This window comes from Chitinophaga japonensis (assembly GCF_007830125.1).
Classification (GTDB): domain Bacteria; phylum Bacteroidota; class Bacteroidia; order Chitinophagales; family Chitinophagaceae; genus Chitinophaga; species Chitinophaga japonensis.
On sequence record NZ_VLLG01000003.1, the window covers coordinates 539,153 to 654,495 of the forward strand.

At 56.1% G+C, this 115,343-nt stretch carries 67 protein-coding genes and 1 tRNA gene (2 of these 68 running past the window's edge); 33 read left to right on the forward strand and 35 right to left on the reverse strand.

Going from position 1 to position 115,343, the window contains the following annotated elements:
- Positions 1-308, forward strand: the 3' portion of a protein-coding gene (locus LX66_RS11400; protein WP_145713273.1) for an SRPBCC family protein. Its footprint begins 121 nt before the window's first position; only the last 308 of its 429 coding nucleotides appear in the window; the start codon falls outside the window, past its left edge; it ends in the stop codon at positions 306-308.
- An 84-nt stretch (positions 309-392) separates the two neighbouring features.
- On the opposite strand, the gene LX66_RS11405 is transcribed toward LX66_RS11400, so the two are convergent.
- From LX66_RS11405 to LX66_RS11425, 5 genes are all read right to left on the reverse strand, one after another.
- Entirely contained in the window at positions 393-1,370 is a 978-nt protein-coding gene (locus LX66_RS11405; protein WP_145713274.1) for a hypothetical protein, read from the reverse strand.
- 80 nt (positions 1,371-1,450) lie between these two features.
- The gene (locus tag LX66_RS11410; protein ID WP_145713275.1) at positions 1,451-2,023 is read right to left on the reverse strand and encodes a helix-turn-helix domain-containing protein; all 573 of its coding nucleotides are present in this window, start codon (positions 2,021-2,023) and stop codon (positions 1,451-1,453) included.
- 12 nt (positions 2,024-2,035) lie between these two features.
- On the reverse strand, positions 2,036-4,393 hold the full coding sequence (locus tag LX66_RS11415; RefSeq protein ID WP_145713277.1) for a phosphoketolase family protein: 2,358 nt from the start codon (positions 4,391-4,393) through the stop codon (positions 2,036-2,038).
- A 5-nt stretch (positions 4,394-4,398) separates the two neighbouring features.
- Positions 4,399-5,595, reverse strand: coding sequence for an acetate/propionate family kinase (locus LX66_RS11420; RefSeq protein WP_145713279.1), 1,197 nt, complete (start codon positions 5,593-5,595; stop codon positions 4,399-4,401).
- 127 nt (positions 5,596-5,722) lie between these two features.
- The gene (locus LX66_RS11425) at positions 5,723-7,930 is read right to left on the reverse strand and encodes an outer membrane protein assembly factor BamB family protein (protein WP_145713281.1); all 2,208 of its coding nucleotides are present in this window, start codon (positions 7,928-7,930) and stop codon (positions 5,723-5,725) included.
- A 274-nt stretch (positions 7,931-8,204) separates the two neighbouring features.
- On the opposite strand from LX66_RS11425, the gene LX66_RS11430 reads away from it, so the two are divergent.
- The 4 genes from LX66_RS11430 (at position 8,205) to LX66_RS11445 (ending at position 11,794) form a co-directional block, all read left to right on the forward strand.
- The gene (locus tag LX66_RS11430; protein ID WP_145713283.1) at positions 8,205-9,053 is read left to right on the forward strand and encodes an AraC family transcriptional regulator; all 849 of its coding nucleotides are present in this window, start codon (positions 8,205-8,207) and stop codon (positions 9,051-9,053) included.
- A gap of 108 nt (positions 9,054-9,161) precedes the next feature.
- Complete coding sequence (locus LX66_RS11435) at positions 9,162-9,710, forward strand: carboxymuconolactone decarboxylase family protein (protein WP_145713286.1); 549 nt, start codon at positions 9,162-9,164, stop codon at positions 9,708-9,710.
- A gap of 174 nt (positions 9,711-9,884) precedes the next feature.
- Entirely contained in the window at positions 9,885-10,883 is a 999-nt protein-coding gene (locus tag LX66_RS11440; protein WP_145713287.1) for an alpha/beta hydrolase, read from the forward strand.
- Positions 10,884-10,918: 35 nt separating this feature from the next.
- A complete protein-coding gene (locus LX66_RS11445) occupies positions 10,919-11,794 on the forward strand; it encodes a helix-turn-helix domain-containing protein (protein ID WP_145713289.1) in 876 nt (291 codons plus the stop codon).
- Positions 11,795-11,808: 14 nt separating this feature from the next.
- On the opposite strand, the gene LX66_RS11450 is transcribed toward LX66_RS11445, so the two are convergent.
- From LX66_RS11450 to LX66_RS11480, 7 genes are all read right to left on the reverse strand, one after another.
- The gene (locus tag LX66_RS11450) at positions 11,809-12,030 is read right to left on the reverse strand and encodes a hypothetical protein (protein ID WP_145713291.1); all 222 of its coding nucleotides are present in this window, start codon (positions 12,028-12,030) and stop codon (positions 11,809-11,811) included.
- A gap of 150 nt (positions 12,031-12,180) precedes the next feature.
- Positions 12,181-12,786, reverse strand: coding sequence for a methyltransferase domain-containing protein (locus LX66_RS11455; RefSeq protein WP_145713294.1), 606 nt, complete (start codon positions 12,784-12,786; stop codon positions 12,181-12,183).
- A 71-nt stretch (positions 12,787-12,857) separates the two neighbouring features.
- Entirely contained in the window at positions 12,858-14,615 is a 1,758-nt protein-coding gene (locus tag LX66_RS11460) for an ABC transporter ATP-binding protein (RefSeq protein WP_145713296.1), read from the reverse strand.
- A complete protein-coding gene (locus LX66_RS11465; RefSeq protein ID WP_145713298.1) occupies positions 14,596-16,353 on the reverse strand; it encodes an ABC transporter ATP-binding protein in 1,758 nt (585 codons plus the stop codon). Before LX66_RS11465 ends, LX66_RS11460 begins: the two co-directional genes overlap by 20 nt.
- Before the next feature lie 48 nt (positions 16,354-16,401).
- Positions 16,402-17,736 (reverse strand): GntP family permease, encoded by a 1,335-nt coding sequence (locus LX66_RS11470; RefSeq protein ID WP_145713299.1) that lies wholly within the window; start codon positions 17,734-17,736, stop codon positions 16,402-16,404.
- Entirely contained in the window at positions 17,733-18,143 is a 411-nt protein-coding gene (locus tag LX66_RS11475; protein WP_145713301.1) for a response regulator, read from the reverse strand. The genes LX66_RS11470 and LX66_RS11475 overlap by 4 nt, the downstream gene beginning before the upstream one ends.
- A 13-nt stretch (positions 18,144-18,156) precedes the next feature.
- Complete coding sequence (locus LX66_RS11480; protein ID WP_158642608.1) at positions 18,157-19,329, reverse strand: sensor histidine kinase; 1,173 nt, start codon at positions 19,327-19,329, stop codon at positions 18,157-18,159.
- 94 nt (positions 19,330-19,423) lie between these two features.
- On the opposite strand from LX66_RS11480, the gene LX66_RS11485 reads away from it, so the two are divergent.
- Positions 19,424-19,494: transfer RNA gene (locus LX66_RS11485), tRNA-Gln, on the forward strand.
- A 141-nt stretch (positions 19,495-19,635) separates the two neighbouring features.
- The gene (locus LX66_RS11490; protein ID WP_145713306.1) at positions 19,636-19,992 is read left to right on the forward strand and encodes an O-methyltransferase; all 357 of its coding nucleotides are present in this window, start codon (positions 19,636-19,638) and stop codon (positions 19,990-19,992) included.
- On the opposite strand, the gene LX66_RS11495 is transcribed toward LX66_RS11490, so the two are convergent.
- Positions 19,904-22,024, reverse strand: coding sequence for a type IA DNA topoisomerase (locus LX66_RS11495; protein WP_145713308.1), 2,121 nt, complete (start codon positions 22,022-22,024; stop codon positions 19,904-19,906). The genes LX66_RS11490 and LX66_RS11495 overlap by 89 nt on opposite strands.
- A gap of 116 nt (positions 22,025-22,140) precedes the next feature.
- On the opposite strand from LX66_RS11495, the gene LX66_RS11500 reads away from it, so the two are divergent.
- Positions 22,141-22,599, forward strand: coding sequence for a hypothetical protein (locus LX66_RS11500; protein WP_145713310.1), 459 nt, complete (start codon positions 22,141-22,143; stop codon positions 22,597-22,599).
- Positions 22,600-22,652: 53 nt separating this feature from the next.
- Here the strand turns inward: LX66_RS11500 and LX66_RS11505 are convergent, their stop codons facing one another.
- The 10 genes from LX66_RS11505 to LX66_RS11550 all read right to left on the reverse strand — a co-directional run bounded on the left by LX66_RS11505 (position 22,653) and on the right by LX66_RS11550 (position 36,678).
- The gene (locus tag LX66_RS11505) at positions 22,653-25,565 is read right to left on the reverse strand and encodes a glycoside hydrolase family 2 TIM barrel-domain containing protein (RefSeq protein ID WP_145713312.1); all 2,913 of its coding nucleotides are present in this window, start codon (positions 25,563-25,565) and stop codon (positions 22,653-22,655) included.
- A gap of 117 nt (positions 25,566-25,682) precedes the next feature.
- Positions 25,683-27,326, reverse strand: coding sequence for an FAD-dependent oxidoreductase (locus tag LX66_RS11510; protein WP_145713313.1), 1,644 nt, complete (start codon positions 27,324-27,326; stop codon positions 25,683-25,685).
- A 39-nt stretch (positions 27,327-27,365) separates the two neighbouring features.
- Complete coding sequence (locus LX66_RS11515) at positions 27,366-28,829, reverse strand: RagB/SusD family nutrient uptake outer membrane protein (RefSeq protein WP_145713315.1); 1,464 nt, start codon at positions 28,827-28,829, stop codon at positions 27,366-27,368.
- A gap of 17 nt (positions 28,830-28,846) precedes the next feature.
- Entirely contained in the window at positions 28,847-32,083 is a 3,237-nt protein-coding gene (locus tag LX66_RS11520; RefSeq protein WP_158642609.1) for a TonB-dependent receptor, read from the reverse strand.
- 185 nt (positions 32,084-32,268) lie between these two features.
- Entirely contained in the window at positions 32,269-33,468 is a 1,200-nt protein-coding gene (locus LX66_RS11525) for a FecR family protein (RefSeq protein WP_145713321.1), read from the reverse strand.
- A gap of 90 nt (positions 33,469-33,558) precedes the next feature.
- Positions 33,559-34,143 carry an RNA polymerase sigma factor gene (locus tag LX66_RS11530; protein ID WP_145713322.1) on the reverse strand — a complete coding sequence of 195 codons (585 nt, stop codon included), beginning with the start codon at positions 34,141-34,143 and terminating at the stop codon, positions 33,559-33,561.
- A 182-nt stretch (positions 34,144-34,325) separates the two neighbouring features.
- Entirely contained in the window at positions 34,326-35,315 is a 990-nt protein-coding gene (locus LX66_RS11535) for a hypothetical protein (protein ID WP_145713324.1), read from the reverse strand.
- Complete coding sequence (locus LX66_RS11540) at positions 35,315-35,995, reverse strand: aspartyl/asparaginyl beta-hydroxylase domain-containing protein (protein ID WP_145713327.1); 681 nt, start codon at positions 35,993-35,995, stop codon at positions 35,315-35,317. Before LX66_RS11540 ends, LX66_RS11535 begins: the two co-directional genes overlap by 1 nt.
- A gap of 9 nt (positions 35,996-36,004) precedes the next feature.
- Positions 36,005-36,361 carry a DUF5615 family PIN-like protein gene (locus LX66_RS11545; protein WP_145713329.1) on the reverse strand — a complete coding sequence of 119 codons (357 nt, stop codon included), beginning with the start codon at positions 36,359-36,361 and terminating at the stop codon, positions 36,005-36,007.
- An 86-nt stretch (positions 36,362-36,447) separates the two neighbouring features.
- Positions 36,448-36,678: a DUF433 domain-containing protein gene (locus LX66_RS11550; protein ID WP_145713332.1), complete on the reverse strand. Its 231-nt coding sequence runs from the start codon at positions 36,676-36,678 to the stop codon at positions 36,448-36,450.
- Between the two features lie 234 nt (positions 36,679-36,912).
- Between LX66_RS11550 and LX66_RS11555 the strand changes: the two genes are divergently transcribed.
- On the forward strand, positions 36,913-37,596 hold the full coding sequence (locus tag LX66_RS11555) for a S24 family peptidase (RefSeq protein WP_145713334.1): 684 nt from the start codon (positions 36,913-36,915) through the stop codon (positions 37,594-37,596).
- Positions 37,597-37,639: 43 nt separating this feature from the next.
- Positions 37,640-38,473, forward strand: a complete 834-nt coding sequence (locus LX66_RS11560) for a sulfurtransferase (protein ID WP_145713337.1) — start codon at positions 37,640-37,642, stop codon at positions 38,471-38,473.
- A 15-nt stretch (positions 38,474-38,488) separates the two neighbouring features.
- On the opposite strand, the gene LX66_RS28565 is transcribed toward LX66_RS11560, so the two are convergent.
- From LX66_RS28565 to LX66_RS11570, 3 genes are read right to left on the reverse strand one after another with little or no spacing between them, the layout of a single operon-like run.
- Positions 38,489-38,722: a Fic family protein gene (locus LX66_RS28565; RefSeq protein WP_317130575.1), complete on the reverse strand. Its 234-nt coding sequence runs from the start codon at positions 38,720-38,722 to the stop codon at positions 38,489-38,491.
- Complete coding sequence (locus LX66_RS11565) at positions 38,668-39,471, reverse strand: virulence RhuM family protein (RefSeq protein WP_244620375.1); 804 nt, start codon at positions 39,469-39,471, stop codon at positions 38,668-38,670. The genes LX66_RS28565 and LX66_RS11565 overlap by 55 nt, the downstream gene beginning before the upstream one ends.
- A gap of 16 nt (positions 39,472-39,487) precedes the next feature.
- Positions 39,488-39,946 (reverse strand): Lrp/AsnC family transcriptional regulator, encoded by a 459-nt coding sequence (locus tag LX66_RS11570; RefSeq protein ID WP_145713339.1) that lies wholly within the window; start codon positions 39,944-39,946, stop codon positions 39,488-39,490.
- Between the two features lie 122 nt (positions 39,947-40,068).
- Here LX66_RS11570 and LX66_RS11575 point away from each other — a divergent pair, with 122 nt between their 5' ends.
- Positions 40,069-41,277 carry an aminotransferase class V-fold PLP-dependent enzyme gene (locus LX66_RS11575; RefSeq protein WP_145713341.1) on the forward strand — a complete coding sequence of 403 codons (1,209 nt, stop codon included), beginning with the start codon at positions 40,069-40,071 and terminating at the stop codon, positions 41,275-41,277.
- 7 nt (positions 41,278-41,284) lie between these two features.
- Here LX66_RS11575 and LX66_RS11580 read toward each other — a convergent pair whose 3' ends face one another.
- Positions 41,285-42,127 (reverse strand): NmrA family NAD(P)-binding protein, encoded by an 843-nt coding sequence (locus LX66_RS11580; RefSeq protein WP_145713344.1) that lies wholly within the window; start codon positions 42,125-42,127, stop codon positions 41,285-41,287.
- A 166-nt stretch (positions 42,128-42,293) separates the two neighbouring features.
- On the opposite strand from LX66_RS11580, the gene LX66_RS11585 reads away from it, so the two are divergent.
- The 3 genes from LX66_RS11585 to LX66_RS11590 all read left to right on the forward strand — a co-directional run bounded on the left by LX66_RS11585 (position 42,294) and on the right by LX66_RS11590 (position 46,071).
- On the forward strand, positions 42,294-44,609 hold the full coding sequence (locus tag LX66_RS11585; RefSeq protein WP_145713346.1) for a S9 family peptidase: 2,316 nt from the start codon (positions 42,294-42,296) through the stop codon (positions 44,607-44,609).
- A 217-nt stretch (positions 44,610-44,826) separates the two neighbouring features.
- Positions 44,827-44,994 carry a hypothetical protein gene (locus LX66_RS28155; RefSeq protein WP_158642610.1) on the forward strand — a complete coding sequence of 56 codons (168 nt, stop codon included), beginning with the start codon at positions 44,827-44,829 and terminating at the stop codon, positions 44,992-44,994.
- Positions 44,995-45,054: 60 nt separating this feature from the next.
- Complete coding sequence (locus LX66_RS11590; RefSeq protein ID WP_145713348.1) at positions 45,055-46,071, forward strand: hypothetical protein; 1,017 nt, start codon at positions 45,055-45,057, stop codon at positions 46,069-46,071.
- On the opposite strand, the gene LX66_RS11595 is transcribed toward LX66_RS11590, so the two are convergent.
- On the reverse strand, positions 46,066-46,407 hold the full coding sequence (locus LX66_RS11595) for a hypothetical protein (RefSeq protein ID WP_145713350.1): 342 nt from the start codon (positions 46,405-46,407) through the stop codon (positions 46,066-46,068). The genes LX66_RS11590 and LX66_RS11595 overlap by 6 nt on opposite strands.
- Before the next feature lie 242 nt (positions 46,408-46,649).
- Between LX66_RS11595 and LX66_RS11600 the strand changes: the two genes are divergently transcribed.
- Complete coding sequence (locus LX66_RS11600) at positions 46,650-47,105, forward strand: response regulator (protein ID WP_145713353.1); 456 nt, start codon at positions 46,650-46,652, stop codon at positions 47,103-47,105.
- 47 nt (positions 47,106-47,152) lie between these two features.
- A complete protein-coding gene (locus LX66_RS11605; RefSeq protein ID WP_145713355.1) occupies positions 47,153-48,442 on the forward strand; it encodes a GNAT family N-acetyltransferase in 1,290 nt (429 codons plus the stop codon).
- 6 nt (positions 48,443-48,448) lie between these two features.
- On the opposite strand, the gene LX66_RS11610 is transcribed toward LX66_RS11605, so the two are convergent.
- The 3 genes from LX66_RS11610 to LX66_RS11620 all read right to left on the reverse strand — a co-directional run bounded on the left by LX66_RS11610 (position 48,449) and on the right by LX66_RS11620 (position 51,185).
- On the reverse strand, positions 48,449-49,801 hold the full coding sequence (locus tag LX66_RS11610) for a glycoside hydrolase family 140 protein (RefSeq protein WP_145713357.1): 1,353 nt from the start codon (positions 49,799-49,801) through the stop codon (positions 48,449-48,451).
- 44 nt (positions 49,802-49,845) lie between these two features.
- A complete protein-coding gene (locus LX66_RS11615; RefSeq protein WP_145715664.1) occupies positions 49,846-50,253 on the reverse strand; it encodes a DinB family protein in 408 nt (135 codons plus the stop codon).
- Between the two features lie 71 nt (positions 50,254-50,324).
- Positions 50,325-51,185 (reverse strand): helix-turn-helix domain-containing protein, encoded by an 861-nt coding sequence (locus LX66_RS11620; protein ID WP_145713359.1) that lies wholly within the window; start codon positions 51,183-51,185, stop codon positions 50,325-50,327.
- A gap of 284 nt (positions 51,186-51,469) precedes the next feature.
- Between LX66_RS11620 and LX66_RS11625 the strand changes: the two genes are divergently transcribed.
- On the forward strand, positions 51,470-54,553 hold the full coding sequence (locus LX66_RS11625; protein WP_145713361.1) for a sensor histidine kinase: 3,084 nt from the start codon (positions 51,470-51,472) through the stop codon (positions 54,551-54,553).
- Here the strand turns inward: LX66_RS11625 and LX66_RS11630 are convergent.
- Complete coding sequence (locus LX66_RS11630) at positions 54,550-55,197, reverse strand: response regulator transcription factor (RefSeq protein WP_145713363.1); 648 nt, start codon at positions 55,195-55,197, stop codon at positions 54,550-54,552. The two genes, LX66_RS11625 and LX66_RS11630, sit on opposite strands and share 4 nt — an antisense overlap.
- Positions 55,198-55,573: 376 nt before the next feature.
- Between LX66_RS11630 and LX66_RS11635 the strand changes: the two genes are divergently transcribed.
- From LX66_RS11635 to LX66_RS11650, 4 genes are all read left to right on the forward strand, one after another.
- A complete protein-coding gene (locus LX66_RS11635) occupies positions 55,574-79,501 on the forward strand; it encodes a Calx-beta domain-containing protein (protein ID WP_145713365.1) in 23,928 nt (7,975 codons plus the stop codon).
- Between the two features lie 38 nt (positions 79,502-79,539).
- Complete coding sequence (locus LX66_RS11640) at positions 79,540-80,544, forward strand: PorP/SprF family type IX secretion system membrane protein (RefSeq protein WP_145713368.1); 1,005 nt, start codon at positions 79,540-79,542, stop codon at positions 80,542-80,544.
- A gap of 30 nt (positions 80,545-80,574) precedes the next feature.
- Positions 80,575-82,380 (forward strand): OmpA family protein, encoded by a 1,806-nt coding sequence (locus tag LX66_RS11645; RefSeq protein WP_145713370.1) that lies wholly within the window; start codon positions 80,575-80,577, stop codon positions 82,378-82,380.
- Between the two features lie 207 nt (positions 82,381-82,587).
- On the forward strand, positions 82,588-83,874 hold the full coding sequence (locus LX66_RS11650) for a sensor histidine kinase (RefSeq protein WP_145713372.1): 1,287 nt from the start codon (positions 82,588-82,590) through the stop codon (positions 83,872-83,874).
- Between the two features lie 262 nt (positions 83,875-84,136).
- On the opposite strand, the gene LX66_RS11655 is transcribed toward LX66_RS11650, so the two are convergent.
- From LX66_RS11655 to LX66_RS11665, 3 genes are all read right to left on the reverse strand, one after another.
- Positions 84,137-85,147, reverse strand: coding sequence for a GntR family transcriptional regulator (locus tag LX66_RS11655; RefSeq protein ID WP_145713374.1), 1,011 nt, complete (start codon positions 85,145-85,147; stop codon positions 84,137-84,139).
- A 123-nt stretch (positions 85,148-85,270) separates the two neighbouring features.
- Complete coding sequence (locus LX66_RS11660) at positions 85,271-88,027, reverse strand: alpha-d-galacturonidase (protein ID WP_244620376.1); 2,757 nt, start codon at positions 88,025-88,027, stop codon at positions 85,271-85,273.
- 59 nt (positions 88,028-88,086) lie between these two features.
- A complete protein-coding gene (locus LX66_RS11665; protein WP_145713376.1) occupies positions 88,087-90,645 on the reverse strand; it encodes an alpha-L-fucosidase in 2,559 nt (852 codons plus the stop codon).
- 445 nt (positions 90,646-91,090) lie between these two features.
- On the opposite strand from LX66_RS11665, the gene LX66_RS11670 reads away from it, so the two are divergent.
- The 12 genes in view from LX66_RS11670 to LX66_RS11730 are tightly spaced (at most 59 nt apart) and all read left to right on the forward strand, a layout consistent with a single transcriptional unit that may run on beyond the window.
- The gene (locus LX66_RS11670) at positions 91,091-94,321 is read left to right on the forward strand and encodes a SusC/RagA family TonB-linked outer membrane protein (protein WP_145713378.1); all 3,231 of its coding nucleotides are present in this window, start codon (positions 91,091-91,093) and stop codon (positions 94,319-94,321) included.
- Positions 94,322-94,326: 5 nt separating this feature from the next.
- Entirely contained in the window at positions 94,327-96,357 is a 2,031-nt protein-coding gene (locus LX66_RS11675; protein ID WP_211366180.1) for a RagB/SusD family nutrient uptake outer membrane protein, read from the forward strand.
- Positions 96,358-96,384: 27 nt separating this feature from the next.
- On the forward strand, positions 96,385-98,079 hold the full coding sequence (locus LX66_RS11680; RefSeq protein ID WP_145713380.1) for a pectate lyase family protein: 1,695 nt from the start codon (positions 96,385-96,387) through the stop codon (positions 98,077-98,079).
- A 15-nt stretch (positions 98,080-98,094) separates the two neighbouring features.
- Positions 98,095-98,748, forward strand: a complete 654-nt coding sequence (locus tag LX66_RS11685) for a DUF3826 domain-containing protein (protein WP_145713382.1) — start codon at positions 98,095-98,097, stop codon at positions 98,746-98,748.
- Positions 98,749-98,807: 59 nt separating this feature from the next.
- Complete coding sequence (locus tag LX66_RS11690) at positions 98,808-101,942, forward strand: DUF6298 domain-containing protein (protein WP_145713384.1); 3,135 nt, start codon at positions 98,808-98,810, stop codon at positions 101,940-101,942.
- A gap of 2 nt (positions 101,943-101,944) precedes the next feature.
- Positions 101,945-105,976 carry an apiosidase-like domain-containing protein gene (locus LX66_RS28360; protein ID WP_211366183.1) on the forward strand — a complete coding sequence of 1,344 codons (4,032 nt, stop codon included), beginning with the start codon at positions 101,945-101,947 and terminating at the stop codon, positions 105,974-105,976.
- Between the two features lie 44 nt (positions 105,977-106,020).
- On the forward strand, positions 106,021-108,801 hold the full coding sequence (locus LX66_RS11705) for an alpha-L-rhamnosidase (protein ID WP_145713386.1): 2,781 nt from the start codon (positions 106,021-106,023) through the stop codon (positions 108,799-108,801).
- Positions 108,802-108,806: 5 nt separating this feature from the next.
- Entirely contained in the window at positions 108,807-109,904 is a 1,098-nt protein-coding gene (locus LX66_RS11710; protein WP_145713388.1) for a sialidase family protein, read from the forward strand.
- A 15-nt stretch (positions 109,905-109,919) separates the two neighbouring features.
- Positions 109,920-110,804, forward strand: coding sequence for a sugar phosphate isomerase/epimerase family protein (locus LX66_RS11715; RefSeq protein WP_145713390.1), 885 nt, complete (start codon positions 109,920-109,922; stop codon positions 110,802-110,804).
- On the forward strand, positions 110,804-113,974 hold the full coding sequence (locus LX66_RS11720; protein ID WP_145713393.1) for a glycosyl hydrolase: 3,171 nt from the start codon (positions 110,804-110,806) through the stop codon (positions 113,972-113,974). The genes LX66_RS11715 and LX66_RS11720 overlap by 1 nt, the downstream gene beginning before the upstream one ends.
- A 10-nt stretch (positions 113,975-113,984) precedes the next feature.
- Positions 113,985-115,085, forward strand: a complete 1,101-nt coding sequence (locus tag LX66_RS11725) for a glycoside hydrolase family protein (RefSeq protein ID WP_145713396.1) — start codon at positions 113,985-113,987, stop codon at positions 115,083-115,085.
- A 13-nt stretch (positions 115,086-115,098) separates the two neighbouring features.
- On the forward strand, positions 115,099-115,343 hold the 5' end (the start) of the coding sequence (locus LX66_RS11730; RefSeq protein ID WP_145713398.1) for a glycoside hydrolase family 2 TIM barrel-domain containing protein. Its footprint extends 2,137 nt past the window's final position; the window shows 245 of its 2,382 coding nt (coding positions 1-245); its start codon is at positions 115,099-115,101; its stop codon lies off the right edge, out of view.

Sequence of the window (115,343 nt, forward strand, 5' to 3'; positions counted from 1 at the left end):
ACTGGCATGCTCCCCGTGCAGAGAATGATCTGCGTGAAGGCGGCAAGTTCTCCACCCACATGGCCGCGAAAGACGGCAGCTTCAGCTTCGACTTTGGCGGGGAATATACCGAGGTGATCAACAATGAAAAGATCGCATACACCATGAGCGATGGCCGCCAGGTAGAGGTTATTTTCACCGCCCAGGGAGATACCACCAAGGTGGTGGAAACTTTTGACCCGGAAGATACCAACCCCATAGAAATGCAAAGGGACGGCTGGCAGGCTATCCTGGACAACTTTAAAAAGTACGCGGAAACGAATAAATAGTGACCGCACTCACCGGAAAACAAATTCGCCCCGCATTATTCCGGGGCGAATTTGTTTTGTGGCGGAGACCTGCGCATTCCCGGGTTAAGGGAATGCAATTCCCATTTTCCGGCGCCGGGTATCCAGCACCAGCACGCTGTGCAGGAACAGTTTATTGCCGGTCATACCGCCGATGCCCAGTTTCATCATCTGCTCTACCTGCGTATGGTGCATGCCGGTCATATAGGTCACCTGCCGGATGGGCAGCTTTTGAGAAGCGATCGTGATACTGTCGCCTGTCGGCAACGTGTGTGCGGTTATCATTTTGCCCCAGGAATTGACCTGGTATTGCTGCGAAGTGCCACCGGGTGTGGCCAGCAGCCGGCAGGTAGCTTCATTACTGATCAGTTCATAGGCGCTGGAGCCGGTGTCAAAATAAAGCAGCGTCTTTTTATCACGGATCCGGGCCGGCAATAATATCCTCCGGCCGGAAAATATAAAGTCAGACAAGGTGATCCTTGCACGGATGCCGGCAGGCATACTGTCGCCTATGCACAATGTCATTTGAGGATAATCGATCACGACCACTTTATTTTCAACCAGGTCCGCACCTATGGTGCCGATGATGCGGCAGCCATAGCGATCTTCTGCCGGAAGACCGCTTTGCCGTACAGGCATCTCTGTTACCCGTACAGGCATGCTACCCGTTGTAAAACAGCCATCCGGCAATATGGCAGCGCTATCTTTCAATTGCACTGCCAGCGGGTACGCCAACTGTATTTCCTTCAGCGGCTGGCTGTAAAACATGGAATAAGTGGCGCCCAGGTCAAACTGCATATAAAACTGCTCCGGGCAATGCGGGAACTTAACAGGCAGTAACAATGCCGCATGCGGCTCCCAACGGGCAAGTACGGAATCGCCATACCATTGCAGGGGAACAGTGTGAATCCCCGACGGCAGTATCAGCCTGCCGGCTGGCGGGGTCGCCTCTGCCTGCGCCCTGCAGGGAGGCGTATAAAAAAAGAAAATGACAATGATGCCTGTCAGCACAGGCCGGGAAAGGTAAAAAAGGGAGTGTATCATATGCGCTGGTTTTAAGCGGCCTAAAGGTAGGCTGCTTCCCCAGCGCCCGGCGCCGACATTCGCCCGACATTTCCCCGACGTTACGGCTTTAGCCGCGCCAGCCCGGACAGGATGATAACGGCATTAACAAGGTACATCGCAAACAGGGGCCACAGGTAATGAATAAAATAACGATTGTCCCAGTAGGCGGACTGGAAAAAATTGACGGCAAGCGTCAGCAATAACAACAGGTGAAGGGCAATTACCCAGTACAACTGCCCCCGGATGATCTTACGGGCGGCCCGGGCAACCGCAGGGCTTTGCGCTTTTTGTTTTCTTAAGAGCCAGGCAGGAACCAGGAAGTGAACATATGGCACCACGAGATAGCTGAAGCAGGAAAGGTAGAGCAATTGCAGGAAATGCCCGTTACCGTCTTCCCCTGTTGTTGTTGCAGGGGCGCTGAAAGCTTCAAAAGGCATGTGCAGGGCCGTTGCAAGGGCTTTGAGGGTAAAGGCGCGCGGCATGGTTTCCCCGCTTTCGATCCTTTGAATGGTGCGGACCGTAACATGGCTTAAGGCGGCCAGTTCCTCCTGCGTGAGCCCCTGTTTTTTGCGGGCGTCAACAATTTTCTGGTGCAGCTTCATTTTGGGAGCGTTATGCTCAAAAATAAACATTCTCCTGCCTTTTTACTCCCATTTCCAGTTCTTCACCTCCGGCATGTCCTCCAGGTGCTCCCGGATGTATGCCGGGTGCTTTTCCAGTTGTGCGCGGAAATACTGTATGGCGGGCGTGGCTTGCTCCTGCATGCGTTCCACCCGGCGGATGGCTTCCAGCGCCAGTTGGTAACGGCTGATGTTGTTGAGCACCACCATGTCAAACGGTGTGGTGGTAGTGCCTTCCTCCATAAAGCCGCGCACATGAAAACGTTCCGGTTCCGGACGGCCGTGCACCAGGTCGTGAATAATGCGCACATACCCGTGGAAGGCAAAGATCACCGGCGCATCATCTGTAAATAATGCGCTGAAAAGTTCGCGCTCCAGGCCATGGGGATGGTATTCCTTTGGTGAAAGCGACATCAGGTCCACCACGTTTACCAGCCTTACCTTCAGCTCCGGCAAATGTTTGCGCAGGAGCCAGGCGGCGGCTACCGCTTCCTGGGTAGGCACATCGCCGGCGCAGCCCAGCACCACGTCCGGCGCCCGGCCGTCATCGTTGCAGGCCCATTGCCATACGGAGGCGCCCTGTTCGCAATGCGCGGCCGCTGCTTCCACATCCAGCCACTGCAGCTCCGGCTGTTTGCCGGCCACTACCAGGTTCACATAGTTCCTGCTGCGCAGGCAATGGTCCATAACGGATAGCAGGCAGTTGGCATCCGGTGGCAGGTAAATGCGCACCACGGAGCTTTTTTTATTGACCACCGTATCAATAAAGCCGGGCCCCTGGTGACTGTAGCCGTTATGATCCTGCCGCCAGCTATGGGAGGTGAGCAGGTAGTTCAGCGAGGCCAGGGGGTGCCGCCAGGGCAGTTCCCGGATGGTCTTCAGCCATTTGGCGTGCTGGTTGAACATGGAGTCAATGATCGTAATAAAAGCTTCATAGCAGGGAAACAGGCCATGCCGGCCGGTTAGCAGGTAGCCTTCCAGCCATCCCTGGCACAGGTGCTCACTCAGCACTTCCATCACCCGGCCATCCGGCGAGAGGTGATCATCCGTTCCCAAGATGGGCTCCATAAAACAGCGGCTGGTGGCCTCAAAAACGGCCTGCAGGCGGTTGGAATGCGTTTCGTCCGGGCAGAAGAGGCGGAAATTCTGCTGCGCCTCGTTCAGCGTAAATACATCCCGCAGGTATTTTCCCAACTGCACGGTGCTTTCTGCGGTGGTCACGCCGGGCGCTTCCACCGGTATCGCGTATTCCCGGAAATCGGGCAGTTGCAGCGGCTGATACAAGCCGCCGCCGTTGGCATGCGGGTTGGCGCCCATGCGCTTGTTCCCCTTTGGTGGCAGCGCTGCCAGGGCGGGCCGCAGGCGGCCGTTACCGTCAAATAGTTTTTCAGGCTGGTAGCTGCGCAGCCATTGTTCCAGCAGCGCCAATTGCGCAGGATCTTTCTTTACGTCCATCAGCGGCACCTGGTGGGAGCGGAAGCTGCCTTCAACGGGTTTGCCATTCCATTCCTCCGGTCCGGTCCACCCTTTGGGGGTGCGCAGGATGATGAGCGGCCAGCGCGGTGCCGGCGTTTTCACGGCGGCATTCCGGGCAATGGCCTGTATGTTCCTGATCTGCACATAGGCTTTGTCCAGCGTATCCGCCATGGCGGGGTGCATGACCATAGGATCATCACCGCTCACAAAAAAAACATCATACCCATACCCGTGAAACAGGGAGTTGAGCGCCGCATCTGTCATACGTCCCATCACGGTAGGGCCGGCAATCTTGTACCCGTTCAGGTGCAGTATGGGCAGCACTGCACCGTCCCGCGCGGGGTTCAGGAATTTGATGGATTGCCAGCTCCCGGCCAGGGGGCCGGTTTCCGCTTCCCCGTCGCCTACCACGCAGGCCGCCACCAGGTCCGGGTTATCGAAGACGGCGCCGAAGCCATGCACCAGCGCATACCCCAGTTCGCCTCCTTCGTGGATGGAGCCCGGCGTGTGCGGGCTTACATGGCTGGGAATGCCGCCCGGTGAGGAGAACTGCCGGAAGAACAGGCGCATGCCTTCCTCATCCCGGGTAACGGAAGGATAGGTTTCCGTGTAGGTGCCTTCCAGGTAAGTATTAGCCAGGAAGGCCGGCGCGCCATGGCCTGGTCCGCAGATGTATAAAATGCTGGCGTCCGTGTCGCGTATCAGCCGGTTTAAATGCATATAGATGAAGTTGAGCCCCGGCGAGGTGCCCCAGTGCCCCAGCAGGCGGGGCTTGATATGCTCCGGCCGCAGCGGCGTTTTCAGCAGGGGATTGTCCTGCAGGTAGATCTGTGCCGCCGCCAGGTAATTGGTGGCCTGCCAGTATTGATGCAAATGTTGCAGTTGTTCCCGGGATAGTATAGCCATAAAAGTTATTTTAAATGTTCCTGCAGCCAGCGCTGCGTGTGCTGTGCTATCTGCAGCTCTTCATTGGTGGGAATGACCCAAATGGTGACCGGGCTTCCTTCGGAGGATATGACCGCGGCCTGCGCTTCATTACGCCCGGTATCCAGGTGCATGCCCAGGAAGGCCAGCCCTTCGCAGATACGGTGGCGGATGGCCGGCGCATGTTCCCCGATGCCACCGGTAAATATGAACGTATCCAGCCCGCCCAGCGCGGCGGCCAGCGCCCCTGCGAATTTTTTTGCCTGGTAGCAGAAGAGCGTTACCGCTTCTGCCGCCTGGGTATCTGATGGCGCCGCCGCCAGCAGCTTCTGTATGTCCGACTCGCTGCCGGATACCGCTTTCAGCCCGGCCTGCTTGTTCAGCAGTTCATTCAGCACAGCGGCGTCCAGTTTTTTTTCCTTGAGGAGATACAGGATCACGCCGGGGTCCATGTCGCCGGGGCGGGTGCTCATCACCAGGCCGCCGGCCGGCGTTAATCCCATGGTGGTATCTATGCTCATGCCTTTGTACACGGCTGCCATGCTGGCCCCGTTGCCCAGGTGGGCCATAATGATGCGTCCCTCTGCCTGTTCCGGCGCTACCTGCCGCAACTGCTGCAGGACGTATTCATAGGATAATCCATGAAAACCGTAACGCAGCAATCCCAGGTCCCATAATCCCCGCGGCAGCGCGTAATGGCGCGCGGGGAAAGGCATGTGCCGGTGAAAGGCGGTGTCAAAACAGGCGACCTGCACCGCTTCGGGGTACACTTTGGCAAAGGCGCGGATAGCGGCCAGCTCTGCGGGCAGGTGGGCCGGGGCCAGCGAGCTAAGCGTTTCCAGCGATGCCAGCAGTTCGTCGGTCACAATTTCCGGTCCTATGTGCCGGGTACCGCCCTGCACTACCCGGTGGCCAATGGCCTGCACCATGTACTGGCTGAAATGTTCCCGTAGCAGGTGGATCAACTGGCTGACGGCTGCATCCATATCAGCGGCCGTTTGCTCACTTTCATGCAGCGTTTGCCCGGCGGCATCCGCTACCTGTATGCTTCCTCCTTCAAGGCCGATGTCCCTGATCTGCCCGGTCAGTAGGCTTTCCGGCGGCGCAGCACGGCTGAACAGCCCGAACTTCAGGCTGGAAGAGCCGCAGTTAACAGTCAATATAACAGGTGTTGCTTTTTCCATGGCCCAAAAGATAAAAGGGGCCAAAAAATATGCCTTTGCCGGTGGCGGGATATGGGGCATATGTAGGGCGGGTAAAGCGCAATATTGTCTACACCGGGCTACATTTTGGTGATGAAATGCAGCAACGCTACCTGCCCTCCGGCAGCGCAAACGCTACATAACTATCCCCCGACCGGCTCCCGATCTTGCCGCCTCCGCAGGCGATCACTACGTACTGCCGGCCACGGACCATATAGGTAGCCGGGGTGGCATAGCCGGCGGCGGGCAGGGGCGCTTCCCATAGCACCTGCCCGGTGTGCTTGTCAAAAGCTCTTATTTTCCCGTCTTTGGTGGCGGCAATAAATACCAGCCCGCCTTTGGTCACCAGCGGCCCGCCATAGTTTTCCGTACCGGTAACGGGAATGCCTTTGGCCGACAGTTCAGGGTATTCTCCCAAAGGCACTTTCCATAAAAGCCGGCCGCTGTTCAGGTCTACGGCGTTCAGCGTGCCCCAGGGTGGTTTGATGCCGGGGTAGCCGTCTTTGTCCAGGAAGCGGTTGTAGCCCGTCATGGTATAGGGCACCTGGTCCAGTATGCCGGGTTGTATGCCGTCTGCGATGGCGGATGCCGGCTCTTTGGGAAGCAGCTTTGCAACCGGCTCTTTTTCTTCCACCTGCATCAGGAAGGCCAGCAGCGCCTGTTGCTCGTCCGCAGGCATTTGCGTAAAGGCCGGCATCATGTTCCTGCCATGCTCAATAATGTCCTGCACTTCTTCGGACTTGTATTTTTTGTGCATATCCACCAGGGAAGGGTAGGAGCTGCCGTTGCCCTTTAGCTCCGGCCCGTGGCAGGCCATGCAGTATTTGCCATACACGGTTTTACCCATGCCTTTGAGGCTGAGGTCCTGCCCGTTCTTTTTGGGCACATCTACCATGGTGAGTGACCAGGGCAGCTCGCTGCTGTTCACATACAGGATGCCGCTTTCCGGGTCTACCGCAGCGCCGCCCCATTCGCCGCCGCCGTCAAAGCCCGGGAAGATCCATACTCCTGCCTTGCTGGGCGGCGTGAACATGGCATTGTACTTTACCTGGCGGAACTTTTCCACCAGGGCCGCCTGCTTTTCCGGGGTAATGCCCCATACATCGGCGGAGTCAAAGTGTTGCCGGGCAAAAGGCTCCGGCAGCTCCGGGATGGGCTGGGTAGGCCAGGGGGCTTCCCCCGGCAGGTCGGAGGGCGGTACAGCCACTTCATGGATGGGAAAAACAGGCTGCCCGTTGCTGCGGTCAAAAACAAAAATGTAACCGTGTTTGGTGATCTGCGCTACGGCGTCGATGGTTTTGCCGTTGCGGTGAAGGGTCACCAGGTTGGGATTGGCCGCCAGGTCGCGGTCCCACAGGTCGTGGTGCACAAACTGGTAATGCCAGATATATTTGCCCGTGGCTGCATCCAGCGCGATCAGCGAGTTGCCGAACAGGTTCTGTCCCTTGCGGATACCCCCATAAAAATCACCGCCTATGGAGCCGGTAGGCACGTACAGGATACCCCGTTCTTCATCCAGCGACATACCGGCCCAGCTATTGGCGCCGCCAAATTTCTTCCAGGCATCCTTATCCTCCCAGGTATCATATCCTTTTTCTCCCGGGTGCGGGATGGTGTGGAATATCCATGCCCGCCTGCCGCTGCGCACATCAAAAGCGCGGATATGGCCCGGCGCGGCATCGGCGGTTTCGGCCACCCGCATGCCCATAATGAGCAGGTCCTTGTAAATGATGCCCGGCGTAGTGGCGGCAATGAACGTATTATAGCTGCCGGCCGGCCGGTCCAGGTCTTCGGAGAGGTCGATGTACCCGCCCTTGCCAAAAGTGCTGACAGGCCGGCCATCCTTTGCGTGGATGGCATACACCCTGGCGCCTGCGCCATATAGTATTCTTTGATCAGCGCCATCTTCGCTTTGCCAGTACATCACCCCACGGCTTACTTTAAAGAAAGCATAGGGATCATTTTCAGCGCTGCTATCTACCGCGGCGGGATCAAACAACCACTTCAGGGCGCCGGTGGCGGCGTTGAGGGCAAAAAGCTTCAGCCGGGGCGTGGTGCCGTACAGCACACTGTCTATCATAACCGGGTTGCACTGGTTCTGTGAATGATTGTCCGGGTCTTTATCCTGCGAGCTGTAAGTCCAGGCTACCTGCAGTTGCGACACATTACCGGCATTGATCTGGGTATGGGAAGAGTAGCGGCTGCCGTCCTTCGTGCCCGCATAGGAGGGCCAGCCGCTGTAACGAGACGGGGCGGCATGACGGCAGGCGGTGATGTGCAGCGATAACAGGCAAACAGCGGCGAACAGTTGTTTCATACGTGGTACAGCTTTAACGAAATAAATTTAATCATATATGCCATAGGTTTATATGGAAAAAGTCCCGCGCTTATCGCCGGGACTTTCCTTTGGGGTTACGGGGCAAATTTAAGTATGAGTATTCCTGTCTGGTTGAACCGCTTATGAACAGGGTAAAATTAGCCGCTGCCGGCGCGCCGGTCAATTGACGGATAATCGCATTTGTTGTATATTTTATAGATAAATGGAAATGCGTGGATAAAACCCGAATTTTGCACTGGCTTAAACTGAACAGATGAAACTTTTTTTCAGGGACCCTGCCACGGGCGGGGAACTGTTGCTGATAGAACAGGAAACAGATTTTGACCGGCGTTTTTTTACCCGCGACCAGCAGCGCCCCTACCTTACTATTGCCTGGAACACCGGTCCTGCGCAAAAGGTGATCATCGATGAAGTAACGTACGAGTTCCCGGCAGGCACCATCCTGCCGCTGCTGATCAACCAGTCCTTCCGCTTTGAGAATGCCGCCGCCATCACGGCCTGGCAGTTCAACCGTGATTTTTACTGCATCATCGACAATGACAAGGAAGTGAGCTGCATCGGCTTTATCTTCTCATCCGGCGTGATGTTCATTGACCTGGATGAAAAGGAGCGGCAAAAGCTGCAGGCGCTCCTGGAAGTATTCAGGGACGAGCTGGAAGATGATGATGACATACAGGCTTCCATGCTGCGCGCCCTGCTGGTAAGGCTGATCATCAAGATCACGCGGCTGGGCAAAAAGCAGCACCTGCACGAGCAAAGCCTCAATGGCAGCAAGCTGGATATTATCCGGCACTTTAACCTGTTGGTGGAAGATCATTATAAAAAGCACCACCAGGTACAGTTCTACGCCAACCAGTTGAACAAATCCCCCAAAACATTATCCAACCTGTTTGCCCTGTACAACCACCAGTCTCCCCTGCAGGTAATACAGGACCGGCTGATACTGGAAGCCAAGCGCCTCTTTCACTACACAGACAAATCGGCCAAGGAAATAGCGCAGGAGCTGGGCTTTGAGGATGCCGCCCATTTCAGCCGTTTCTTTAAGAACCAGGCAGGCGTCAGCCCCTCCGAGTTCAAAAAATCACTGCAAACAAGGGCTTAGGGAAAAAACGACAACTCTTCGGGAAGAGTATCCATTTTATAAGGGTGCGGATCGTTGCAATTTTACATCGTCAATAACGACAACGAAAAAAATTAAAACGATAGCAAAATGAAAACATTCAACGTTCCCACCAGAGAAACCGTATCTCCCGCCAACCAGGCCCTGTTTGACAAACTGAACAAAGCCCTGGGCAAAGTGCCCAACCTGTACGCCACCATGGCCCTTTCTGAAAACGCCCTGGGCACCTACCTCACCCTGCAGGGCAGCAAAAGCTCCCTGAAGGCAAAAGAAAAAGAAGTGATCAACCTCGTAGTAAGCCAGGTGAATGAATGTGCCTACTGTTTGAGCGCACACACCGCCATTGCCAAGCTGAACGGCTTTACCGACGAGCAGATACTGGAGATCCGTAGCGGCGCCGCTGCCTTTGACAGCAAGCTGAATGCCCTGGCCGCCCTCACAAAGAGCTTCGTAGAGCACAAAGGCAAGCCTGATGCCGCCCTGGTAGACGATTTCTTTGCTGCCGGCTACAACAACGAAAACCTGGTAGACGCCATCGTGGTGATCGGCGACAAGATCATCACCAACTACCTGCACGGTGTAACCCAGGTACCGGTAGACTTCCCGCAGGCGCCCGCGCTGGAAACCGCCAACGCTTAACGAGTCAATATATATCAGGGAGGGGCGTTTTGTGATACGGCGCCTCTCCTTACCCCCTCCCCCGATAAATTATACAATGGAAACCAGCATATCGACATTGATCTGTATGGTATTATACAACACCTTTACACTTGTATCCTGAACAACAACCATCACTATTAAAATATTGAAACCATGAGCACCACCATCACTTTACCGGCAACCGCCCCTTATTACGCAGAAGACCCGCACCTGGACAGCGGCACCAAAGCCTTCCTGAAAGTATTGAACGCCGGTGGTACGCCCGTTGAAAGCCTGTCAAAAGAAGATGCCCGCAATGTGCTGGTCAATGCACAGGCGTCCGTAGACGTAGACCTGTCCGGCATCGAGGAATCTGAAAAAACGATTACCAGCGACGGGTATACCGTTAAGCTCAACATCGTGAAGCCCAGGGGCGCTACCGGCACGCTGCCTGTTTTTATATTCATCCATGGCGGCGGCTGGATACTGGGCGACTATCCCACCCACAAGCGCATGGTGCGCGACCTGGTAGTGCTGTCCGGCGCAGCAGGCGTATTCGTAAACTATACCCCTTCCCCGGAAGCACAGTATCCCCAGGCCATTAACGAGATCTATGCCGCTACCAAATGGGTGGCCGCCAACGGCAATGAAATTGGCGTGGATGGCACAAGGCTGGCCATTGTAGGTAACAGCGTAGGCGGCAACATGAGCACCGTTACCGCCCTGATGGCGAAAGAGAAAGGCGGCCCGGATATCAAGCTCCAGGTGTTGATGTGGCCTGTAACAGATTATTATAGCCCGGATTCCGTGTCCTACCAACTGTATGGCGAAGACCGCTTCCTCACCACTTCCCTGATGAAATGGATGTTTGACCAGTATACCACCGATCCTGCCGAACGTAAGGAAGTATACCACTCCCCGCTGCAGGCATCTGTAGAACAACTGAAAGGACTGCCCCCGGCCCTGATACAGGTGGCGGAAAACGATATCCTGCGCGATGAGGGAGAAGCCTATGGCCGCAAGCTGGACGAAGCCGGCGTGAAAGTGACCACCGTGCGTTACAACGGCATGATACACGATTTCGGCCTGCTGAACGCCCTGGCAGAGCTGCCTGCTGTCCGCTCCCTGTTTGAGCATGCCGCCGCGGAGCTGAAGAAATACCTGCAGGCGTAACCGGGTTGCCTTTGGTGAAACGTAGAACGACAGCCATGCATAATGATACATTAGATATAAAGACCATTGACACTTTGCGGGATATTCCCGGCCTGATGGCCGTGAACGATCGCGCTCCCAACCGCCGGGAGTGCTACAAGGTGTTAATGGTCACCAAAGGCATCGGCGTATTCACCCTGGGGCTGAACACCTATTATATAGCAGCACCCACGATATTGTTCATCCACCCCAACGATATTATTTCCTGGAAGAGCCTGTCCGATGTAGCCGGCGGGTATTACTGCCTGATTAAAAAACCGGTCCTGCATGACCACCCGCAGCTAAAGGCCACTATCGACAAGTATGGGCTGTTTTCGGAAAAGGAAAAGAGCGTGATCCGCCTGGGTGAGGCGGATATACCGGTTTTAAGCGAGCTGTTTGTGCGCATGCAGGAAGAAGAGCTGTCCGGTCATGCACTGCGCGACGACGCCATACAGGCTTACCTGCAATTGCTGATGGTGCACAGCGCCCGGGTGGCCCGCTTCCCGGAGCCGGACGCCGTATCCGGCGAGTTCAGGCATGTACACAATTTTTTCCAGCTACTGGAAGCGGAAACCATGCATATCAATTATACCTCTCCCATACGGATCAAAACCGCCAAGGAATTTGCGGCCTCCCTTTCCCTGCACCCCAACCACCTGAATGCCCTGTTGAAGAAGCATACGGGGCAGAATGTAAGCACCCACATCCGCAACCGCCTGCTGGAGGCCAGTAAAATACTATTGCTGCAAACCCGGTGGAGCCTGCAGGATATTGCTTACAGCATAGGTTTTTCAGAGCAGCCTAATTTTAATCTTTTCTTTAAGAAGAATACAGGGGTTACGCCGGCGGAATTCAGGAGAAGGAAGCGGGATGTAGGAGGTAGGAGGTAGGCTTACTTCCTACTTCAGAACAGGTATTGCGCGAGGATGCCCACCAGGTCGTCCTGGCTGAACCGGTCGGTGATCTCCTGGCTGTTTTCCTGGCGCCCGTCATGCTGCTCCACCAGCCGGGAAGCCGCCTGCTGCTCCGTAAGACTGCGCCACCATGGCGGCGTTGCCGTCTCCTCCCGCTCCAGGCACCAGCAGTTCCCCGTTCCCCGTTTATATATCTGCATATTCGTTGTCATCGCGCTTTGTTTTTCTCTCCATACAAAGTAACAACGGGGTAGTGACAGCATTATGTCAGCAGGAAATTCTCTAAATAAAATATCCTCAAAAGCGGCATCGGTTGCTATCCATCTGTCCTCTAACCTCCTGGTTTAAAGGGCTGACAGGGCTTATTCCTCCTTGATCCAGCAACGCAGTAGCAGGCTCATGGTATTATATACCATGCGGTAGCCGGGCGGTATTTCATCCAGCAGGCTGTGAAAGGTGACCAGTCGCGTGCCGGCGGGCTTGGTTTCCAATGCGCGGTATACATAGCCGGCGTACTGGTTGTACAGTCCTTCGGAATAATCCAGCCGGTTGTCTATCCGGTCGGACTCCTCGACAAGGTTCTCGAAGAAGGCGTTATAAAAATAGAAATGATCATAGGCGGCCAGGTCCAGGTCGGTAACGTTGGCATGAATAAAAGTAACATTGTCCCGGCCGGTGAACTGCCTTACCGCTTCGGCCTGCCGCACCAGCTCCGGCCGCTGTTCTACCCCATAGAAGTGCCGGTCCCGGAAATAATGCCCGCCTACCAGGCAGAACTTGCCCACCCCGCTGCCAATGTCCAGGATCTTGTTGCCAGCCGGTGCGGACGACAGGAAGTGCGCTGCCTTACGGGCCACGCCCAGGGGGGTCCAATGGCGTTTGGACAGCCGCCGGAAACGGTCCGGGTACAGGGAGTCAAATCCTTCGTTGGTCGAAAAATAAAGCGCCTGGTGAATAAGATCGTCCATGAGATAGTTTTTCCGCTACAAAGGTACTTTTAAGTGCACAATGTAGGGCTATCACCAGGTTATCTCCTTTATCAGCTCTCCCGGCGTTCGTGCAGCAGCATGTTCACTGCATGGTCCAGGGAGCCGGCGCGCGTTACCTCGCCGGCGTTCACAAAGTAGATCTCATCCGCATTTTCAATGGTATTCAGCCGGTGGGCAATGATCACCCGGGTGGTATGGGCGGGCAACTGCTGCAATATTCTTTCCAAAAGCTGTTCGGTAATGGTGTCAATATTGGCGGTGGCTTCGTCCAGTATCAGCAGGGAGGGGCGGCGCAGCACCGCGCGCATAAAGGCGATCAACTGTTTCTGCCCCAGGCTCACGGCATCGCCGGTGGTCACCACTTTGGTGTCCAGCCCCTGCTCAAAGCGGGCCAGCAAGGTTTCCAGGCCGGCCTCGCGGATCACTTCCGTGAGCTGCTCGTTGGTATAGTCCGCGTATTCGGCATTGCCATACAGGATATTGTCCCGCACGGTACCCGTGAACAGGAAGGGCTCCTGCAGGATGAAGCCTATTTTGCGGCTACGCTCCGCGGCATCGTAGGTACGGATGTCGCGGCCTTCCAGCAGCACCTGTCCTTCCGTGGGATCATAGAGCCGGGCCACCAGGGAGGCCGTGGTGGTTTTGCCGCCGCCGGTAGGGCCTACCAGGGCATAGGTCCTGCCCCGCTCCATGTTGAAGTTTACATCGTGCAATACCGGCTTGCCGTTGGGATAGCGAAACTGCACATTCCTGAACTCCATGACGGAAGTGGTGCCGTTCGTCCCGTTGGTGGTGGGCAGTTGCGGCAGGTCTGACTCCAGGGACAATATCTCCGATATCCGGTCCCAGCCGGCCAAGGCCACCTGGAAATTGGCCCACAGCACGGAAAGCTGGCGGATGGGTGTATAAAAGCTGTGCACATAAGCCAGGTAGCTGATCAGCAGGCCGATGGTGAAGTTGCCGGTGGTTACCAGGTAAATGCCATAGGTAAGCACGGTGAGCTGCGCCAGTTGGGCGCAGAAGCCGAACACCGGCATAAACACGTTGTTGGCCAGCCCGGCGCTGACTGCCGTGGCATAGTTCTTTTTATTCACCTCGTCAAACCGTTTCCGGAAATAGTCCCGCCGGTTGAAAGCGATGATCACTTTAAAATTGTTGAGGCTTTCCTGCACTTCCGCGCTCAGTCCGCCGGTGCTTTTCATATTGTCTGCATTCCGGCGGCGCACCCAGGGGGAGATGAGCCGGGTAAAGATCAGCAGCACCGCGGCCGGCACCAGCGTGGCGGCGCCCAGCCGGGGATGGATGGACACCAGGAAGATCCCCGCGCCCGTCATGATGAAAAGGTTGCTCACGAACTGCATCAGGTACTGGGAAAAGAACTGGTTCACCTTTTCGGTGTCGCTGTTGATGCGGGAAATAAGGTCGCCGGCCTTGTTCTGGTTGAAGAAGGCCACCGGCAGCTCCTGTAGTTTCCCGAATACGGCATTGCGGAGGCGGAACAGCATGCGCTGGCCGATGCTACCCATCAGTTTCGCCTGCAGGTAATTGGCAATGAAAGCCACGATGTATATCAGCAGCAGCAGGCCGCAGGCCAGCAGCAGGTGGTTGTACTGCTTTTGCTGGATAAAATGGTCAATGGTATAACCGGTAAGCACCGGACCGGTAAGGTTCAGGCCGGAGCTGACCATGATGGTGGCAAAGGCGATGATCAGCGTTTTCCGTTCTGCCGCCAGGAAACGGAACAGTTTCCTCAGCGCAGCAAAGGTGCTGGTCTTCTGGGCCGGCTGGTTATTCAGATTGTAGTTCATAGGCACTGGTGCTGCGTTGTGATTGATAGATCTGTACATATTCAGGGCAGGTTTGCAGCAATTCCGCATGCGTGCCGGCGGCAATGATCTCGCCTTCCATCAGCAGGATGATCTTGTCGTATTGCTCAATGGAGGATATCTTTTGCGTAACGGACAGCAGGGTAAGGTGCGGGTAGTGCTGCGCCAGGTTTTGCAGTATCTGCTGCTCCGTGCTGTTATCCACGCGGGCGGTGAAATCGTCCAGCAGCAGGACTGTCGGGTTAATGGCCAGTGCGCGGGCCAGCATGATGCGCTGTTTCTGCCCGCCGGAAAGGCTGGTGCCGCGCTCGGACACGATGGTGTCCAGCCCCTGGGGCAGGGTATCTATGAAGTCCTTCAGCGCCGCGGTGTGAATGGCGCGTTGCAGCGCATCGTCCGTCACCGCATCATTAAAGGCGATGTTTTCCCGCAGGCTCATGTTGAACAGGATGCTGTCCTGGAACACCAGTCCTACCTGGCGGTGCAGGGCATCGGGGTGGTAGGAGCGGATGTCGCGGCCATCGTAGGTAATGTGGCCGCTGTCGGGCTTTGCCAGGTTGGCCAGCAAATAGAGCAACTGTGTTTTACCGGCCGCGGTGGGGCCGATAATGGCGGTGCGGGAGCCGGCTTTTACAGTGAAGGATATATCTTTCAGCACGGGCCTGCCCTCGTATTGCAACCCGATGTTTTGCAGGGCGATGTCGCCCCGCAGGGTTTCCTGCACGGTGCCGCTATCTTCCGGATCCGGCAGTGACAGCATTTCCTGCACCCGCTGGTAGGCGGCGCTGGCCTGGGCGATCACGTTGCTCATTACGCCGATCAGTATTACGGGGAAGATGAGGATGGCCAGGTAGCTGTTGAATGCCGCCAGGTTGCCCAGCGTGAGCTTGCCGGCAATCACGTAATGCCCGCCCATGGCCAGGATGGTGACCATGGCCATATTGGCGATGAAGGTGATCACGGGTATCATCAGCGCGTAGAGGCGGATCATGGTGAGCCCGATGTTCTTCGCATCGGTATTGGCCGCCAGGAATTTATCATATTCCAGTCCCTGGGCATTGAGCACGCGGATCAATGCAGCGCCCAGGATGCTTTCCGTGATCACTTTATTCAGCCAGTCTATCACTTCCCGGATCTTCATGAACCATACCCGCATTTTGCGCAGCACGATAAAGAAGGTGGCGCCTATCAGCGGGATAATGGCCAGCACGGCCAGCGCCAGCTCCCAGTTGATGCTGAACAGCAGCACGGCGGCGCCGGTAATGATGATGAGGGAGGACGCAATGGACACGATGGCCTGGGAAACAAAAAGCTTTACGGTATCAATGTCCGACGTAAAATTGGTGAGCAGGCGGGAAGGGTTGGCGGACTGTATGCCGGCATAGGTCTGTTGCGATACCTTGGCGGCCAGCCGGGTGCGCAGGTCGCGGGCTACCCGCTCGGAAGCATAGGTTTGCACGATGTTCTGCAGGTAGGTAAAAATAAAGATACAGAGCGCGGTGAGCGCAAACCAGGTGATCACGGGTTTAAACACCGTTTCGCCCCGCCCGTAGGCATCTATGCCGTAGGCAATGATGCGCGGCAGCACCAGGTTAAGGCCGTTGCTGAAAAGGGCCAGCACTATCAGCAGCGTAACAAGGCCGCGGTAGGGCTGAATGAGGGCGGTAAGCCTGGGTGGTTTAGGGCCGGGTTGCGGCCGGTTTCCGTTGGCATTTTGCATAATAAAACGTTCAATAGGGTACCGCTTAAGGAAGACGAACGTACCGGGTTAATATTGTAAGAATAAGGATAAAATATATACGATGGCCAGGGAAGTGAGTCCCATCCACAGGGTGGCCACGGAATATACTTTGAGCATGGTTTTCATTTCCAGGCCGGAAAAGCGGCTGATCACCCAGAAATAGGAGTCGTTGGCATGGGACAGCGTCATGGAGCCGGCCCCCAGGGACAGTATGCAAAGCAACTGGCCGGTGGGGCTGTTCAGCCCCAGTGCCGGCAGTAGCGGCTGAACGATGGATGCCGCGGTGATGATAGCTACGGTAGATGATCCCTGGGCCGTTTTCAGGAGGGCGGCTACCAGGAAAGGGAACAGGAGGCCCAGGCTGCCCAGGGGCAATGCTTCACTGATGAGCGGCCCCAGCCGCGTAGCGGCCAGCACGGCGCCAAAAGCGCCGCCTGCACCGGTGATCACCAGTATGCCGCCGGCTTTTTCCACGGCTTCCTGCAACAGGGCGCCTGCAGCCTGCCGCTTGTCCCGGCGTATACCGGCAAAGGCCAGCAGCACACCTACGGACAGGGCGGCCACCGGGTCGCCCAGGATCTGCCATATACGCCGCCAGCCCGCCGCGCCCTCACCCGCGCCGGTAAAGGCTCCGGCGGCAATTAAAATAATAGGCACCACTACCGGCATAAACGCCATGCCTGCGGAGGGAGCCGGCCCTGCTTCCGTGGCGGCTGCAGTATCGGCCTCCTGTGGTGCGGCAGGGATCTTCCTGCCGGCGATATGCGCCCACCAGCAGCCCACCAGCGCCGCCGGCACAGCTACCAGGATGCCCATGAGTATCAGCCGGCCGAAGTCCGCGCCGATAACGCCGGCTGCCGCCGTGGCGCCGGGATGCGGGGGAATGAGGCAGTGCATGGCATACAGGCCGGAAGCCAGCGAAGCGGCCATGATCACTACAGGTGTACGGGTACGCCGGGCCAGGGACTGGTTCAGGCCGCTCAGCACGATATAGCCGGAGTCGCAGAAAACGGGCAACCCCACGATAATACCGGTAATGTTCATTGCCAGGGCGGCATAGCGCTCCCCTACCAGCCGGAGGATGGAGGCGGCCATTACCCGGGTGCTGCCGCTGTGCTCCAGCAGCACGCCCAGGGTGGTGCCCAGCACGATAATGAAGCCCAGGGAGCGCATGATATTGCCAAAGCCCTCCTTCATGGCAGCGATAATGCCGGCCACGGGGAGCTGCACGCACAGGCCGGTCACAAAACAGGCCAGGAACAGGGCAAAGAAGGCATGTACGCGGTATTTCGCAGTCAGCAGTATGATCACTGCAATGCCTGCCAGTAAGGATGCCAGTACCTGTAGGAGATCAAGGGTCATTCTGAAGGTTTATCCTTATGCCAGTCCAGGTATATTTGCTGGGCAAACTTATCATATTCAATGAAGCTGTCTGGTTTGGTATGATAGGCATGCGCCCCGGACGACATACATTTATTGATAATGGTAGATGTAAAGGAGGTGGATATGATGATAACGGGTATATGCGACAGGCCGGCGTCACTTTTCAGCTCCAGCAGCAGGTCCAGGCCGTTCTTGCCCGGCATGTTAAGGTCGCTGATGACCAGGTCCGGCAGCGGCTGGCCATTATAGATAGCGGCCAGGGCTTCCTCACCATTGCCGGCCACAGCCAGGATATTGAAAAGGTCGGTAGACAAAAAGCCTTCTTTCATGAACAGTTGCTCATCTTCGTCATTCTCGACCAGGACAACATTGATTTTAGGCTTCATGTATGCAAAAGTATTATTTAGCCAGTAAGTTTTTGCTAATGGTAAAGTAAAAAACGGACCCTTCTCCCAGCACAGACTCTACCCAGATATTACCGGCATGATATTCCACGATCTTTTTACAGATGGATAGCCCGATGCCGGTGCCGGGATATTCCTTCTCGGGGTGCAGCCGCCGGAACACCTCAAATATCCGCGAAACATATTCCGGCGCGATGCCGATACCTTTATCCGCAATGGAGAACAGGTAAAAGGCCGGTTCTTCCCTGCAGGAGATGGTGATCTCCGGCGTTTTGCCGCCGCTGAATTTGATGGCATTGCTGACCAGGTTCTGCAGGAGCTGCAGCAACCGCACTTTGTTGCCTGTGACGGTGGATATTTCCCGGTTTACCTGTACCACGGCGTTTTTCTCTTCCAGGCCGTGCCGGAGGTTGTGCAGGGTTTCCGATACCAGTTCCTCGACGGACAGCAGGGAAAAGATTCTTTCTTCCGTGCCGAGCAGGGCATAGTTAAGCAGGCTTATGATCAACTCCCGCATGCGGGTGGTGGCAAGGATGGCCCGCTCTATATAGCGGAGCTGTTCCGGCTCCCCTTTATCCGCGAGGTTTTTCCGGATCAGCAGCAGGTAGCTGTAGGTGGTGCGCAGGGGCTCCTGCAGGTCATGGGAAACGATGGAGTTGAACTGCTGCAGCTCCTCGTTGGCAGTAGCCAGCGCCTGCACGGTCCGGTTGAGCTGCATGGCCAGGGAGCGGTAGCGCTCCTCGCTGTCCTGCAGGGCCTGTTCGGCTTTTTTCCTTTCCGTCAGGTCCCGCGTTACTTTTGAAAAGCCGATCAGTTGCCTGCGCTCGTTATAAACGGCGGTGATCAGCACATTGGCCCAGAAACGGGAGCCGTCTTTCCGGAGGCGCCATCCTTCGTCCTCGAATTTGCCCGTTTGCCGTACTACCCGCAGCTCCATACCGGGAATATCCTTGGAAATGTCTTCTGCAGGGTAGAAAACGGAGAAGTGCTTGCCCAGTATTTCGTGGGGGGCATAGCCTTTGATCCTTTGAGCGCCCTCATTCCAACTGATCACATGCCCTCCTTCGTCCAGCATGAAGATGGCGTAATCCTTTACCTGCTCTATGAGCAGGCGGTACCGTTCGGCAGTGTCAATATTTTGCAGAATGTGATGCTTGTTGTCTTGCATAGATCCGGTCGGGAAAAAAAGCCGGTGAGTGGAAATTAACTTAATATTGGGTAATTTTAAAAAAAAATTATACATTTGCCCTCCCGTTTGACATTGCCCGATAGTATAACGGTAGTACGACAGACTCTGACTCTGTTTGTCTTGGTTCGAATCCAGGTCGGGCAACGAAGCTGGACAAGTGCGATAAGTCGCTGCTTGTCCAGTTTTTATTTTGGGGTAAAGCCGCTTGCATTGCTCGTGGCTGCAGGCATTCCAACGCTTACGTAAATATGGTATATTGGAGTAGTCTTATTTAAAATTGCGTCCATGATAACAGCGCTTCCAGCGGCATACCAGGAAATAGAGACAGCCACCCGGCAGTCAGGTTTTTCAATGGCTTCAGATGTGCTCACCTGCACCTTGCTACGAACGCTGGCAGGCACTAAACCGGGTGGTAGATTTCTTGAGCTGGGCACAGGTACCGGGCTGGCTACCTCCTGGATACTGGATGGTATGGATGCCCGGGCTTCCCTGGTCTCCGTTGATCACGATGCCAGCCTGTTGGCTATAGCACGCAACTTCACCAGAACAACATTTACAGATCCGCCACCACCTCAAACTGTGCATTCAGCAGCAGCCGCGCCTGTACGGGCTCCCCGCCGCCAGGTAGCTGCAATCCTTTAATCCTGGACGTTTTGCCTTTCGTAACGAGGTCAGCCACCTGTTTGTCCGTCAGTTTTTTGCCCAGCACCTCGAATGGCAGTTTGAAGCCACACTGCTGGTAGTTGGCGCAGCCGTAGGCGGTGTTCCCTTTTTTGAGCGGGTGAGCTTTGCATTTGGGACAGGAGAGCGATGTGATGTCGGGAGGGGCAGAGGCTGATTTCGCCCTGGGGCTTTTAGCCGGCTTTTCCGTTTCCGGCGGCGTTTCCGGCGCCACGGTAATTACCTTGTAACCAGCCGTCTTTACTTCGTGCACCAGTGCGGTGACCATTTGCACCAGCTCTTCCTTGAAGGTTTCCATGGCGTACCCGCCTTTCTCGATCTGCCGCAGCTTGCGTTCCCACTGGCCTGTAAGCTCCGGGCTTTTCAGCAGCTCCGATTGTATGGTGTCTACCAGGTCTATGCCGGTTTGCGTGGCGTAGATGTTCTTTTTCCGTTTCTCGATGTATTTACGGCGGAACAGCGTTTCTATAATATTGGCGCGCGTGGAGGGCCGGCCAATGCCGTTGTCCTTCAGCAGCTCCCGCATCTCCTCGTCTTCCACCTGCTTGCCGGCAGTTTCCATGGCCCGCAGCAGCGTGGCCTCTGTAAAAGGTTTGGGGGGAGAGGTTCTGCCCTGGTGCACTCTTGGCGTATGCGGACCGCTTTCTCCTGCCTCAAAAACCGGGAGTATTTTTTCCTCTTCCTCGCCTTCTTTTTTGGTGGCGGCATCATTTGCGTACACTTCTTTCCAGCCCGGTTCTATGATCTGCTTGCCGGTTGCCTTGAAAGGCACCTGTCCCACCTTTCCCAGCACGGTGGTATTGGCAATGCGGCATTCCGGGTAAAAGGCTGCGATAAAGCGCCGGGCCACCAGGTCGTAGATCCGTTTTTCTTCAGGAGGCAGCCCCGAAGGGTATACACCGGTGGGGATGATGGCATGGTGATCGGTCACCTTTTTATCATCAAATACGGTCTTCAGTTTGGGGATGGGCTGCTCCAGCAGCGGCGCTACCAGGGTTTTGTAGGGCGTCATGTCCTGCAGGATGCCCGGGATCTTTGGATGCAGGTCTTCCGACAGGTAGGTGGTGTCTACGCGCGGGTAGGTCACCATCTTCTTTTCGTACAGGTTCTGGATATATTTTAACGTATCATCCGCGCTGTACCCGTACCGTTTGTTGGCTTCCACCTGCAGGGCGGTGAGGTCGAACAGGCGGGGATTGCCCTCCTTGCCTTCTTTTCTTTCAAACGACACTACCTCGAAGGGGTGCTGCTGCAGGTAGGCCAGCCCCCGGTTCGCCTTTTCCAGGGTTTTCAGCCGGTCGATAGTGGCGGTGAATTCGGTATCGCGGTAAATGGTCTTGAGCTCCCAGTAATCTTCCTGCACAAACGCATTGATCTCCTTTTGCCGTTGCACGATCATGGCCAGCGTAGGAGTTTGCACCCGGCCGATCGACAGTACGGTTTTGCCCTGGGCAAATTTCTTGGTAAAGAGCCGGGTGGCATTCATCCCCAGCAGCCAGTCGCCGATAGCCCGCGCGCTGCCGGCGGCGTACAGGTTGTCGAACTGCGCGCTGTCGCGCAGCGCAGCAAAGCCGTTACGGATAGCCTCATCCGTGAGGGATGATATCCACAATCTTTTTACGGGGGCGGTGCAGCGCGCCTTCAGCAGCACCCAGCGCTGTATCAGCTCGCCCTCCTGGCCGGCGTCCCCGCAGTTGATCACCTCCTCGCATTGCTGCAGCAACTGTTCAATAACAGAGAATTGTTTCTGTACACCGGCATTATCGATCAGCTTGATGCCAAAGCCCGGCGGCAGGATGGGCAGGTCTTCGAGCCGCCAGTATTTCCAGTGCTCGTAATAGTCATGCGGTTCCTTCAGCGTACAGAAATGCCCGAAGGTCCAGGTTACCTGGTAGCCGTTTCCTTCGTAGTACCCGTCGCGGCGCTGGCCGGCGCCCAGCACATGCGCTATATCCCTGGCCACACTTGGTTTTTCTGCAATACAAACCTTCATAATCTGTTGAAAAGAGGGGCAAATGTCGTGATTTTTTCCGGGAGCATCGCTGCATAAGATAGTATATCCCGAACCGGATATTTCAGTAACTTGTAGCAGCCAGATGTTTTGTGCCTATGAGAGAAATATCCGATTCTATCTTTGATGAGCAATTTCTTGCAGAAGTGCTGATACGGCGTCGCCGCCTGATGCCGCTTGCATTGAAAATATATGTATGGATCTATATGATCGTTTCCGGGCTGGGACTATTGTTGTTTAGCATCGGTATAGCAGATATGGGTACCTGGCAAATGATGGTAAACGTTACCTCGCCCGGGTTTATGTTAGGCCCTGCTCTTTTCCTGTTTGGCGGCATGTTCCTTTTAAACCTGTTCATCTGGCTGGAAAAAAGGTGGAGCATTCTCTGGACGCTGGCAATAACTGGCTTCACGATCCTGATCCTGTTTATCACGAAATTTCCTTTTATCGACGGAACATCCCCGGTTTACAGCAAGCCGTATATATGGGTAACGGTCATTGCCATTCCGTATCTTGTTATGCTGTGGCGGATAAAAGACAAATGGGAAAGGGGATGAAGGCCCGCTCACCGAGCGGGCCTGGACTTTTTGGGATACTTGGTTATCTGCCATCAAAGTATCACCACCTTGAAAGACCTGTACACACCCGCACCTTTCAGCACCAGTAAATAAACCCCTCCTGCCGGCTTTTTATCAAAAGACAGCTCCTGGTTCACCTGGCCTGGCGGCAGCAACCAGCGGTGCACTGCATTTCCACGCATATCCAGTAAAGTGGCCAACGCGGTTTGTTTTAATGCGGGTGTGCATACGATATAGATCGCATTGCCTGTTACCGGGTTGGGGTACAGGGCTATTTTGCTGCCGGGAATACCCGCCTTTATACCGGCAATGGTGAGCGTGTGCAGGTTGCTGCAATCCTGGCCGGTGGCGTACCATCCCGGCCCATAACTGCCGGTAGCGGCATAGACGGTACTATCGTTGCTGCTGCCGGCAGGCAGCGCATGGTAAACACCATGATGTTTGCGGGAGAAGGCGATCCTGTTTTGCGTATCACCATCATCAGTTCCGTAATCAATACCAATACCCGAAAAACTGTCAAGCTCGCCGCTGTGAACGCTGCACTGCCATCTCCGGGCGGCCGACAGGCTGCGCATGTTCATGCCCGGCCAGCCGGCAGCAGCGTGTATGGACAAGCGTACCGCCACGGCTCCGGACACCGCAGCAACGCCGGACAACACCACTTTCCGGCGCCGGCCACCGGAGCCAACAGGAAAAGTCCGGTCAACGGCAGTGGCGCCGGCGGATAAGGCCACAGCCCCTTCCACAAAACTATGCGGGCTGCCCGGCGTGCCGGGGTAGGAAGGATTGGTACAGACAAGCGTTTTGTCGGCCGGCAGGTGAAGGATACCGTCTGTCAGTACAAGAGCGGAATTAATGGATCGCAGTGCCAGGTTGTCCTGGATGATTACGCCTTCCGGGTTGTTAACAGTGATGCTGTGCAGCGAGCGGGAAACGGGTAGCTCATGTCCTTCCGTAATGACCTGGGCCGGTGCGCCCGCATCGTGGTGGTAGCGCACGTACAGGGCAGCCGCACTGCCCAGCGTATAGGCGTCTGACAGGGAGGCATGCTGGGTGCGTCTTATCTCGCAATAGGTAACGGCTGCGCCGAAGCCCACCTGTGTATTGTCCATGGTCAGGTAGGGGCCGTTATGGAACACGCCGTCTGCCAATGTAAGTATGGAGGGGATGCTGACAGGCGTTTGCAATATAACGCCATGCGGGTTGCCGGCCGTAAGACTGCGTATGATCCCGTAGGCATAGGTGCCGGTACCGCCCAGCAGGGTGCTGTTTGCAGCCGGCCCCATGATCAATGTGGCGCCGGCTCTTGAAAGATCAACGGCGCCGTTGTTCACGAGGTTTCCATTTACGGTCACCGTTCTGCCGATGGTACCGTTCTTCGCGTTGAATATCCCGGTGCTGTCCACTGTCAGGTCTCCGGTGCTGAAAGTGTTGGAAGTGTTGGTGTTAAAGCCCAGGGTGCCGGCAATACGGGTACAGGCAACTTTTACCGGCGTATTAATGGTGATGCTGCTGCCTGCAAGGATCACTACAGTATCCGCATCTGCGGGTACTACGCCCCCCTGCCAACTGGCCGGCAGGGACCAGTTGCCTCCTGTGGCGGTGGAGGTGATCAATGTGCCGGTAGCGGAAGGTATTACCCTGAACGGGATAGCAGCGTTGGCTACCTTGCCGTGCGGGTCATGCACGTATACATACAATCGGTAGTTCCCGGCAGCGGCGGGCGCCCTGAAACGCATGCTGTCCGCTGCCTGTGACAAGATCAGCCCGGGTACACCCGGCAGGCTGGCAGCAGGGTCGCCGCCGGCCATTGCGCTGTTTTCGGGGATGATCAGCCATTCGTAGCGCAGCGGATCATTATCCGGGTCACTGGCATGTACCCACGCAGTATTAACGGAATTGGCTTCCACGATCACCGTATCTTCCGCGCGTTTGTTATTGAAGAGGAGGGAGTCCCTGTTACGGATCACCGGGGCGCGGTTGGAAGGGTAGGCGCCGGTCCACGCATACTGCATTTCATCGGCGGCTGCAAATGTTTCCCCCAGGCGGTTGTACAGCCCGTACCAGGTCACTACATCTCCGGAGGACTGGTATCCCCACAGGAACACGAAGCCGCCCAGGCAGTTGTTCAGCGCATTGCCGGCAATATGATCCTGGTATACCTGCCGGTAAATAGCCGCTTTCTCCGTGCTGGTCTGCTCTACAAGACCGCCCCAGGGCATAATGCGACGGGGCTCCGGGTTCATCTGCCAGGTACCTCTTGGACCGAATTCCGTGATCATATAGGGTTTTGTCCAGCCGGCGCTTTGCAGGTTGGGCAGTACGCCGGGCACATTGGGAGCGTAGCTGTTAATGGAAAGAATATCCAGGGCCGTGAACCGCTCTTTCAGCAGCTTTACTTTGTTCACCTCGGAGTTGACCAGCACGGTCGTGGTCAAATGGTTGGTATCCCTTGCATGGATCATCTCGCCAATATCGTTGAGCGCATCCCAGAACAGGATATTAGTGGCCGTATCGGCATTGTTGTAGCCGGCATCGGCCTCATTGCCAATGCTCCACAGCAATACGGCGGGATGGTCTTTGAATAGCAGCACCTGCTGCTCCAGGCTGTCGAACTGCGCCTGCACAGCCGCGGGATCGTGGTAATCCAGCTCCCGCTGCTTCCGGACATACAATCCCAGGCAAACGGATATTCCATGCGCGTAGGCGGTATCCAGCCAGGCGGCGGTAGAATCATTGATGCCGTAGGTGCGTATTGTATTGCCCCCGAAACCGGCTACCTGTACATGGAAATTATTGGCGGCGGCCCCTTTAATGGTATAGGGCGCGCCGCCGCGGTATAGGGTATAAATACCCGCGGAGTCCCGCAGGGTGGTTTTGATAGCTTGCGCCATGCTGCCGGCATTCGCTGCCAGCAATAACAGGAAGAGTATCAGTTTTTTCATCTGTGGAATGTTTGTCTTTTCATTTGCCAGATGGAATCTCGCATCAAAGTGCCCCTGTGAGGAAAAGGTTTATCATGCTCGGTTTCATCTGTGGAATGAGATTGTTAACGTAACAGTTTATTTCCTGTTCAGTGTCAGCACCTGCCCGTCTTTCAGCAATACCGGTTTCAGTACTTCGTAAGGCAGCTCCTGCACGGTCTGGTGACGATCCAGCGCAAGGGCGGCGGCAGTGCCGGCAGACTGCCCGAGCACCATGTACACCGGCTCCATGCGGATAGAACTGTAAGCCACGTGCGATGCGGAGAGGCATACCGGTACCAGCAGGTTCACCGCTTCTGCAGACCTGGGCCTTAAGGAACGGTAGCTGATGGTGTAATACGTACTTTTCTGCTTGCCATAGCTGCCTTCTGCATGTACCCTGCCCTGCTCATCCACCACCCGCGATACATAATGGCAATCGAGGGGATAGGTAGCCACTGCTACGGCGTCCTGCACCGGCTCCTGCCCGTTGCAGTTCTTTTCCGTCATTACGTAGTCACTTACCATCCGGCGGGCTTCCCGCACATACAACTGGTAGGGGAAGTGACCGTTATCCGTAAATTCGTCTTTCGGCAGTCCCCAGCGTTTCATTTCCATACGCATGGCTTCGGGCAGCCGGGGATCGTTGCCCAGGAACCAGAGCAGGCCCAGCGCGTAATCTTTGTGCATTTGCGCAATGCTGTCCCGCGTTGCGTAACCAGCCTCCGGCCAGGCGTAGTTGGCGCCTACGAAGTCAGCATGATTGGTGTCCGTTTTTTTATTGGGCATCGGCGTAAAGGAGATGATATTTTTCAGCGGGATACCCGGGTTCATGGCAATGAAACGGGCCAGGAACTCGTACCACAAAGGCTGGTAACCGGCCGGTTGCGCAATAGCGATCCGGTTGTCCGGGTCGTCTGTGAGCGTAAGCCGGTAGCAATAAGCTTGCGTGCGGTGGTCGCCTTCCCCGTTGCTGCCGGGAATGTGTGGCTCGAGGAACGGCAATATGCCGGAGGAAGGATCGCCCTTTTTGATGTAGGGATCGATGGAGACGCCGTCCCTGCCAAGGATCCCGTTGAGCTTGATGCCGTTCAGCGTTTCATTGTAAACGCTGTTGGACTCCCTGCCCACGATGTAGGAAACACCTGCCCGGGCCATCAGGTCGCCTTCATAAGTGGCGTCAATAAACATCCGGGCAGGATAGTGGCGGCCATTCTCCATGCGTACGGCGCTGATGCGCGCCCCTTCTTTTTCAACCCCATGCGCAGGATGCAGCCGTTCGTTATATGCCACCTGCACGCCGGCGTCCTGCAGCATTTGCCGGAAAATATCTTCTCCTACATGGGATTCGTATACCCACTGCATCTGCAGGGAGTCGTTTTTACCGGAATAGGTCCGCTTTTTGGAGCGCTCAAAAAAGGTATCCCTCGATTCACTGCGCCAGGCGCTGCTGTCGCTGTAATACGCATATAGCCGCCGGTAGAAATCGCGGGTCAGCCCGCCGGCGATCCTGAAATTGTTCAGGTCAGTGGCCGTTAGCCCGGAAGCCGCCATGCCGCCCAGGTGCGCCGTGTTGCTGATCAATACCACCTGCTTGTGCATCCTGGCCGCCTGTATGGCCGCGGTAATACCGGCAGGCGTTTCGCCGTAAACACATACATCCCATTTTTTTTGCGCCTGCAGCAGGTGAGCGCTGCATAAAGTGACTGTTAGTATAAAGCCGTAAATAATTGAATTCTTCATAAATAAATATTTAAGCATAACCATGCAACAAATAAATGATCAGTATCCCGGGTTTTGCTCCAGCAGGGGATTGGCGTCCATTTCCTGCGTGGGGATAGGGAAAAGCGTGTCCTGGTCCCTTACCGTGATGGAGGCGTCCTGCGCCTGCATCGCCTCCTGCAGCTTGCCGGTGCGCAGCAGGTCAAAACGCCGCTGGCCCTCGAAAGCAAATTCCAGCCTTCTTTCCAGCAGCAGGGAGTCCTGGAATGCGGCCGCACTAAGGCCGGGCGCAAGGTCATGTGCCGACGGCGCATTAACGGGCAGGCCATAGGCGCGCCTTCTTACCTGGTTAAAAGCTTCCAGGGCTTCCGCATTGCCGGGGTCCGACAGGTACAGCGCTTCTGCAAACATGAGCAGCACATCCGCATAACGGAGAATGATATAGTTGTTGCCGCCATCATCTACGCCAATGGCCGCCGGGTCCTTGTATTTGGCCACATAGTAAGGGTACTTGATGGTAGTGGGCGCTTTTGGATCGGAGGTGTACGAATACTGTATCACGTTTATATCCCTCCTCAGGTCGCCGGGCGGGTAGGCTTTATAATGGTTTTCGGTAACCGGGTTATCCCCGAAGCCGCCAAACCCGGGGCGCTTGTCGAAAGCAGGCCGGTAGTAGCCGGCATAGCTGCTGCCAATGTTACCGGAGCCGCTGATGAACTGCACTTCGAAGATGGATTCGGTCCGGTTTTCATTGGCGATCTCGAAAACCTCCCGGTAAGCAGGCCACAGGGAATAGCTGCCCAATGCCATCACCTTGCGTGCTTCCTCCACCGCCTGCGGATAGTTCCTGCGCGTAAGGAAGACCTTTACCAGCAGGGCCATGGCGCCGCCTTTGGTGGCCCTGCCTGCATTTGCGGCGCTATTGCTCAACGGCAGGTGCTCCCCGCAGAACTGCAGGTCTGCAATGATCTGCGCATATACTTCTTCCGCGCCGGCCCTTTTGATGGCGAGATCCTTCAGCGAGGTGGTGGCGGACAGTTGCAGCGGCACGCCGCCGAAAAGGCGCACCAGGTTAAAGTACATCAGCGCGCGGACAAACTTCGCTTCGCCCTGGTACTGCTGCTTTTTATCGTCATTGATGGACGTCATGGCGGCAATATTGTCAATGGCCGCATTCGCCCGGTTAATGACCTGGTAGCTGGTGCTCCAGAACTGGAAGAAGAGGTTGGTGCCGGCATCATAAGTGAATTTGTCCAGGACGTTCTTGTCGGTATTCCGGGTGTTGCGGCCATAGCCCCATTCGCAGTCGTCCGTTCCCTGCGACTGGATCACTTCCATGAACTGGTTGTAGAGATAGGGGCTGGTCATGCCGGAGTAGACGGCGTTTACAGCCGATATGGCATCTTCCTCTGTCCGGTAGAAATTATCCGTGGTGTAGGTGCCTTCCGGTACGCCGTCCAGTTTGGCGCAGCCGGCTACAGAGCAGATGGTGATTATCGTAAGGGCATGGAAAATAAGTTTCATAACGATTTTTTTTCTGATCAGAAACTGGCATTGACGCCAAAAGAAAAGGTTCGTGCATTGGGATAGGCGCCGGAGTCAAAGCCCGGGCTTACATTGTCCGATCCATAGCGGCTTACCTCAGGGTCCAGTCCTGAATAGTTTGTGATGGTAAAAAGGTTCTGCACATTTACGTACACCTTCAGCGTTGCCAGCTTCAGGCGTTCCAGCATTTTATGCGGCAGGTTGTAGCCCAACTGGAAGGTCTTCCCTCTCAGGTAGGAGCCATCTTCCACCAGCCGGTCCCAGGAGCGGGCAACCGGTTTTACCGTAGTGGCCCGCGGAATGTTCGTATTGGTGTTATCAGGCGTCCAGCGGTGCAGGGTAGTGGTACGCTGGTTTTGCAGGCCGGTAAGGTTTTCCAGCGTCAGCGTATTTACATTGTACAGTTTGTTCCCGTATACGCCCTGCAGCAGGATCATCAGGTCAAAACCCTTCAGGGAAAAAGTACTGTTAAAGCCAAAGGTAAATTCAGGTTGCGCATTACCCAGCAGCACGCGGTCATCATCATTGATCTTCTTGTCGCCGTTCACATCCCTGAACCGTATATCTCCCGGTTTGGCGGTTGGTTGTGCGGATGCGGCCACTTCCTCCTTGTCCCGGAAAACACCCTCAGCGGCAAAGCCGAAGAAAGTACCCAAAGGCTGCCCCACCTGCAGTACGGTGGATTGGTTGGGCCCCAGCCCGGCAAAAAGCCTGTCGGCGCCCGCCAGGTCCAGTACCTTGTTCCTGTTAAAGGAAATGTTGAAGCCGGTTTCCCAATGCAGCCCTTTGTCCACGGGGATGGCGTTGATACTCAGCTCCAGCCCTTTATTCTCCACCCGGCCCCTGTTCTGGAGGGAAGTAGAGAACCCGGAAGTGGTGGGGATCTTAACGTACAGCAGCAGGTCGCGGGTCTTTTTGTAGTACAGGTCCGTTACGAAAGTGAGGCGGTTATCCAGGAAGCCCAGTTCCAGGCCAATATCGGATTGCGCAGTAGATTCCCAGCGCAGGTCCGGGTTGCCTACCTGTGAAGGCGTGAGCCCGATCACGTTCATGCCGCCGATGGAATAGTTGGCCCTGCCCATCAGGTCCAGCGAAGGATAATTTCCGATGCCGTCCTGGTTGCCGGTAAGCCCGTGGCTGATCCTTAGCTTCAGGTTACTGAAAACATGCAGGTCCTCTATAAAGGGCTCCTGGTCCAGTTTCCAGCCTAGCGCTGCGGACGGGAAAAATCCGAAGCGGTTATTCCTGCCGAACCGGGAGGAGCCGTCATAGCGCCCGGTGAGGGTCAGCAGGTATTTATCCCGGTAGCTGTAATTAACCCTGCCAAGATAGCTGCGCAGTCCCCATCCGGCAATGCCGGATGAAGAGGGCTGCACCGATGCGGCATTGCCCAATGCATGCGTTTCCAGGTTGTCATTCAGGAAGCCTTGCGCTTCCGCGTTCAGCGACTGGTAGGAGGAGCTTTGCTGCGTAAAGCCGCCGAGCAGGTCCACATGGTGATGGCCTTTGTTGAAGGTGTAATGGAGCGTATTCTCATTCAGCCAGGTAAAGGTCTGGCCGGTAAAGACCGAGGCGTTCCCGCCCACCTGGGAGCCGGAATAAACGGCCTGTGGAAGATAGACATCGTTGCGGGCATAGCTGATATCAGCGCCCCACAGTGTTTTAAAGGTAAGGCCCCTGATCAGCTCAATGCTGGCATACACGTTGCCCAGCGTACGGTAAGTGTTGTTGAAGTTCCGGTAATTTTCCACCAGCGCTACCGGGTTGTCAAAAGGCGCGCCCTGGTTATTCAGAGAAGTATAGCTTCCGTCCGGCTGACGGATGGGCAGATTGGGCGCTGTGATAGCCATGGCGAACAGGGAAGCGCTGTTCACCCGGTTGGTGCGGACATTGCTGATGGTAATGCTGCTACCCAACTGGATGTTATCCTTGATATTCCTGTCCAGGTTGGCCCTCAGGGAATAGCGTTTCAGGTCAGAGGACCTGGCAATGCCCTGCTGGTCAAAGTAATTAGCGGTGACAAGAAATCTCGTTTGGTTATCCCCGCCGGAAAAAGAAAGCGAATAGCTCTGGACAGGGGCTGTTCTGAAAATGGCATCCTGCCAGTCTGTGGTAGGTGGTGTTTTACTAAGATCATATAGCAGGGGGCCGTTTTCTGCCACGCTGGCTTCATTCGCCAACTGCTCAAACTGGGAAGCATTCAGCAGGGAGTATTTTTTCATTATCTGCTGGGAACCGTAATAGGCGTCAAAAGTGACGCGGGAATCGCCGCGCTGTCCCCTGCGGGTAGTGATCAGCACCACGCCGTTGCCGCCCCTTGACCCGTAAATGGCGGTGGCGGAAGCATCCTTCAGCACCTCGATGGATGCAATGTCCGTGGGGCTGATGCTGTTCAGCGGGTTCAGCGAGGTGCCATCGCTGCCCTGGTCCGCAAATACCGGTACCCCGTCTATTACATACAAAGGTTCATTGCTCCCGTTTATGGAATTGCCGCCACGTATACGGATGGAAGAGCCGGCGCCCGGCATGCCGGAGTTCTGTACAAAGGTGACGCCGGCCACCCTGCCCTGTAATGTCTGGTCTACAGAGCGGATAGGCGTTCCTTCCAGTGTTTGCGTATTAACGGATGCAATGGCGCCTGTTACGTCGCTACGTTGCTGGGTGCCATAGCCCACAACAACAACGCCATCAAGCGCGGTGTTCAATTGCGGGAGCGTAACCGCCAGTGTTTTCCGCCCGTTTACCGGAACATCCGTTGTTTTATAGCCTATAAAGCTGAAGCGCAGCGTGGCGGCAGGCGCCACCGCCAGTGTAAAGTTCCCTTTGTCGTCTGTGACCGTGCCCCGGCCTGTTCCGGGAACGGACACGGATACGCCCGGTAAAGGCCGGCCTTCCGCATCTGTCACCCTGCCCTGTACTTCCAGGTCAGGCGGTGGCGCCGGTCCCTTTTTCTTTACCACGATTGTTTTGCCGACAATATTGTACGCAAGGGCAAATGGCTGGAGGCACTGGTCAATGGCTTCCCGCAGGGTACCGTCCTTAATGTTGACGCTGATCTTTTTCTCCGGGTCCAGCAGTGCATAGTCCAGGAAGAAAGTATATCCCGACTGTTGCTCGATGTCCCTGATCAGTTTTTCCAGGGACGTATGCTGCTCCTGCAGCGTGATCTTTTGCGCGAAGGCGCTGTTGCCGCGGCAGATACAGGAAAGCAGGAGCAGTGCAGCCAGTTTCATAACGGGCCGGACCATTCCGCCCGGCAAGCGCCCCCTGCGCCTGGCAGCACACAAATGTTCTCCAGTCAGGCGCTTGTGAAGACCTGTTAATTGCATAGATGTGTTTTGTATAGGTGAATTAATCTTTCATACGTGGTACGCGGCATATCCATGCCGCGGATATACAAATGCTGTACGTTTTTATCTTATTGATGAACGATAATGGTATCCCCTGCCATTGAACAATGAATATTACTCAGCTCCAGTATCCGGAGCGCTTCGCCCAGCCGGATATTACGTGGTATCCTTCCCCAGAATTCCCGTTGGCTGCTTTCTCCTTCGTAACGTACCTCTATATTATACCATCGCTGCAGTTGCCGCATTACGTCTGCCACACCTGCCCTGTTGAACCGAAAGTAGCCCTGTTTCCAGGCGATGGCTTCCTCTGTATCTGTATGGGTAACCCGGATACTGCTGCGGGCGGCCGTTTTCCAGGTGGCCTGCTGCCCGGGGGCCAGCCTGGTCGTATAGGTATCATGCTGCACGTTTACGGCTCCCTGCAACAGGGTGGTCCTTACTTCCGCTTCATCCGGGTAGGCCATGATATTAAAATGCGTGCCCAGCACTTCTACCGCGCCATCGGCCAGTTGCACCTTAAAGGGCATTTTGCCGCCCTGTGGCAACTGCCGGTGCGCTACTTCAAAATAACCTTCACCGTGGAGCGTAACGCTGCGCTCCTGCCCGTTAAAAGCGGTGGGGAAGCGCAGGGAAGACGCGGCATTGAGCCATACGCGCGTTCCGTCCGGCAACACGATCTTGTATTGCCCCCCGCGGGGCGTGGCTACGGTGTTGTATAATACTGTTGCTGTATGACTGTTCCCGGCCTGGTAGGTCAGCAGCCCGTTTGCCTGGATGATCTTGGTGGCTCCCTGGCTGGAAATGGCGCCGTTCCCGGTGCTGTCCAGCAAAACGGTGGCGCCATTGGCGAGTGTCAGCACTGCTTTGTTCCCGCCCGGCGGCAGGTCCTGCAATGAAAGTTCCGATTGCGCATAGGCGGTAGGGGCCTGCTTTACGTGCCGGTAATAACGCCATCCGCCAAGGCTGGCAACCGCCAGCAACAACACCGCTGCCGCCACCCTGGGCCACCTCTTTTTGTAGAGCGGCACCACTTTCGGCGGACGGATCTTTTCCAGTAACTGTTGTTTTACCCGGCCGCTCCATGGCGCTGATCCTGCATCCATGGCATCAGCAGGCGGAATAAAGGAAGCCCTGATCTCCTCCAGCAGCAGCCGGTTGGATGCATCCTGCTGCAGGTAATCAAATAATTCCTTTGCTTCCTGCGGTGTGCAGGTATTATCCAGGTAACGTTCGAGCAATTGCCGGTAATGATCCTTTTCCTGTGGCATGTGTAATCCCCTTGCTTATATATACCGCCGCCAGGAAAAACAGGGTGGGTGTAACAATAAATAAATTTAAAGATTATATGTAGCGGGTTATTAATGGCGGTGTAGCAGGAGCAGGATAGCGAGAGAAAGATCTCCATGCCGGTAAAAATAAGCTTTGATATCTTTTAATGCCATGACCATATGTTCTTTTACCGTATTCCGTGAAATGCCCAGCTCCTGCGCGGCTTCATCATAGCTTTTGCCTTCCTGCCGGCACAGGGTAAATACCCTTTGCCGCTGATACGGCAGTTGTTTAACCGCCACGGCCAGCATTTGCTGGTACTGGTTCCACAATGCCTGCTGATAAGGAGATTCTGCGAGCTCACTCAATCTTTGCATGACCTGCAGTCTTGTTTTTTCATCCGATGCGGTCTTTTTCAAAAAGCTGAAGGTCTTGTTACGGCTGATCTTGTAGAGGTAGGCGGGAAATGACTGTTCCGGGTTCAACCGGTGGCGGACCTCCCATATTTTCAGGAATACATCCTGTACTATATCCTCTGCATAGGCGGGCACCTTTACAAATCGCAGCACCCAGCCATACACCAGCGTATGGTACTGGTCGTAGAGATGCAGGTAGGCGTCCACATTCCCCAGCCGGAGCTGTCGCAAGATGTCCGGTTCATTCAGTACATTCATCTGTTAATATTCGTCTTTTATTTCGTTCACTATGTCTTGCTTTTATCTCGTTCATAAAGTTTTTTATTGGTCTCTATGAACCTCCTTCGTCGGTTTGTCTCAGTGAACGCTTCGCGTTTCAGTGGTCAGATGGAACCTCGCACTAATATGCCCCTGTATAAGAAATGTTATCATGCTCGGTTTCATATGATAATCGTGGAATTCTTCATCATTTGCATATAAATGTAATGAATTAAGCCCTTATAAGCCGCATGGCACTCCCCGAAAAAATATGGCTTCGCATCCACCTGCGCCTCCGGCTTAAAAACTTCCTGCGCTGCCTTGCTATGATACTTTAACCGTTCCTGCACCTGGTCCGTATCTTTTACGGGAATACCGGCAAACCTGCTGAATGCGTCCACCATGTTGTGCGCGCCATCCACATAGTCAAAGAAGGCGTTACCAGGATGATGGCGCTGGCAGATGTCCTGCATGGCCAGGTAATACTGCTCCAGCACGCGCGCGGTATAGCGGTTAAAATCCCCCTGGTAATGCGCCGGGGCTTCCGTTTTAAGCAACGCAGGAGGGAGCATCCCGGGAACGGCCTGTATACCTCTTCTTTTCTCATGGGATGCGATCACTTCATCCGGCCTGCGGAACAGGAAGAAAAAAGGTGTTTGCGGAAACCAGGCCCGCAGGCATTCATAAAAATGGATATGCCAGCTATCCAGTTTTACAATGTAATGTGTTTCCTTACCGTTGCGTTTTTGTCCCATTAACCGGAGGGCCGCCCGGAACCAGCTTTCGCGGGTAGCCATGCTGTTGTCTGCCTGCTTTTCGCCTGCTCTCAGGATCTCGTCCAGCAGCGGCGCTTCTGCTACTACAATGTTTTCCGCAGGCGCTGTAAATGCCTGGGATAGCAGGGTAGAGCCGCAGCGGGAAACGTGGAAGATGAATGCCGCCGGCTCCAGGGAATCCAGGCGCTCGCAGGCCTGCACCAGAAAATCCGCGCTGCTCCGGCTTTCCAGGGAGGACCGTTCTTTTTGGCGGTACCTGCAAAGCTGGATGGTCTCATCAAAGAACGGATGCGTCATCCGCTCGTTTCCCAGGTCCAGCCATTTGGCGGTCCATCCATCCTGCCCGGAATAACAGAGCCGGTAGGGTATCCAGTTGGCAATGAAGGAGGGCTGCATTATTGTTTGGCTTTTAAACCGGCAATCAGCTCCCTGGCCGCCGGGGTGTTCATTCTTTCCAGCTCCGCTATCATGGCGGCCCTGGTGGCGTCGTCATAACGTCCGGCAGCGCTTTTCGTGGAAAGATCATAGCCATGCGCAGCAAATAACCGGTCGGTCCAACTGTTCCGTATGCCATCCATTACCAGGTGTATCCTTGGGCTATTCCCCTGGTTCACGATGCTGTGCGTAGCGCTGAAATTGATGTACCAGCATTCGCCGGCTTTCAGTTGCAATGGTTCTTCCTCAATGGTAAAATACACACCGGGGTTGGTGACAATGGGAATGTGTATCCTGAAAGATCCGTCGTGATAGGCGCAGCCGGGGTCCCTGTGCGGGTTGATAACGCTGCCGGGCGCCAGCGATAAAAGACGTACGGCTTCTTTTTCACATTGCCAGGCATCCAGTATTTCGCTTACATAAGGCATGCGGTCCAGCACCGGCGTATTCTGGTAATGCCCGCCGGTATGGGCGTATATGTCGTTGCTGGTTCCGCTGACGGACCGTAAGGCAATGCTGCGCCAGTCGCCGTTAAAGTCGCGGGAGTTAAAATGTAGGGGCCATTCTTCCTGCAGCACCTGCTCCAGCTCTGCCTGGAGTGTGTTTGCATTATAGGTTTGGGAAAATTTTATGTAATTCATAATGGAAATTCACCAGGGTCTTTTCCTGATCTTGGTTGCGTTCTTGTTGATGACAGTAAATGCCCCCGGAAGCTCGTCCCGGTGCCGGTGGATCTCTTTCAGGCAATGATCCGCCTTTTCATATGGAGATAATCCATCCATGCGCAGCAATACCACACCATGATGCGCCTTGCCCAGCCGGTGCACCAGTTCCCCAAAATCTTTGTCCTGGGTGATCAGCAGGGAGGCGCTTTCATGGGCTATTGCCAGCACCCGCTCGTCCCTGATACCGGGGCATTGTTCTGCAATGGAAAAGGTGTCAAAACCGTTTTCCCTCAGCTTTTGGAAAATGGGTGCGTCGATGCTTTCGTCGGCAACGAATTTCATATCGTTACGGATAGAGTTTGAAATGTAAACAGGTCCGGGAAGGTACGAAAAAGCAGTAATGTGGCGGCCTGTTTTTTAGCGGGTTGTCAGTGGGCAATGGGGTAAATAGTGTCTGCTCTCAGGCTTTGCGCGGCAAATGCCAGCGCCGCAAAAACAGCTTCCCGCGTAATATGCGGGTAGGCGATAAGAATATCTTCTATGGTTTCCCCCGCGGATAATTTTTCCAGGATCAACTCAACGGTTATACGTGTGCCTTTAATGACAGGCTTGCCCATCATGATGTCCGGATCGATTGCTATGTACTGCTGTATATCCATTGATATTTACAATATCAAATTAATAAACATGATACAAAAATCAGGAAATTTTATCAAAATGATTGGTGTTTTATCTGTGTTGATATATTTGTTATCATTGTGATCCTTTCTTATTTGTTTGCACTTGTGGTGGCAGGCCGGTGCGCCCCGCACAATATTAAGTCGAATAAATGAGAAAAATGTAAAAAGTCGACTAGAAAATCCGACTATTTCTTTTTCATAAGTGTCCCAGGTATGACCCCTCGCGACAGGTTAAACGAAGTCATAACGCTCATCAAGAAAACCCAGCCGGAACGCACCAATGAGGCGGTCAGCGAGCAATTGGGGTATTCCCGCAATTATGTATCGGATCTGCTGGGCAGGAAAAAAATAAACAAGCTTTTTTGCCAGAGCCTGCAGCAGCGGTACGGGGTCAACGGGGACTGGATCATGACGGGGCAAGGCGAGATGTTTGTCAGCGAAGCAGTGACCGGCAGCAAGTTGCACAATATGCGCACCTCCTATGGGGCCGGGAAAAAAGGCGCAGGAAAAACCGGCCGGGCCGGCGTACCGGTGTTTGATGCGCCCGTACTATCCATTATTAACGGAGAAAGCACGCCCGTTGAGCATGTAAGCTTATCCCGGTTCAAGGATTGCGCATTCTGCATCCGGGTTTCCGGGGATGATATGTGCCCCGGCATCTGCAATGGCGATTATATATTCTGCAAAGAGATCTCCACCAGCGAGATCATCATGGGGGATAAGCACCTGGTGCTTACGCATAACGGCGTGCAGGTAGTAGCCTATCTGCATCCCGCTGCCGCAGAGGACGATCATCTTTCACTGACATGGGAACGCTCCTCAAAACCCGCTACGGACCTTGCGTTGTCAGCCATACACAAAATATACCGGATCAGCGGGGTAATTAAAACCTTTTAAGTAATAATTGCTTTTCTATATTTGGAGTATAAAATTGAATGCTATGTCGCCGCTTATTGAGATCACCGATCCGCGGGTCTTCGATCCGGAAGTAATACTGATAGATGTTCGTGCCGGTGCGGATGCGCGCCAGCGCTACCTGGCCGGCCACCTGCCCAATGCTGTTTTCGCATCGCTGGACGAGGACCTGGCCAGCAAGCCGGCAGACGCTGCTTACGGCGGCAGGCATCCATTACCCGCATTGGCGGACTTTGCGGCTACTTTAGGCAGGTGGGGCGTTACACCCAACAGCCACGTTATTGTGTACGACGACAAAGCCGCTGCCATGGGAGGCGCCCGCCTGTGGTGGATGCTGCGCGCCATCGGCCACCAGCATGTGCAGGTGCTGAACGGCGGACTGAAAGCAGCTACCGACCATGGTATCACGCTGAGCACAGATGATTATCAACCTCAGCCGGCCCCTGCCTATCCCGTGCCGGCAGCATATAACGGAACCGCGGATATTGATGAAGTGGCGGCCGCCGTTAAAAGCGCAGATCGTATAGTGATCGACGTTCGGGAGGAAGCCCGCTACCTGGGTAAAACAGAGCCGCTGGACCTTATTGCCGGGCACATTCCCGGCGCCGCCAACCTGTTCTATGCCGGGAATATGGGCGCAGATGGTAAATACCTGCCGCCGGAACAACTGGCCGCACTTTACCAGGGCGCCATCGGCGACGTAAAGCCGGAAAATGTAATTGTGCACTGCGGTTCAGGCGTGACGGCCTGCCATACTTTGCTGGGCATGGCCAGCGCCGGGATTACAGCACCCAAACTGTATGTGGGCTCCTGGAGCGAGTGGTCCCGCCGGGACCTGCCGATTGCCGGGGAGGAGTAGGGGGGAGGCCAACAATTAGTTAAATGTGTTTATCAAATTGACTACCACATTAACCATCATATCTTTTTCTTCAGGCTTACTTTCTGCGATCATTAAAGTCAGTGCGACCAGGGCGTTGTCAGCAATCCGTTTGGTGCCGTCTTCCCGGTAAAGCAACCTGTTTTTCTCCAGGAACCATACAAAAAGAAAAGCCGCTATTCTTTTATTGCCGTCTGAAAAAGAATGGTTCTTGACAACAAAATATAACAGGTTGGCAGCTTTTTTTCAACGCTGGGATATAGTTCCTTGCCATCAAAGGTTTGATAAATAGCGGCCAGGGAGCTTTGGAATGACTGATCTTTTTCATTGCCGAACAAAGCGCTTCCGCCAAACTGCGCTCTCAGTTTTTGTATGGCTTTCATTCCTTCTGCGTAAGTGATCCGGAACAGGGCGGCAGGCGTAGTGGCCCGGATACTTAACTGCTGGTGATCGTACTTATCCAGTACCTCCAGCGCATAAGCATAGTCTGTTATTACTTTTAGCAAGCCTGTAGCTTCATCAGCAATAAGCGGCTTGCTTTTCAGCACGTTTTCCAGCAGTTTCACAGTATGCTTGAGCGAAGCCAGTTGCTGGTTTTGTTCCTTCAGGCGTTTTTCATTCAGCGCATATCCCTTTATGAGATAGTCTTTTAGTATTTTATTCGCCCAGATGCGGAACTGGGTACCTCTCTGGGATTTTATGCGGTAGCCTATTGAGATTACTACATCCAGGTTATAGTAATCCACCAGGTAAGTTTTCCCATCGGCTGCAGTTGTTGCATTTTTTGCAACAACTGAATCCCTCTCTAACTCTTTTTCTTTGAATATATTAGATATGTGCCTGGAAATAACCGATTTATCACGGTCGAATAAAACAGATATCTGGTTCAGGCTAAGCCAAACCGTATCATCTTCCAGCGTTACATCTATAGATGTCTGGCCGTCCGGGGTCTGGTAAATGATCACTTTGCTTGCTTCCATACAATTAGAATAAATCTCATATCGCTACGCCGTACCCCACCTTCACCTTGTCCATTACCACGTGCGTATAAAAATGTTTCACATTCGGGTTATCCAGCAACCACTGCTTGGTAAAAGCTTCGTAATGCTGCATGGTCTGGGTATTCACGATAATGATAAAATCATAGCTGCCGGTCACATAATAGCACTGCATCACTTCGGGTGACTGCAGCATGGAGGACTTGAATTTTTCCAGCGCCCGGGAATCGCCCCGTTCCAGCGCGATCTCCACTATACAGGTGATGCCAATGCCCACAACTACAGGGGAAACGATCGCCACCTCCGCTTCAATGATCTTCTCATCCCGCATCCTTTTTAATCTTCGCTGCACAGCCGAGGGGCTGAGCCCTACTTCCTCGGCCAGCTCTTCTGAAGTAAGCCGGTTATTTTGTTGCAGCAGGCGGAGTATATGTTTGTCAAACGGGTCGGTATGCATGCGGTTTTTATGCGTTTACGAGGCCAAAAATAACGTTTAAACCCGTTTATACGTGGTATTTGCGGGATTTCAGCCGGTGGGGAGCGGTAATTTTGCGGACATCATTTATTAAACACTGACAGATGAAAAACGATACGCCATTTTCACCCGAAGAGATCCGCTCATTCAGGCGGGACACTCCCGGATGTGAGCACGTGATCCACCTGAACAATGCCGGCGCGGGCCTCATGCCCGGTGTGGTAACGCAGGCAGTCCTGGAGCATATAGCACTGGAAGCCCGCACCGGCGGTTATGAAGCCGCAGCCCTGCAGGCGGCAGGGGTAAAGGACTTTTACGAACAGGCGGCCGCCTTGCTGCACTGCAGGGCGGCCAACATTGCCTTTACTTCCAGCGCTACCGATGCTTATACGCGGGCGCTGTCCGCCATCCCTTTTAAACCCGGCGATGTGATCCTCACCTCCAACGACGATTTTATCTCTAACCAGATCCAGTTCCTGTCCTGCCAGAAAAGATTCGGCGTCAGGATAGCGCGGGTGCGGAATGCGCCGGAAGGCGGGGTGGACTTGGACGACCTGGACCACCAGCTTAAAATATTGCAGCCGCGCCTGCTGGCTATTACGCATATCCCTACCAACTCCAGCCTGGTGCAGCCTGTAAAGCAGATCGGGGAAATAGCCCGCCGGTACCCCGGCACCTGGTACCTGCTGGACGCCTGCCAGTCCGTAGGGCAAATGAAGCTGGATGTAAATGAGCTGCACTGCCATCTCCTGAGCGTTACCTGCCGCAAGTTCCTGCGTGGCCCGCGTGGCACCGGTTTCCTCTACATATCCGATGAGGCGCTGGCTGCCGGGCTGGAGCCGCTGTTTATTGACATGCGTGGCGCCGAATGGATCGCGAAGGACCAGTACATGCCCCGGCCGGATGCTACCCGTTTCGAGGATTGGGAGTTTGCCTACGCGCTGGTGCTAGGCACCCGGCATGCTATTGCATACTGCCGCCATATTGGAGAAGACCGGATCTGGCGGCGGGTAAAAGTACTGTCAGATCATATGCGCGGGGAGCTGGCCGGGTTGAACAAGGTGCGGGTGCTGGACAGGGGGCCGGAGCTAGGCGGCCTCATAACCTTCACCGTACAGGGCGCTGAACCGGATCACCTGCAGCAGCAGTTACACAGCCACCGGATCAACGTGGTGCCCAGCTACCGCAACTTTGCCGTGATTGATTTTGATGAGAAGCAGGTGGAATGGGCGCTTCGCGCATCACCGCATTATTACAACACGCAGGAGGAGATAGATCAGTTCATAGCGGTGATGGCGCAACTGGTGCGATAATCTATCCTTACTCTCTCCACAGGCCTGCTGCCGCCGCTTTCCGCGCATAGTCCCGGAAATCTATGGGTGCTCTTCCCAATGCCCGTTGCACACCGTCGCCCGGCTTTTCATTGCGGCCGTCCAGCACTTCGGAGAATAAATAGGTGAGGAGCTGTACGTACTCCTGCGGTACTTCCTGTTCGGTCATGGCGGCAGCAAATGCATCTACGGGTATCTGCTCATATTGCACCGGCCTGCCGGTGATCTCACTGATAGTGGCTACGGCTTCCCGGAAGGTGAGCAGGCGGGGGCCGGTCAGTTCGTATAGCTGTCCATTATGCTGGTCGTTTGTCAATGCGGCTACGGCTACATCCGCAATGTCGTCCGCGTCAATGAAAGGTTCGCCCACTTCTCCGGCCGGCAGCGCCACATGCCCGGCCATCAGGGGGGCTATGAGGTAGCCTTCGCTGAAGTTCTGGTTAAACCAGCTTGCCCGCAGGATGGTCCAGTCAAGGCCTGCACGCATTACTACCTGTTCGGCATCCTGGGCTTCCGGCTCGCCGCGGCCGGACAGCAGCACCAGTTTTTGCACGCCATTGTCTGCCGCTGCCCTGGTAAAGGAGCGTACAATATCCACGGCGCCGGGCACGGCCAGGTCCGGCTGGAACGAGATGTACACGCTGTGCACACCCTGCAGCGCGGGCGCCCAGGTGGAGTCGTCCAGCCATTCAAACCTCGGGTTGGCGGAGCGGGAGCCGCTGCGCAGGGGGTAGCCCAGGTCGGATAATTGTTTGAATATACGGCTGCCGGTTTTGCCGGTGGCGCCTAAAACGAGGATGGTCTTTCCGGTGCTTGTTTTCGTGGTTTGCATGATCTTGATTTTTAACCAAAATTACCGGCGCCTGCCAGCATAAAATAGAACAAAACCGACAGAATGAGCGCTTGCCGTTCGCATAATAGCCCGCTGCCGGTCTGATAATTTCCTGTATATTCAGCCCTCAAAAAAGGGTTTTAAACATTTTTTTCTACCGACCATAATGAAGAAATATTTACTGGCCCCCTTATTCGTGGCGGCTGTTTCACTCACTGTCAATGCCCAGGAGCAGAGAACATTAACAGAAAAAGATTATGCGCGTGCGGAGCGCATGCTGAGCTACAAGACCGATCCGCTGGTGGATCGCGCGCGGGTGCAGCCGCACTGGCTGCCGGATGGCCGTTGCTGGTATCGCGTGCTCACCGCGGAGGGAAGCGAATTTGTGCTGGTCAATCCCGCTAAAGGCGCCCGCACCGCCGCTTTTGACCAGCAGCGGCTGGCGGCGGCGCTGTCAAAAGCTACCGGTAAAACCTACACGGCGCACCAACTGCCGTTCTATACCTTCCGGTTTACCAATGAGGGGAAAGCCATCGTTTTCCAGGCGGATGGCCGGCAGTGGAAATGCGATCTGCAAAGCTATGCCTGTGCGGAAGACAGCTCCGCAGCACCCGCCCGCGGCAAACGTGCCGCTGCTGCCAACGAGGTGCTGTCGCCGGACGGCCGGCGCGCTGCCTTTATTAAAGACCACAACCTGTGGGTGCGGGACCTGGCCACCAACCAAACCATTCCCCTTACTACTGACGGCGTAAAGGACTTTGGCTATGCTACGGACAATGCAGGCTGGACGCACAGCGACAAACCGGTGCTGCGCTGGTCGCATGACTCAAAAAAGATAGCCACCTTCAAACAGGACCAGCGTAACGTGGGCGATATGTACCTGGTGACCACCAATGTGGGAAAGCCGGTGCTGCACGCCTGGAAATACCCGCTGCCGGGCGACTCCGTGATCATTACCATCCGGCGGGTGATCATTGATGTGGACCAGCGCAAGGTCATTCCCATACAGGTGCCGCCCGATCCGCACAGGGGCACCTTAAGCGATGATATTTCCAGCAGCGGCACTTTTGATGATGTAGACTGGAGCGACGATAACACGCAACTGGCTTTTGTATCCACCTCCCGTGATCACAAGCAGGAAAAACTGCGTATAGCCGATGCCGCTACCGGCCAGGTGCGGGAAGTAATGGAAGAGGTAGTGCCCACGCAGTACGAGTCCGGCCAGGGCGCCATCAACTGGCGCTACCTGAAAAGATCGAACGAGATCATCTGGTACTCCGAGCGGGACAACTGGGGCCATCTCTACCTCTACGATGCCGCTACCGGCAAGCTGAAGCACCAGGTCACCAAAGGCGAATGGGTGGTAACCAGGCTGCTGAAAGTGGATGAGCAGCGCCGCCAACTGTACTTTATGGCGGTGGGCCGTGACCCGCGCAATCCCTACTTTGCCCGTTTCTGTAAAATCGGGTTCGACGGCAGGCACCTGGTGGAGCTGACGCCGGAAACCGGTGATCATGACATTGAGCTGTCACCCGAAGGGGATTATTTCATTGACAGCTATTCCCAGCCGGACGTGCCGCCGGTAACGGTGCTGCGCAACCTGGACGGCAAGCTGCTGGCACAGCTTGAAAAAGCGGATATCTCCCGGCTCACGGCCACGGGTTGGAAGGCGCCGCAGCCTTTCTCCGTAAAAGCGCATGACGGGAAAACGGATCTTTACGGGCTGATGTTCACGCCTTCCAACCTGGACCCGCAAAAGCAATATCCCATCATTGACTATATCTATCCCGGTCCACAGGGCGGCAGCGTGGGGAGCTGGTCGTTCCAGGCCGGCCGGCGCGATCACCAGGCGCTGGCGGAGCTGGGCTTTATCGTGATAGCGCTGGAGGGTACCAGCAATCCCCTGCGCTCCAAGCGCTTCCACGATATGAGCTACGGCAATATGGCCGAAAACACCCTGCCCGACCAGGTGGCCGGCATCCGGCAACTGGCGGCGCGGTACAGCTACATTGATACCGCGCGCATCGGCATATGGGGCCATTCCGGCGGCGGTTTTGCCACCGCGGCAGCCATGTTCCGCTACCCGGATTTCTTCAAGGTAGGGATCGCGGAATCCGGCAACCATGATAACCGGAACTACGAGGATGACTGGGGCGAGCGCTATAACGGCCTGGTTACCGCATCCGACTACGCGGCGCAGGCCAACCAGCGCTATGCCCAAAACCTGAAAGGCAAGCTGTTGCTGGCGCATGGGTTGATGGACGATAATGTGCCGCCTTACAATACCATGCTGGTGGTAGAAGCGCTGGCAAAAGCCAACAAGGATTATGACCTGATCGTATTTCCCAACGCCCGGCACGGCTACGGCGCATATTCGCCGTATATGACCCGCCGCCGCTGGGATTACTTTGTACAGCACCTCCTGCATGCCACCCCTCCCAAAGAGTATGAGCTGAAGGCCACGCCGGACCCGCGTAACTAATACCGGGCAATAATGTATAAACAGCCGGGCAGCGATACCGATCGCTGCCCGGTTTTTTTACAGTAAAAAAGGTAATGGTAAAAATCCCCCTTTACCGGTATAGGCCATCCGGGAAAAAACGGCTAATTTGAATAGGTATCTATGAAGACATATAATGTTGTATACCCTCAAACCAAGATCTCAGAATCCAAAACCCAAAACCCAAAAACAAGCCTTTATGAAAAAGTTAGCCTTCGTTTGCGTAGCCCTGTTAGTAGGGTGTTCCATTGCCGTAGCTGTAAAAGCCAGCAAGTCTGCCGCGCTTCCCCCGTACTGTCATTGCGAGCCTGACCGTGTTTGCAATTCAACCGGCGCCTGGGGCATCAGGGTGCAGATCTGCCCCTGAGATTATTTTTTAACAGTTATTAAAAGGCTGCGCAGGCAGCCTTCTTTTTACTTATTATAAATGAAAAAGAACCTCCTGATCCTGTCCGCACTGCTGCTGGCGGTAGTGCTCCTCATGCTGATACTGGTAAAAAGGGCAGACCCGGACCGGGTGGTAGCCCCTTTTAACCGCACCTACTCCCTGTTTGACCTGCAACCGCTGGACACCGTGCCTTTTCCCGGCAGGGTGAGCATCATGCGGGCGACCAATGGTACCGTGTACGGCTATGTGTACAAGCGGGCCGCCATTTACAGCTATGATATGGCGCGGCGCCGGCTGGACACCTTTTTTAATAATAGCCAACTGCCGGTGGACATGCTCTGCGGGTTTGATGTGGATACCGCTACCAGCTACCTGTTTGATGCGGCGGGCAACCGCGTTATTCTTTATAACCCCGGCACGGGCGCGCTGGACAGTATCCGTTGCGCGCGCAAATGTTTTATAAGGGCCGTGCCGGACATGAGCGGCGCTGCCTTCATTACGCAATGTTTTGATACGGTTACGCAACGCTGCAACCTGCGGCTGGCCAGCTTTGACGGCCGCCCGGACAGCACCCTGTATGCATTCACCCGTTTCGAGGACGGCGGGCTTTCCGCCGACGGCTTTTTTACCGCCCATGCGGCCAGCGGCGTTTATTATTACATTCCCTTTTACAATTCAGAGATCATCCGGTATGACCAGCGGCATGACTCCCTTTCCAGGTTGGTCACCATAGACCGGACGCCGCCTGCCAATGTAGCCGTGCCTACCGGGAAGTTCTATTCCCTGTCCGGCAAGGCCGTATTTGTAAATTCTACGGCCACGGCTGACGAGCGGTATTTATATGTGCTGTCCTATGCGCTGTCGGAAGATGCGCGTGCGGAAAATTACCGCGGCCCTTCCCTGGACATCTACCAGGCCGCCACCGGCCGTTATGCCGGCAGCATCCGCCTGCCGGGGTATAAGGGCCTGCCCGTGCTGCAACTGGCCAAGTGCTCCGATACCCTGATAGCCGCATATGATAAAAATATCCTCCTGTTTAAGCTCCGTACTTTATAGGTCCCGCATCCGGCCATTCCCTGCTTTTTCCTGCACCTGCAACAGCGTTGCCAGTTCCGGCATTGCCAACGGCGCCCGGCATACAAAGAGGGGAATGTTATCTGCCAGCCGGTTGTTCCTGATCCCGTGCACGTAATCCGCGTGCACGTTCTCCATCGTGGTCATGTACAGCAGTATCATATCCGGGCATTGCCGGCGTACAAAGCCTGCCAGTGTACAGGTATCCGCAATATCGGTCCGGATGGAGGGTTGCAGGTGGTGTATACAGTTTTGCAGTAATAAAAGATGTTCATAGCTGTTACCAAGTAAAATGATATAGGTCATCTCGTACAACATGCCTGCTGGTTGTGGTATTTTGAAGGTGGACGGCCACTTTTGGGCGCAATATTTGTTGTCTCGTTCAGCATGAAGATACAATCGGATTTAGATGCATAGTATATTCCAAAATCGAGCGCTAAAATTACATTTTGCCCCGGAATCCGGATACACTGATAAATCATTTTAAATTCTTATCCGATAGTCTTTTATTTGCATTTTAATGGCCGGATTTGATCTTCTTATAAAAGATTGTGATTATTATGACTAATGCTAATGTTAATCAGGACCTGACACACGTTTTACTGGCGGAAGATGATGATGATGATTTCCTGATCTTTTCCCTGGCAATTGACGAGATAACATCGGTGAGGGTGGTGCTGACCAGGGCGGAGAACGGCGACATACTGATGAAACTACTGAATGAAAAGCACCCGGACCTGTTATTCCTGGACCTGTTAATGCCCTGCAGGGACGGGCGCCAGTGTATCCGGGAGATCAGGGCCAACAAGGAATTCGACACGCTGCCCGTGATCGTATATTCTTCCCTGAGCGACCTGGAAAGCATAGAGTTCTGTTACCGCGAGGGCTCCAACCTGTATGCAAAAAAACCTACTTCACTGTCTGAACTGAAAGATATCCTGGAGCGGATCTTTGCTATTGACTGGAAACGAATGCTGTATTACCCGCCCATGTCCCAGTTTGTGATCAACGGTTGATCTTTTCTTTTCCCCCTGCCGTTCTTATTCTTCGTATTTTACGCCTTATGGGCATTGTACCATCATTGGATGTACTCCGTAACGCCACGCCGGCGCAATTGGAGCAGGCGGCTGCATATAATCACCGGGAGCTGTTCTGCCTGGAGGCGACGGCCAGGGGCGGTGAGGTATGCACCAATGCCGGCCTTACCTGGACCTATGCCGGGCCGGACCACGCGGGCATGGTCGCATTTCCCGCACTGCCGGACGAACGGGCTGGCCTACTGCTGGATGAAATGATGGCCTGGTACCGGGCGCACCCGCCCCGGGGCGCCGGTTGCTGGTCGCTGTACCCGCCGCTGCCGGCGGATATCGGTGTGCGGCTGCTGGCCCGCGGCTTTCAGCCGGGCTGGTGGCCCTGCTGGATGGCCCTGGACCTGGCAAACATCCGCCACCATCCCAACCCTCCCGGCCTGCAGGTGCTGGCTGATAATTCCCTTTCTACCTTACCGGTACAGGACCTGCCCTACGGCGGGGATGAAGGCGCCGTTTCCCCCGCGTTTATAGCCGCGCACCCGGAACGGGTGCAGCGTTTTATTGCGGTGCTGGACGGCAATATAGTAGGGCATAGCTGTGTGCTGTTCAGCACCGGGCCCTATGGCGCTGCCGGCATTTACAATGTAGGCGTGGTGCCGGCCATGCGGCGCCGGGGCATTGGTAAAGCGGTGGTGCTGGCCGCCTGCCGTTACGCGCAGGAGCTGGGCTACCACTATGCCGTGCTGAATGCCACGGGCCGGCGTATGTACCAGCAGGTAGGTTTTCAATGGATCAGCGATGGCCGTACCTGGTGGCTGCAGACCAGCCGTTTTATTACCCATCCGCCCACACCGGACCAGGTGGCGCTGGCGGAAGCCGTGGGCAGGGGAGACCTGCCTGCGCTGGAAGGCCCGGGAAGCCTGTTTAACAGCAATGATCTCAATAGGCCCATTACCAATGGCATGACCCTGGTGGAGCTGGCCGTGCACTGCCGCCAGCCTGCGGCTGCCCAATGGCTGATGGACCACGGCGCTGCCTGCACCCCGCTGGCCGCCTGGGACCTGGGCTGGAAGGACCGCGCCGCCGCCCTCCTGGCCGCCGATCCTGCGGCGGTGAACCATTTGTACGGCCACCTGCAAAATACCCTGCTGCATATAGCCGCCGAAAGAAATGATGTGGCCCTGGCGCAGTTGGCGCTTGCTGCCCGCCCCAACCTGCAGCTCAAGGACAAAGTGTATAATGGCACCCCGCTGGACTGGGCCCTGCATTTCCAGCGGGCGGCGATCACCCGGCTGATACAGGCGCAAATGGATGCGTCCTGACCCGTATTACAGCGCTACCCTGCGCGCGGTGTCCTGCAGCACCAGCACCCAGTCCTGCCCGTAGCCGGCAGCAGGCGGTGTGAATGTCCGTTGTCCAATATTTTCTACAGTATCTGCCGGCTGGTAATGGCCGGTTCTTGGATTGTACCAGCCCGTGCTGAGCATGCGGCCGCTTATTTTGCTCATATTCACCGTAAAAGGCCTGCCCACGCAAGTATAGATATAGGCATAGTCACGGCCGCGGGTAGCCTGTACACGTTCGGCCGGGAGTAGATCATTTTCCACAATTAAGGACTGGTCCGGTACCCGTTCCGTCAGGGGATTGGCTTCCATCAGCCTGCGGACGTACTGCATCTGCCGGGCGCCCGGCAGGTCCATGGCCTGCTGCCAGTATACGTGCGGGCCGTTTTTTCCTTCGTGGTCCGGGGAGTAGAACTGCCAGATATCATGGCAGCCATAGGTATGGCCAAAGGCGCCGGCAAACAGGTCCAGGTAGGCGTACTGCCTTACATCATAGGCGCTGGAAGTGCCCAGGTCTTTGGCGTTGAAGCAAACGGGGTGGTCCTCATACAGCGGTTCCCCGTCCAGCATGGGCTTTACAGGAGACATGCTGTAAACGGCCTGTATCCTTTCATACACGGGCGTATGGCGGCAATGGCCGTTCTGGAACATGTTAAAGCCCAGCCACTGGTCCTGGTGGAACCAGGTGGCTGAGCCTAAAGGTGTCGGCTGCGGGTGAAAAGTGATCAGGGGCGGGTGCGCCTGTGCGGTTCCAGCCAGTATGCCGGCCGCCATGCGCCGCCAGATGGCAATGTGCGTTTCATTTTGCGGGTTGCGGTCGCCGCCCAGTATCCATACGATGTTCTTCCGGCTGCCGTAGCGCTGCCCCAGCCATTTACCATAGGTTTCGGCATTCTGCGGGTTGAATATTTCCGGGCCCCGGCCCCAGGATGCCTTCCATACCTTATCGCCCCAGGTGGGCAGCAGCCCTATTACCAGGCCCAGGCTGTCTGCCTTACGGATGATGTAGTCCACGTGCGCAAAATAAGCTTCGTTGGGCCGGGTGGGATCGTCCTGCAGCAAAGGCACCTCGCCGTAGGCATTCGGGGTGTGCAGCCCGTCAAACTCCGCCAGCACCACCGCCTGTATCACCGTAAAGCCCTGCTCCGCGCGGTGCTGCAGGTACTGGCTGGCCTGCTCGCGGTTCAGCCGGTGAAACAGCTCCCAGGCCGTATCGCCCAGCCAGAAGAAGGGGCGGCCGTTGCGGAGCAGGTAGCGGTGATTGTCACTAACCGTGATCTGGGCGGATAAGGAGCAGGCAAAGCAGCACAGAAGCGCTGTTAATACGGGTCGAAGCATCGTGGAATGGTTTTGCCCGTATAAAATAAGCAAATAACCGATGCCTAGTACATATACTCCGGCGGCGTAAGGCCTTTGCAGCGCAGGTACAGCACGGCCTGCCCGCGGTGATGGGTAATGTGGTCCAGGGTGGCGTAAAAACCTTTCACGGCATCGCTGTTCAGCTTACCGTTGTTCAGCGTATCTGCGAGACCGTTATAGGCTGCTTCCAGGTAGTCCAGTATCTCCTGCCGGGAGCCGGTGGCGGCGGGCGGCGCCCAGTCGGCGGACTGTCCTTTTACGTAATTGGCTTCCCACCATTCAATGCCGTAGGCTATGTGGTGGATCAGTTCCCCGAAATTCCATACTTCATTCACGGGTTTAAAACGGTAGTCCTTTCCCGGCATGGCGCCGGCTACGTTCAGCGTGTACTGCTTTGAATTTTCCAGTGTGGCTAATAACTGTGCGTTCATAAAAAATGATTTTATACTGCAAAGCTATCCCTGCGCGGCGGCAGGCACTTAAGGAATCTTGCTATTTTCTGTCAGCGGGAAAACCTGGCCGCCTGCGCGGTTCTGTACCTGGCCGGCGGGCACCGGTACTGCTGCCGGAAGGCGGCGGTAAAGTATTCAATGCTGTTAAAGCCGGAAGAGAAAGCGGCGTCCGCCACCGGTACGGAAGTATCCCGCAGCACCATGGCGGCGTGCTGCAGGCGGATGGACAGCAGGAACTGGTGGGGCGTGCAGGAGGTAAAGGTCTTGAAGATACGGCTGAAGTGGAAAGGGCTTACAAAGCAGTGCGCCGCGATCTCCATCAGTGAAATATCCTGTGCAAAATTGGCCGTAATATAAGCCTTGGCTCTTTCAATGGTAGTGAGGTGCTGCTGTTTCAAACGGCTGCTGATGCGGGTGTCCGGGCGGTAATCCGTGACGGCGTGCAGCACCTTGTCTATCATTTCCATCACGAGCTGGTCTGCCTGCAGCTTGCTGCCGGAGCGCTGCAATACCTGCTGCAGGATGTAGAAATGCAGGAACTCCGTCTCTGTGCCGGTACGGATCAACGTAGAGTGCAGGTCATTGTCCGCAAAGAACCGGGTATGGCGGTAGCGCTGCAGCAGGGAGGGGTAAAAATCATTGCTGATCTCGAAGATGGTGCATTCATCCGGAACGGCATGCGCATGGGTAACGGTGCGCTCGTAGCCCGGTTTGGTAATAAGCACGCAGCCGTTGTACGAATCCAGGGCATGACGGAACACATTAAAAATAAAATTGCCCTTGCGTACAAAACTGATGCAAAAGGTCTCGTTGTATTCCGGTTGGGAGGTGCGGCAGTCCGTGCACCGGCACTTAAAATCCAGGATGCGGTAAAAATCTGACTGGTATAGCGTATGGATATCGGCGTCCATGCCCCGAAGTTAAGGAAATAAAAAAAGGACCTCACGTTGCCCCATGAGATCCTTTAAAACTAACTAGGTGAAAATGAAAGCCAGGTAAGAATACCCGCCTGAAACCCTAAATGATGCTGGTTAAAATTAAGGAACTAAAAACGGCGGGTAGTTAAGCAGACGTTAACCGAAACATAATTTTGGCGGCGCCCAATATACAACGATTGTATTACAGACACTTATGTCTCTTTTTATATTTTTACCGTTCTATATATCTTTTGAAAGCCCAGGTTCCTTAGCCTTGTATGAGTGTTCGTTTATATCTGTTGGTGATATTGCTTTCCTTTGTCCATGCCGCGTTTGCCGTAGCAGACACGCCCCGCTATGCCCTGCAGCACTTTACGGATGAGAACGGCCTTCCGCAAAACAGCGTGAAGTCTATTGCCCCGGACAGCGCCGGGTTTATATGGCTGGCTACGGAAAACGGGCTGGTGTGCTATGAAGGCCACGGCAGCTTCCGCAGCTTTGGTAAGAACGAACTGGGGATCACTACCAGCCGGGTCAGCTACTTCTTCCCCGGGGCGGGCGATAACGGGCTGTTTGCCAGGATGGATTTCCAGGAAGTGATCCGGATCAGCAATGGCAAGGCCTGGTTATTTGAGAAAAAAGCCTTTGCCGCAGATAGCTATGAATACCTGGCTTACCGGAGTGCAACGGACACTTATCCCATTATCGGGTTACCCAATGTCTTTGCCCACGATATTGAGCAGGAGGTGAAACGCTACATGATCCCCACAACGGGAAGCTCCTGTTTTTTGATCAGCCGGGACAGCATAACGTTTGTACGTGATCATCGCAAGATATATGGCCTGCAATACCCCGTGCGCTCTTTCTGGAAGTTCTTTACCCTGGACAGCCGTTTGTATCACCTGGATGAGGGTGGCCGCTTCGTGGTGTTTAACAGGGATACGGTGGAGCCGGTGACCCTTTCCGGCGATATCCTGCAGGCCCCGGGGTACCGGTCCCGCAAGGAGCAGATAAAGCTCTACTGGAACTTTGCCGCCGGCCAGTTATTCATTTACCTGGACAGCGCCTGCTATGCGTTGCAGCCATTGCGGCACAACTGGTTATCTACCCGGCTGGTAGCCCGCAACCTGGATTTCGAGTCCAACCGGGTAGTGTCTGTTTACTACGATGCCCCGCATGAGCGCCTTTTCGTGGGCAGCTCCACCAGGGGGCTCTTTGTTTTCACCAGGCAGCGGTTCCATACGCAGCACAGCGGCCTTCCCCAGGAGGATGAGGTATATTACGGGCAGGCGCTAAGGGGGGCAGATACCGTAGTAACACCCCAGGGAGCGGTTTTTACGGCCGGCGGATCTGCAGGCCTGCTGCCGCTCATCAGGGAAAAGAACACGGCCAGGGACAAGTACAGCATGGTGATCGACAGGCAGGGCTATATCTGGCACAAGCATAGAAAAACGCTGCGCAAGTTCAACAGCACCGGCACAAAGTTGCTGTGGCAATGGCAGGCCCCGCGGCATATCAACCTGGTATATACCGGGGCTGCGGACCGGCTATGGGTGGGAACAAGATTTGACGGCCTGTACTGCCTGTCTGCCACCGATACAGATCCTGTAGTATCCCGGGTGACCAGCCGGCCGCTGAATATATCCTGGATACAGGAAGAAACACCGGGCCTGGTATGGATAGGTTCCGAAGAGGGGTTGTACCGCCTCCACGTTGCCAGCGGCCGGATGGACACCATCCCCGGCCTCACGGACAAGTATATCCGCAGCCTTGATCTTTCGCATCCCGGTGAGGCCTGGATCACTACCTATGATGACGGGTTTATGCTTTACAGGAACGAGGTGCTCACCACCTTCCCGCTGGACCGGAATAAGTACCTGGCTACCGCTCATTGCATGGTGGAGGATAATAAAGGATATTACTGGATCACCACCAACCGGGGGCTTTTCCAGGCTTCCCGGCGCGATCTGCTGGCCTATGCCAACAAGGAGCAGGACTATGTATATTACCAGTATTACGGCAAGGACAAAGGCTTTAATACCAACGAGTTTAACGGCGGCTGCCAGCCCTGCGCCGTAAAGCTGGGCGATGGCCGCATATCCCTGCCTTCGCTGGACGGATTGGTGTTCTTTGACCCTGCTGGCGTTCGTCCCGATCTGCCCGGCAACGGCCTGTATATCGGCGCGGCCATGCTGAACGGGCAGCCGGTGGCTTGCGGGGATACCCTCCAGTTGCCGCACGCCTTCCGGCAACTGCAACTGCACCTGGATATTCCCTATTTCGGTGATCCCCGCAACCTGCAGGTGTCCTATGCACTGGTCCGCAAAGGGCAGGATACGGTGTGGTCGCCTGTCGGGGAGGATTGTACGTTGTCTTTCCCTACGCTTTCCGCGGGTACCTACAGCTTGCTGGTACGGAAAATAAACGGTTTTGGAAAGAATAACTATACCCGGCAGCGCCTGCTGCTCATCGTGCAGCCGGCCTATTATGAGGCCTGGTGGTTCCGTTTACTGGTACTGTTGTTATTAGAGGCCGCCGTGATAATATATAGCTGGCTGCGTACCCGCCGTATTAAAAAGCGGAACCAGTTGCTGGAATCCCGCGTGGCAGACCGTACTGCGGAGCTGCAGTCTGCCATGAGCTCCCTTTCCCATTCGGAAAAGAAGCTGCGCCTGCAAACCCTTACGCAGGAACGGCTGATAGCCGCCATTACGCATGATATTAAAACTCCCCTGAAGTACCTGGTGCAACTGGCGGGCAATATGTCCTGGAAGGACCCGCAGGAGCTGGAGCCGGAAGTGACCCGCAGAAGCGCAAAGGCCATTTATGACGCTTCCTATCGCATGTACTACCTGATAGAGAACCTGATCCGGTATATGAGAACGCATGTCAGGAACGGGGCGAGGGCGGACGAAGCATTTGACCTGCATGAGCTGCTGGAGGAGAAGCTGGACATATTTAACAGCATCGCGGAAGCCAATGATACCCGCATTGTGAATAATGTATTGCCGGACCTGCAACTGGTGGGTAATTACCAGGTGCTGGCCGTGGTGCTCCACAACCTGCTGGATAATGCCGTGAAGCATACCCGTGACGGCGTTATTCAACTGTCCGCCGCCCGGAATAATGGCAAGGTGGCTGTTTCGGTGGAAGATACCGGCCCGGGGCTGCCCCTGCCGCTGCTGCACTGGATCAATAGCTATCATTATATTACCGGGCAGCCGGAAGAAGCGTTGCCGCCGCACAGCGGTATGGGCCTGATCATTGTGCTGGAGCTGCTGGAGCTGGTAAACGGCCGGTTAAAGGCGGAGAATAAACCGGGCAAAGGAGCTGTTATCAGCATAGAGCTGAAGGCCGTTTAGCTGACCGGGCTGATATTATAGAGCCTCACCTTTTCTGCCAGTTCTATAACATTGGCAGTGCCCATCTTCTCAAATATCCGGCTTTTATAGGTGCTTACCGTGGTGATCTGCAGGTGCAGCATGTCTGCAATGCTGCCAATGCTTTCGCCTTTCACCAGCAGGTTCATGACCTCCTTTTCCCTGGCAGACAGGGCGCTGATGGGGTTTTCCGCCAAAGGGGGACGCGGCTGCTGCAGCCGGGCCAGGAGCTGGTCCTTTACCGCTGCGCTGATGTATTTCTCATTGTTCATCACCATGCGCAGCGCCGTTCTTATTTCTTCTTCGGGAGAGTGCTTTACCAGGTACCCGTCGGCCCCGGCCTGTATGTAATTCAGGGCAAACAACTGCTCTTCATACCCGGAGAACATCAGTATCTTGATATTGGGCTGTCTTAGCCGCAGGGCGTTTATCATTTGCAGGTTGTTGCCACCCGGAATATTAATATCCAGTATCAGCAGGTCAAAGGGGCGGGTTTCCAACTGCGCAATGGTCTGGTCCAGTGTCTCGGCCTCATATACCTGGGCATTCAGGAACATGCTTTTTACAATCAGCAGCACCCCAAGTCTCACTATGGTATGGTCATCTGCTATGAGTACGGTTTTCATGGCATAGGTTTATGGGAAAAGGTATATCTGTACAGCTAAGATATAGCATGTAGCCAATTATCCGCCAAGTTTTTTGTAGTACAATTACTACAACTATTAAGAATGATTACTACAAACCTATGCAGTGATATTGTCGAAATTAGCTTTGTGAATCCGTTCAGTAACCTTTTTTTATAACCACAACATTTTCCTATGGGAAACTTTACCCGATTAGCGCTGTTGCATAGACCGGCCGGTTATAAACCGTCCGGTTTTATAAGTATGTAGTAACCATATCTAAATACGCCTTTTTTGAGACCCGTACCGGGCCCCTTTCCGATCTGCCGCAGCCTTCGGCAGCACGGAACAGCCCCTCTTTACCCAAAGCTATTGCGTCATGTCCCGTTCAACTTCTATTGCACCTATTATCCGTTTTTGCAGCAAATACCTGCTGCTGCTGTCATTTGCTTTGATGGCTACTGTCACGGCAACGGCCAGTACCTTCCCGGTCACCAATACCAATGATGCCGGCCCCGGATCGTTAAGACAGGCCATACTGGATGCCAATGCCGCGGGAGCGGGCCCGCACAGCATTGTGTTCAATGTGCACGGGCAGATCACCATCCTGACCTCATTGCCCACCATTACGGCAAAGAAGCTGCTGATCGACGGTGAGAACAGGATCACCATCAATGCCCCGGGGCCCAATGGTGTGATCAACCCCTTTATGATCAACGCAGACAGCGTAACCATACGCAACTTTACCTTAACCAACAACGGCGACATTGACTTTGACATATTTGCCAATACAACGGGCATTACTATAGAGAACATACATGCCTACAGTACAGTGGGCAATTTCCTGAATGCATTCATGCGGGTACGGGGGGCAACTACCAACCTGACAGTAAGAAATATCTATTCAACGGATGTGGAACCTTCCGGCCCCAGTCCTCATATCGGGCGGGCTTTTTATTTTCAGGCCGGCATGCATACGAACCTGGTGATGGATAACATCCAGCTAAGCACCGCGGGAAATGTCCGCGGAGCGGAGGGCATCGTGTTCCGCGATGCGTCGGTGAACGGGTGGACGCTGACGAATTCCAATATCAGCGGTTTTCAGAACGGCATTGTGCTGGACAATACCGGCGGTGCGGTAGAAACGGCGAATAATATCATGTTCAGGAATGTGACGATCGACAGCTTGTGGAGCGGCGTGGCTTTGGGCTTTTACAGCGATTTTGTTAGCACCAATATAGAGCTGAACAGGTTTACAGTGGACATGGATGTGATAGGTGCAGATGATGACGGGGACTATGCCATTCGCTTTGATAATACTGCGGACAATATAACACTGGATACAGTCAATTTCAACGAGAACGATATCTATAATGTCTGGTTCAGGAGCGCTGCCAGCAATATTACGATCAACCAGGCCCTGATGGAGAACAGAATGCCGGGTCTTCACGGTGGTTCCTCGTATATCAGGTTCGAAACCACGGTAAACGGCGTTAACATCACTAATTCGGTACTGGATGGCGACAAGCCGGCCAATACGGTTGATGGGATTCATGGCATCGCTTTCCTGGGCGCCGCAACCGATGTAACGATCGACAACGTTTCGTTTAATGAATTTGACAACGAGGGGATAGTTGCGGTAGCAGCGGCGACCAACTTCCTGGTCACGAATTCAAGATTTACCGCGAACGAGGATGGCATTGAATTCGGTGGGAACTTCGCGCGCAGTAATGTAGACATTGTTAACTCTTCTTTCAGGAACAACACCCGGAGCGGTATTGTGCTCAATGGCGCCAACGCGGTTTCTGATTATGACCTGACGGGCGACACCGTAGTGAATAATACCAGCAATGGCATCTGGTTCTACGGCGGCGCCGGTGTAACAGATGCGCAGGTGAGCGGTTGCGTGGTACATGGAAATGGTGGCAATGGCGTTCATAATGATGCGCCCAACAAAGTAGTCATCACCAATAACTCCATTTATAATAATACCGGTTTGGGTATCGCCAACCCGGCCGGCAACTGTACTTATACCGCTGCTGCCGGCCGTACGCCGGTTTTGGTGTCTTCCAACAGCCTGGGCGGCGGGCAGTACCAGTTGCAGCTCACTATTCCCAACATCACCGCAGGTGCGCAATACACGGTGGATATTTACGCCAATGATCCCGCTACGAGTAAAACGAGCGGGCAATATTATGTTACCACTTTAACCGGCGTTGCTGCCGGTTCTTCTACGCATACCATCAGCTACAACACAGGGCCGGGCGCTACCGGCCTTGGTTTCTGGACAGCTACCCTGCGCATATCCGCCAATAATTGCGGCACCTCCGAGTTTGGCAACAGCATACCCATGAGCTTCAGCGGCCCTGCCTGTGTGAACGATGGTATCAAGGCCTGGTTCCGCGCAGATCAGGCAGTGAATGGCATGAACTGGGGTGATATCTCCGGCAACGCTAATCATATGACTGTTATAGGAGACCCGGACGGTGCTACCGGTATGGTAAACTTCAACCCCGCTATTTACTATGATGGGAATGACGCGCACCGTGTGCCCGCCGCAGCAGGTGTTACCGGCCAATATACAATGATGGGTATGGGGCTGCTGGAAGGAACCCAGAACGGCCGCGTATTCACCAGCTCTACCGGTAATAAGTTATTTGGCTGGCAGGCGGGTCTTGAGAACCGGTTATATGTAGAAGGCTGGCTGAATACAGGTGGCGCCATTACCACGAAGGGCAAGCTCTATTCATATGAAAGGGGCACTACCGGCGCCTATGAATTCAGAAGCAATGGCACTGCGTTGAAAACCGGCGCTACTTCTGATGCAAGTGTATGGACGCTCGATGTAGGCGGGGCCGCATACAGCGATTACGCCAAAGTACTTGTTCCGGAAGTGTTCGTCTATAGCCGGGATCTCTTACCCGACGAAGTGCAGCGCATTGAATCTTACATGGCGCTAAAATATGGTATCACCCTTAAAAGCGGTACCGCTGATTATATTACCAGCGACGGCAGTGTGCAGATGTACACCGCTTCCGCCAATACCGGTTATGGCGGGCGCATCACCGGCATTGGCCGTGATGATTGCAGCATGCTGAACCAGAAACAGTCGCTCAGCCAGGATACCGGTATAGTAACCATCGCCCTGGGGGATGTCATTGCCGCTTCCAATGCAGCCAACACGAATACCTTTACCAACGATAAGGCATTCCTGGTGTTCAGCGACAACGGCGGCAGCACTAATTACTTCACGGCGGTAACCGGCGCTAACGTGACTCACCGGATGGCCCGCGTCTGGAAGGTACAGCAAAGCGCTGCCTGGGACGACAGCCAGCAGGTGACCCTGCAACTGGAAAGCGGCACGCAGGATAATTACCTGCTCATCAGCACAGATGCTGCTTTCGGCACCATTACCCGCGAGCTGCAGTTGAGCAGCACCGGTAGGGTAACCGTATCCAGCGCCGACCTGGCCGGCGGCGTGTTCTTCACTTTCGGCAGGCAGCAGCGCTTCCCCGGCGGGGTAGCTACGGATCTGCAGGCCTGGGTAAAAGCGGATGCGGGTATAACGGCTGTTGACAATAACGTGAGCAGTTGGACCGACCAGGCGGTGCAGAGAGTGTGGCCCAAAGCGCATGCGAATGTGACACTTCCCTGGCAGTCGAACTCCATTAACTATAACCCGACGGTCAATTTTGCCGGGAATAGCTACTTTAGCGTACCGCAATTCACCGCATCCTATACCCAGGGAGAAATATTTTCCGTGCAGTTCTCCCACCTGGCAGCTAATTCCACCACTGCCAGCTTCCCCTTTGAGTTTGGCGGTGACCCCAGCGCCCTTACTGCCCAGCACTATCATTATAGCAACGGAAGCCACTATACGCATTTTGGCATCACCACCCGGCCGGGCTATCCCCTGGGCGGTATCAACATGCAGCGGGCGCATATATTAAATAACTGGAGCGCTCCCGGTAACTGGGCGCTGAACTTTGATGGGAGAACAATCGGCAGCAGCACTGCCCTGGCTGTTTCTTTCGGCAGGGGAGCGGCTACCAATACCGCCATTGGCGCCGGGCATAACTCTATCTTTAACGGTCGCATCTCCGAAGTGATCTTCTATAACCGGCGGCTGGACGATGCGGAGCGTATCCGGGTGAACAGCTACCTGGCCCTGAAATACGCGCTCACCCTCCGGAATGCCGCAGGCAATATGACGGACTACATCGCCAGCGACGGCAGCACCCGGATGTGGACGGCGTCCAAGAATACCGGCTACGGTGAGTGCATCACCGGCATCGGCCGGGATGACAATGGCACCCTGCTCCAGAAGCAAAGCCGCTCCCAGGAGGTAGAAGCCATTGTAAGCATTACCGTAGGCACCGGCTTTGCGCCTTCCAACCGGGAGAACCAGCATATCATAGCCAATGACCTTTCTTTCTTCACCTTCAGCGACAACGGTGCAGCAACGGACTATACCCAGGCCGTTACCGGGCTGGGAGATGTGACCCTGCACATGGCGCGCATCTTTAAAATAGATCGCACCAACTGGGCGCAAAGCAGCATCCGGCTGGCGCTGATGGGAGGAGACAGCACCAAATACCTGCTGGTGAGCAGTGATGAGACCTTTGGAGCAGGAGACCAGGTGTATCAACTGGATGCAAGAGGGCTGAGAACACTGGACAGCGAACTCCTGCCGGATGGCGCCTATTTCACCTTTGGCAGCGCACAGCGCGGCCCTGCCGGTGTAGCAGCCGGCCTGAACGTATGGCTCCGGGCGGATACGGGTACAACAGGCGGGAGCAATGTCACCCAGTGGAAGGAAATAGGCCCTGCCGCACGGGTATGGCCCAAAGTAAATTCAGCCGCGGCAACATGGAAGCCTGCTTCCTTCAACTTTAACCCGGGTATCGGCTTTGCCGGCGGCACCTATTTCAGGCTTGCCCAGTTTGCGAATACCATGACAGCCGGGGAGATATTCTCTGTACAGTTGTCCAATCTGGATAACACGACTGCTACTACACACTATCCCTTTGAGTTTGGCGGCATTTATGCCGGGGGGCAGGCTGTATATACCTGGAGCAACAATAATCACTATACGTATTTTGGCACCGGTACCGCCCGCCGGAACTTTGCTTACCCGGCTACGGTAAATGTGCGTAATCCACATCTGCTGAATAGCTGGAGCGCCACCAACGACTGGGCAGCCGGTATTGATGGCAAGGTGCTGTTAACGGCCAATACCAATGCCGTGAGCTTTACTTCTGCAGCTACCTGGAACTATATCGGCGCCGGCCATAACTCCGTCTTTAATGGAGACATCCCGGAAGTGATATTGTACTCCCGTAAGCTGAGCGACCTGGAGCGCCGGCAGGTGCAATCCTACATGGCTCTCCGGTATGGGCTTACGCTGGGGCTGGGTACTCCCGTGGACTATATCGCCAGCGATGGCGCTACCAAAATGTGGGAAGCAGCCACCGGCGGCAGCTACGCCAAACATATCACCGGCATAGGCCGTGATAACAGGGGCATGCTGTACCAGAAACAATCACGGAGCGTGGATACCGGTATGGTGACCATCGCAGTGGGAACAGCGGTGGCCGTTTCCAACCAGGCCAATACAGCGGTCATTACCAACGATCTTTCCTTCTTTAGCTTCGGCGATGACGGTGGCGCTATCACTTACCTGACCCCGGTGAGCGGTATTACTGGTGTGAACAGCCGTATGACCCGCATCTTCAAAGCGCAGCAGTTCAACTGGGCTACCCAGGACATTACCTTGCAACTGGAAGGAGGAGACCAGGCGGAAACCTACCTGCTGGTAAGCGCGGACGAGACTTTCGGCACTGGAGATGCTGCCTATATATTAAATGAAGATGGCGCTGTTACGATCAGCAGCAGCCTGCTGCCCCATGGCGCCTACTTCACTTTTGCCAGGGCAACAAAAGGACCGAACGGCGTGAAGGACGGTATCACCTTCTGGTTGCGCGCCGATGACGGCAGGTCCGGCGGCAGCCGCTGGAATGACTTCAGCAATTTCGGCAACAACGCTTTCCAGGGCGTGGTAAGCGGTCAGCCCGTGACGGACGCCAGGGGCCTGAACTTCAACTACAGTTTGGGGTTTGATGGCACGGATGACTTCCTGGATATTACTACCGCACGTATAAATCCTGCCACTTCCACTATTTTCGTTGTTGCCAGCGGGAGCGGATATAACGCGGTGAGGGACCTGGTGAGCAGCGGGGACGTAGGTTCCGCCCATGGCATGGAGTTCAGAATCACGAATGCAGCCAAATTGAATTTCCTGGAGAATGCGGCGGCTATTACGGGAGCCGGGGGCAATAAGATAATCCTGCCCAATAGAACGTATATTTTCAGCGCTACTGAATCCAGCACTGCAAACGGCTTGCGTCTGTTCGAAGATCATGCGCTCGACATCCAGGGCACCTCTACCCTCATTCCCAACACTGCCAATTTAATTTCCATTGGCTCCCGCACCATAGCCGCCCGTGGACTTTACTGGATGGGCAGCATGGGAGAGGTGATCGCCTACGACCGTGTGCTTTCAGATGTGGAACGCCAGTCGGTAGAATCTTACCTGGGCATTAAGTACGGCATTACGCTGAACGACGGCGCTACCGATTACCTGGATACGGATGGCTCATCTTATTGGACAGCGGACGCCACTTATAAACACCGCATTACCGGTATAGGCCGCGATGACGCTACCAGCCTGAACACCAGGCAGTCCCTGAGCGTGGATACCGGCTTTGTGACCATTGCCCTGGGCAGCAGTATTGCCATTACCAACGAACAGAACACCAATACGATCACGAATGATAAATCCTTCTTCGTATTCGCGGACAACGGCCTGTCTGCCACCTCATACGCGGAGGTGGTGAGCGGTACAAATGTAACCCGCCGCCTTCCCCGTGTCTGGAAGGTGGATAAAACCAACTGGGCCGATCAAAATATTACCCTGAAGGCAAATGCAACCGGCACGAACGTATACCTGCTGATCAGCACCGATCCCACATTCGCTACGATCAACCAGGAATTGCCGGTGAATACCGACAAGACCGTTGTGCTCAACACCAGCCTGATGCCCGACGGTGTGTATTTCACTTTTGGCGCACCGGTGAAATACCCGGGCGGCGTAAGCAGTGGTTCCATGATATGGCTGCGCGCGGATATAGGTACTTCCGCTACCGCAGACAATACGCCAATAAGCACCTGGAACGATTACAGTCCCAATATGAATAATGTAGCGCAAGCTACGCCGGCCAATCAACCATTGTACTTTAACAATGCCGCCAGCAACATGAACTTTAACCCAGTGGTAAGGTTCAATGGCGCTCCTCATTCGATGACGGGCGGCTCGTTGCTCAAGACAGGCAGCTATACCGCTGCCAACGCCTTCTTTGCAGCCAGCCAAACGACTCCGGTTAACACCGTTATTTTTACGGAACAAGCCGGCACAGGCACCCAGTTTACGCTGCATGCCACCTGGGGCGACAATGTCGTTTACTGGGATGCTCCTTATATCAGTAACCGTATTACCTACAACGCAGGAGATATTAGTAACCAGGTTATTCTCTGGACTACTACCAGCGATATTAGTCTTGCTACCAACAAGCAGGCCATTTACAGGAATGGCTTAAGTGTGGCCACTGGTAATAATACCAGTACATTTACCGGTAACAATAGCATTTTCCAGTTGGGCTCCAACACCAACTCTTACAATGGCCGTATGGGCGACCTGATCGTTTATACCAATGCGCTGACGGCGGTTGAGCAGCAGCGTATCAATACATACATGGCCATCAAGTATGGCATTACGCTCAATAACGGTGCTACCGATTACCTGGCTACTGACGGTACTACCAAAGTATGGGACGCTACCGCCAACAGCGCTTACAAGAACAACATTGCCGGTATAGGCCGCGATGATGTGGAAGACCTTTTACAGAAACAAAGCCGGAGCATCAACGCCGGCATGCAGCTTGCCATCGGCCTGGGCGACCTCGCCGAAACCAACCTCGCCAACACCGGCAGCTTTGCAGTTGACAGGAATTATATGGTATGGGGCGATGATGGCGCCAGCACATTATTCAAAACGGCGATCACCGGTAACCCCGCAGTGAATTACCGTATGGCGCGCATCTGGAAAGTACAGGAAACCGGTACTATTGGCAGCGTACAGATTGCAGTGCCATATGATGCATTGCCCAACGCCAAAGAAACTTATCTTATCACCAGTAGCGATGCTACGATTGATGGCTCGGATACTTTCTATCCATTAACAGCAATAACCCTGAATGGGGTGAAACACTACGCCGCCACAGTTGATGTAGTTAACGGACAGTACTTCAGCTTTGGGTCTTATATCAAGACCCCCGGCGGTGTGGTGGGAACCTCACTCTGGTTACGCCCGGATGCAGGTACTTCCAGCACTACGGATAATACTGCCATCAGCGGCTGGACGGATTATGCATCAGAGCTGAACAACGCCACGGCAACCGTGGCAGCCAGCCAGCCCCTGTACCTGAATAACACTACGAACAACGTCAATTTTAACCCGGTAGTGAAATTTGACGGTACTGATTTCATGGACCTGGCTATTTCTAAACTGCCGGTAGGCACTACCGCCAGAACATTCTTCAACACCGGTAGCTTAACCAGCATCGCCGGCGGCAACAAGTTCATTCTTGCATATGGCGCCGGAGCTACCAACGTGGGTAGCGGTATGGCAGTCGTAGGTGGAAACGGAACTGCCGATTTTGTGGGATGGGCCAATGACGTGACAAGCCCCGCCGGTAACTGGCAATCAGGCGTGTTTAACGAAATGGTGGGCGTATGGTCAGGTAATGGCGGCAATGCCACCTTGTACAGCAAGATGAAAGTGTTAGGCGGGCCAGTGGCCAAAGGATGGAATACGGGCAACGTCGCCGCCGGAATAGGCGCCTGGCCCTGGGATCGCGCCCAGTCCTGGAACGGTGTTATAGGTGATGTTATCGTATATCCTACTGCGTTAACAGCCACCGAGCTGCAGCGAGTGTCCACCTATCTGGCCATCAAGTACGGCTATACGATCGATCAGACAGCACCCACTGATTACCTGGCCACCGACGGCACCACCAAAGTATGGGATGCCGCCGCCAATGGTATTTACAAGAACAACATCACCGGCATCGGCCGCGATGATGTAGAAGGCCTGAACCAGAAGCAGTCCAGGAGCATAAACACCGGTTTCCAGCCCATAGTAGGCCTGGGCGCTATTGCAACAGACAACCTTTCTAATACCAACAGCTTTACTGCTGATAAAACATACCTGACATGGGGTGATGACGGTGCTTCCACCGGTTTCGCCACTGCCATGACAGGAACACCGGGTATTACCGCCCGCATGACCAGGATATGGAAAGTACAGGAAACAGGAACCGTAGGTAACGTGCAAATAGCTATTCCTGCCACTGCGATATCCTCCAGCGTTTCATCGCCGCAATTGGTGGTGAGCGATGATGCTACCATTGATGGAACTGACCAGTACAGCACGCTTTCGTTTACCACTATAGATGGTGTCGATTATTATGTGGTTACCGTTGACCTGAACAACGGCCAGTACTTCACCTTCGCCGCGCTGGTGACAGCGCCGGGCGGTGTGCTGGGCGATGTATTATGGGTGAAAGCAGACGCCGGCGTACAGGTGGATGCCAGCAACAATGTAGAGCAGTGGATCGATCAGAGCGGCAGCAACAATACCGTTAGCGAACTGCGCGCTTCCACGATCACGCATACAGATCCTGTTACCCCCACCGCAGCTATCGTACAGGTGCCAAACGCCATCAACTTCAACCCCTCCGTTGACTTCACCGGAGCCGTGAACAGGTCGCTGAAAGGCAATGCCGTCGCCGACTGGAACTCTACACCAACCACCATCTTTAGTGTGAACATGGTGGAAGGGGCGTTAGCAGGAGGCTTTGGAGGCGTATTTAGCGGATTGGCGGACTGGACCACTAATGATGGCGGTTCAGCCGGTATGGGTCTGAGTGCCAGTGCTACTGTTTATTCCCTGGACGGAGCCGGATGCTCCCCTGCTGCAAGTACTTCGCCTACCACAGGAGTACCAAGAGCAGTACGTGGTATTTATACAGTCCCTGGTAATGGTCTTAATTCCATGCTTGCCGTTAATGGCAGAACGGAAGTGGCTGCCGGTGCAAATTGTCTTGGTTACGCAACCACTTTATTTGAAGTAGGCGGACGTACCGCAGGTAGCGCTAGCTTTGACAACCGCGTCTTTAACGGTAAGATCCCGGAAGTGATCGTCTACAGGTCCGCGCTCACGCCTGAGAACAGCAACCGTGTAGAATCCTATCTGGCCCTGAAATACGGCCTGACCCTGGATCAGACCACGCCGACTAACTATACTGCATCTGATGTTACACCTTTCTGGACCGCCGCCGATAACGGCGCCTACAAGATCAACATCTTCGGTATCGGCCGCGACGACGCCTCCGCATTACTGCAGAAGCAGTCCCGCAGCGTGAACCCCGGCAGCGTACTCACAATAGGTCTGCGCACCATCGCAGCTACCAATGCAGATAACACCAATACCTTTGCAGCAGACAAGAGCTTCTTTATGCTGGCTGCCAACAGCACCGCCACCACGGTAACAGGTACCGACCTGCCGCCCACCTGTATCCAGGAACGGTTAACGCAGGAGTGGAAGGTACAGTCCACCAGCTTTGATAATGCCACACAACCTTTAACACTATCCTTTGATCTCACCGGCATTACGCGGGCGGGTACGGAGCTGGCGCATTATGCCCTGCTGGTAGACAAGACCGGCAGCGGCGATTTTGCCAGCCTGTCTGCCGCGGATTACGAGCTGATCCCCGCCACAGCGCTGAATGGCGACATAGTGACTTTTGACAACATTGCTACCCTGGCTAATGGCATGGTGCTTACCCTGGTAACCCGCAACGTGGCTACCCCGGTAGCGCAGTTGGTGCCGGATAATACAGAAACGATTACGACCGCCGCCTGCGTGGATAGTGACGGCTGGCTGTACTTTAAAGACCCGGCAGACCCGGATAAATACCTGGCTGCCATAGATCCCAATGGCAATACCCTGAACCCCGCCGAATTCTCCGCCACCATCTCCGTGAACCGGAATATGGATACGGAACTGGGCGCCAACAGCGGTACAGACTATGGCGTGCAACTGATGCGCCGCCTGCTGCAGATCAATTATACCGGTACTGCGCCACTGGATCAGAATGGCGGCGTAAAAGTGCGCCTGTTGTGGGATGAAACCGAGCGGACCGCTGCCGAGAGCTACCTGTCCGCCACCCGTGGTGTGAGCACTGCCCAAACCTGGACCTGGTTCAAACGTACCGGTACGGTAGCCGATGTGGTGGCGAATGTAAGCGCCGCCGGCCTGGCCGGCATGGAGCCGCTTACGTCTGTTGCTACCGGCGCTGCCGATGGTGTGGCATACGTGGAATTTAGCGGCATACAGGGTTTCTCTGTATTCGGCGGCATCACCAGCGCTACCGGTGTGGTAAGCGTGATAAAAGATACGGACGGTGACGAGACCGGACCGGTGAACGCCCAATTTACCATCAAGCTGCCCGGCGACCTGCAGGCCGCGGAAGACATTACCGTTGCCTACCAGGTGAGCGGCGCGGCTGCTAACACCGAAGATTATACGATAACTGGTCTGGACCCCGCTACCCTTACCGGCACTGCGGTGATCCCGGCCGGCAGCAACAGCGTGGAAGTGCTGGCCACCGTAATAGACGATGGCGTGATCGAAAATGCAGAGAATATCCATATTACCCTTACCGGGGCTATTAGTGGAACGAGTACCTACACCCTGCACAGCACGGAGTTTGAAGCAGACGCCACCCTTGCGGACAATGACAATACTGCGGTCAACCGCGTGATAGCTGTTACGGCTACCATCACCCCGGCCATGGAAGCCGGACCGGTGAACGGGGAGCTTACCTTCAGCCTGCCCGCTGGTATTACCGCCAGTGAGCCGGTTACGGTTACTTACAGCCTGGGCGCCGGTACGGCAGCCTATGCGGATGATTATATACTGGCGGGCTATGATGCCGGTACCAACACCGGCACCATTACGATCCCCGCCGGCAGCAACAGCGTGGTGCTGCCGGTGCAGGTGCAGAATGATGACCTGCTGGAGCCGGACGAAACAGTGATCGCCAACCTGGCCAGCCCCGCGGCGGGCGTTACCGCCACGCTGGGCGACTTTACCCCGGATGCTGCGGCGGCTACGGCTACTGTTACCATCCAGGATGACAATCCGCCTTCCGCCCGTTACCTGAGCATTACGCGGGTAACAGACGGGTATGAAACAGCGCCTGCCGGCAGCGCGCCGCAAAATGCGGTGTTCAGGGTAAGCCTGCCCGCCGGCATCCGCACTTCCGAAGATATTACCGTTACCTATGTGATAGACGCATCCGGCAGCGCTGCCTATACGGATGATTATTCCATTGCCGCCGGCTTTACGGCTGGCACCATGACCGGCACGGTAGTGATACCTGCCGGCGACAACAATGCCACGGTTACCCTGGAGGTGGTGAATGACAATGTGCTGGAAACCGATGAAACAATTGTAGTGAACCTGCAGGACGGCAATGGCGGCGCTTACCCGGCCCACCCGGATGACCCTGCCCTGCGCACCACTACGCTTACCATCTTCGACGACGACCGTACAGACCCTGCCAAAACACAGATGGTGATAACGGCTACACAGCCTGCCGCAGCCGAGCATCCCACCACGCCGGTGCACGGCGAGTACACCATTGGCCTGCCCACAGGCGTTACCGCGGCAGCGGACATTACTGTTACCTTTAGTGTGAACGGGCCAGCTATCCGTGATACCGACTACGAGCTGCGCGATGGTGCGGATGCGCTGATCAGCGCGAATACGGTGGTGATCCCTGCAGGCCAGACCAGCATAACGGTAACAGCGCACGTGCTGGACGACCAGATCATTGAAGGGGATGAAGCGGTGGATATGACGCTGGCCAGCGCTACCGCTACGGGCCTGCCCCTAAGCGTAAATACCACGCCGGCTACCGTGACCATTGATGACGACGACGATGTGGCTGCCAACCTGCAACTGGGCATAGTAGCTACACAGGACGCAGCAGAGCCTGGTACCAATGGCTTCTTTACCGTAAGCCTGCCGGCCGGCTACACCGCGTCCCGCGATATTACGGTGACTTACGCCTTTGACGGAACCAACTCCACCGCCGTTCCGGGCACGGATTTCAGTGCCCTGAGCGGTACGGTGACCATACCGGCTGGTCAGCCCGGTGCTGCCATACCGGTGAACGTGATCAACAACAACGTGATAGACGGCACCCGCACCGTGAAGGTAGACCTGGCCGCTACAGCCGGCAATGACGGTGTAAACAGCTACGCTGCTGCCGCCGCGCCGGACAACACCGCTACGGTGGACATTACCGATGAGGACTACAACGCCAATTCCAATGTAATACTGCTCACCCGCGTATCAGACGCCGTAGAAGGCGGCGCCAAAGGACAGTTTGAAATAGCACTGCCCAACAACGTGATCAGCGCCACCCCCATTACGGTTACCTATACACTGACCGGTACCGCAGTGGAAGGCGCCGGCGCCGGCACAGACTATACGCTGGTAAGCGTACCGCATTTGAACACTACCACGCATACGATTACCATTCCCGCGAACCAGAACTCCGTGATCATAGAAGTGGACGCAGTGGACGACGGTGCTATTGAGCCAACGGAAACCGTGATCCTCACCCTGTCCAATGCAGCGGATGAGAACGGCAACCCTTATACGCTGAGCCCCGGCAGCGCCACGGTGAACGTGCTGGATGTGAACGGTGCGGAAGAGAACAACCTGGTGATCTCCGCCGGTGCCAACGCGGCTGAGCCTAATACGCATACCACCTTTACAGTAGGTATCCTGAGCGGCAACACCTATAGCCAGGATATTAATGTGTCCATCGTGATACGCGGTACTGCCAGCCAGGGACTGGACTACCAGCCTATAGGCACGGTTACCATCCCGGCTAACCAGCCGTCTGTAACCGTACCGCTGAGCGTAATAGACGACCACATACTGGAAGCAACAGAAAATGTAGAAATAGAACTGCTGGGCGGCAACAGCGTGGAAGCTACCCCGCGCAGCTTCCCGCCGGACCCGGGCGCTGCCAACAGCAACATCATCAGCATTGATATTGCCGATGATGATAACACCACCGCCAACCGCTCCCTGGAGCTGGTGAAAGTGAGCGATGGCGCAGAGCCCAATACCAACGGCTCCTTCAGCATACGGCTGCCGGAATACGCCGCAGGCCAGCGCTATACCTCTGCCGTACCCATTAACGTAACCTTTGGCATTACCGGCTCCGCCACCGAAGGCACTGACTATGGCAGCATGGGTACTACTGCTGTAATAGCCGCCGGCCAGTCAACCGTATCCGTTCCCGTAAGCGTAACAGACGACAATATACTGGAGGGTACAGAAATAGTGACGCTTACCATGAGCGGCGCTGCAGCTACCTACGGTGGCACAGCGGAAACCTTCACGGTAGGCGGCCCTGCGGATGTGAACATCCTGGACAGCGAGAGCGGAACAGGCGTCAGCTTCACCGCTGTGAGCGATGCATATGAGAATGGTTCGGCAAATGGCTCCGTTACTTTTGCCCTTACAGGCGGCGCCGTAGCCGGCCAGGATGCAACGGTAAGCTTTACCGTACTGTCTGCCGGCAGCACCGCCAGCGATAACGATTATACAATTAACTATGCCGGCCTGGGAGGCAGCTATGACCCCGTTACCCATACCGGTACGGTGGTCATACCAGCCGGCCAGAACACGGTGACCCTGCCGGTGCAGGCAGCAGCCGATCTGCTGATAGAAGGCCAGGAAACGCTGGTGTTCCGCCTGGATGGCGCTGCCACCACTCATACCGATGGTTCGGCCGCATCCCTGGCGGTACAGGGCACCGCGCAGCGCACGGTGAATATTGTGGACGAAGTGTATGACCGCACCATTACGGCCATTTCCCACCAGGATGGCGCGGAAGCTGCTACCAACGGCATATACCGCGTGCACCTGTCCGGTTATGGCACCTCCGGCGCTTTAATGGCCGCCCAGGATATAACCGTCACCTATACAGTACAAGCCGGCAGCACGGCTGCCGCCGGCGCCGACTACACCGCCTTGAGCGGCAGCGTGGTGATACCTGCGGGCCAGAACTATGCAGAGATCCCGGTACCGGTGCTGCCCGATGATATTATAGAAGGAGATGAAACCGTGATCATCCGGCTGCAGAGCGCCGCCTCTTCCATTGCTTATACGGTAAGCACCCTGGACGTGGAGCTGATCATTACCGATGATGATAACACCGCCGCTAACAGGGTGCTGAGCGCCGCAGTACAGCGGGCAGCTACAGAGCCCGGAGGCGGTACCAATGACGGTATTGTGCGTATCAGCCTGCCTGCAGGCATTACCGCTACGGAACCGGTAACGGTCACCTACACCGTAAACACATCCGGTACGGCCACTACCGGTGCCGACTACACGGCGCTGAGCGGCACCGTGGCAATACCCGCCGGCCAGTCCTTCGTGGATGTACCGGTAGCCGTGTTGAACGACTTCCTGATTGAAGGCAATGAAACCGTGATCGTGGATATCAGCGGCGGTACTACGCCCACCCTGGGCAGCTTTACCCCGCATGCTACCAACGGCACGGCCACGCTTACCATCAGTGATGATGATGATGTGGCGGCTAACCGCGTGGTGAGCGTAGTGACGACCGCCGACGGCGATGAAACAACGCCCACAGACGGTAATTTCCGCTTCAGGCTGCCGGTGTCTGGCACAGACCAGTTGCTGGCCAACGAGGATATTACCATCAGTTATACCATTGGCGGCACAGCCACCGCTGCAGACTATGTACCGCTGAGCGGCACGGTGGTCATTGCAGCAGGTACCGGCTTCACGGATGTACCGGTGGATGTGATCGATAACAACATTATAGACGGTACCCGTACCGTGATCGTAACCATCAGCAGCATTACTACCGGCAGCGGGAAGGTCTTCACGGCGCATGCTACGGAGAACACGGCTACTGCCAACATTGCCGATGATGATAACACCACTGCCAACCGTACCCTGACCGTAACCGCTTCCATACCGGATGCGGAGGAAGGAACAACCCCGGTGCCGGGTGAGTTTACCCTGAGCCTGCCCGCAGGCATCACGGTAGCCCGCGACCTGCAGGTGACCTTCGCGCTGGGCGGTAAGGCGGTGAATGGTACGGACTACCAGCAGATCAGCCCCTTAACGGTGACCATTCCCGCAGGGCAATCCTCCGCTACCGTCACTATCACGCCTGTCAATAATAACATCATTGACGGCGACCGTGACGTGGTGCTGAGCGTGAGCACGATCACGGTAACAGGTGGCAACCCCTACGGGGCCTTTACCGCCAGCCCGGATAATGCGGCGCTTACCATTCATGACGATGATGATACGCCGGAAAACCGCCAGGTGAGCGCCATTGCCAGCACGCCGGATGCCTACGAAGACCCGGCTGCGGCTAACCGCGACGGTGTGTTTACGGTAAGCCTGCCGACCGGTCTCACAGCGGCCGAGCCGCTCACGGTGAGCTTTACGCTTACGGGTGCAGCCGTGAACGGCACGGATTATCAAAATGTAACTCCATTAACAGTAACTATTCCCGCCGGCCAGAATGCGGCTACCGTAACCATTACACCGGTGGATAACAACCTGATAGATGGCGACCGTGCGGCTACGCTGACCATTACCCAGGTAGACCTGCCCACAGGCAGCAGCCTGCAGCCCTTTAGCCCGGCAGCAGCGCCGGCCAACGAGGCTACCGCTACCATCCACGACGACGATGCGGCTAAGGCAATGCTGAGCATTACCGCCAGCACCGCCAGCGCAGCAGAACCGGCTACCAATGGCGCGTTCACGATCAGCCTGCCGGCCGGCATAACCGCTAAAGAGGATATGACGGTGACCTACACCGTTCACACAGCCAGCACGGCCACTGCCGGTACTGACTATACGGCCCTGAGCGGCACGGTAGTGATTCCTGCCGGTGATCCGTCTGTAACAGTGCCGGTGCAGGTGATAGATAATAATATCATAGACGGCGACCGCACGGTGATACTGACGATCAGCGGCGGTACTACGCCCAACATGGGCAGTGTAGGGGTGGATGCAGCAGCCGCTGAAGCCACCGTGACCATTGCCGATGATGATGCGGCCAAAACGGAGCTGAGCATTACCGCCAGTACGCCGGATGCCGCAGAACCGGCCACCAACGGCGCGTTCACCATCAGCCTGCCGGCAGGTGTAACGGCCAAGGAAGATATAACGGTAAGCTACACGGTAAATGCCGCCAGCACGGCTGCTACCGGTACAGACTATACGGCATTGAGCGGCACCGCCGTGATCCCGGCAGGTGATCCCTCCGTAGTAGTGCCGGTGCAGGTGATAGATAATAACATGATAGATGGCGACCGCACGGTGATACTGACCATCAGCGGCGGCACCACGCCCACCATGGGCAGCGTAGGTGCGAACGCAGCAGCCAGTGAAGCCACGGTGACCATTGCCGACGACGATGCCGCCAAAGCAGCATTGAGCATTACGGCCGGCACGGCCAATGCAGATGAGGACGGCCCTGTGAACGGTGTGTTCACCATCAGCCTGCCCGCCGGTGTAACGGCGAAGGAGGATATTACGGTGAGCTATACCGTTAACGCCGCCAGCACGGCCACCGCTGGTACAGACTATACGGCATTGAGCGGTACGGCTGTCATTACGGCTGGCGCTGCTTCCGTGGCCGTTACGGTGCCCGTGATAGACAACACCATTATAGATGGCGACCGCACGGTGATACTGACCATCAGCGGCGGTACTACACCCACCATGGGCAGCATAGGAGTGGACGCAGCGGCCAGTGAAGCCACGGTGACCATTGCAGATAATGACCTGGATGATGCACAGGTGGAAATAGTGGCCACTACGCCGGATGCCGCAGAACCGGCCACCAACGGCGCCTTTACCATCCGCCTGGCAAATGGCCGCACCACCACCGTGGATATAGATGTGACCTTCGCCGTCAGCGGCACCGCCGTTCGCGCTACGGACTACACGCTGACAAACGCAGGCGGTACGGCCATTACCGGCAACACGGTAACCATACCGGCCGGCAGCGGTAGTGTGGCTGTAACCGTAAGAACGGATAATGATGATATCATAGAACAGGCAGAAACGGTAAATATGGCGCTGCAGTCAGCGCAGGTGAACGGTTTGGGCAATGTGCCCGTGCCGGTTGGCGCACCTGCAGATGCCACGGTGACCATTGCCGATGATGATAATACGGCAGGCAACCGCTTGCTGTCCGCCACCGCCGGCGTAGCCAACGCGGATGAGGATGGCCCTGTGAACGGCGCGTTCACCATCGGGCTGGCCAACAGCGCTGCCACTGCCGCAGAGGATATAACCATCAGCTATACCATTGCAGGCAGCGGTATAGAAGGCGTGGATTACCAACCCATCGTGAGAACGGTGGTGCTGCCCGCTGGCCAGAACAGCGTGACGGTGCCGGTAGCCGTGATCGATAATAATATTATAGACGGTAACCGCACGGTGATACTCACCGTTACCGGCGGCAATTCCGGCCTGGGCGTATTCACCCCGGCTGCATCGCCTGCCGACAGGGCTACCGTGACCATTGCAGATAATGACAACACCACTGCCAACCTGCAGTTGAGCGTGATCAGCACGGCAGATGCGCAGGAGCAGGGCAGCGTGAGCGGCGTATTCCGCGTGAAGCTGCCGGGCACTTTAAGTGCTGCGAAGGATATTACCCTGAGCTATACCATCAACGGCAGCAGCACGGCTGCCCCGGGTGCTGACTATCAGGCCATCACGGCTACGGTGACCATACCGGCCGGCGATAACGGCGTAACTATTCCCGTGAATGTGCTGGATGATAATATCATTGAGCTGACAGAGACCGTGATCCTGGACATCAGCGGCGGCAGCGGCCTGGAAGCAGACGGCGTTACTCCCATCAGCTTTACCGCAGACCCGGCAGCCGCCAGCGCTACGGTGAACATCATAGACAACGACCTTGACGGCAACTCCCAACTGGTGCTGCTGACCAGGGTATCCGACGCCGTGGAAGGTGCGGCAAACGGGCAATACCGTATTGCCCTGCAGCCCGGCATCACGGCTTCGCAGGACATTACCGTCACCTTCAGCATGAGCGGCAACGGCACCCGCGGCGCAGGCAGCGATTACCAGTTGCTGGCCGTGCCCGGCGGAGCGGTGATCAGCGGCAACGCTATTACCATACCGGCCGGCGCCAACGAAGTGCTGATAGATGTACAGGCAGCCGATGACGGCATTGTGGAAGGCACGGAGCAGGCGGTGATGACAATGACGAATATTACCTCCGCGCTGGCCTTTACGATCGATCCTGCACGCGCATCCGCTACGGCCAATATTGTGGACGTGAACAGCGCTGCCGGCAACCCCATTAGCATCACGTTTGTGGGCAACGGTGCAGAGCCGGCCACCAACGGCAGCTTCCGCGTAAGCCTGCCGGCCGGCACCACGGCAGCGCAGCCGGTTACCGTGTCCTACAGCCTCAGTGGCACTGCCACCGCGGGCGCGGACTATACGACCGGCACCGTGACCATACCGGCCAATGCCAACAGTGTAGACGCAGCGATCAACGTGGCAGACGATTATATCATAGAAGCTACAGAAACCGTAATAGTGAAGCTGCTGGGCGGCAACGGCAAGAACACCGCCGGCGACGACCTGTATTTCCCTGCGCACAGCACGGATCATACCACTACGGTGAATATTACAGACAATGACAACATACCGGAAAATCGCGTGCTGGAGATCGTGAAGGTGAAAGACGGTGCAGAGCCGGCAGACAACGGGCAGTACGAGATCAGGATGAAGGAGGCCGTGCCCGGCAGGCGCTATACCTCCGCCGTGGATATTAACGTGGTATTTGCCGTAGGCGGTACCGCCACCGCAGATGCGGATTACAGCAACCTGGGCACTTCCGTTACCCTGCCGGCCAATGCAGGCAATGTATACCTGCCGCTGGCAGTGCTGGACGATCAGCAGATAGAGGGGGATGAAACGGTGGTAGTTACGCTGGACGCCAGCGCCTCCGCCGCCGCTACCGGTGAAACATATACGGCCGGTACCGCCGCCAGCGCTACCGCTGTTATTGCAGACAACGACAATACAGACGCCAACCGCAGGCTTACGGTTACCGCCAGCACCGCCGATGCGGATGAGAACGGACCGGTGAACGGCGCCTTTACCATCCGCCTGCCGGCCGGCATCACCATCTCGGAAGCCGTGACGGTTAGTTACGCTATCAGCGGTACGGCGCAAGCTGCCGCCACCGCAACGGATATCAGCAAAGACTACCTGCAGATGAGCGGCACCGTGACCATTCCTGCGAATACCAACAGTGTGACGGTACCGGTGGAAGTGATCGACAACACCGTGATCGATGGCGACCGCACCGTGATACTTACCATCAACAATGGTACGGCTACGGTAAGCGGCAACAGCCTGGCCTTCACACCCGGCGCTCCTGCCGCCGCCACCGTGACCATTGCGGATAACGACAATACCACCGCCAACCTGGTGCTGAGCGTGGCAAAAGGCAACGACGGCGCAGAACCGGCCACAGACGGTGCATTTGTTATCAGCCTGCCCACAGGCCTGAGATCTGCCAGGGCCATTACGGTGAACTTCAGCATAGACAACGGCAGCACCGCCATACCGGGTGCAGACTATACAGCTATCAGCGTACCGGTAACCATACCGGCAATGCAGAACAGTGTATCCGTACCGGTAAGTGTGCTGAACGATTACATCATTGAACCGGTAGAAACCGTGATCATGAACCTTTCCGGTGGCAGCGACGGCCAGTTCAATTACACCGCCAGCGCCACCGCCGGCAGCGCCGTGGTGAACATCACGGACGAAGACGCCAACGGCAACTCCCAACTGGTACTGCTGACGAAGGTGTCCGATGCAGTGGAAGGAAGCACCCACGGACGTTACCGCATAGGCCTGAACCCGGGCATCACGGCGGCTACAGACATCACCATTACCTTCAGCATGAGCGGCAATGCCACCCGCGGCGCAGGCAGCGATTACCAGTTGCTGACCGTGCCCGGCGGCGCAGTGATCAGTGGTAACACCATTACCATACCGGCCGGCTCCAATGAAGTGATGATAGACCTGCAGGCATACAACGACGGTATCATAGAAGGACCGGAAGCCGGTATCATGACGCTGACCGGCGTTACGTCCACGCTGCCCTTCACCATTGACCCGGCCAGTGCAAATGCTACTGTGAACATCGTGGATGTGAATGGTGCTGCGGGCAGCCCGCTGAGCATTGCCCATGTGCAGGATGGTGCAGAGCCGTCCACGCCGGGCAGGGTGCGGGTATCCCTGCCGGCAGGCATTACTGCCGCCAACCCGGTAACGGTATCTTACAACCTGGGCGGCAGCGCCGGTGCAGGCATAGATTACACCATGGGCACGATCACCATACCTGCAGGCGCCAACAGCGTGGAAGCAGATATAACAGTAACAGACGACTATATAATAGAAGCTACGGAAACCGTAGTAGTGAAGCTGCTGGGCGGCAACGGCCAGAACTCCACCGGCGACCAGTTGTACTTCCCGGCGCATACTACCGATAACACCACTACAGTGAACATAGCAGACGATGATAACACGCCTGCCAACCGTAGCCTGGAAGTGGTGCCGGTGAATGACGGCGCAGAACCGGCCACCAACGGCCGCTTCGAGATCAGGTTGCCGGAAGCAGCACCGGGTGTGCGCTACACCGCCGCTGCGGATATCAACGCGGTGTTCACCCTGGGCGGTACGGCCACGGAAGGCACGGATTACGCTGCCACCGGCACCGCCGTAACACTGCCGGCCGGCAACAGCAGCATCATCCTGCCGGTGAATGTAACGGACGATAAGGTGATAGAAGTGGACGAGACCGTTATACTCACCATCAGCCCGGATCAATCCACCTCCGCTACCGGTGATGTGTACACGGCTGCTGCCGCCAACACGGCTACGGTGAGCATAGCAGACGACGACAATACCGCCGCCAACACCGTGCTGAGCGTAGCCAGGATAACAGACGCGGCAGAACCGGCCACCAACGGCGGCTTTACCGTAAGCCTGCCCAAAGGCATCACGGCTTCGGAAGACATTACCGTGAGCTACACCATCAGCGGCACCGCCACCGGCGGCAGCGACTACGCCACACTGGGCGGCACGGTAGTGATACCTGCAGGACAGAACAGTGTAGCCGTACCGGTAACCGTAATCAACGACCAGGTAATTGAGAACACGGAAACCGTGACCATGACCCTGACCGGCGGTGCAGCCACCAGCTTTACCTTCACGGCAGGCAGCACCAACAGCACGGCTGCGGTGAATATTACAGACGATGACAATACCACGGCAAACCGCGTAGTGAGCGTGGCCAAAGCGGCAGACGGCGCAGAACCGGCTACTGACGGCGCGTTCACCATCAGCCTGCCGGCGGGTATAACATCCGCCCAGGATATCACGGTGAGCTATACCATCGGCGGTACGGCCACCAGCGGTGCAGACTTTGCAACAATGACCGGCACCGCCGTGATACCGGCAGGACAGAACAGCGTAACCGTAGCGGTGAATGTACTGGACGACCAGATCATAGAAGGCACGGAAACCGTGGTAATGACGGTAACGGGCGGCGCTTCCGCAGACTTCACGTTTGCGCCTGACGCTAACAACGGCAATGCTACCGTGAACATCACAGACAATGACGGTACGCCCGCCAACCTGGTGCTGAATGCCACAAAAGTGGCGGACGGTGCAGAACCGGCCACGGACGGCAGCTTTAATATCTACCTGCCGGCAGGCATCACCGCATCGGCAGACATTACGGTAAGCTACACCATCAGCGGTACGGCTGCCGGCGGCGCGGATTACACCACCCTGGGCGGCACGGTAGTGATACCGGCCGGTGAGAACGGGGTGACCGTTCCGGTGGATGTACTGGATGACAATATCATAGAGCCGGCAGAAACCGTAGTGCTGACCATCACAGGCGGCAGCGCAGCCGGCATGACCTACACCGCCGGTACAAATGCTACCGCTACCGTGAATATTGAAGACGGCGATCATAGCGCCACCGACCTGGTGCTGGAAGTGGCCAACGCGGCAGACGGTGCGGAACCGGCTACCAACGGCGCATTCACCATCAGCCTGGCCGGCGGTAAAACAACGGCGGAACCCATTACCATCCGGTATATGATAGGCGGCACCGCCACGCTGGATGCCGATTACAGGGCCCTTACCGGCACCATCACCATCCCCGCCGGCACCGGCAGTGTAACCGTGCCCGTGGAAGTGCTGGACGACCGCGAAGTAGAGCCGGCAGAAACCGTGGTGTTCATGCTGAACGGCGGACAGTCCGCCAGCTACGCCTTCACAGCCGGTAACCCCGAAGCCACGGTGACCATCGAGGATAATGATGTGCCCTCCGGCGACCTGGTAGTGACCAAGGAAGTAGTGCAGCCGGCAGTAGGGCCTTACCGTATGGGCCAGGATATCACCTACCGCATCACGGTAAGGAATATTGGCAACATCGCCGCCACCGGTGTAATAGTAACAGACTCCCTGCCCCTGCAGTTGGATCTGCCCAGCCACACTTCCGCAGAGCGGGGAGAGGTAAGGGTGATAGCGGATACAAAGCTGGTGCAATGGAGCATCGGCGAACTGCAGCCGGATGCCACCGTGCAGATGACGCTCACCGCCAGGGTAATTGAAGGCGGGCAACTGGTGAACCGGGCAACGGCCGCCGCAGAGGGCGTGGATGCAGACAGCACCAACAACGTAGGTACTTCCAGCATCGTGATAGATGGCCAGGACCTGTTCTTCCCCAATGCGATCACGCCGAACGGAGACAGCAAGAACGAACGGTTCATCATCGGCGGACTGGAGAAATACCCGGGATCGGCGCTGTACATCTTCAACCGCTGGGGCAACATGGTGTACCAGTCCAAAGACTACCGCAACGACTGGAACGGCGGCGACCTGAATGAAAGCACCTATTACTACATACTGGAAGTGAAGAAACCGGACGGTATCAGAAAGTATAAAGGCTGGATAACAATAGTGAGGTAAAGGCAAAAACATCACCCGTGATCAAAAAAGAGAACACGATGCAAACAGTAACCAGAGCAGGACTTATCATCATCTTGCTGTTGAACATAGGGCTGCGCGCAAAGGCCCAGCAGAACATACAGTTCAGCCAGTATATCTTTAACGGCCTGAGCGTGAACCCGGCCTACGCAGGCTACAAGGAAGACCTGTACGTAAATGCGGTGTACCGTCACCAGTGGGCGGATTTCCCGGGTGCGCCCCGCACCGGCGGCGTATCCATAGACGGTGTGACCCGCGCGCCCGACAACCGGGTAGGGCTGGGGGTGCAAATGTTGTTTGACAAGCTGGGCCCGCAGGAAGCGTTGTCGCTGTACGGCAACTACTCCTACCGCATTCCCCTGGACAACGAGGACACCCGGCGTTTGTGCGTGGGCATAGGAGGCGGTGTTACCCAGTACTCAATAGATGGTACCGCCCTGCAGTATACAGACAATGATGATGTGGCCCTGCCCAACGGCAAGAGAAGCGTGTGGGTGCCGGATGCCCGCTTCGGCATCTACTACTATACGCCGCGGTTCTATGCAGGCGCTTCCGTAATGGATTTGTTCTCCCTGTACACGGATGCCACGCGCTATTCCTGGAAGGGAAACAACTATTCCACCATCCGTAAAACACAGCACCTGTATGTAACCACCGGCGCCATGTTCCCCCTGTCGGAAAACCTGCAGTTGAAGCCCTCCATCCTGGTAAAGGAAGATTTTAAGGGGCCCACCAACCTGGACCTGAATGCTTTCCTGCTGATCAGCGAGAAGTTGTGGCTCGGCGCATCCTACCGGACGGGCGTAAAACTGTGGAACAAGTCCAACCTGCCCACGGACCTGGAGCAGTTGAACGCCGCCAGCATTATGGCAGAGTACTACGCCGGGGACCGGCTGCGCATCGGCTATGCGTATGACCTCAACATCAACAAGATGGCCGGCTACCAGGGTGGTTCGCACGAAATATCGCTCGGGTTTTTATTCCCCTCCAAACGGTTTACGGTACAGAGCCCGCGGTATTTCTAAAGTAAAACACCGTAAAAAAATTATTTACGAATGAAACGCAGTTTAACAATAGCCCTGTTTATCATGCTGCCTGCAGCGCTGTACAGCCAGGAGCAGAAGAGCGTGCGGCAACTGGCCGAAGAAGCTTATGCCCGCGAGGAGTATGCCGTGGCGGGCGCGCTTTACGGGCGCATGGCCCGCAGCAAAAAGGACAAGCTGCCGGTGGAGCAGTGGATGAAGCTGGCGCGCTCCTACCAGGAGATCGGTTACCTGGAAGAGGCGGCCGGCTACTACCAGCATATCACCTCCCGGCCGGACTGTCCGCCTGCGGCCTACTTTGGCTATGGAGAGGTGCTGCGGCAGCAGGAGCGGTATGAAGCCGCCAGGCAGCAGTATAGCAGGTTTGCCACCACGAATGCAGACAGCCTGCAGTTGAAGGCAGTGGCCCTGCAAAGCTGCGACAGCGCTATTGCCTGGGCTGCCCATCCTGCCAGCATACAGCTCAGGCCATTGAAAGAGCTGAACACCCCCGGCTCCGACCTGGTGAACGGCACCGTGGAAAAGGGCCTGCTGCTCATGTCCAATGGCTACCTGGACGCAGGCCCGGCTGCAGACCGGCGCACAGAAGAACCTTATTACAAAGCTTATGTATACCGGCAGTATACGCAGGGCAATGGAAATATGTACCTCCGGGAACTGCTGCCATCGCTGCTGGAGAAATACCGCTACCACATCGGCCCGGTTTGCATGAGCCGGAATGAAGATACCCTGTATGCCAGCGTCAATATACAGGGCAAAGATATCCCGGGCGACCGGAAAGGGCCGGTGAACGGTATCCGGCGCCTGCAACTGTACCAGTCCGTCAAAACAGGCGGGCAATGGAGCGCGCTGGCGCCCATGGAGGCGCTGAACGTGGAAGGCTATGCATCCAGCCATGCCGTATTGAACAGCGCCGGCGATGTATTATACTTTATCTCGGACCGCCCGGGCGGCCAGGGGCAAATGGACATCTGGTACTGCGAAAAGCAGGCAGACGGCAACTGGGGCGCGCCCGTAAACTGCGGCGACAAGATCAATACCCCGGCCGACGAAACCTTCCCGACCGTGAACGAGGACGGCATCCTGTACTTCTCCAGCAGGGGACATACGGGCATGGGCGGTTATGATATTTACCGCGCTAAAGGAGCAAAGGGCAACTGGGAAGATCCGCAGAACATGAAAGCGCCGTTCAATTCCGGCGCTGATGAAATAGGGCTGGTGCTGAACCGCAGCGGCCAGGAAGGTTACCTCGCGTCCAGCAGGCCCGGTGGGCAGGGACGGGATGATATTTACTACTTTACGGACCCGGATTACTTTAACCGCTTGAACGGTAATAACAACAACGCCGGCAATCAACCCGGCGCAGACGGTAACCAACCCGGCCCGGTAACGGAACCCGGCAAGGGCCAGCAACCCCCCGCAACGGTGGAAAGGAAGCTCACAGCCGAAGAAGAGAAAGACCTGCGGGAACTGGAACAGTTGCAGTTCTTGTATGACTACAACAGCGCTGCCCTGCTGGCCGAGTCCCGGCAGTTGCTGGACAGGGTGGCCGCAGTGCTGAAACGCCGCCCGGACTGGAAACTGCTGATCCTGTCCTTCGCGGACAGCCGTGGGTCTAACCAGTATAACGTAGATCTCTCTGCATTACGCTGCTTCGCCGTGATCGATTACCTGGCGGGCAAAGGCATAGACCCCGGGCGGCTGTACTACAATAACATGGGCGAGCAGCACCCGGTGAACGGCTGCAAGGACGGAGTACCGTGCAGCGAGCCGGAATACCGGCAGAACCGGCGCTCCGAGCTGAAAGTGAGATGGTAATTTTTTTGTTGGCATAATAGCGGGGGGACTACATATGGATAGAAAGCATGTATGCGCTGAACGCGCATGCTGGTACATTAAAAAAACAAACGGTACCGCCATTCCTGGCGGTAACTTTTTTCAGGCGCTCCCGGTTTCCCGGGCCCGGGGCTATAACACTAAAATGCATTGAATATCAGCCGCAGATGTTATAGCTTCGTCTTCCGCATGAAATCATTTGTCAAGCATGTGATCAACACCGGTATCCGGCCGGAATACCCCTTTGAGGAGCAGAAAAAGATCCGGTCCCTGAACGTAGGCGGTCTTATCGGGGCAGTACTGGCCGTTACCTACTGCGGTCTGAATATTTTCACAGCGCATTACCTGCTGGCGCTCTGCTATTTCCTGCTGCTGCTGCTCATACAGGTCATTTTCCTGCTGCAGCATTACGGTGCGCGGCGCCTGGTGCGTTTTATGGGCATATTCGGCATTATCATTTTCTGTGGGTTTATTGGGTTGGGGTACCAGAACAGCACGGAGCTGCTGCTGCTGTCCAACGTGGCGGTGATCGTGCTGCTGCTGGATTCCTGGTGGCTGATAGGCGTGCTGACCCTGCTGGATATGTTCGCCTTTATTTTCGTCTGCATCTACAATGCCGGCCATCCCCCGCTGATAGAGCCGCTGCCGCCTTCCCGGAATATTATCAGCGTGATATCCTTTTTTGTGCTCACGGGCATGGCCCTGTTATACTACAAGTACGAGCAGCAGCGCTACCGCGAGCGGCTGGAGGCGCTGAACCGGCAGAACGAGGAAAAGGCCCTCCGCCTGGAGAACCTGAACCGCGCCAAGGAAAAGATACTGTCCATCCTCGCGCATGACCTGCGCCAACCCCTCACCTCCATGAAATCGCTGCTGCTGCTGGATGAAGACCTGTCGCCGGACCTGTTCAAAGATTTTGCCGCCAGGGCCAGGAACAGCCTGGATAATGTGCTCCTGAGCCTGGAGAACACGCTGCGCTGGTCGCATACCCAGTTGAAAGGCATGAGCGCCAATCCCCGCTACTGCAGCGTGTACGACATACTGGACCAGTTGCACGACCAGTTTACCCCGCAGTTGCAGGAAAAGCAACTGTCATTCAGCCTGTCCGTTACAAAGGATACCCTGGCCTATGCCGATGCTGATCACCTGGCGATCATTTTAAGAAACCTGCTGTCAAACGCGGTGAAGTTTACGCCCCGGGAAGGCAGCATCACCGCCACGGTAAAAGCGGTGAACGGGGAAGTGGAGATCAGCATGGCCGATAGCGGCATCGGGATGGATGCGCCGCTACAGGAGCGCCTGTTTGACCTGGAGCAGCATTTTACCCGCTATGGCACGGACAATGAACATGGCACCGGCCTGGGGTTGCTGGTGGTAAAAGAGCTTACGGAGCTGAATCACGGCCGCGTGCACCTTTCCAGCGAAACCGGGAAAGGCTCCGTGTTCAGCATCCTGCTGCCCGCCTCCGCTACTTAGCTCCGCCGGTCAATATACAACGATTGTATTACGCGGCCGTTACCGTGTAAGCCTTATATTTACAATAATACCCGATGTCCGTGAATGAAACCCTGGCGCCCTGACCGTTAGTTATTTGTACTACAGATGATCCCAGTTATCAGATATATATGATACCCGAAGTCTTGTAACCGGCATGGCCTGTCACTGCAGGCGATGGTTGGTTATTTTATAGAAAGGTTAAAACGGAACGGATCGCCACTCCTGGCGATCCATTTTCTTTTTAAAAGGAGGGCCGGTCTACCAGCCTGCAGGGATTCTTCAGGTGGGCTTTCTTTTTCTGCAGGATCAGCTTTATCATATCCGCGCCCATTTTGGTGAAGTCCGAAGAGATGGTGGCGATGCCGTTGGCCGCTATTTCCTTCATAGGGGTATCGTTGTAGGAAAGAATGCCGATATCCTTGCCCAGCTTCAGGGAGCCGGCGGCTATTTTCTTTACCAGGTACACCAGGTCCTGGTCATGAGCCAGTACGTACAGCTCTCCTTTTGCAGGGCGTTTGTTGCGGGCATGCGCAATCACTTCCGATGCCAGGCCGGTATCCTTGCAGAACCGGCGGAAGCCTTTTTCCACCTGCTTCAGGTTGTAAAAGGCGGGGCCCTGCACCAGCACCAGCTTGCGGTACTTGCGGCGTATTTTGGCCTCCGCCTGCCGCAGCACGCGGTAAATATCCTCTTCAAAGTACTGGCACACGGAGGGGTAGCGCGCGCCCCAGTCGTTATAGCCTACGTCCAGTATGTATATTTTATCCTGCGGCAGTTTTTTAAGGGAAGCCTGCATGCCTTTATCCTGCAGGGGCATAATGATGTACGCGGTGTAGCGGCCGGCGCTCTGCGATACCAGCGTGTCAAACACTTCCATGTTGTTGTGGTGGAAATAAATATTCACCACGCCGTGGCCGTCCAGCGCCTGTTTGATGCCTTCGTAAATGTTTTCCTTGTAGGCCGTGAGGCTGTTGAACAGCACAAATATGTTGTGCCGGGAATTGGTATGCGCGCTGGCTACAAAATACCCTTTATACTTCACGGCGGAGATAATGCCGGTTTGTTTCAGGTGCTCAAAGGCCTGCACTACTGTTTTCTTGGCAATGCCCGTGCTGAGGCTTACCTCGTTCACGGAAGGCAGCTTGTCGCCTATCTGCAATTGCCGGTCGTCAATAGCGCTGATAATGGACTGTATGATCTGCTGGTACTTAGGTGCTCCTGACGAATGATTAAGTGAAATGATCGTTTGCATGCGTAACTGTACTATACTATACTCCAAAATAAGCAAAAAGCGAAAAGCATAAAGCAAAAAGCTGATTTCCGCGGATAGATTCGCTACGAGCAGCTTTCTGCTTTCTGCTTTTCGCTTTCTGCCTTACTCAAACAGCCAGTCCAGCTTTTGCGCACCGGCGGCCCCCAGTCCTGCATCATAGGCCGGTATTTCCTGGCGGCCGTCCATAAAGCCCAGTATCAGGCAGGCGCCTTTGCCCAGCGCCAGCGTGTGCTGCCCGGCATCAAAGTAATAGGTGTGTATATTCACCGGCGGCAGGCCTTTGATGATAAGCGCATTGGCAATGCGCACGGTGGCCTGCCCGTAATTGTCCGCGCCGGCGTCTGTTTCCAGGTCCGGCTCCTGCAGGTAGCCTTTGTGCCCGCCCTTGAAAAAGCCCACCACCACTTTTACCGGCCGGCTGGCATGGAAGCGCAGGGTAGTACCTGCGGACCGCTGCTGCTGCAGGGAGCCGCGCAGCGCCTGTAGCGGCTGCAGGGCTGGGGCGATGGCCTGTACCTGCAAAGTGGTGTCCGTGAAGGGCTGCTGGCCCGTGGCGGGCTGGTAATGATCGCCGTTGGGCGATTGTAATGCCACTTCCGCCGGCTGCAGGCGCAGTTGCCGCGCAGGCTGGCCGTTGGGGCCGCGGTGATCTGCCTGCTTTAAGGAGTCCAGCCGCTGCCGGAAGGTGTGCAGCTCCGCCTCGTAAAAGGGCAGCAGCTCCGTCCAGGTTTTGTTATGTCCGCCGCTGCCGCTTACGGGCACTTTGCGCTGCCCGGTCTGCATGCTGTTGGCATACAGGTAGGTATCTTTTGTAAGGTTGGCCAGCTCGCGGTAATGCGCCACGCTTTGTTGCAGGTAAGGCAATGCTTTTTCCAGGTCCTGCAGCTCCTGCGAGTAGCCGTAGCGCAGCACCAGCAGGGCCGCCTGCGCTTTGGCGGCAAAGCAGCGGGCCAGGGCGCGGTAGCAGTGCATATCATTGCGCAGGCGCGCAAATTCCGCTTCCGCTTGCCGGCCGGCCGGCGCTGCCCGTTCAATGGCCGCTACGGCCAGCTCCCCGTGCCGGGTCACTTCTTCCGCTATCTGCACCGGCGTTTCCCCCGTATGCGGCCGCTGCTGCCATTCCTTTGCGGCATAGGTCAGCAGGGTTTCGCCTTCCGGCCCGTCGGAGTTGTACAGCTCCGGCCACACGCGGTATTTGTCCGGGTTGATCAACTGCGGCATGGTCATGCCCAACGTAAGCGTTTGGCGGTTACCGTTAGTAATGCCAAAGCGGCGCAGCAGCTTGGGCGCTATCTCCCCGGCCTGCTCGTAGGCTTCCAGTATATCCTTACCCGCTCCCTTGCTGCCAAACTGCGCATCCAGCAGGCGGCTCCAGTACCGGTCTTCTTCCTGGCGGGGGCGGTGGCAGTTCCATGCATAGCGCGCCCAGGCCATGTACCAGAGGCGGTCCCGGTCCGTTTGCCGGAGGCGGGGTGTGGCCTTGTCCGCTGTATAGGGCCAGTCCCAGTAGGATGATTCCGGGTACAGGTGCAGACCGTTGGCCCCATGTATGGTATGCATGGCCTGCACGCATTTTTGGATGAAGGCGGTGGCGCCGTAGCGGAAAGGCTCCAGGTTGGCCAGTATGTGCACGTTATCTATATGGGCGGCGGCCAGGCGGCTCAGGTCCCGGTGCATGGCGGCCCAAGGGCCGCGGGGCGTGTAGGTGGTGAGCGCCTCGCCATTGTATTTGTTCATGGTGTACAGGTTGGGGTACAGGGGGCGGGCGGCCGCCATTACCTGCTGCGGGTTGGTATCATGGCCGCGCAGCACAATGGGCGGCAGGTCTTTTTTGCCCAGGGCCTGCAGGCCGTCCTTTACGCCGGGAATGATGGTGTTGGTAAACCATTCCACATCCATCCCGTCTCCCTCCATGGCTTCGCCCAGTGTTACCAGCAGGCCCACGTTGGGATACTTTGCTACAAAGGCCGCAATGGATTTCCGGGTATAGTCCGCTATCAGCGGGGTGATGGGCCGCCTGCGGTCCTGCGTGGCCAGGCCGTGCTTTTCCGCAAAGGGTTTGGAGAGGATGATGTTATAGAACATCTGTATCACCCATATGCCGCGGCGGTCCGCTTCTTCCGTCAGGAAGCGGTACATTTCCTCGTTGCGGCGGAAGGTGGCGCTGTCTACCTCCACGGCGTAAGGATACTCCTTCAGGCGCACCAGCGATGCAAAGGGATGCCCGTTCCAGAGGTACAGGGAGTTCATGCGGTTGGCGGCCAGCATGTCCAGGTACTGTATCCACTGTTGCTTATCGTACAGCCAGGGAAATTCCTGCGGGGTGTAAGGGTATTCATATACATGCCTGCCGGGCAGGTAAGCGGTTTTCTGGATGCCCACGCAGGCGCCGCGCAGCACCATTTCCGGCTGGTCCGTAAAGGAGAGCTGTTCCGGCAGGGCGCCGCTGCTGCGCACCCGTTCCGCCAGCTCCAGGCAGCCATACAGGGCGCCGCTGGCATCCGCGCCGGCAATCAGGGCGCGCCGGTCCTTCACACGGATGGCAAAGCCTTCCCTGCCCGGTGTTTTGGCCGGGGACAGTTTGAACTGGCGGCCGGCTTGCTGTATGGAAGGATCATCCCCGGTGCCGATCATGATGATGTGGATGCCCGGCGGGGCGCTGCGCCATTCCACGTTGGTGAGGCGGTAGCCTGCCGCCTCCAGGGCCTTGCCCAGTTGCTCCCTGCCGTAGGTGATACGGGGAGAGGGGCGGCTGCCGGTGAGCAGCAATACGGTTTTATCGTGTGAAAGGGGGCTGCTGATGCCCTGCATTGCCCAATGGCTGAAAAGAATGGTTAAAAACAGGAAATGTTTCATCATAACGTTCTGCTTACGCGGTCTTTTTATCTGCTGTTACGGTACATCTGTCATCTTACTTCCTACATCTTGCTTCCTATTTCCTCCAATACCTCCCGGTTCAGTTTCACCCTCACCATGCCAATGGGGTGGAAGCGTTCCGTGTTTTTAATAGCTGCATACAGGATGGTATACCGGTCGTCGCCTTCCGGTATCAGGCAAAGCGGCGTGCGCATAATGTCCCACCACTTCTTCACCTTGTCCTGTATGGGCAGGTAGCGTGCTTTTGTCCAGTGCAGGCCGTCTTTGGAGAGGGTATAGCCTATCATGTTGGGCAGGTGCAGCCCAAAGCCTTCCGGTCCCCCGTCAAAAACGGCGATATACAGCCCGTTGGGCAGCCGGCTCACGATGGGGTTTTCCACGAAAGTGGGATGGATGGACGTCACCGGGTTTACCGTGGTATCCATCCGTGTCCAGGGCCCTTCCATGCTGCCGGAGTGGGCCAGGCCTATGTACCAGGCGCGTCCCGTTTTGTTGGGATAATCTTGCAGGCTGGCGTAAGGGTAGGCGCCGGCGTAAAAGGCCATCCATTCATCGCCCACCGGGTAGGGAAAAAAGGAGGCCACGCCCTGCCGCCCTTCCCAGGGCTGGCTGTCCAGGCCCGGCTCCATAATGATGTTGATATCCTTATACGGTCCGCCAATGCCTTCCAGGCCCTCCTGTACGGATTCCGCGCGCCAGATGCGGCCAAAGCAGTGGTTCGGCTCTATTTCCTTGTGCACGGTGTAGGCCAGGTAATAGCCGTACCAGCGGTGCTGCGCTTTATTGAATACAGGCATAAAGGACCAGATAGCGCCCCGGCGGTCGTTCATCGGGTTGTCGTCTTCCGTAAGCGCATAGCGGCCGCTGGCTTCGTAGAGCGTGGAGCGGCGCGTCCAGTGGATGGCGTCCGTGCTGGTCCAGTGGCCGATGCGGGTCTTTACGCGGTCGTAGTAGGCGCCTATGCCCGCCTGGCCGGCCCTTTCGGTAGGAAACAGGTGGTAGGTGCCGTTTATTTTCACGCAGGCTCCGCCTTCAAAGCCGCCCTGTATGCCGGCTGTGCCGGGCATACCTTCGCTGATCACGGGCTTGTCCGGTCCGTCCAGTATCTCGAAGAGCGGCTTTTCATCCGCCGGCGCTTTGTATGCCTGCCGGCCGGGCGCCTGTAGTATGATGCGGAAAACGTAGGCAATATCCGAAGGCAGGCGGGTGTGGGCCGGTATGGTCAGGGCCAGGGACTCGTCCGTCAACTGGTAAGGGCAGTGCTTCAGCGCCTTGAGGCCCAGCAGCTCCAGGGATTTGATGTCGCCCAGCACGCCGCGGTGCAGGGCTTCCAGGTGCACGGTGTTGCCGTCGCCGGGCCAGTCCAGGAAGATGGCGTACAGGGTGTCGCCGCGGCGGGTATAGTGCACGCGCTGTCCCTCCGGCGTGGTTTCCCCGTATTGGGTAAAAGGCCGGGTGTTGTAGATGGATTCCCCGAAGGACCACATCCAGCGGCCCACGCCAAACAGCTCCTCCTGCTGGTTTTCCGGGATGGTGCCGTCTGCTTTGGGCGAGAGGTTCAGCAGCAGTTGCCCGTTCTTGCTCACCACTTCAATGATCTTCTGCACGATCTCTTTGGCGCTGCGTATCTGCAGGCCTTCGGTATATCCCCAGGAAAAGATGTTGCCCTTGCCAATGGAGTAATCGCAGAGCCAGGGCTCGGCGATAATATGATCGGGATTGCTGTTCTCATGGTCTACCATGCCGATGCCTGCGGGAATGTCTTCCCCTTTGTAGGTCATGGTTACGGCCTGCCCGCGTTGTTCCGCTGCGTTAAAATAGTGGGCCAGGTATTGCTGTTTGTATTTTTCCGGTATCTGTTCCAGCCAGGAATCAAAGTACATGATGTCCGGGTGGTATTTGTCCACCACCTCGTTGCACTTGTCGCGCCACATTTTCAGCCATTCTTCATGCGGCATGGGCGTGCCGTAGAGCTTTGCGTATTTCGGATCGGCTGCGGCCCATTCCGGTTTGGGTTTTACGTAGCCGTAATTCAGTTCATGGTGCAGGGATACAAAAAATTTCATGCCTCTTTTGCGGATGGCTTTTGCCAGCTCGCCCACCACGTCGCGGTGCGGCCCCATGTTTTTTGCATTAAAAGGCGTGAGCTGGCTGTCCCACATAGAAAACCCGTCGTGATGCTCGCCTACCGGCCCGGCAAAGCGCGCCCCGGTCTTTACAAAAAGGTCGGCCCATTCATCCGCGTTAAAGCGTTCTCCTTTGAATAGGGGAATAAAATCATGGTAGCCGAATTTCGTGAGCGGGCCGTAAAGCGCCACATGCCGCTGGTAGGTGCCCAGCTTGGCGTAGCCGGAATCCACGTGCATGTGTTTGTAATAATGCTCGTTGTTATAGGCCGGTACGGCGTACACGCCCCAGTGGCAATAGATGCCGAATTTGGCGTCGCGTATCCATTCCGGCACGCCGGTGTGCTGCTGCAGGGAGCGCCAGTCCGGCTCGTAGTGGATCTTTTGCTGCGCAAATAATGTCTGAAAGGAAGTACATACCAGCGGTAAAAATAACAGCATGTGCCGGCATGCCAGTAAGAAAGCATTCTTCATAACCCGGTTTTAGCAGGCCATTATATATAATGGCTAAATTGGAACAGCGGTCAGGATTATAACGGGAAGACCAGGTTGACAATAGATTTCAATTTGCAAGCTAGTGTTTTTTTTCCTGCTATACTATACTATGTTACAAAATTCCGGCAAAAAGTCTTTTGACAACGTTGCCGGCAACGATTGCGTAAAAAAATTGCTGTGTTCGTGCGTTATTTAAATGAATATTTCTGTAGCTTGATCCCGGGATTACGCTCCTGTTTTGCCGGAGCCATCACCGGGAACATGCAGCATTCCCGGTAATAAGGGGAAGATCAAAAACAAATTCCGTTAGTTATGAAAAATATGCACCTGAGGATTGTCAGCATTTTTTTAATTGTCTGACAGACACCAACAACAGTTATCACCTATTCTATCAACTATTAGTCTCCACCAAAATCATTAAACAATGGTTACTCAGCTACTTTTTGGTAAGCGTTTTACCACGGGGGGTATACTATTACTTGTATGCTTTTATTTATTTCACGTAGTGCCTGCCTATGCACAAACTTCAGAGGTGAGGGTGAGGGGAAAAGTATTATCTGAAACCGGGGAAGAGATCCCCGGCGTTACCGTTCGCGTAAAGGACGGAACACTGGGCACCGTTACGGATGCCGACGGTAATTATTCCATCCGCGTGCCCAATGGCAGCGCGGTGCTGGTATTTTCCCTGGTGGGCAACGCGCCCCTGGAAGTACCGGTGGATAACCGGGAATCGCTCAATGTAACGATGAAAAGCTCGGCCACCGAATTGTCAGAAACCGTGATCGTTGGTTACGGCGCGCAAAAGAAATTACATATGACCGGCGCCATCTCCACTATCAAAGCCAGCGAGGTGGAAGACCTGCCGGTAGGCAACCTGGGCGCAGCTTTGCAGGGCCGCGTACTGGGCCTGGGCGTAAGCGGCGGTACTGCGCGTCCCGGCTCTCCTGCATCCCTGACCATCCGCAACCCGGCCACCTTCTCCAAGGATGGCGGCAACCTGGACCCGCTGTATGTAATTGACGGCGTGATACAGGTAACCGGCGATGGTAAGAATGACGCCACGCAGTTCAACAACCTGGACCCTTCCGAAGTGGAGAGCATCACCATCCTGAAAGATGCTTCTGCCGCTATCTACGGCTCCAGGGCCGCACATGGCGTAGTGATCGTCACCACCAAACGCGGCCAGGCCGGCAAGCCCAGGATCAGCTATAGCGGTTCCTATGGTATCAATGATGAGGCCTACCGCTCTAAAATGATGAGTGCCTACGGCTTTGCACGGTACATTAATATCATGAACGGCCCGAATGGCGCCGACAGGGATCCTACCGACCAGAACTCCTTCTTCTCGCAGGATGAGCTGGACCATTTCAGGACCATCAATTACGACTGGCTGGACCCCGTATGGAGCAGCGCTTCCAACATGCGCCATACGCTGAACGTCAGCGGCGGTACAGACCGGGGCACCTATTTTGCCAGCGCCTCTTACTATACGCAGGACGGTAACCTGGCCAGCCTGGATTATGATAAATGGACCTTCCGCGCCGGGGCCGACATGAAAGTGGCGGCCGGCCTGAAAGCAGGGTTGCAGGTGGCCGGCAACTTCTCCAACCTGACCAAGACCTTTAACAAGATAGGCGGGGAGAATGCGGAAAATGATTACCGCAACCTGATGCTTACGCCGCGTTACCTGCCTCCGTATGTAGACGGGTACCCCGTGAAGATACCCGGCACCGACCAGTATTCCGGGTATCATTTCTATGAGATCGAGCGGATGGGCAACCTGTCCATTACAAAGGACAAAACACTGAGCGTAAATGTATACGCGGAATACGAGCTGCCCTTTGTAACCGGGTTGAAAGCCAGGGTAAATTATTCCCGGTATTTCACCGGCTCCAATGCCTCACAGTTGGGCACCATCTACCAGTTATATGAGTTCAACACCACCGGTGAGCATGGTCATATCTATGACCAGGGCGCTACGCCGAAGCTTCCCGGGAAAAATTACAAGAACGGCGACCGCCTGTACTATTCCAATGTAAACGGCGAAACGGAACAGATCAACTTCACGTTGAGCTATGCCCGCCAGTTTGGCAAGCATAACGTAAGCGGCCTGTTCTCCGTGGAAAGGGGAGAGGCCTACTCCAGCCAGCAGGATGTATGGAAAGAAAGCCCCATTGCAGCAACCAACGGGCAGTTTGGCAGCGCTTTCGGCGCCATTGACGGTAAGACCGCCGGCTCAGAGTCTGCTACTTTAGGCTATATAGGACGGGTGAATTACAGCTATGACGACCGCTACCTGGCCGAGGTCCTGTTCCGCACAGACGCCTCCACGCACTTTGCGCCGGAGCACTACTGGGGCAATTTCTATTCCGTATCTGCCGGCTGGGTGATCTCCAATGAATCTTTCTTTAATACGAAAACGGTCAATTTCCTGAAGCTGAGATATTCCGCCGGTTTGCTGGGCGCTGATGATACCAAAGCATGGCAGTGGCGGCAGCGTTACACGTTCCAGGGCGGCAAGGGCGCCGTATTTGGCGGCAATTCCAACCTGACCACCGGTATGAAAATGGAAGCTTCGCCCAACAGGAATGCCACATGGAGCGATGAGTTCAAGAACAACCTGGGCGTGGATGCCCGTTTCCTGGACAGCCGCCTTTCCTTAACCCTGGAAGGCTTCTATAATAAAGCCACGAATATGCTGATGGAAAGAACTGCTACCGTGCCGCTGACCGTAGGCGGTACCCTGGCGGCAGAGAACTGGGGCAAGATGGATTTCTACGGCTATGAGATCGCTGTGGGATGGAACGACCGGATCGGCAATGATTTCAACTACGGCATTGACCTTCGCTTTACCTGGTATGACAACAAATGGAAGCAGGGCAACTTCGCAGAAACGGATAAATACTATCCCTGGAACAAACAGGCGGGAAAATCGGATGATATCGGCGTATGGGGACATGATTACCTGGGCATGTTCAAAACCCAGGCGGATGTAGATGCTTATGTAAAGGAATACGGCATCACTTCCGTATTTGGAACCGAGGCGGAAGACCTGCGGCCGGGCATGCTGTACTACCGGGATGTAAGAGGCGCGCTGCAGCCGGATGGCACCTTTGCCGGCCCCGACGGCATTATTGACGATAATGACCAGATACAACTGGCCAAAAAAGAGAACAATCACTATGGCTTTGGCGTTACGCTGAAGGCCGGTTACAAAGGCATCGGCTTTGATTGCGTGATCGGCGGGTCTTTTGGCGGCTGGTCTGAAATAGACACCAAGTCCAGGGACAGGATTGAGACCTCCATCAACCGGGCCTTCCAGAGCCGCCCGGTGTACTGGGAGGATATTTATGACCCGGAGCTGAATCCCGGCGGCAAGTATCCCAATCCCTACTGGGAGGACATCAACCTCGGCCCCACCTCTGAATTCTGGCGCGTAAGCGCTTTCAGGATGGGCATACGGAACGCCAACCTGAACTACTCGCTGCCTAAAAGGGTGACAGAGCGGCTGCGTATCAGCAATGCACGTTTCAGCCTCACGATGCTGAACCCGCTCTACTTCTTTAACCCGTTTGACTATAAGGCTCCGGAAGGCGCTTATGATGAGTTCCCGAACCTGAGGACGTACTCTTTTGGTGTTAATCTTACACTCTAATCACTATGACAAAGCAAACAATGCAACATAATAAAATAGTAATAGCAGCCGCCCTGCTGCTGGCAGCGCTGGCAGGCTGTAAAAAGGACTTCCTCGAAGAGAAGCGGGACCTGGGCGGGGTGAACGAGGAAGTATTCCAGGACTCCACGCTGGCCCAGGCTTACGTGGATTATGTGTATGGCCTGTTCCTGCCAGGCAGCAAGTCCGAGTCCATGACCTGGAACCTGGCCACGAATAACAGCCAGTTCACGCAAACCACGGAGGAACTGGCAGGGCAAACCAACTGGAACAGGGAATGGGCCGCCATCTCTTACCTGAACGGGCACGCGCTGGGCTATTTTGGCGAAGCGCTGCCTACCAGCATACGAAACAATACCTGGACGCGGTTGAAGCAGATCAACCTGTTCTTTGATAACATTGATAATTACGGGCTGCCCCTGTATACCCGCAGGAAACTGAAAGGGCAATTGTTTTTCTGGAGGGCCTGGCAGTACTTCGACCTGGTAAGGCTGTACGGCGGCGTGCCTTTGGTATTGCATGCGCAGGACCCGGTGCTGTCCGGCGGCGAATCGCTGGAAATTCCGCGCAGCACTTCCTCCGCCTGTATTGAGCAGATCGTGTCCGACCTGGACTCTGCTATGGCCATGCTGCCGGGCCGCTGGCCCAGCGGCGGGGATTGGGGCCGGATCACCGCTGGTGCTGCCGCCGCCCTGAAAGGCCGCGTGCTGCTTACCTGGGCCAGTCCGCTGTTCAACCGGGCAGATGACCGGGCACGCTGGAAAAGGGCTTATGACGCCAACGCAGCCGCCAAAGCACTGCTGGAGGCCAATGGTTTTGGCCTGTACAAAACCGGCGATCTTGCCAACGCCACTGCCTGGGAAAATATGTTCACCACGGAGGTAGACAACCCCGAAGCCGTGATCGTGTTCGGCTTTAACAACGTAATATCCGACCAGGTGCAGAAATGGAATGGCTGGGAAAATGACGCCCGTCCCAAGGAAATATTCGGCGGTGGCTCTTTAAGCCCTACCAAACAGATGCTGGACGCGTTCCCCATGAAGGACGGCAAGATGCCCGGCGCCTCGAACTACACCTACGATCCGCTGAAATTCTATAAGAACAGGGACCCGCGTTTCTATAAAACATTCGCCTATAACGGGGCGCTGTGGCCTTACCGCGAAAACCCGCAGTACAGGCTCTGGACCTACCGCTGGTTTAACAAAGATGCAGACGCCACCCCCGGCAATACGACCGAACAACGCGGCGCCAATAGCAGCGGCATCTATGTTCGTAAAGCCACTGCTGCAAACGCCAGCATCGCAAACGGTGATTTCGAGACCAGTGGTACCGACTATATGGAAATGCGTTTTGCAGAGGTGCTCCTGAACCTGGCGGAAAGCGCCGTCGGCAACGATAACATCGGGGAAGGACTGGAATACGTGAAAGCCATCCGCGAAAGGGCCGGCGTGGAGAACGCAGACGGCGCCTATGGCCTGAGCGGCATCGCCGGCCGGGACGAGGCTTTTGCCGCCGTGCTCAATGAAAGGAAGATAGAGCTGGCCTACGAGGGCAAACGCTTCTGGGACCTGCGCCGCTGGATGCTGTTCAACAACGATTACGGCACCTGCTCCCGCCTGGGCGTGCAGCCCCTGAACGGTATGCGCAGAACCGGTATCTACATTTATGTAAAGACCACGGAGGGAACAAAGTACAGCGGCGGCAAAGATAAGGACCCCCTGTACAAGGTGCAGTACACCAATCCCGATGGTACGATCATCGCGCCCCGCGAGCCGGAAACCTTTCCCCCGGGCATTAATAACCAGGATGAGTACGTGGATTTCCTGTATGACAATTACTTTGTGATCATGGAAAAGGATGACCTGGACCCGACCAACAACGACTGGAAATTTACCTGGTATAATGCATATTATTTCTTTGGTCTGAACCAGACCGCTTTGAATAATGCGCCTTACCTGGAGCAAACACAGGGTTGGGACGGCCTTACCGGCGCCGGCTCCTTTGACCCGCTGAAATAACGGAAACCAGCTTAAACAAATGATACCATGAAGAGGAGGAAGGTAATTTTATTGGCATTGATAACCTGGGGCACGCTGCATACCGCAAGGGCGCAGTATCCCACCATTCCTAAAGATGTGAAGGCGGCCAGCGAGGCCGCGCTGAAAGAAGCCGTGCGCCTGTCGGACGAAGCCTGGGAAAAGGCATTGCCCATTGTACAGGAAGAAGCGAAACACGGTAAACCGTATGTGCCCTGGGCATCACGGCCCATGGACCTGCCGCAGGCGGATATCCCCGCTTTCCCCGGTGCGGAAGGCGGCGGCGCCTATACCGCCGGTGGCCGTGGCGGTAAAGTGTACGTGGTGACCAGCCTGGCAGACCGCGGCCCCGGCACCCTGCGCGAGGCCTGTGAAAAAGGCGGCGCCCGCATCATTGTATTTAACGTGGCCGGGATCATCCGGCTGAAAAGCCCGTTGATCATCCGGGCGCCCTACATCACCATTGCAGGGCAAACCGCTCCCGGCGATGGCGTGTGCGTGGCCGGTGAGTCCGTATGGATCAATACGCATGATGTGATCATCCGCTACATGCGCTTCCGCCGCGGCGCTACCGATGTGGGCCGCCGGGACGATGCGCTGGGCGGCAACCCGGTGGGCAACATCATCATCGATCATTGCTCTACGAGCTGGGGCCTGGATGAGAACATCTCCATGTACCGGCATATGTATGATCCCGGTGACGGTTCCAAAGAGGAAAAGCTGCCTACGGTGAATATCACCATCCAGAACTGTATCTCCTCTGAAGCGCTGGCCACTTATAACCACGCTTTCGGCAGCACCCTGGGCGGCGAGAACTGTACGTTCATGCGCAACCTCTGGGCCTGCAATACCGGCCGTAATCCTTCCATCGGCTGGTATGGCCAGTTCAATTTCGTGAACAACGTGATATTCAACTGGCATCACCGCAGCATGGATGGCGGCGATTACCGCGCACTATATAACATCATCAACAACTATTACAAGCCCGGCCCCAGCACACCGAAGGACGAGCCGGTGGGCCACCGTATCCTGAAGCCGGAATCCGGCCGCAGCAAGCTGCCCTACCAGGTGTTCGGCCGCTGTTACGTGAATGGCAACATCATGGAAGGCCATGAAAAGGTGACCAAAGACAACTGGGCCGGCGGCGTACAGATAGAGGATATGCCGGATGCGGGCCACTACCGCGATGATATGCGGGTGGCGAAACCCTTCCCCCTGCCGCCTATGCGGGTGATGTCCGCCCGCGAAGCCTATAAATTTGTGCTGGACAATGCAGGCGCCACGCTGCCCCGCCGCGATCCCGTGGATACCCGCGTGATAGCGCAGGTGCGCACCGGTAAGATCCGGTACAGGGAGGGATCGGAAACCAGTGTAGGCACTGAGTACATTAAACGCCGCCTGCCGGAGGACGCCTACAAACAGGGCGTTATTTTCGATGTAAGCCAGGTAGGCGGTTACCCGGAATATAAAGGCACGCCTTACCGGGATGCAGACAGCGATGGCATGCCGGATACCTGGGAAACCAAACATGGCCTGAACCCGCACGACGCATCCGATGCCGTGAAGGATATGAACGGCGACGGCTATACCAACATTGAGAAATTCATTAATGGTATCAACCCGGAGCAGAAAATGGACTGGAAGAACCCGAAGAACAACATTAACACACTAATTGGTAAAACAGGCGGCCAGTGGGGCCGTTGATAACAATATACTGGTATGAAAAGGTTTCTGTATTTATTTTTATCAGGATGGCTGCTGGCTGCAGCGCCGGCGCAGGCGCAAACCAGCGCTGACGCGGATGCGGAATACACCCGGGTGATCACCCGGCGCGCCGATAAGATCGTGACGCCGCTGGAGCTGAAGGACAAGGACAAAGCGCTGCAGGTGCGGGACATCATCGTGGCGCAGTACCGCTACCTCAACGAGGTGCATACTGCCCGCGATACGCAGATCAAGGCGGCCAAAGCGGAGCTGAAAGAGGACAAGGATGCCCTGGAGGTCCGCCGGAAAGCCATTGAAGAAGCGGCTGAGCGCAAGCTGGACGAGCGCCACCAGGAGTACCTGGCCCGGCTTTCCGCAAAGCTTACGCCGCAGCAGGTAGACCAGGTGAAGGACGGCATGACCTACGGCGTGGCGCCGCTCACTTACCGCGTGTACAACGAGATACTGCCCAACCTGACGGAGCAGCAGAAAAAGCAGATCAAAGACTGGCTGGAGGAAGCGCGGGAGCACGCCATGGATGCGGGATCATCAAAGAAGAAACATTGGTGGTTTGGAAAATACAAAGGCCGCATCAACAACTATCTTTCTGCGGCCGGCTATAATATGAAGGAAGAAGAAAAGAAGTGGAAAGAACGGGAAAAGATATGAAGTAAGAAGTAAGATGCAGGAAGTCTTACTTCATACTTCTTACTTCAAAAAAACACCTGATGAATCAAAGACTCAGACTAACTACCATATTAATCTTACTGGTAGCTTCGGTGCATGCGCAAAAAAAGCCGAAGCAGCCAAAACCCCTGCCGCCGGTATCCCAGGATGCCGGCGGCAGGTTAGTATATGTATCGGACGCGCAGGGCAACCGCGTACCGGATTTTTCCTATTGCGGTTATATGGCCAGCGAACAGCCCATCCCCCGGGTGCCGGTACGCATGGTGGTGCCGCCCGTAAAAGGCGACGCTACCCTGCCCATACAGGCGGCGCTGGACTATGTGGCGGCATTGCCGCCCGATGCACAGGGGTTTCGCGGGGCTGTGTTGCTGGGGCCGGGGCAGTATACCATTAACGGCAGCCTGCTGATACGCGCCTCCGGCGTAGTGCTGCGCGGCAGCGGCATGGGGGAGCAGGGCACCGTACTGCTGGGAGCCGGTACCACCCGGCAAACACTGCTGCGTATTGCCGGTAAGAACGACCGGCAGGTAGCAGCGCCGGTAAGGATCACTGCTGCTTATGTGCCGGTGAATGCGCGAACCCTGGAGCTGGCTGCTGTAAAGGGGTTGAAGGCGGGTGACCCCGTGCTCGTGCATCGCCCCTCCACTAAAGCATGGATACAGGAGCTAAGCATGGACCACCTGGGCGGCGGCCTTACCACCCTGGCCTGGAAGCCCGGTGAGCGCGATATTTACTGGGACCGCACCATAGTAGCGGTAGACGGTAATACCGTTACGCTGGATGCGCCGCTTACCACCGCGCTGGACACCGCTTATGGCGGCGGTACGCTGGCCGCTTACCAGTGGCCGGGCCGCATCAGCCGCGCCGGCGTGGAAAACCTGCGTTGTGTGTCTGCCTGGGACCATCGCAGCCCTAAAGATGAAGATCACCGCTGGATGGCCATTACCCTGGAAAATGTAAGCGATGCCTGGGTGCGCCAGGTCTCCTTTGCGCATTTCGCCGGCTCGGCCGTGGCGGTGCTGGAAACGGCCCGCCGCGTAACGGTGGAAGATTGTAAATCGCTGTCGCCCGTGTCTGAAACAGGCGGGCAACGCCGGTATACCTTCCATACCTCCGGGCAGCAAACGCTTTTCCAGCGCTGTTATTCGGAATACGGTTATCACGATTTTTCCGCCGGCTTTTGTGCAGCCGGTCCCAATGCGTTTGTGCAATGTGATGCGCACCGGCCCCTTAGCTACAGCGGCGCCATTGACAGTTGGGCCTCCGGCCTGCTGCTGGATGTGGTGAATATTGACGGGCAGGCGTTGGGCTTTCCCAACCGGGGGCAGGATGGCCAGGGTGCGGGCTGGAGCGCCGCCAACAGCATGTTGTGGCAATGCAGCGCCGCGCTGGTATACTGCACCCGTCCGCCCACCGCTGCCAACTGGGCGTTTGGCACCTGGGCGCAGTTCACCGGGGATGGCTACTGGGGGGAATCCAATGAGCATATCCGTCCGCGCAGCCTGTACTACGCGCAACTGGCGGAACGCCTCGGCCGGGATGTATCGCAGCAGGCGCAGTTGATGCCCGTCGGTTCCGAAGCATCCAGCAGCCCTACCGTGGAGCAGGCGGCGGAGCTGACAGCCGCCGCAGAGGAGCCCCTGCTGCAGTTGCAGGAATGGATAGACCTGTCCGCGCAGCGGAACCCCATCCCGGTAGCGCATAACGGCATCAAAACGATCAACGATATTGGCTATACGAAGCCTGCTGCGCCTGTTGCCGCTCCGCCGATGCAGATCAGCAGCGGCTGGCTGGTGCGCGGCCGCACCGTGCTGGCCGGCCGCCATTATGAAGTGCCCTGGTGGCGCGGCAATGTGAGGCCCGACGGCATACAGGAAGCCCGCCCGCACATCACCCGTTTTGTGCCCGGCCGTACCGGTACGGGGCTGACGGACGACCTGCAGGAAGTGGCCGCCTGGATGAAGGAAAAGAACTTTGTTTCACTGGAGCACAATTACGGCCTCTGGTACGAGCGCCGCCGCGACGATCATGAGCGCGTGCGCCGCCTGGACGGGGATGTATGGCCGCCCTTTTGCGAGCTGCCTTTTGCCCGCAGCGGGCAGGGAACCGCCTGGGACGGGTTGAGCAAATATGATCTTACAAAGTATAATCGCTGGTACTGGCGCCGGCTGCAGCAGTTTGCCGGCCTGGCAGACCAGCAGGGGCTGGTGCTGGTGCACCAGGATTATTTCCAGCACAACATACTGGAAGCCGGCGCGCACTGGGCGGATTTTCCCTGGCGGCCGGCCAACAACATCAACGGGACCGGCTTCCCGGAACCGCCGCCCTATGCAGGCGATAAACGCATTTTCCTTGACGCGCAGTTCTATGATGTAAGCCACCCGGCGCGACAACCGCTGCACCGCGCATATATCCGCCGGTGCATGGAGAACTTCGCCAACAACAACGGCGTGATCCATTATACCGGGGCGGAATTTACCGGTCCCCTGTCCTTTGTGCAATATTGGATAGACGTGGTCCTGGAATGGGAAAAAGAGACCGGTAAAAAAGCCACCCTGGGTCTGAGCGTGACAAAGGATGTGCAGGACGCCATACTGGCCGATCCTGTACGCTCCAAAGCAATATCCGTGATAGATATCCGCCAGTGGCATTATGAGCCGGATGGCAGCCTGTATGCGCCCAAAGGGGGGCAGCACCTGGCACCCCGCCAGCATGCGCGGCTGCTGAAGCCGAAGGACAGCAATTTTGAGCAGGTGTACCGCGCCGTGCGCGAGTACCGGGAGCGTTACCCGGACAAGGCGGTGATCTATTCCGCCGGCAGGTACGATGCCTGGGCCTGGGCGGCCTTTATGGCCGGCGGCTCCCTGGCGGCCATACCCGCCGTCGATGATGATGGCTTCCTGCAGGCCGCATCCGCCATGCAGCCGGTAGACCTGCCCGCTGCGCCGCAGGGGCAATGGGCACTGGGTAATAACGCAAAGGGATATATTATTTACAACCGCACGCCCGGCAAGGTAGCGCTGAACCTGGCAGCCCTGGCCGGTACCTGCCATATAGCATGGATAGACCCGGAAAACGGCCGTATCCTGGAAAAGGAAAAGGTAAAGGGCGGCCGGCAGCTAAGCCTGCAAAGCCCCGCCGCAGGGCCGGTAGTGCTATGGATCAAAAAAGGATAATCATGCATAGGATCAATACGATACTGTTTTTGTTATTACTCGCGCCGGGCATTAGCGCCGGGGCGCAATCGCAACGTACCGGCCGCCTGCAGGTATCGGCCAACGGCCGGTATATCACCACCGCTTCCGGCGCGCCCTTTTTCTGGCTGGGCGATACGGGCTGGCTGCTGTTCAACAAGCTGAACCGGGACGATGCGGAAAAATACCTGGAAGACCGCCGGGAAAAAGGCTTCAACGTGATTCAGGCAATGCTGGTGCACAACGCCCGGCAGGTAAATGCCTATGGCGACTCCGCCCTGCATAACCGGGATGTGACGCAGCCGGCCGTTACAGCAGGCAATGATGTGGCGGATGCGGCGCAGTATGATTACTGGGACCACGTGGACTACATCGTTGACAAAGCAGCGGAAAAAGGCATCTACATGGCGCTGGTGCCGGTATGGGGCAGCAATGTAAAGGCCGGGTTGGTGAACCGGCAGCAGGCAAAGACCTATGCTGCCTGGCTGGCCGCCCGCTATAAGGACCGCCCCAACATCATCTGGCTGAATGGCGGCGACATTAAGGGCAGCGACTCTACGGAGGTCTGGAAAGTGCTGGGCCATACCCTGCGCGCGCAGGACCCGCATCATTTGATCACCTTCCATCCGCGCGGGCGCACACCGTCTTCGCAGTGGTTTCATAATGAGCCCTGGCTGGACTTTAATATGTTCCAGTCCGGCCACCGCAGGTACAACCAGGACACGTCTGCCAATGAGCAGTTGCATTATGGAGAGGACAACTGGAAATACGTTGCCGCGGATTACCGGGAAAAGCCTGCGAAACCCACGCTGGATGGAGAGCCTTCCTATGAAGGTATTCCCCAGGGCCTGCATAACCCTTCGGAGCCGTACTGGACAGACAGTGATGTGCGGCGCTACGGCTACTGGTCCGTATTTGCCGGCGGCGCGGGCTACACCTACGGGCACAATGCAGTGATGCAGATGCACCGCCCCGGCGATACGGAGGGCAATTACGGTGTAAAGGATTACTGGTATAACGCAATCAATGACCCCGGCGCGGAGCAGATGGTGCACCTGAAAAAACTGTTGCTGTCCCGCCCGTATTTTGAGCGGGTGCCGGACCAGTCGCTGATAGCCGGGGACCCCGGTGAGCGCTACAACCGCCTGCTGGCCACCAGGGGGCAGCAATACGCTTTTATATACACTTACAACGGCCGCACCATGCAGGTACGCATGGGCAAAATTGCCGGCGATTCCGTAAAGGCGTCCTGGTATGATCCCCGCAACGGGCAGCTAAGGCCCGTCGGCAAATTCCGCAACAAAGGCATTGCCACCTTTGACCCGCCCGGTGAACAGCGCAACGGCAATGACTGGGTGCTGGTGCTGGATACGGATGTGCCGGGCCGGGAAGTATACCTGTTCACCTCGTTCCGCGAACCGGCTACCGATGGCCTGCATTTCCTGTACAGCTATGACGGTTATCACTGGCTGGACATGGGCCGTTCCTTCCTGCACCCGGAAATTGGCGCCAATAAACTGATGCGCGATCCCTCCATGGTACAGGGGCCGGACGGCACTTTCCACCTGGTGTGGACCAGCGGCTGGAAAGGCGACAAAGGCTTCGGCTATGCCAGCTCCAAAGACCTGCTGCACTGGTCGGAGCAGCAGTTTATTCCCGTAATGGAGCAGGAGCCCAACACAGTAAACGTGTGGGCGCCGGAGTTATATTATGACGAGGCCACCGCGCAGTTCATTATCATCTGGGCCTCCACCATTCCGCACCGTTTTCCACGGGGTGCAGAAGCGGAGGATAACAACCACCGCATGTATTATGTCACCACGAAGGACTTTAAAACATTCTCCCCCGCCAAACTGTTTCTGGACCCCGGTTTCAGCGTTATCGACGCCGTGATCATGCAGCAGGCGGCCGGGAAATACGTGCTGGTGCTGAAAGATAATACCCGCCCGGAAAGGAATATCAAAGTAGCTTTTGGCAACAAGGCGCTGGGACCGTATACCGGCGTGTCGGCCCCTTTCACCGGGCATTTTACAGAAGGACCTACGGTGACGAAGGCAGGAAAGGACTGGCTCATCTACTTTGATGCCTACCGCGATAAAGCATACGGCGCGGTAAAGACAACGGATTTTAAAACATTCACGGACATATCAGCGGATGTGCTGGTGCCGGAAGGGCACAAGCACGGTACGATCATTAAAGTAAAGGAAACAGTGCTGGATCAATTGTTAGTGTCACCCCCCTCCGGGGATACCGTACATTATACCGGTCACACGCGTGTAAATATCGACTATCATCACGGGCAGTTGAGCCCGGCTATGGGCGTGCACAACATACAGGTGATGCGCGCCAACCGCGAGCACCCGGAAAAAGCCGATGGCATGGGATGGACCTACAACCACGCCCCCATGCTGGCCTACTGGAACCATACTTTTTACCTGGAATACCTGAGCGACAAGGTAGGGGAGCATATTCCGCCGGGGCAAACCCTGCTGGTCACCTCAAAGGATGGCTACAACTGGGAAAAGCCGGTCGTACTGTTCCCGCCCTATAAAATTCCTGACGGCACTACCAAGGACGGGTATCCCGGCGTGGCAAAGGACCTGTATGCCGTTATGCACCAGCGCATGGGCTTTTATACGTCAAAGCAAAAGCGCCTGCTGGCACTGGCCTACTACGGCATTTGCCTGGACATCAAAGATGATCCCAATGACGGGAAGGGCATTGGCCGCGTAGTGCGGGAAATATTGCCGGACGGGCGTTTCGGGCCGATCTATTTCATTCGTTACAACCACGGCTGGAATGCGCAGAACACCTCCTACCCGTTTTATACGGAAAGCAGGGACAAAGGATTTGTTGCCGCCTGTAACGAGCTGCTGGCCGATCCGCTGGCCACCCAGCAGTGGAACGAGGAAGCGGACCGGGACGATCCCCTGATACCGCTGAAGAAACAATACAAGGCGCTTAGCTATTATCACCTGCCGGATGGCCGCGTGGCAGGCTTGTGGAAACATGCCGTGACCGCTATCAGTAATGACAACGGCAAAACCTGGCCAGAGTCTGCCCATAGGGCGCCCGGCTTTGTGAACGCCAATGCCAAGATATGGGGGCAGCGTACTTCCGACGGCCGCTATGCTACGGTATACAATCCTTCGGACTACCGCTGGCCGCTGGGCATTTCCACCAGCAGGGACGGGCTGGAATATACCAACCTGCTGCTGGTGCACGGGGAAATATCGCCCCTGCGCTATCACGGTCATTTCAAGGACTACGGACCGCAGTATGTGCGCGGCATTACGGAAGGCAACGGTACGCCGCCGGATGGCAAGCTGTGGGTAACCTACAGCATGAGCAAGGAAGATATCTGGGTGTCCTCCATACCCGTACCGGTAAAAGGAGCCGCCACGGAACCGGTGAATGAAGTGTTCAAACACATGGACCCTGCCACAGCCCTGGAAAAATGGAACATTTACAGTCCCCAATGGTCGCCGGTAAAAATGGAGCAGGGCGCTGACGGCCCGGCGCTGGTGCTGCGGGATTGGGACCGTTATGACTATGCGAAAGCAGAGCGCCTGTTCCCCGCCACGCAACAGGGCACGGTAGCGTTTTCCGTTACGCCGGCGCAGAACAACAAGGGCATGCTGCAGGCAGAGCTGCAGGATGCAAAAGGCAGCCCCGCCATCCGGCTGATCTTTGACGCCGACAGCCTGCTGCATGCCAAGGCCGGCGCCAAGTTCAAAAACCTTTTGCGTTACGAAGCCGGCAAGACCTATAACATTCGTATCACCTTCAATACCGTCAGCCGTTTTTATACCGTGAACGTAAACGGCAAAGACGTGCTTACCCAACTCACCTTTGCGCCGGTGCACGGCCTGGAGCGCATGGTGTTCCGCACCGGCATGCCGCGTCATTTCCCGAATGCAGATACGCCTGCTGCGCAAACCTACGACCTGCCGCAGGCCGGGGAGCCGGAAGAAGAAGCTGTTTTTTATATCGGATCATTGAAAACCAGTAAATAGACCTGGCAGGTTTTTGAAAACCTGCCAGGTCTTATGACCAGCACATGCGTTACTTTTTTATTGCCATATTGACCATTGCATTTCCTTTACTCCATGTCCGCACAGGACTGGCGCAGGAGATCACCGTGCAGCACCTGCGTTGTGAAATGCTGGTGAACCCGCGCGGCATTGATGTACGCACGCCGCGCTTAAGCTGGGAGATCAGTGGTGCGCAGCGGCATATCCTGCAAACGGCTTACCAGGTGCTGGTGGCTTCTTCTCCCGGAAAGCTGGCTGCCGGTGAAGGCGATCTCTGGAATTCCGGCAAGGTCAGCTCCGGTCAGTCCATTCACGTGGTATATGCCGGCGCGCCGTTGCGGAGCCGTGTTGCCTGTTACTGGAAGGTGAGGACCTGGACCACGCAGGGCGCCAGTGCGTGGAGCGAACCGGCGCAGTGGAGCATGGGATTGCTGCAGCCTGCGGACTGGCAGGCTGCCTGGATAGGGCTGGACCGCGCTTTTCCATGGGACAGCGCGCATAGTAAATTCTCCCGCCTGTCCGCCCGCTATTTCCGTAAAACATTTGCCCTCTCCGCGCCCATCAGGAAAGCGACCGTCTACCTGGCCGGCCTGGGATTGCATGAGCTGTACATGAACGGGCAGCGCATTGGCAACCGCGTGCTGTCGCCCGCGCCTACAGATTATACCAGAGCGGTAAAGTATAACACCTATGATGTAACCCATGCATTGCAGCAGGGACAGAACGCCATGGGCGCCATACTGGGCAACGGGCGCTATTTTACCATGCGGCAAAACTACAAGCCGCATAAGATCCGCACCTTTGGCTATCCCAAAATGCTGCTGCAATTGGAAATCGAGTACGCAGACGGCCGTCGCCAGACCATCGCCAGCGATGATACCTGGAAAGTGACTGCCGATGGCCCCATCCGCAGCAATAATGAGTACGACGGTGAAGAATATGATGCCACCAGAGAAATGCCCGGCTGGAACAATACCGGTTTCGATGATAGCCATTGGTTGCAGCCGGAACGGGTGCAGCCGCCCGGCGGCAGGGTGGAAGCCCAACTGAATGAGCCGATGCGCGTGATGCAGACCTTGCGCCCTGTCGCCATCCATAAGCTGCACCCAGGTGTGCACATACTGGACATGGGGCAGAACATGGTAGGCTGGCTGCAGCTAAAAGTAAAAGGCAAGCGCGGGCAAAAGATCACGCTCCGCTTTGCAGAAACGCTGCAGCCGGACGGCTCCCTCTTTACCGCCAACCTCCGCGATGCCAAAGTAACGGACGTGTATACACTGAAAGGCGAAGGGGTGGAAACCTGGCATCCACGGTTTGTATACCACGGCTTCCGCTACGTGGAAGTAAGCGGCTATACGGAGCCGCCTTCCCTGGATGATTTTGAAGGACAGGTAGTATATGATGATATCGCTACCACCGGCGCCTTTGAAACATCGGACAGTACGCTGAACCAGGTATACCGCAACGCGTACCAGGGTATACGCGGCAATTATAAAGGCATGCCGGTGGACTGCCCGCAGCGCAATGAGCGTATGCCCTGGCTGGGAGACCGCACCACCGGCGCTTACGGGGAAAGTTTCGTGTTTGACAATGCAAAGCTCTACGCAAAATGGCTGGACGATATCGCGCAGGCCCAGACGCCGGAAGGCGCCATACCGGATGTAGCGCCGGCTTACTGGCGCTACTACAGCGATAACATGACCTGGCCGGGTGCCTTCATACTGATAGCAGATATGCTGTACACGCAGTTCGGCGACCAGCGGCCCATCGCAAAGCATTATGACGATATGAAGCGCTGGCTGGCCTACATGCGCGGCAAGTACATGAAAGACTTTATACTCACCAAGGACAAGTACGGCGACTGGTGCGTGCCACCGGAATCCCTGCAGATGATCCACTCCCGGGACTCCACGCGCAGAACGGATGGTACATTGCTGGCTACGGCCTACTATTACCGCCTGTTGCAGGTGATGGAGCGCTTTGCCGGCCTGCTGCAGCGCCCGGAGGACGCCGCTGCCTTTGCGGACCTGTCCGGGAAGATAAAAACAGCGTTCAACAAAAAGTTCCTGCATGCTGCTGAAGCTTACTATAGCAATAACACCATTACGGCCAACCTGCTGCCCCTGTATTTTGACATGGTGCCGGCTGAAAAGCGTGAAGCCGTGTTTGAAAATATGGTGCACCGCATCCTTTATACTTACAAGGGGCATATCAGCACCGGTGTAATAGGCACCCAGTGGCTCATGCGCGGGCTGAGCCGGGAAGGCCGTCCGGATGTGGCTTTCCGCCTGGCATCCAACCGGGACTATCCCAGTTGGGGCTACATGGTGGAGCAGGGCGCTACCACCATCTGGGAATTATGGAACGGCGACAAGGCGGCCCCCAACATGAACTCGCATAACCACGTGATGCTGCTGGGCGACCTGCTGGTATGGATGTATGAAGACCTGGCGGGCATCCATTCCGATGCCGCGCATCCCGGGTTTAAACGGTTGATCATGAAACCTGTGCTGCCGCAGGGGCTGCACTTTGTAAAAGCAGGCTACCGCACCATGCACGGAGCAGTGCACAGTGAATGGCGCAAAGCGGATGGGCGCTTTACCTGGAAGATCAGCGTGCCGGGTAATACTACCGCGCAGGTATATGTAGCGGCTGTTTCCCCGGCGCAGGTAATGGAAAGCGGCAAACCCGCATTACAAGCGAAGGGCGTGAAGTTCCTCCGTATGGAAGGATATAACGCTGTATTTGAGATAGGCTCCGGTGATTATGTTTTTGAGACCACCTGGCCTGAGATCAGAAAAAGATAACGATTATGAATAAACGGATTGTAAACACCTTATTATTAGTATTGATCGCCTTCACGGGATGGAGCCAGACCAATGGACAGCACACCTGGAAGAAAGGCATTATTACGGATGAATTTATTTATGAGCAGGCGCCTTTTCCCTCCTGCCATGCTGCTACCATCGCGGAAACAAAAGACGGGCTGGTAGCCGCCTGGTTTGGCGGCACAAAAGAGCGCCACCCGGATGTAGGTATCTGGGTAAGCCGCAAGGGAAAGCGGGACAGTCACTGGACTGCTCCGGTGGAAGTAGCCAATGGCGTGCAGAACGACAGCCTCCGTTATGCCTGCTGGAACCCCGTACTGTACCGGGTGCCGGACGGTAAGCTGCTGCTGTTCTACAAAGTAGGGCCTAAAGTGTCCGCCTGGAAAGCTTTTATGATCACTTCCGCAGACGGCGGCATTACCTGGACGGCTCCCAAAGCTATGCCGGAGGGATTCCTGGGACCGGTAAAGAATAAGCCGGTGCTGCTGGACAATGGGACTTTGCTTTGTCCTTCCAGCACGGAGGGCAATGGCTGGAAAGTGCATTTTGAAGCCACCAAAGATGCCGGCCAGACCTGGGAAAAGATAGGTCCCATCAATGATGGTAAAACCTACAACGCCATTCAGCCCAGCATACTGCAATACGGGAACGGCCGTCTGCAGGTACTTTGCCGCAGCAGGAACCGGGCTATCCTGGAATCCTGGTCTGCCGACAACGGCCGCACCTGGTCGCCTTTATCGCCCACTAGGCTGCCCAACAACAATTCCGGCACCGATGCCGTAACCCTGCCGGATGGCCGCCAGTTGCTGGTGTACAATCATGTGCTGCCGCCGGATGGCAAGGTCAAGGGCCCGCGCACGCCGCTGAACGTTTCCCTGTCCAAAGATGGTAAGGTATGGTATGCCTCGCTGGTGCTGGAAGATTCGCCCATCAGCCAGTATTCCTATCCTTCGGTTATCTGCGGTTCCGATGGTTATGTACACATCGTGTACACCTGGCGCCGTGAGCGCATCAGGTATGTGAAGGTAGACCCGAAGCAGTTGCAACTGGTAGAGATCAAAAACGGGCAATGGCCTGAGTAATAAAATAATTGGAATATGGATCGTCGTCACTTTTTAATGAATACTACATTGGCTGCCACGGCGGCATTACTGCCCCGGCAGCTTTTTGCAGCACCTGCTGCGCCGCGTTACCAGATCGCTGTGTGCGACTGGATGATCCTGAAACGGCAGAAGCTGGGCGCTTTCCAGCGTACCAGGGAGATCGGCGCAGACGGCCTGGAGCTGGATATGGGCGGTTTAGGCAACCGTGAAACCTTTGACAACAAACTGGTGGACCCCGCGGTACGGAAGCAGTTCATCGACGAAGCGCGCCGGCTGGGCCTGCAGGTATGTTCGGTAGCCATGTCCGGTTTTTATGCGCAGTCATTTGCCGGGCGTCCCGGCGTGGACCGCATGGTGCAGGATTGCATCAATACCATGCAGCAACTGAACGTAAAGGTGGCTTTCCTGCCGTTGGGCGTGCAGGGCGACCTGGTGCAGCATCCGCACCTGCGCCCCGCCATCGTGCAAAGACTAAAAGCCGCTGCCGTGCAGGCGGAAAAAGCGGGGGTGGTCATTGGCATAGAAACCGCCCTGGACGCGGCAGGGGAGGTGGAGCTGCTGAAGGAGATCGGCTCGCCGGCCATACAGAGCTATTTCAATTTTGCCAATGCGCTGGAAGCCGGCCGCGACCTGCAGCAGGAGCTGCGCATACTTGGCAGGGACCGCATCTGCCAGATACACTGTACGGACAAGGATGGCGTCTGGCTGCAGGATAATACCCGCCTGGACCTGCATAAGGTGAAGCAAACATTGGACGATATGGGCTGGAGCGGCTGGCTGGTAATAGAGCGCTCCCGCGACGCCAAAGACCCGCGTAATGTAGTATGGAACTTCAGCGCCAACACGAAATACCTGAAATCAATTTTCCAGCAATCGTAATGAGCAGGCAGTATAACAGGTGGTGGACGCTAGCGGTGTGCTGGTTGCTCCTTTTTCCCTTTGCCGCAAAGGCGCAGCAGCCGGACCTGGAAGTAGTGTTCCGTCATCCGCCCGCTGCTGCCAAACCCTGGGTGTTCTGGTACTGGATGCAGGCCAGCGTGTCCCGCGAGGGCATTACCGCCGACCTGGAAGCCATGAAAGCCGCCGGCATTGGCGGCGCTTACCTCATGCCCATTAAAGGCGTCACGAGCCCGCCGTTGATGGAGCCGCCTGTGGAGCAGCTTACACCCGCCTGGTGGGAGATGGTGCGTTATGCCATGCAGGAGGCGGACCGGCTGGGACTGCAATTAGCCATGCACGTGAGTGACGGCTTTGCGCTGGCCGGCGGCCCCTGGATCACGCCGGAGCTGTCCATGCAGCAAGTGGTATGGTCGGAAACACAGGTGGCGGGCGGCCGGTATTTCAATGATACGCTTCCCCGCCCTCCTGCTTATAAAGGCTATTACCGGGATATTGCGGTAATGGCCTATCCTTCCCTGCCCGGCACGGGCGCTACGCCGCCGCCGCAGATCAGCAGCAGCCTGCCCGGGGTGGATGTGCAGCCGTTGCTGGACCCGCATAACCGTAAGAACTTTCGCAGCGATACCGCCTGCTGGATACAGTTGGCCTATGAGCAGCCCTTCACCTGCCGCAATATCTTTATCCGCTCGCAGGGGCCCAATTACCAGGCCCAGCGCCTGATCCTGCAGGCCAGCGATGATGGCCGTTCCTTTCGCACTATTGAACGGCTGCAGCCGCCCCGGCATGGATGGCAGGACTACGAGGCCGGTGTAACGCATACTATAACGCCAACTACTGCACGTTTTTTCAGGCTGGTATATGATACCGCCGGCACGGAACCGGGGGCGGAAGACCTGGATGCAGCCAAGTGGAAACCGGTGCTGAAGCTGTGCCGGCTTGCACTGTCCGGCGAGCCAAGGCTGCACCAGTTTGAAGGCAAGACCGGCGCCATATGGCGGGTAAGCCCCCGCACCACTGCCGCACAGTTGCCGGACTCCCTTTGCATACCGCAAAACAGGGTCATTGATCTTACCGCATCATTGGATACCGCTACCGGCCGCCTGCAGTGGCAGGCGCCTCCCGGCAACTGGACCATCCTGCGCCTGGGCCACACATCCACCGGCCATACCAATGCTACCGGTGGCGCCGGCACGGGCCTGGAATGCGACAAGTTCAATCCCGCCGCTGTCCGCCTGCAGTTCGACAACTGGTTTGGCGCGGCGTTCCGTAAAACAGATCCTGCGCTGGCCGCGCGGGTATTGAAAATATTTCATGTAGACAGTTGGGAATGCGGGAGCCAGAACTGGTCGCCGGTATTCCGGGAGGAGTTCCGCCGCCGCCGGGGGTATGACCTGCTAGTGTACCTGCCTGCTATGGCCGGCATCCCGGTGCAGAGCGCCGCGGCCTCCGAGCGTTTTTTACATGACGTGCGGCAGACCATTGCGGAACTGGTGGTAGACCGGTTTTACGGCACCCTGGCTGAACTGGTGGCAGAAAAGGGTTGCCTGTTCAGTGCAGAAAATGTAGCCCCTACCATGACCAGCGACGGTATGGCGCATTTCAGCGCCGTGGATATTCCCATGGGAGAATTTTGGTTTCGCTCGCCCACGCATGACAAGCCCAACGATATGCTGGACGCCATCTCCGGCGCGCATATCTATGGCAAGCCGCTGGTGCAGGCAGAAGCATTTACCACCCTGCGCATGGGCTGGGACGAGCATCCCGGTATGCTGAAAGCGCTGGGCGACCGGCATTTTGCCCTGGGAGTGAACCGGCTGGTATATCACGTATTCACGCATAATCCCTGGATGGACCGCCGGCCCGGCATGACACTGGACGGCGTGGGGCTGTACTTCCAGCGGGACCAGACCTGGTGGAAACCCGGCCGCGCCTGGGTGGCCTATGCGCAGCGCTGCCAGGCGTTGCTGCAACTGGGGCAGCCGGTAACGGATATGGCGGTGTTCACCGGCGAAGAAATACCCCGCCGCGCTGTACTGCCGGAAAGGCTGTACGCGCAGTTGCCCGGCATGCGGCAATACTCCTATGATTCTTTTAATCCCGATGCGTTATTACGCCTGGCCTCCGTGCAAAACGGGCGCATTGTGTTGCCCGGCGGTGCCAGCTATGCGGCGCTGGTATTGCCCGGCCCGCGACCAATGGCCCCGGAAGCGCGGCTGTCGCCGGAAGTGATGCAGCGCTTCCGGGAACTGGCAAATGCCGGCGCAAAAATAGTAGTGAGTGGATCTGCAAATGATACCGCGCTGCAGTCGCTGCCGCATGTTTCGCTCGCAGCGCTGCACCTGGAGCCGGATGTGATCGTAGAGGAAGCGCCCGGCATTGTGTGGACGCACCGCCGTACGGCAGATGCGGATATTTATTTCATCTCCAGCCAGGAGGATACCACGCGCAGCTTTGATCTTTCTTTGCGTATAGCTGGCAAGGTGCCGGAGCTCTGGGATCCGCTTAGCGGCGATATCCGCGAAGCGAAGGACTGGCGCATGGAAAAGGGGCGCACCGTACTACCGTTGCAGTTAGTGCCCGCCGGTTCCCTGTTTATCGTGCTGCGGAAGCATACCACGCAAACAGCACAGCACCACGGCAGCAACTGGCCGTTGTTCCGCCCCGTGCAAACATTGCCCGGCAACTGGCAGGTGGCTTTTGATCCATCCGCCGGTGGCCCGGCAAAACCGCTCAGCTTTGCTGCGCTGGAGGACTGGAGCCGGCGGCCGGAGCCCGGCATCGGGTATTATGCCGGTACGGCCGTATATACAAAGACCTTTGACTGGAAAAAGAGGCCTGCCAAAGATGGCCACCTATGGCTGGACCTGGGCGATGTGGCGAATATTGCGGAAGTGCGCCTCAATGGCATGCCCTGCGGCATAGCCTGGACGCCTCCCTACCGCGTGGATATTACGCAGGCATTGCGTCCCGGCCGTAACCACCTGCGCATTGAAGTTACCAACACCTGGGCCAACCGTTTGATCGGGGATCAAGCCCTGCCGGAAGCGCAGCGCATTACCCGCACCACGGCGCCTTACCGCCTGGAAGGAAAACCATTGCTGCGGGCGGGATTATTAGGCCCGGTCACTATACTCAACACCGATGATTAATTTTAACAACATGCAGATCCTGGGAAAGATATTTACTTATGTACTGCTCCTGGTGGCGGGTACTGCTCACGCACAACACGCCGTTCGTGAAGTGCCTGCCAGCGTAATGCAAAATATTTACGGGCAGGTGAAAACACCGCATAAATACGGGCTGGTGCTGGTGCCCGCAGATGACAGTAAAAAGCTGGATTGTCCCAGCGTGTTCCGCAAAGGAGATAAATGGTACATGACCTACATTGTGTATGATGGCCGCGGATACGAAACCTGGCTGTCCGGCAGCGAGGACCTGCTGCACTGGAAAACCCTGGGGCGGCTGCTGTCCTTCTCCGACACTACGGACTGGGACAACAACCAGAAAGCCGGCTATGTTGCATTACAGGACTATCGCTGGGGTGGCAGCTATGAATGGCAGGCTTACAAGGGCAAACACTGGATGACCTATATTGGCGGCGGCAGCCGGGGCTATGAGCAGGGGCTGCTGTCCATTGGCATGGCCTATACCCGCAAGGACCCATCCGTGCCGCACGAGTGGCAGCGCCTGCCTGAACCGGTGCTGATGGCTACGGATAAAACCGCCGGCTGGTGGGAAAATAATACTTTGTATAAAAGCACCGTGATATGGGACCGCAACAAAACTACCGGCTATCCTTTTGTAATGTATTACAACGCCAAAGGCGACAGCCTGAAACCCAAGCGGGGAAAGGAACGCATAGGAATGGCCGTGTCAAACGACATGGTGCACTGGCAGCGCCTGGGCAAGGACCCCGTGCTGAACCACCATGCGGGCATCACCGGCGATCCGCAGATACAGCAATTGAACGGCGTATGGGTGATGTTCTATTTCGGCGCTTTCTGGAAGGACCGGCCGGGCGCCTTTAACCGCTTTGCCTGCTCTTATGACCTGGTGCACTGGACCGACTGGGAAGGGGAAGACCTGATCAGCTCTTCAGCGCCTTATGACGACCGTTTTGCGCACAAGTCCAGTGTAGTATACCATGATGGCGTGGTATACCATTTTTATTGCGCCGTTAATAAGGCCGACCAGCGCGGCATTGCGGTGGCTACTTCCAAAGATATGGGTGAAAGCGAAGTGCAATTTTCAGGGAAATGATTAACAGACTGTCATGAAGATATTTTTTGTGCTATTGTTATTGATTGCTGCGGGCGCAAATGCGCAGGACAACAACCGTGTGCAGCTTTTTGATGCGGACTGGCGCTTCCATCGCGGGGGCGCACAGGGCGCAGATGAACCGGGATTCGATGATGCCGGCTGGCGAAAGGTAGACCTGCCGCACGACTGGAGCATTGAGGACCTGCCCGGCACTAATTCCCCTTTCAGCCCCGATGCCATCAGCCAGCCCAATGGCGG

Excerpts from the sequence above, each read along its gene's own strand:
- LX66_RS11405 (WP_145713274.1), bottom strand. The coding sequence starts at position 1,370 with ATGATACACTCCCTTTTTTACCTTTCCCGGCCTGTGCTGACAGGCATC.
- LX66_RS11410 (WP_145713275.1), bottom strand. The coding sequence starts at position 2,023 with ATGTTTATTTTTGAGCATAACGCTCCCAAAATGAAGCTGCACCAGAAA.
- LX66_RS11415 (WP_145713277.1), bottom strand. The coding sequence starts at position 4,393 with ATGGCTATACTATCCCGGGAACAACTGCAACATTTGCATCAATACTGG.
- LX66_RS11420 (WP_145713279.1), bottom strand. The coding sequence starts at position 5,595 with ATGGAAAAAGCAACACCTGTTATATTGACTGTTAACTGCGGCTCTTCC.
- LX66_RS11425 (WP_145713281.1), bottom strand. The coding sequence starts at position 7,930 with ATGAAACAACTGTTCGCCGCTGTTTGCCTGTTATCGCTGCACATCACC.
- LX66_RS11430 (WP_145713283.1), top strand. The coding sequence starts at position 8,205 with ATGAAACTTTTTTTCAGGGACCCTGCCACGGGCGGGGAACTGTTGCTG.
- LX66_RS11435 (WP_145713286.1), top strand. The coding sequence starts at position 9,162 with ATGAAAACATTCAACGTTCCCACCAGAGAAACCGTATCTCCCGCCAAC.
- LX66_RS11440 (WP_145713287.1), top strand. The coding sequence starts at position 9,885 with ATGAGCACCACCATCACTTTACCGGCAACCGCCCCTTATTACGCAGAA.
- LX66_RS11445 (WP_145713289.1), top strand. The coding sequence starts at position 10,919 with ATGCATAATGATACATTAGATATAAAGACCATTGACACTTTGCGGGAT.
- LX66_RS11450 (WP_145713291.1), bottom strand. The coding sequence starts at position 12,030 with ATGACAACGAATATGCAGATATATAAACGGGGAACGGGGAACTGCTGG.
- LX66_RS11455 (WP_145713294.1), bottom strand. The coding sequence starts at position 12,786 with ATGGACGATCTTATTCACCAGGCGCTTTATTTTTCGACCAACGAAGGA.
- LX66_RS11460 (WP_145713296.1), bottom strand. The coding sequence starts at position 14,615 with ATGAACTACAATCTGAATAACCAGCCGGCCCAGAAGACCAGCACCTTT.
- LX66_RS11465 (WP_145713298.1), bottom strand. The coding sequence starts at position 16,353 with ATGCAAAATGCCAACGGAAACCGGCCGCAACCCGGCCCTAAACCACCC.
- LX66_RS11470 (WP_145713299.1), bottom strand. The coding sequence starts at position 17,736 with ATGACCCTTGATCTCCTACAGGTACTGGCATCCTTACTGGCAGGCATT.
- LX66_RS11475 (WP_145713301.1), bottom strand. The coding sequence starts at position 18,143 with ATGAAGCCTAAAATCAATGTTGTCCTGGTCGAGAATGACGAAGATGAG.
- LX66_RS11480 (WP_158642608.1), bottom strand. The coding sequence starts at position 19,329 with ATGCAAGACAACAAGCATCACATTCTGCAAAATATTGACACTGCCGAA.
- LX66_RS11490 (WP_145713306.1), top strand. The coding sequence starts at position 19,636 with ATGATAACAGCGCTTCCAGCGGCATACCAGGAAATAGAGACAGCCACC.
- LX66_RS11495 (WP_145713308.1), bottom strand. The coding sequence starts at position 22,024 with ATGAAGGTTTGTATTGCAGAAAAACCAAGTGTGGCCAGGGATATAGCG.
- LX66_RS11500 (WP_145713310.1), top strand. The coding sequence starts at position 22,141 with ATGAGAGAAATATCCGATTCTATCTTTGATGAGCAATTTCTTGCAGAA.
- LX66_RS11505 (WP_145713312.1), bottom strand. The coding sequence starts at position 25,565 with ATGAAAAAACTGATACTCTTCCTGTTATTGCTGGCAGCGAATGCCGGC.
- LX66_RS11510 (WP_145713313.1), bottom strand. The coding sequence starts at position 27,326 with ATGAAGAATTCAATTATTTACGGCTTTATACTAACAGTCACTTTATGC.
- LX66_RS11515 (WP_145713315.1), bottom strand. The coding sequence starts at position 28,829 with ATGAAACTTATTTTCCATGCCCTTACGATAATCACCATCTGCTCTGTA.
- LX66_RS11520 (WP_158642609.1), bottom strand. The coding sequence starts at position 32,083 with ATGAAACTGGCTGCACTGCTCCTGCTTTCCTGTATCTGCCGCGGCAAC.
- LX66_RS11525 (WP_145713321.1), bottom strand. The coding sequence starts at position 33,468 with ATGCCACAGGAAAAGGATCATTACCGGCAATTGCTCGAACGTTACCTG.
- LX66_RS11530 (WP_145713322.1), bottom strand. The coding sequence starts at position 34,143 with ATGAATGTACTGAATGAACCGGACATCTTGCGACAGCTCCGGCTGGGG.
- LX66_RS11535 (WP_145713324.1), bottom strand. The coding sequence starts at position 35,315 with ATGCAGCCCTCCTTCATTGCCAACTGGATACCCTACCGGCTCTGTTAT.
- LX66_RS11540 (WP_145713327.1), bottom strand. The coding sequence starts at position 35,995 with ATGAATTACATAAAATTTTCCCAAACCTATAATGCAAACACACTCCAG.
- LX66_RS11545 (WP_145713329.1), bottom strand. The coding sequence starts at position 36,361 with ATGAAATTCGTTGCCGACGAAAGCATCGACGCACCCATTTTCCAAAAG.
- LX66_RS11550 (WP_145713332.1), bottom strand. The coding sequence starts at position 36,678 with ATGGATATACAGCAGTACATAGCAATCGATCCGGACATCATGATGGGC.
- LX66_RS11555 (WP_145713334.1), top strand. The coding sequence starts at position 36,913 with ATGACCCCTCGCGACAGGTTAAACGAAGTCATAACGCTCATCAAGAAA.
- LX66_RS11560 (WP_145713337.1), top strand. The coding sequence starts at position 37,640 with ATGTCGCCGCTTATTGAGATCACCGATCCGCGGGTCTTCGATCCGGAA.
- LX66_RS11565 (WP_244620375.1), bottom strand. The coding sequence starts at position 39,471 with ATGGAAGCAAGCAAAGTGATCATTTACCAGACCCCGGACGGCCAGACA.
- LX66_RS11570 (WP_145713339.1), bottom strand. The coding sequence starts at position 39,946 with ATGCATACCGACCCGTTTGACAAACATATACTCCGCCTGCTGCAACAA.
- LX66_RS11575 (WP_145713341.1), top strand. The coding sequence starts at position 40,069 with ATGAAAAACGATACGCCATTTTCACCCGAAGAGATCCGCTCATTCAGG.
- LX66_RS11580 (WP_145713344.1), bottom strand. The coding sequence starts at position 42,127 with ATGCAAACCACGAAAACAAGCACCGGAAAGACCATCCTCGTTTTAGGC.
- LX66_RS11585 (WP_145713346.1), top strand. The coding sequence starts at position 42,294 with ATGAAGAAATATTTACTGGCCCCCTTATTCGTGGCGGCTGTTTCACTC.
- LX66_RS28155 (WP_158642610.1), top strand. The coding sequence starts at position 44,827 with ATGAAAAAGTTAGCCTTCGTTTGCGTAGCCCTGTTAGTAGGGTGTTCC.
- LX66_RS11590 (WP_145713348.1), top strand. The coding sequence starts at position 45,055 with ATGAAAAAGAACCTCCTGATCCTGTCCGCACTGCTGCTGGCGGTAGTG.
- LX66_RS11595 (WP_145713350.1), bottom strand. The coding sequence starts at position 46,407 with ATGTTGTACGAGATGACCTATATCATTTTACTTGGTAACAGCTATGAA.
- LX66_RS11600 (WP_145713353.1), top strand. The coding sequence starts at position 46,650 with ATGACTAATGCTAATGTTAATCAGGACCTGACACACGTTTTACTGGCG.
- LX66_RS11605 (WP_145713355.1), top strand. The coding sequence starts at position 47,153 with ATGGGCATTGTACCATCATTGGATGTACTCCGTAACGCCACGCCGGCG.
- LX66_RS11610 (WP_145713357.1), bottom strand. The coding sequence starts at position 49,801 with ATGCTTCGACCCGTATTAACAGCGCTTCTGTGCTGCTTTGCCTGCTCC.
- LX66_RS11615 (WP_145715664.1), bottom strand. The coding sequence starts at position 50,253 with ATGAACGCACAGTTATTAGCCACACTGGAAAATTCAAAGCAGTACACG.
- LX66_RS11620 (WP_145713359.1), bottom strand. The coding sequence starts at position 51,185 with ATGGACGCCGATATCCATACGCTATACCAGTCAGATTTTTACCGCATC.
- LX66_RS11625 (WP_145713361.1), top strand. The coding sequence starts at position 51,470 with ATGAGTGTTCGTTTATATCTGTTGGTGATATTGCTTTCCTTTGTCCAT.
- LX66_RS11630 (WP_145713363.1), bottom strand. The coding sequence starts at position 55,197 with ATGAAAACCGTACTCATAGCAGATGACCATACCATAGTGAGACTTGGG.
- LX66_RS11635 (WP_145713365.1), top strand. The coding sequence starts at position 55,574 with ATGTCCCGTTCAACTTCTATTGCACCTATTATCCGTTTTTGCAGCAAA.
- LX66_RS11640 (WP_145713368.1), top strand. The coding sequence starts at position 79,540 with ATGCAAACAGTAACCAGAGCAGGACTTATCATCATCTTGCTGTTGAAC.
- LX66_RS11645 (WP_145713370.1), top strand. The coding sequence starts at position 80,575 with ATGAAACGCAGTTTAACAATAGCCCTGTTTATCATGCTGCCTGCAGCG.
- LX66_RS11650 (WP_145713372.1), top strand. The coding sequence starts at position 82,588 with ATGAAATCATTTGTCAAGCATGTGATCAACACCGGTATCCGGCCGGAA.
- LX66_RS11655 (WP_145713374.1), bottom strand. The coding sequence starts at position 85,147 with ATGCAAACGATCATTTCACTTAATCATTCGTCAGGAGCACCTAAGTAC.
- LX66_RS11660 (WP_244620376.1), bottom strand. The coding sequence starts at position 88,027 with ATGATGAAACATTTCCTGTTTTTAACCATTCTTTTCAGCCATTGGGCA.
- LX66_RS11665 (WP_145713376.1), bottom strand. The coding sequence starts at position 90,645 with ATGAAGAATGCTTTCTTACTGGCATGCCGGCACATGCTGTTATTTTTA.
- LX66_RS11670 (WP_145713378.1), top strand. The coding sequence starts at position 91,091 with ATGGTTACTCAGCTACTTTTTGGTAAGCGTTTTACCACGGGGGGTATA.
- LX66_RS11675 (WP_211366180.1), top strand. The coding sequence starts at position 94,327 with ATGACAAAGCAAACAATGCAACATAATAAAATAGTAATAGCAGCCGCC.
- LX66_RS11680 (WP_145713380.1), top strand. The coding sequence starts at position 96,385 with ATGAAGAGGAGGAAGGTAATTTTATTGGCATTGATAACCTGGGGCACG.
- LX66_RS11685 (WP_145713382.1), top strand. The coding sequence starts at position 98,095 with ATGAAAAGGTTTCTGTATTTATTTTTATCAGGATGGCTGCTGGCTGCA.
- LX66_RS11690 (WP_145713384.1), top strand. The coding sequence starts at position 98,808 with ATGAATCAAAGACTCAGACTAACTACCATATTAATCTTACTGGTAGCT.
- LX66_RS28360 (WP_211366183.1), top strand. The coding sequence starts at position 101,945 with ATGCATAGGATCAATACGATACTGTTTTTGTTATTACTCGCGCCGGGC.
- LX66_RS11705 (WP_145713386.1), top strand. The coding sequence starts at position 106,021 with ATGCGTTACTTTTTTATTGCCATATTGACCATTGCATTTCCTTTACTC.
- LX66_RS11710 (WP_145713388.1), top strand. The coding sequence starts at position 108,807 with ATGAATAAACGGATTGTAAACACCTTATTATTAGTATTGATCGCCTTC.
- LX66_RS11715 (WP_145713390.1), top strand. The coding sequence starts at position 109,920 with ATGGATCGTCGTCACTTTTTAATGAATACTACATTGGCTGCCACGGCG.
- LX66_RS11720 (WP_145713393.1), top strand. The coding sequence starts at position 110,804 with ATGAGCAGGCAGTATAACAGGTGGTGGACGCTAGCGGTGTGCTGGTTG.
- LX66_RS11725 (WP_145713396.1), top strand. The coding sequence starts at position 113,985 with ATGCAGATCCTGGGAAAGATATTTACTTATGTACTGCTCCTGGTGGCG.